Genomic DNA, 112,653 nt, shown 5'->3' on the forward strand with positions numbered 1-112,653 from the left:
CCGCGCCCCTGCGCCGTTGAAGTGCGACGACGTCGGGGCCGTCGCCACGGCCCAGCAGTCTGGACGTGCGAGGCTTTTAGACCTCTAACGAGGCCAGATCGCCCTTCGTCTCCAGCCACGCCTTGCGATCGCTTGCCCGTTTCTTGGCCAGCAGCATGTCCATCAGCGCGCGGGTCTGTTCGCCGTCGTCGACGGTCAGCTGCACCAGGCGGCGGGTGTCGGGGTGGATGGTGGACTCGCGCAGCTGCTGCGGGTTCATCTCGCCCAGGCCCTTGAAGCGGGTCACGCTGACCTGGCCCTTGATCTTCTCGCGGGCGATCTTCTCCAGCAGCAGGCGCTTCTCTTCCTCGTCCAGGGCGTAGAACACCTGCTTGCCCACGTCCACGCGGAACAGTGGCGGCATGGCCACGAACACGTGGCCGGCGGCGACCAGGGCCGGGAAGTGGCGCAGGAACAGCGCCGACAGCAGGGTAGCGATGTGCAGGCCGTCGGAGTCGGCGTCGGCCAGGATCACGATCTTGCCGTAGCGCAGGCCCGACAGGTCGTCCTTGCCCGGATCGCAGCCGATGGCCACGGCCAGGTCGTGCACTTCCTGCGAGGCCAGCACGCTGCCGGAGGCCACTTCCCAGGTGTTGAGGATCTTGCCGCGCAGCGGGAGGATGGCCTGGAAGTCCTTGTCGCGCGCCTGCTTGGCACTGCCGCCGGCCGAGTCGCCTTCCACCAGGAACAGCTCGGTGCGCGACAGGTCCTGGCTGATGCAATCGGCCAGCTTGCCGGGCAGGGCCGGGCCCTGGGTGACCTTCTTGCGGACGACCTGCTTCTCGGTCTTCAGGCGCGCGCTGGCGCGCTCGATCGCGATCTGGGCGATGCGCTCGCCCATGTCCACGTTCTGGTTCAGCCACAGGCTGAAGGCGTCGTGCACGGCGCTCTCGATGAAGCCGGCGGCCTGGCGCGAGGACAGGCGCTCCTTGGTCTGGCCGCTGAACTGCGGGTCGCTCATCTTCAGCGACAGCACGAAGGCGACGCGGTCCCACACGTCCTCCGGCGCCAGCTTGACCCCGCGCGGCAGCAGGTTGCGGAAGTCGCAGAACTCGCGCAGCGCGTCGGTCAGGCCCGAGCGCAGGCCGTTGACGTGGGTGCCGTGCTGGGCGGTGGGGATCAGGTTGACGTAGCTCTCCTGGACCAGCTCGCCCTCCGGGACCCAGGCCACGGCCCAGTCCACCACCTCGGTCTCCTTCTTCAGCGAGCCGGTGAACAGCTCCGGCGGCAGCAGCTCGCGGCCGGCCAGTTCGCCCTTGAGGTAGTCGCGCAGGCCGTCCTCGTAGTGCCAGGTGTCGCGCTCGCCGGAGGCCTCGTCGAACAGGGTCACGGTCAGGCCGGGGCACAGCACGGCCTTGGCGCGCAGCAGGTGGCGCAGGGCGCGGACGTTGATCTTCGGGCTGTCGAAGTACTTCGGGTCCGGCCAGAAGCGCACGCGGGTGCCGGTGTTCTTCTTGCCGACGGTGCCGACCACCTCCAGCGGGGTGGCGCGGTTGCCGTCGCGGAAGGTGATGCGGTGCTCGGCGCCGTCGCGCTTGATGTGCACCTCGACCAGGGTGGACAGGGCGTTGACCACGCTCACGCCCACGCCGTGCAGGCCGCCGGAGAAGGTGTAGTTCTTGTTGCTGAACTTGCCGCCCGCGTGCAGGCGGGTGAGGATCAGCTCCACGCCCGGGATCTTCTCCTCGGGGTGGATGTCCACCGGCATGCCGCGGCCGTCGTCGGCCACCTCGCAGCTGCCGTCGCGGTACAGGGTGACCTCGACCGAGCGCGCATGCCCGGCCAGCGCCTCGTCCACCGCGTTGTCGATCACCTCCTGCGCCAGGTGGTTGGGGCGCGAGGTGTCGGTATACATGCCGGGCCGGCGCTTGACCGGGTCCAGGCCGGACAGGACTTCGATGTCGGCGGCGTTGTAACGGCTGCTCATGGAACCTTCGGGGACGCGGTAAAGACGCGCAAGTGTGCGGCCTGTCTGCCGTTTTTGCACGCCCGCCAGCCCGTTCAGGCCGGCGCAGGGCGCGCGGACGTATAACCGGGGCCGCGGCACGAGCCGCGGCCGGCCGCCCCCCGTGGCCGGCGCAATGCCCCCCCCCCAAGCGGAGGAACGCCATGAACCGACGCCTGATCTGGAGCGCAGTGGCCGCCGCGGTGGCGGTCGCGGCCATCGCCGTCCCGGCGCTGGCCCAGGAGCGCAAGGCCGAGGGCCGCCAGGGTGCGCTGGCCGAGCACAAGGCCCAGGAGGCCAGGGACAATGCCGAGGCCGACGAACGCGCCCGCCGCCGCGAGGCGGCCCGGTCCGGCCAGGACCCGCGCAACAAGTCGCGCCCGCAGCGCGAAGAGGAAGAAGAGCAGCGCGAACGGCGCTGAAGGCGCCCGTTCAGGACCTGTTCCAGGCCCTCCGGCCCTTGTCCGGCGGGCTTTTTCGTCGGCTCCGGGCGCGCCGGCGGGTAGCCGCCGGCTTGGGCTCGGGCGGTCGAGCCGGTAAACTACGGCTTTCCGGAGCCCCGCCAAATGACTCCCCTGATCTTCGTTACCGGCGGCGTGGTGTCCTCGCTAGGCAAGGGCATCGCCGCCGCTTCGCTCGCGTCCATCCTCGAGGCCCGTGGCCTGCGGGTCACGATGATGAAGCTGGACCCCTACATCAACGTGGACCCGGGCACCATGAGCCCGTTCCAGCACGGCGAGGTCTACGTCACCGACGACGGCGCCGAGACCGACCTGGACCTGGGCCACTACGAGCGCTTCGTGCGCACCCGCCTGAGCCGCAAGAATTCGGTCACCACCGGCCGGATCTACGCCGAGGTGATCCGCAAGGAGCGCCGCGGCGACTACCTCGGCGCCACCGTGCAGGTGATCCCGCACATCACCGACGAGATCCGCCGCTGCATCGACGAGGCCACCGAGGGCTACGACGTGGCCCTGGTCGAGATCGGCGGCACGGTGGGCGACATCGAGTCGCTGCCGTTCCTGGAGGCGATCCGCCAGATCCGTGCCGAGCGCGGCCCGGAGAAGGCGCTGTTCATGCACCTGACCCTGGTGCCGTGGATCGCCGCCGCCGGCGAGCTGAAGACCAAGCCGACCCAGCACTCGGTCAAGGAACTGCGCTCGATCGGCATCCAGCCGGACGTGCTGCTGTGCCGTTCCGAGCAGCCGCTGCCGGACGGCGAGCGCCGCAAGATCGCGCTGTTCACCAACGTCCCCGAGCGCGCCGTCATCTCGGTGCAGGACGTGGACGTGCTGTACAAGCTGCCGCTGGAGCTGCACGCCCAGGGCCTGGACGCGCTGGTGGTCGACCGCCTGCGCCTGCAGCCGCCGCGCCCGGCCGACCTGCACGAGTGGGAGGCCGCGGTCGACGCCACGGTCAACCCGGTGGACGAGGTCACCATCGCCGTGGTCGGCAAGTACGTGGACCACAAGGACGCGTACAAGTCGGTGGGCGAGGCGCTCAAGCACGGCGGCCTGCGCCAGCGCACCCGGGTCAACCTGAAGTGGCTGGAGTCGCAGGACATGGAGACCGCAGGCGCCGAGGCGCTGCTGGCCGACGTGGACGGCATCCTGGTCCCGGGCGGCTTCGGCGACCGCGGCTTCGAGGGCAAGGTCCTGACCTCGAAGTTCGCGCGCGAGCACGGCATCCCGTACTTCGGCATCTGCTACGGCATGCAGGCGGCGGTGGTGGACTTCGCCCGCCACCGCGCCGGGCTGGAAGGCGCCAACAGCACCGAGAACGACAAGCAGTGCCCGCACCCGGTGATCGGCCTGATCACCGAGTGGCGCACCAGCACCGGCGAGGTGGAGAAGCGCGACGAGAAGTCCGACCTGGGCGGCACCATGCGCCTGGGCCTGCAGGAGCAGCGGCTCAAGCCGGGCACCCTGGCGCGCGAGCTGTACGGCAAGGACGTGGTCGCCGAGCGCCACCGCCACCGCTACGAGTTCAACAACCGCTACCGTACCCAGCTGGAGGACGCCGGCCTGGTCATCTCGGCCAAGTCGATGGACGACACCCTGGTGGAGATGGTGGAGCTGCCGCGCAACGAGCATCCGTGGTTCCTGGCCTGCCAGGCCCACCCGGAGTTCCTGTCCACCCCGCGCGAGGGCCATCCGCTGTTCGTCGGCTTCATCCGCGCCGCGCGCGAGAAGAAGGCCGGCGGCAAGCTGCTGAAGGAGGCGCGGGCCTGAGGCCCGCCGCCCGGTTGGCGCGCCCTTCGCGCCGGCCGGGGTGAACCGATCGTCCAGTCGCCGGCGCCGCGCGCCGGCCGCCGTCCCCGGAAGAGGAAGAAGCAATGAAACTGTGTGGATTCGAAGTCGGCCTGGACCAGCCGCTGTTCCTGATCGCCGGCCCCTGCGTGATCGAATCGATGCAGCTGCAGCTGGACGTGGCCGGCAGGCTCAAGGAGATCACCGGCAAGCTGGGCATCAACTTCATCTTCAAGTCCAGCTTCGACAAGGCCAACCGTACCTCCGGCAGCAGCTTCCGCGGCCCGGGCCTGGAGGAGGGCCTGAAGGTGCTGGCCGAGGTCAAGCGCCAGATCGGCGTGCCGGTGCTGACCGACGTGCACGAATACACCCCGCTGCACGAGGTGGCCGCGGTGGTGGACGTGCTGCAGACCCCGGCGTTCCTGGTGCGGCAGACCGACTTCATCCGCAACGTGTGCTCGGCCGGCAAGCCGGTGAACATCAAGAAGGGCCAGTTCCTTTCGCCGTGGGACATGAAGCCGGTGGTGGAGAAGGCCAGGTCCACCGGCAACGAGCAGATCCTGGTGTGCGAGCGCGGCGCCAGCTTCGGCTACAACAACCTGGTCAGCGACATGCGCTCGCTGAGCGTGATGCGGCAGACCGGCTGCCCGGTGGTGTTCGACGCCACCCATTCGGTGCAGCTGCCGGGCGGCCAGGGCACCAGCTCCGGCGGCCAGCGCGAGTTCGTGCCGGTGCTGGCGCGCGCGGCGGTGGCCGTGGGCGTGGCCGGCCTGTTCGCCGAGACCCACCCGGATCCGGCCAAGGCCCTGTCCGACGGCCCCAATGCCTGGCCGCTGGGCAAGATGGAGGCGCTGCTGGAAACCCTGCTGGCGCTGGACTCGATCACCAAGAAGCACGGCTTCATCGAACAGACCCTCTGAAACCGCCCCGTGGGGGTGGCCAGGGCACGACCAGGCGGGCGCCCCAGGGCGCCCGTCCTGCGTTCCGGGGCGGCCGTTTCCGCGGCAACGAAGGCGGGCCGCCGCAAGTGGCGGAAAAGCCCGGGAAAAGCCGCCAAAGCCGGGCCCGGCTCCGTTAAACTTCCGGACGACTCCACCCACCGGACGCTAGCCATCCCAATGACCAGCATCGCCAAGATCCACGCCCGCGAAATCCTCGACAGCCGCGGCAACCCCACCCTCGAAGCCGAGGTCACCCTGGCCGATGGTTCCTTCGGCCGTGCCGCGGTGCCGTCCGGCGCCTCCACCGGCACCAAGGAGGCGGTGGAGCTGCGCGACGGCGACAAGACCCGCTACCTGGGCAAGGGCGTGAAGAACGCGGTGGCCAACGTCAACGGCGCCATCGCCGAGGCCCTGGCCGGCTTCGACGCCGCCGACCAGCAGGGCCTGGACCGCCGCCTGATCGACCTGGACGGCACCGAGAACAAGGGCCGCCTGGGCGCCAACGCGCTGCTGGGCGTGTCGCTGGCCGCCGCCCATGCCGTGGCCGCCTCGAAGAAGCAGCCGCTGTGGCAGTACATCGCCTCGATCACCGAGTCGAACGTGTCGCTGCCGGTGCCGATGATGAACATCATCAACGGCGGCGCCCACGCCGACAACAACGTCGACTTCCAGGAGTTCATGATCCTGCCGGTCGGCGCCTCCTCGTTCTCCGAGGCCCTGCGCGCCGGCACCGAGGTGTTCCACTCGCTCAAGTCCGTGCTCAAGGGCCACGGCCTGAGCACCGCGGTGGGCGACGAGGGCGGCTTCGCCCCGGACTTCCGCAGCAACGTCGAGGCCCTGGACACCATCCTGGAGGCCATTGGCAAGGCCGGCTACAAGGCCGGCGAGGACGTGCTGCTGGGCCTGGACGTGGCCTCCAGCGAGTTCTACGACAACGGCAAGTACCACCTGGTGGGCGAGAACAAGCGCCTGTCCTCCGAGCAGTTCGTCGACTTCCTGGCCGACTGGGTCGCCCAGTACCCGATCATCACCATCGAGGACGGCCTGGCCGAGGACGACTGGGCCGGCTGGAAGCAGCTGACCGAGCGCCTGGGCAGCAAGGTGCAGCTGGTCGGCGACGACCTGTTCGTGACCAACCCGAAGATCCTCAAGCAGGGCATCGACTCGGGCACCGCCAACGCGATCCTGATCAAGGTCAACCAGATCGGTACCCTGAGCGAGACCCTGGACGCCATCGCCATGGCGCACAAGGCCGGCTACGCCTCGATCGTCTCGCACCGCTCGGGCGAGACCGAGGACACCACGATCTCGGACATCGCCGTGGCCACCACAGCGACCCAGATCAAGACCGGCTCGCTGTGCCGCAGCGACCGCGTGGCCAAGTACAACCAGCTGCTGCGCATCGAGGAAGCGCTGGGCGGCTCGGCCCGCTACGCCGGCCGCGACGCCTTCGTCTCGCTGAAGCGCTGAGGGAGGATCGCCCGTGTTGCGATGGGTGCTCCTGGGGCTGGTCCTGCTGCTGGGATGGCTGCAGTACCGGCTCTGGTTCGGCATCGGCAACGCGGGCGAGGTCACCGCGCTGGCGGCGCAGGTCGAGGCCCAGCGCCGCGAGAACGCGGGCCTGGAGGAACGCAACGCCGCGCTCGCGGCCGAGGTGCGCGACCTCAAGGAGGGCGTGGCCGCGGTCGAGGAGCGCGCGCGCAGCGAGCTGGGCATGATCAAGCCGGGCGAGGTGTTCTATCGCGTGGTCGAGGACACCCCGCCGCGCCCGCTGCCGCCCCCGCCGGCGGCGGAGGAGGACTGATGGGCGGCATCTGGGCGGTGGTGCCCGCGGCGGGCCGCGGCACCCGTTTCGGCGGCGAGGTCCCCAAGCAATACCTGGAAGTGGCCGGCAAGCCGTTGCTGGTGCACACCCTCGACGCGCTGCTGGCGCACCCGGCGGTGGCCGGGGTGGTGGTGGCGCTGTCCGGCGACGACCCGCGCTGGCCTGGCTGGCACGAGTACCGCGGCAAGCCGCTGCTGGCCTGCACCGGCGGCGACAGCCGCGCCGCCTCGGTGCTGGCCGCGCTGCAGGCGCTGCCCGAATCGGTGCGCCCGGACGATTTCGTGCTGGTCCACGATGCCGCCCGTCCCAACCTGGCGCTGGAGGACCTGGACCGGTTGCTGGAGCGCGGCCGGCTCGATCCGGTCGGCGCGATCCTGGCCGCGCCGGTGCGCGACACCCTCAAGCGCGCCGGCGACGACGGCGGCATCGACCGCACCGAGCCGCGCGAGCGGCTGTGGCGCGCGCTGACCCCGCAGCTGTTCCGGCGCCTGCAGCTGACCCGCGCCCTGGAGGCCGCCGCGGCCGCAGGGGTGGAGGTCACCGACGAGGCCATGGCGTTCGAACTGCAGGGCCAGCGCCCGCTGCTGGTGGAAGGCCGCGAGGACAACTTCAAGGTCACCACGCCCGCCGACCTGGCACGGTTCGAGTTCGAGCTTTCGCGCCGCTGAGCGGTGCCGGCACGACAGGGAGGTCGTGATGGCGAAGGTGGGAAGGTTCTTCCGCGACGCGTTGCTGGCTGACCCGGATGGCCGCCTGTTGTGGCGGTCGTTCCTGGCCTTCCTGGTCTCCCTCGCCGGTGCCCTGGCCTGCGTCGCGCTCGGGCTTGCCGTGCTGGAGCTTGCAGGCCTTCCGAGGGACGGAATGGACCAGGTCGACGCCGGTACCGGATGGCGCGCCTTCATCGGGGGCGTCCTGTTCGCGCCGGTGGTGGAGACCCTGCTGCTGGGCGGGATGCTGGCGCTGATGCCAGGGCGCTGGAGCATCCCGTCCAGGGCCTTGCTCGCAGGCTTGCTCTGGGGGCTGCTGCATGGCCTGGTCGCGCCGATCTGGTTCATCGGCACCTGGTTCCCGTTCTTCGTCTTCAGCTGTTGCTGGATGACCTGGCGCCGGCGCTCCTTCCGCCACGCCTTCGCCGCCGCGGCGCTGCCGCATGCGCTGCAGAACCTGGTGGCGTTCTGGCCCGACATCCTCGCTGGCTGAGGGGATACGCCCGGTCCTGCCACCCGGAGGGCACAATAGGCACGACGTGCCGGACCGTCCGGCAACGACCGGAACCTGCGACATGGCAATCGACATCCCTCCCTTCCGCATCGGCCAGGGCTACGACGTCCACGTGTTCGGCGAGGGCGACCACGTGATGCTTGGCGGCGTGCGCGTGCCGCACGAGCGCGGCGTGGTCGCGCACAGCGACGGCGACGTGGCCCTGCATGCGCTGTGCGACGCCATCCTCGGCGCGCTGGCGCTGGGCGACATCGGCGTGCACTTCCCGCCCAGCGACGAGCGCTGGCGCGGCGCCGACAGCCTGGTGCTGCTGCGCCACTGCGTCGGCCTGGTGGCCGGCTGCGGCTGGAAGCTGGGCAACGCCGACATCACCATCGTCTGCGAGCGGCCCAAGGTCGGCCCGCACGCGGCGCAGATGCGCCAGCGCATCGCCGAGGCCTGCGGCGTGGACCTGGACGCGATCAGCGTCAAGGCCACCACCAGCGAGAAGCTGGGCTTCACCGGCCGCGGCGAGGGCATCGCCGCGCAGGCGGTGGCGCTGCTGGTGCGCGCGTGAACGCGCCGATGCAGGCCTTCGGCGCGCCGGTGCTGGCGGCGCGGATCCGCTCCGTCCCGGAGGATTTCCGGGTCGAGGAACTGGACGGTTTCGAGGCCAGCGGCGACGGCGAGCACCTGCTGCTGACCATCGAGAAGCGCGGCATGAACACCGGCTTCGTCGCCGGGGAGATCGCGCGCTGGGCCGGGGTGCCGGAGGTGGCGGTCGGCTATGCCGGGCTCAAGGACCGCCACGCGGTCACCGTGCAGCGCTTCAGCGTGCAGCTGCCCGGGCGCGAGCCGCCACCGCTGGATGCGCTGGAGCGCGAGGGCCTGCGCGTGCTGGCCCAGGCCCGCCACAGGCGCAAGCTGCCGCGCGGGGCGCTGGCCGGCAACCGCTTCGTGCTGGTGCTGCGCGGGGTGCAGGGCGAACACGCGGCGATCGAGGAGCGGTTGCGGCAGGTCGCCGCCCGCGGCGTGCCCAATGCCTTCGGCGACCAGCGCTTCGGCCATGGCGGCGGCAACATCGCCAAGGCGCTGGCGATGTTCGCCGGCAAGCGGGTGGGGCGCGAGCAGCGTTCGATGCTGCTGTCGGCGGCGCGCTCGGCGCTGTTCAACCAGGTGCTGGCCGCGCGCGTGGCCGACGGCAGCTGGGACCGCGGCCTGGACGGCGAGGTCTGGGCCCTGGAGGGCAGCCGCAGCGTGTTCGGACCAGAGCCGATGACGGAAGACATCGCCAGGCGCCTGGCCGCGTTCGACATCCATCCCAGCGGTCCGCTGTGGGGTCGCGGCGGGCCGCGCAGCGAAGGCGCCTGCCAGGCGCTGGAGCTGGCGGCGATGGACGACCCGACCTCGCTGAAGCTGCGCGAGGGCCTGGAACGCGCCGGCCTGGAGCAGGAGCGGCGCGCGCTGCGCCTGCGCCCGCAGGGACTGGCCTGGCGCTGGCTCGCCGATGACGTGCTGGAACTGGCGTTCGCGTTGCCGGCCGGCTGCTACGCGACCGCGGTGCTGGACCAGCTGGGCCGGATCGAGGATGCCGCGGCACGCCCACCGGCCGCGGGCGGGGAAGGCGGCCCGGCGCCCGCGTAGCCCGGATCGGCGAAGCGCGTCCGGTACTTGGCGGGCGTGTCCTCCCGGATGCGGCCTGCGGCCCTGTCCGGGCTACGCCACCGGTCCCGGCCTGCGGCGGCCGGATCGGGCCGCCGGAAACACGAAGGGCGCCGCAAGGCGCCCTTCGTGCCTGTGCCTGCTGGCGCTGGCGTCAGAAGCCGCCGCCGAAGGTGAACTGCAGGCGCTCCAGCTCGTCGCCTTCCTTCTTGCGGAACGGGAACGCGTAGCTGATCGAGATCGGGCCCACCGGGGCGCGCCACAGCAGGGCCACGCCGGCGGAGGCGCGCAGCTCGCCGCTGTCGAAGTCGTCGATGCCGTTGTACACGTTGCCGAAGTCGACGAAGGCCGAGACGCGCGCGGCATTGCTGTCGAACAGCTTGGGGAACACCATCTCGATCTGGCCGACGGTCTTCAGCGAGCCGCCCATCGGCTGGCCGCGGTAGCCGGCGATGACCTCCGAGCGCGGACCCAGGGTGTTGTCGCGGAAGCCGCGCACCGAGCGGGTGCCGCCGGCGTAGAAGTTCTCGAAGAACGGCAGCCCGGAAGCGGTGACGGTCTTGCGGTAGCCGGCCGCGTCCGGCGTGCAGGGATCGGCGGTGGTGCCGTCGACCGGGACGCACAGGTGGCGGGTGGTCTCGCTGCCGTAGCTGTCGCCGTAGCCCAGGTCCAGGCCGGTGCGCAGCACGAACGCCGGGCTCAGGCGCCAGTAGCGCGAGAACTCGTAGCTGAGCTTGTAGTACTCGGCGGTCGAGCCGGGCAGGGTGGTTTCCAGGCCCACGCGCTGGTAGGTGCCGCGGGTGGGCATGAAGAAGTCGTTGCGGGTGTCGCGCGCCCAGCCCAGCTCGGTGCGCCAGGCGTGGAAGGTGCGCTGGCCGACCGCGTCGAGGTAGTCGACGATCGCCTGCGGGGTGTAGCCGCCCCAGGCCTGGATCTGGTTGCTGTCGATGCCGAACAGCAGCGAGACCGAGCTGTGCTCGGTGATCGGCAGGCCCAGCACGGTCTGCACCGCGGCGTTGGTGCTGTTGTACTGGGCGGTGTTGAAGTCCGAGTAGTCCAGCTCGCGCCACCAGACGTTGTAGCCCAGCGACACGCCCTCGTCGGTGAAGAACGGGTTGATGTAGGAGAACGCGTAGCGCTGCAGGTAGTCGCTGCGCTGCGCCTCCACCGACACGCGGTTGCCGCCGCCGAGGAAGTTGCTCTGCGACAGCTGCACCGAGGCGGTCATGCCGGCCAGCTGCGAGTAGCCGAGGCCGAACACGAAGCTGCCGGAGGTGGTCTCCTTGACGTTGAACACCACGTCCACCTGGTCGCCGCTGCCGGGCACCTGCGGGGTCTCGACCTCGACGGTCTCGAAGTAGCCCAGGCGGCGCAGGCGCACGGTGGAGCGGTCGATCGCCGCCTGCGAATACCAGGCGTTCTCGAACTGGCGCATCTCGCGGCGCAGGACCTCGTCGGAGGTGCGGGTGTTGCCCTTGAACACGATCCGGCGCACGTTCACGCGCGGGCCGGGGATCACCTGCAGGTTGATCGCCACGGTGCGGTCGGCGCGGTCCGGGGTCGGGATCGGGTTGACCCGGGCGAAGGCGTAGCCGATGTTGCTGAGGGTGTTGGTGATGGCGTCGGCGCTGGCTTCAAGCAGCACGCGCGAGAAGGTGTCGCCGGCCTTGGGGATCACCATGCGCTCGACCACGTCCTGCGGCAGGATGGTGTCGCCGGTGACCTTGATTTCGGAGATCTTGTAGACCTCGCCCTCGGTGATCGAGGTGCTCAGGTACATCTCGCGCTTGTCGGGGCTGATCGACACCTGGGTGGAGTCGATGCTGAAGTCCACGTAGCCGCGGTCCAGGTACCAGGAGTTGAGCTTCTCCATGTCACCGGAGAGCTTTTCCTTGGAGTACTGGTCGTCGCGGCGGTACCAGGACATCCACGAGCTTTCCTTGGACTCCCAGGTATCCAGGATCTCCTCGGTGTCGAAGGACTCGGCGCCCACCAGGTTGACGTGGCGGATCTTGGCCGCCTTGCCTTCCTTGATGTCGATGGTCACGTCCACGCGGTTGCGGTCCAGCTGGCTGACCGTGGGCGTGATCTGGACGTTGTACTTGCCGCGGTTGTTGTACTGGCGGGTCAGCTCCTGGGTGACGCGGTCCAGTGCCAGGCGGTCGAAGGTCTCGCCCTCGGCCAGGCCGATGTCCTGCAGGCCGCGCAGCAGGTCCTCGCTCTTGATGTCCTTGTTGCCGTTGAGCGTGAGCTTGTTGATCGCCGGGCGCTCGGTGACGGTGATCACCAGGATGTCGCCCTGGCGGTCCAGGCGCACGTCCTCGAAGAAGCCGGTGCGGTACAGGGCGCGCACGGTGTCGCCGGCCTTGGACGCGTCCAGGGTCTCGCCGCGCTCCACCGGCAGGTAGGTGAAGACCGTGCCGGCCGCGATGCGCTGCAGCCCGTCGATGCGGATGTCCGCGACGGTGAACGGCTCGGCCGTCTGCGCCATCGCCGACAGGCTCAGGGACGAGGCGAGGGCGAGGGCGAGCAGGCGGCGAACGGGGAATCGCGTCATGTCACATCCGGTGGAAAACGGGTATCGGGGCAGGAATCGCCGGCGCCGCGCGCCGGTGGTCGTCAGGGTCATCGCGGGAGCAGGTCGAGCAGGTCGTTGTAGAAGGCCAGGCCCATCAGGCCGGCAAGCAGGGCCAGGCCGACGTACTGGCCGGTGGCCATCGCCCGCTCGCTCAACGGACTGCCCTTGATCAACTCGATCGAATAATACAGGAGGTGGCCGCCGTCCAAGACCGGGATCGGCAGCAGGTTGATGATGGCCAGGCTCAGCGACAGCAGGGCCAGGAAGTACAGGAACCAGTCGGCGCCACGCTTGGCCGAGGCGTTGGCGGCACGGGCGATGGTGACCGGGCCGGAGAGGTTCTTCACCGAGGCCTCGCCGGTGACCATGCGCCGCATCATGCCCAGCGAGTCGGAGGCCAGGCGGCCGGTCTCGCGCAGCGCCACCGGCAGGGCCGCCAGCGGGCCGTAGCGCTGCACCGCGTCATAGGCCGGGGCCTGCGGCGGGGCCAGGACGATGCCCAGCTCCCACGCGCCGGCGCGGGCCGGATCGGTGCTGCGCCGCGGCTCCAGCTCGATCGCCAGGCGCTCGCCCTCGCGCTCGACCTCGATCATGCCCGGGCCGCCACGCTCGCCCAGGGCGCGCACCAGCGGCGCGACCTCGTCGGCGGCGTTCACCGCCTGGCCGTCGATCGCCAGGATCACGTCGCCCGGCAGCAGGGCGCCGGCGGCGGCGCCGTCCGCGCGGACCTGGTCGACCCGGGCCGGGGCCAGCATGAACTGCCAGGCCAGGCCGGCGTGCTCGGCCAGGCGGCGCTCGTCCAGCTGGTCCGGCAGGCGCGACAGGCGCAGGGTGCGGGTGGCGACACGGCCGGCGGGATCCTCGACCGTGACCTCGATGTCGCGGCGGTCCAGCGCCGGGGCGGCAAGGGCCAGGCTGGCATCGGTCCAGGTCGCGACCTGGCGGCCGTCGACCACGACCAGGCGGTCACCGCGCTGCAGACCGGCCTCGGCGGCCACGCCCCCGACCCGACCCAGCACCGGGGCGTAGTCCTGGCGGCCGACCATGAACATCACCCACAGCAGGGCCACGCACAGCAGCAGGTTGGCGAGCGGGCCGGCGGCCACGATCGCGATCCGCCGCCACACGTTCTGGCGGTTGAACGCATGCGCCTGGCGGGTGACCGGGACATCGCCCTCGCGCTCGTCCAGCATCTTCACGTAGCCGCCCAGCGGGATGGCGGCGATGGCGAACTCGGTGCCGGCGCGGTTGCGGCGCGACCACAGCGGCTTGCCGAAGCCGACGGAGAAGCGCAGCACGTCCACGCCGCAGCGGCGGGCCACCCAGTAGTGGCCGAACTCATGGAAGGTCACCAGCAGCCCGAGGCTGACGATGAGCCACCAGACGGAGCCGAGGAACTCACCCATGGCGGGCATCCTGGAGCGGGGTGGCTGGGGCACCGCCGGGGGAACGGTGGTCGATCATCTGGCGGGTCACTCGGCGCGCGTCCGCGTCGGCCTGCAGCAGCGCCTCCAGGGAACTGGCGGGCGCGGCCGGCAATGCGGCGAGGGCATCCTCGACCAGCGCGGGAATGGCTAGGAAACCCACGCGCCCCTGAAGAAAGGCTGAAACCGCCTCCTCGTTGGCGGCGTTGAGCACCGCCGGGGCGGTGCCGCCGGCATCCATCGCCCCGCGCGCCAGGCGCAGGCAGGGGAAGGCGTCCATGTCCGGCGGCTCGAACTCCAGCCGGCCCTGGGCCAGCAGGTCCAGCCCGGCCACGCCGGACTCGATCCGCTCCGGCCAGCCCAGGCCCACCGCCAGGGCGGTGCGCATGTCCGGCAGGCCCAGCTGGGCCAGGGTGGAGCCGTCCACGTACTCGACCAGGGCGTGGACCAGGCTCTGCGGGTGCACCAGCACGTCGATCCGCGAGCCGGGCAGGCCGAACAGGTGGTGGGCCTCGATCACCTCCAGGCCCTTGTTCATCAGGGTGGCCGAGTCGACCGAGATCTTCGGGCCCATCGACCACTTGGGATGGGCCACGGCCTGGGCCGGGGTGACCTCGGCCAACGAGGCCCGGCTGCGGCCGCGGAACGGGCCGCCGGAGGCGGTCAGCACGATCCGGCGCACGTCCTGGCCGCGGCAGGCGCGCAGGCACTGGAACACCGCGCTGTGCTCGCTGTCGATCGGCACGATGGTGGCGCCGGCGTCGCGCGCGGCGGCCATCACCAGCTCGCCGGCCAGCACCAGCGATTCCTTGTTGGCCAGCAGCAGGCGCTTGCCGGCGCGGGCCGCGGCCAGGGTGGAGCCGAGGCCGGCGGCGCCGACGATGGCGGCGACCACGGTGTCGCAATCGGGGCCGGCGGCCAGCGCCTCCAGGGCCTCGCTGCCGGCGTGGGCGCGGGTGGCCAGGCCGGCAGCGCGCAGCCCGTCGCGCAGGCGCGGGAACAGTGCCGGGTCGGCGATCACCGCGTGCTCGGGGCGGTGGGCGATGCACAGCTGGACCAGGGCATCGACCCGGTCGCCGGCGGCCAGCACGGTGGCGCGCATGCGCCGGGGATGGCGGGCGATGACATCGAGGGCCGAGGTCCCGATGGAGCCGGTGGCTCCGAGGACGGCGACCCGGCGGATGTCGGCGGGGGAAGACATGGGGAAGGCCTCGCTCAGAACCCGGCGATTTCCTTGCCGATGGCGAAGACCGGCAGGGCGGCGAGGACGCCGTCGATGCGGTCCAGTACGCCGCCGTGGCCCGGGATCAGGTCGCCGGAATCCTTCACCCCGGCCTGGCGCTTGAGCAGGCTCTCGACCAGGTCGCCGACGATCGAGGCCAGGGCCGCGACCAGCGCGACCAGCGCCAGGCCCGGCCACTGCGCCACGCCGGCGCCGGCCAGGGCGCCGAAGGCCAGGGCCACCAGCACCGCGCCGGCAATGCCGCCCAGCGCGCCCTCGACCGTCTTGTTGGGGCTGATGGTCGGCGCCAGCTTGCGCCGGCCCAGGTGGCGGCCGGCGAAGTAGGCACCGGTGTCGGCCGCCCAGACCAGGGCCAGCGCGGCCAGCAGCCAGCGGTGGGCCATCGGCTCGCCCGGACCGCCGAGGGCGGCGAAGCTGTCCGAGTGCACCAGGCACAGGGCGCACCACGCCGGGACCACGGCCAGGGTGCCGGCGGCCAGCTTGAGCGCGCGGTTGGCGGGGCGGTCGGCGGCGCCGAAGCCCGGGCGCCACAGCCACAGCAGGGACAGCACCCAGCCGGCGGCGCCGGCCAGGGTCGCCAGCTGGAACAGCACCGGCGAGAAGCCGGCCTCGCTGCGCGAGGCCCAGACCAGCAGGACCATCAGCAGCAGGTTCAGGCCCACCAGCACGGTGCGCGGCAGGCTGTCGTCGACCCCGGCCAGCTTCAGCCATTCCCACAGGCCGGTCAGCATGGCCAGGGCGGCCACGGCGGCCAGCCACGGGGTGGGCAGCAGCAGGATGGCGGCGATGGCCGTTGGGGCCATCACCAGGGCAGCAATCACGCGGGTGCGGGTCATGCGGAGGTCTCCGCTGCGGCGATCTGCGCGCTGGTCAGGCCGAACCGGCGCTCGCGCCGGCCGAAGTCGTCCAGGGCACGCTGCAGCACGCTGGCGTCCACGTCGGGCCAGAGCGTGTCGGTGAACCACAGCTCGGTGTAGGCCAGCTGCCAGAGCAGGAAGTTGCTGATCCGGTGGTCGCCACCGGTGCGGATGAACAGGTCCGGCGGGGGCAGGTCGGCCAGGGCGACGTGGGCGGCCATGGCCGCCTCGTCGATCCGCTCCGGGTCCAGGCGCCCGGCGGCCACCTCGCGCGCCAGGGCGCGGGCGGCGAAGGCGATGTCCTGGCGCCCGCCGTAGCTGGCGGCAACGGCCAGCTCGAGGCGGCCGTTGCCGGCGGTCTGCGCCTCGGCGGCGGCCATGCGCTCGCGGATCGCCGGGGAAAAGCGCTCGCGGTCGCCGATGAAGCGCAGGCGCACGCCGCGCTTGTCCAGCGCCCCGACCTCGCGTTCCAGCGCGCCCAGGAACAGCTTCATCAGGGCGTTGACTTCCTCCTCGGGCCGGCCCCAGTTTTCGCTGGAGAAGGCGAACAGGGTCAGCGCCCCGATGCCCCGGTCCAGGCAGAAGTCGATGGTGCGCTCGGCCGCGCGCGCGCCGGCGCGGTGGCCGACCACGCGCGGGCGGCGGCGGCGCTGCGCCCAGCGGCCGTTGCCGTCCATGATGACGGCAAGGTGGCGGGGGACCGGGGTGCGTTCTGGGGCGGACATGAGGGTCATGCGGATGGCAGACCGCTCAGACCGCCATCAGTTCCTGTTCCTTGGCCTTGACCACCTCGTCGACGTCCTTGATCGCCTTGTCGGTGATCTTCTGGATCTCGTCCTCGGCGCGGCGCACGTCGTCCTCGCTGATCTGCTTTTCCTTCAGCAGGTCCTTGACCTTCTGGTTGGCGTCGCGGCGGATGTTGCGGATGGCGACCTTGGCGTCCTCGCCCTCGCCGGCCACGACCTTGGCCAGCTCACGGCGGCGCTCCTCGGTCAGCGGCGGCAGGTTCAGGCGGATGGTGGTGCCGGCGGTGTTGGGGGTCAGGCCCAGGTCCGAGCCGAGGATGGCCTTCTCGATCGGGCCGACCATGCCCTTGTCCCAGGGCTGGATGACCAGGGAGCGGGCGTCGGACACGGAGACGGCGGCCACCTGCGACAGCGGGACCTCGCTGCCGTACGCGCTGACCCTGATCGAGTCGACCAGGCCGGTGGAGGCGCGCCCGGTGCGGACCTTGACGAGGTTGTGGCGCAGGGCCTCGATGCTCTTGGCCATGCGTGCCTGCGCGTCTTGCTTGATTTCGTTGATCATCGCCGTGTTTCCTGGTGGAGCCGAATCGGCCGATTATACGGGTAATGCCATCCCTGGCCCCGGGCGCGGCGGCAAGGCACGAAAAAGGGCCGCGCGTGCGCGGCCCTTCGCGGGGTCGGGGTGCGGCGGCCGCGGTCAGCGGCGGGCGCGGACCAGGGTGCCGATCGGCTCGCCGCGCAGGATGCCCATCAGGTTGCCCGGCACCGACAGGTCGTAGACCCGCAGCGGGATGCCGTGGTCGCGGCACAGGGCGAAGGCGGCGGTGTCCATCACCTGCAGGTCGCGGGCGATGACCTCGTTGTGGTCCAGTTCCTCGAAGCGCACCGCGTCGGGGTGCTTCTTCGGGTCCTTGTCGTACACGCCGTCGACCTTGGTGGCCTTCAGCAGCAGGTCGGCGTTGATCTCGATCGCGCGCAGGGCGGCGGCCGAGTCGGTGGTGAAGAACGGGTTGCCGGTGCCGGCGGCGAAGATCGCGATGCGGCCCTTCTCCAGGTGGCGCACGGCGCGGCGGCGGATGTAGTCCTCGCACACGTCGTTGATCTTGATCGCGCTCATCACCCGGACCTTGCCGCCGAGCTTCTCCAGCGCGTCCTGCATGGCCAGGGCGTTGATCACCGTGGCCAGCATGCCCATCTGGTCGCCGGTCACCCGGTCCATGCCGCCGGCGGCCAGGCCGGCGCCACGGAAGATGTTGCCGCCGCCGATCACCAGGGCGATCTCGGCACCGGCCTCGCGGGCCTCCATCACCTCGCCGGCGATGCGCCGGATCACCACCGGGTCGATGCCGTAGTCCTCCGACCCCATCAGCGCCTCTCCCGAAAGTTTCAGCAGCACGCGACGGTGGACGAGATCGGACATGGGGGGCCTCGGGAGTGGGGTGGACAAACGCGGGGATTCTAGCGGAAACCCCGGCGCCTGCGCCCGCACATCCTCACTGCCCGTGCTGGCCCACCTGGTTGCGGCCGCGGCGCTTGGCCAGGTACAGGGCCTGGTCGGCGGCCTGGAGCATGGCGCGGGCGTCGGCGAACGGGCTGTCGTGGCCGTCGCGGCTGGCGACGCCGGCGGAGAAGGTCACGTACAGCGGGTGGCCATCGACCACCGCCATCGGGGTGCGCGCGGTCTCCTCGAGGATCCGCCGCAGCACCCGTGCCGCGGCGGCCTCGTTGGAATGGGCCAGCACCACCAGGAACTCCTCGCCGCCGTAGCGCGCGACCAGGTCGGTGCTGCGCAGCAGGCGCTGCAGGGTCTGGGCGAACTGGCGCAGGACCTGGTCGCCGACCAGGTGGCCGTGGCGGTCGTTGATCTGCTTGAAGCCGTCCAGGTCGACGAAGGCGATCGACAGCGGCTGGCCGGCGGCGCTGGCGGCGGCGAACTCGCGCTCCAGCGCCTCCTCCAGCTGCATGCGGTTGTAGACCCCGGTCAGCGGGTCGCGCCGGGCCTGTTCGGTCAGGTGGCGGATGTGCTCGCGCGAGGCGTCGGCCTCGCGGCGGGCGCGGGCGGCCTCCTGGATCTCGCGCAGGTTGCGCAGCACCAGCAGCTCGCGCGCCTGCTCGATGATCGCCTGCAGGTGCGCCGGCTGCACGATGCGCATGTCGAACAGGGCGCCGAAGCCCTGCGCCGCCGAGGCCATCTGCGCCAGCAGGCTGTCCAGGGTGCCGGGGCCGCCGATGCCGCCGGCCTCGATCCGGGCCTCGGCCGCGGTGCGCAGGGCACCGTCGGGGTCGTCGTCGGCCAGCCACAGGGTGGCCACCGCGCCGGAGGCGAACACGCACGCCTGGAAGGCGTTGGCCGGGGCCGGGCAGCCCTCGCTGGCGGCGATCGCGTCGCACAGGTGGTCGGGCAGCTGCCACTGCCGGGCCAGCCAGGCGCCGGCCGCGGCATGGTCGTCGCCGAGCACCTCGCGCTCGCGCTCCAGCGGTGCCGGGACGCGGCCGCCGTCCTGCAGGGCCAGCCAGGCATCGGGGCGGGCCTGCAGCAGGGCCAGGGCGCCGATGTCCTGCAGCAGGCCGGCCAGCATCAGGTCCTCCAGCCGTTCCAGCCCGGCGTGCTCGCCCAGCAGGCGTGCGGCCAGGGCCGACAGCACGCTGCGCTTCCACAGCCGTTCCTGCTCGGCGGCGGCGCCGTCGGTGGCGCGCAGGCCGCGGGCCAGGGAGAAGCCCAGGGCCAGGCTCAGGGTGGCGTTGAGGCCCAGCATGGTGGTCGCCTGGGCCAGGGTCTCGACCCGGCGGCGCCCTGCGTACAGCGGGGAATTGGCCACCCGCAGCAGGCGCGCGCTGAGCGCGGGGTCCATGGCGATCACCCGCGCGGCGGTGGCCAGGTCCGCGTCGGGGTCCTGGGCCAGTTCGATGATCTGCAGGGCGATCGCCGGCGGCGACGGCAGGTTGCGGCAGTGCAGGAGGCTGGCTTCGAGGTCCGGGTGCATCGTCTGTGGCTGTCAGGGGGAAACCTGCCGCCGTGGCGTGGGTCCACGGTCCCAACGTGGCGGTCCATGCGCTGGCGCATGGCTGCCTCCGCTACCGGTATCGGCTGGCTCGCCGGGGCCTTTAATGCGGAAAAGCCGCGGCGGGGCCGCGGCTTTTCCTCGGGGACTGCGCCAGGAGGCTGATCAGGCCAGGCCGGCCTGCTTCATGACCTCGGCGGCGAAGTCGTCTTCCTTCTTCTCGATGCCTTCGCCCACGGCCAGGCGCTCGAAGCGGACCACCTCGGCGCCGGCGGCCTTCAGCACCTGCTCGACGCTCTGGTTGGTGTCCAGCACGTACGGCTGGCCGTACAGGGTCACCTCGTTGACGATCTTGTTGATCTTGCCGGAGATGATCTTCTCCAGGATCTCGGCCGGCTTGGCCTTGTCCTTCTCGGACATCTTGGCCAGCTCGATCTCCTTCTCCTTGGCGATGAACTCGGCCGGGACGTCGGAGGCCTTGATGTGCGGCGGGTTCATGGCCGCCACGTGCATGGCGATGCCACGGGCCAGCTCGGCGTCGCCGCCCTTGACCTCGACCAGCACGCCGATGCGGCCGCCGTGGACGTAGGCGGCGACGTTGTTGGCGCTGTCGATGAGGGCCAGGCGGCGGACCTGCACGTTCTCGCCGACCTTGGCGATGACCGCGGCGCGGGCTTCCTCGACGGTCTCGCCGGAGGCCAGCTTGGCGGCCTTCAGGGCCTCGACGTCGTCGGCGCCGGAGGCCAGCGCGGCCTGGGCGACGGCCTCGGCGAAGGCCAGGAAGTTGGTGTCCTTGGCCACGAAGTCGGTCTCGGAGTTGATCTCCACCAGCACGGCCTTGCCGCCGTCCTGGGCGACCGCGATGCGGCCGTCGGCGGCCACGCGGCCGGCCTTCTTGTCGGCCTTGGCCAGGCCGGCCTTGCGCAGCCACTCGGCGGCGGCGTCGATGTTGCCGTTGTTCTCGGTCAGGGCCTTCTTGCACTCCATCATGCCGGCGCCGGTGCGCTCGCGCAGTTCCTTGACCAGGGAAGCAGTGATTTCCACGGGAATTCCTCTCTAACGGGATGAAGGTGGCTCCGCGCCGGGGCGGAGCGGGCGGAGGGCCGTCGCGCATGCCTGCGCGGGGCGGCCCGCCCGCAAGCGGGCCTGCCTGGGGCGGGCCCGCGGGGGATGGCGGCCGCGCGGGGCGGCCGCCGGGTGCGGCTTACTCGGCCGCGGCGGCCTCGCCTTCCTCGGCCTTGCCCTTGCGCGGGCCCTTCTTGGCCGGGGCGCGGCGGGCGCCCTTGGCCTCGTCGGCCTCGATGAAGTCGCTCTCGGTCACGGTGGCGGCGTGCGGGGCGGCGGCCTTGCCCTCCAGCACCGCGTCGGCGGCGGCGCGGGCGTACAGCTGCACGGCGCGGATGGCGTCGTCGTTGCCCGGGATCGCGTAGTCGACCAGGTTGGGGTCGTAGTTGGTGTCGACCACGGCCACCACCGGGATGCCCAGCTTCTTGGCTTCCTTGATGGCGATGTCCTCGTGGCCGATGTCGATCACGAACAGGGCGTCGGGCAGGCGGTTCATGTCCTTGATGCCGCCCAGCGAGGCTTCCAGCTTGTCGCGCTCGCGGCGCAGGCCCAGGACCTCGTGCTTGACCAGCTTTTCGAAGGTGCCGTCGGTCTCGGCGGCCTCCAGCTCCTTCAGGCGGGCGACCGACTGCTTGACGGTGCGGAAGTTGGTCAGGGTGCCGCCCAGCCAGCGCTGGGTCATGTACGGCATGCCGCAGCGCTCGGCCTCTTCCTTCATGGCGTCGCGCGCGCTGCGCTTGGTGCCGATGAACAGGATGGTGCCGCGCTTCTGCGCGATGCCCGAGATGAAGTTCATCGCGTCCTGGAACAGCGGGACGGTCTTCTCGAGGTTGATGATGTGGATCTTGCCGCGCGCACCGAAGATGTACGGGGCCATCTTCGGGTTCCAGTAACGGGTCTGGTGGCCGAAGTGGACGCCGGCTTCCAGCATCTGGCGCATGGTGATCTGGGGCATTGCAGAACTCCTGGCAGTGGAACCGCCCCGCGGCCTGTCTGGGCAATGTGCGGGCGCCCGGGCGTGGCGCCGCGGGCATGGGTTCCGGGGTTGGGCCTCCCTGGCGCTTCCGTGGCCGAACCTGTCTGGCAGGCACCCCGGCACGGGCATTGGCGTCAGGTGTGTATTCGCCGGCCGGGACGGAGCCCGGTACCCTGCGCCCGGCGTGGGCGTCCCCCTGGCGGGGGCAAACAGAGACGCGGAAGTATACCTGCCGGGGCGGGGGCGGGGCAAACGACCCGGGGTGCGGGGGCGTGGCAGGCCGCGTGCGGGCGCGGAAGGGCCGCCGGAGGGGCGCGAATAGGCGATAATCCCCGCCATGACCCTGCACCTCAAGACCCCCGAAGAAATCGAGAAGATGCGCGTCGCCGGCCGCCTGGCCGCCGAGGTGCTGGAAATGATCACCCCGCACGTGAAGCCGGGGGTGAGCACCGAGGAACTGGACCGCATCTGCCACGACTACATCGTCAACGTGCAGGGCGCGATCCCGGCCAACGTCGGCTACCGGGGCTACCCCAAGGCCACCTGCATCTCCGTCAACAACGTCATCTGCCACGGCATCCCGAGCGCCACCAAGGTCCTCAAGGACGGCGACATCGTCAACATCGACGTCACCGTGATCAAGGACGGCTGGCACGGCGACACCAGCCGCATGTACTACGCCGGCACCCCGTCGGTGATGGCCCGGCGCCTGGTCGAGACCACGTTCGAGGCGATGTGGCGCGGCATCCGCGCGGTGAAGCCGGGTGCCACCCTGGGCGACGTCGGCCACGCCATCCAGAGCTACGCCGAATCCGAGCGCTTCTCGGTGGTGCGCGAGTACTGCGGCCACGGCATCGGCAAGGTCTACCACGACGAGCCGCAGGTGCTGCACTACGGCCGCCCGGGCGAGGGCCTGGTGCTCAAGCCGGGCATGACCTTCACCATCGAGCCGATGATCAACGAGGGCACCCGCTACACCCGCGTGCTGCCCGACGGCTGGACCGTGGTCACCAAGGACCGCAAGCTCTCCGCGCAGTGGGAGCACATGGTCGCCGTCACCGAGGACGGGGTGGACGTGCTGACGCTGGCGCCGGGCCAGCAGCCGCCGGCGTGAGCGGTCCCGGCCCGGTGGACGTGGCTGGCGTCGCCGCGACCAGCGACGCCGACTGGGCCGCCACCGCCCGCGCCCAGCTGGCCGCCGCCGACGCGCGGCTGGCCCGCCGCTACGGCCCCGAGGCCGACATCGACCGCCTGCTGGCGCTGCGCGCGCGCGCGGTGGACCTGGTCCTGCGCCAGGCCTGGGCGCGCTGCCTGGGCGAGGCTCCCGGGCTGGCCCTGTTCGCGGTGGGTGGCTACGGCCGCGGCGAACTGTTCCCGCGCTCGGACATCGACCTGCTGGTGCTGGCCGAGGCCGGCGCGCAGCAGGCGCACGAGGCCGCGCTTTCCCGCTTCTTCGCCCTGGCGTGGGACGCCGGCCTGCCGGTCGGCCACGCCGTGCGCTCGCCCGCCGAGTGCACCGCCGCGGCCGCCGACCAGACGGTGATGACCGCGCTGCTGGAGGCGCGCCCGCTGGTGGCCGACGCCGCCGCGCAGGCGGCCCTGGCCGACGCCATCTCCCCGCAGCGGGTATGGCCGCCGCGCGAGTTCTTCCTGGCCAAGCGCGAGGAGCTGCAGGCGCGCCACCAGCGCTTCGGCGACACATCCGACAACCTCGAGCCCAACATCAAGGACGGCCCCGGCGGCCTGCGCGACCTGCACACCCTGGGCTGGATGGCGCTGCGCGCGTTCGGCGTCAGCGACCTGCACGCGGTGGTGGAGCTGGGCCACCTGGGCCAGGACGAGGCCGCGGCGCTGGCGCGCGAGCGCCGCGCCCTGGGCCGCCTGCGCTTCGGCCTGCACCTGGTGGCCGGGCGCCCCGAGGAGCGGCTGGGCTTCGACTACCAGAAGCTGCTGGCGCGGCGCCTGGGGCTTGAGGACGACGCCCACAGCCTGGCGGTCGAAAAGATGATGCAGGGCTTCTACCGCAGCGCCGCGATCGTGCGCCGGATCAGCGACCGGCTGCTGCAGCGCTTCGAGGAGACCTTCGACGGCGAGGCCGAGGCGGTGCCGCTGAACCCGGACTTCGGGCTCAAGCGCGGCTACCTCGCGGCCGCCGCGCCGTACTGGCCGGAGCGCGACCTGCGCGAGGTGCTGGGGCTGTTCTCGACCTGGGCCGCGCATCCGGAGATCCGCGGCCTGCACTCGCGCACCGCGCGCGCGCTGGCCGAGGCGCTGCCGCGGCTGCCGCCCTATACCGAGGCCGGCCCGGCGGCGCGCGCCCGCTTCATGGCCCTGCTGCGCGGGCCGCGCCCGGTCGAGACCCTGACCCGGCTGGCGCGGCTGGGCGTGCTCGGCCAGTACCTGCCGGCCTTCGCCCGGGTCTCCGGGCGCATGCAGTTCGACCTGTTCCACGCCTACACCGTGGACCAGCACACCCTGATGGTGCTGCGGAACATGGCGGGTTTCGCCAGCGGCCAGCCGGACGAGCGCTTCTCCATCGCCCACGAGGTCTGGCCGCGCCTGCGCAAACCCGAGCTGCTGCTGCTGGCCGGCCTGTTCCACGACATCGCCAAGGGCCGCGGCGGCGACCATTCCGAGCTAGGCGCGGTGGACGCGCGCGAGTTCTGCGCCGCGCACGGGCTCAGCGAGTCCGACACCGGGCTCGTGGCCTGGCTGGTGGAGCAGCACCTGCGCATGTCGGTGACCGCGCAGAAGCAGGACATCGCCGACCCGGAGGTGGTGCGCCGCTTCGCCATCCTGATGGGCGAGCGCGAGCGCCTGGACTACCTGTACCTGCTGACCTGCGCCGACATCGCCGGCACCAGCCCCAAGGTCTGGAACGCATGGAAGGACCGCCTGCTGGCCGACCTCTACCTGGCCACCCGGCGCATGCTGCGCGAGGGCCTGGAGGCGCCGCTGGACGTGGAGGCGCGGGTGGCCGAGGCGCGCGAGGAGACCCGTGCCCTGGTGCGCGCGGCCGGCTTCGACGACGCCACCATCGACCGCCAGTTCGCGCAGATGCCGGACGAGGCCTTCCTGCGCTTCCGACCCGAGCAGCTGGCCTGGCAGACCATGCTGCTGGTGGACGTGCGCATGGGCGACACCCGGGTCGCGGTGCGGCGCATCGCCGGCACCGCGCTGGAGGTGTTCGTGCATTCGCCCGACCGCGACGGCCTGTTCGCCGCGATCGTGGCCACCCTGGACCGGCACGGCTACGGCATCCACCAGGCGCGCGTGCTGATGGGCCCCAACGGCACCGTGTTCGACACCTTCGAGGTGCTGCCGGCCGACAGCTTCGCCAGCGGCGACCCGGTGCAGCTGGAGGCGGCCTTGGCCCAGGCCCTGTCCGGCGAGCTGGACCAGGTGCGCGCCACCCGGCGCGCCGCGCCGCGGCAGTTGCGCCATTTCCGTTTCCCGCCGACGGTGGAGTTCAACACCACCGCCGACGGCCGCCGCAGCCTGCTGTCGCTGGTCTGCCCGGACCGCCCGGGCCTGCTGGCGGAGGTGGCGCTGGCGCTGCGCGCCTGCCGGCTGCGCGTGCACGACGCGCGCATCGCCACCTTCGGCGAGCGCGCCGAGGACCTTTTCCAGATCACCGACGAGCATGACCGGCCGCTGGACGGCGCCGCGCAGGAGGCCCTGCGCGCCGAGCTCCGCACGCGGCTGGATCCCGACAGCACAGGAGCCGCACGCTGATGGCAACGACGCCGAAGAAGACCCCCGCCACCCGCAAGCCCGCCGCGCCGCGCAAGCGCGCCGTCGCCGCCGCCGAGAAGCCCGGCCTGGCCGAGCTGCGCTTCTCGATCGAGGACGCGTTCGAACGCCGCGCCAGCCTGACCCTGGACGAGATCGACGGCTCCACCCGGCCGCTGGTCGAGCGCGTGATCGGCGGCCTGGAGAGCGGCGAGTTCCGCGTGGCCGAGCCGGACGGCAACGGCGGCTGGCAGGTCAACGAATGGCTCAAGAAGGCCGTGCTGCTGTACTTCCGGGTCAACGACATGGTGGTGATGGAAGGCGCGCCCGGCCCGTACTGGGACAAGGTGCCGCTGCGCTTCCAGGGCTGGGGCGAGGCCGAGTTCCGCAAGCTTGGCGTGCGCGTGGTGCCGGGCACCGTCGCCCGCCGCGGCACCTACTTCGGCAAGGACGTGGTGCTGATGCCCAGCTTCGTCAACATCGGCGCGCACGTGGGCGAGGGCACCATGGTCGACACCTGGGCCACGGTCGGTTCCTGCGCGCAGGTCGGCAAGCACTGCCACATCTCCGGCGGCGCCGGCATCGGCGGCGTGCTCGAGCCGCTGCAGGCCAGCCCGACCATCATCGAGGACCACTGCTTCATCGGCGCGCGCTCGGAGGTGGTGGAGGGCGTGGTCGTCGGCCACCACAGCGTGATCGGCATGGGCGTGTTCCTCGGCCAGTCGACCCGCATCTACAACCGCGCCACCGGCGAGATCAGCTATGGCTACGTGCCGCCGTACAGCGTGGTGGTGTCCGGCTCGCTGCCGGCTGCCGACGGAAGCCATTCGCTGTACTGTGCGGTGGTCGTCAAGCAGGTCGACGCCAGGACCCGCGCCAAGACCAGCATCAACGAGCTGCTGCGCGGCTGAGGATCCAGATCGTCCACTCCCGGGGGGTGAATGCCCATGAAGGCGGAACGCAGGAAGGGGAAGCGGGTTGGCTGGCTGGCGGCGGTGCTGGCGGCGGTGGTGCCGCTGGCATGCGCCGGGGAGCTGTCCCGCTACAGCGAGGACGGCCTGCGCGCCGAGCTGGCGGAGATCGCCGAGGCCGAGACCGCGGTGCTGGTGCCGATGCGCGACGGCGTCGGCCTGTCCACCAACGTCTGGCGGCCGAAGGGCGCCACCGGCAAGCTGCCGACGGTGCTGTGGAAGACCCCGTACAACGAGCACAACCCGCGCGGGCGCTCGGCGCAGCTGGCGATCGAGGCCGTGCGCCGCGGCTACGCCTTCGTGGTGCAGAACGAGCGCGGCCGCTACTTCAGCCAGGGCGACTACGAGATCCTCGGCCATCCGCAGACCGACGGCTGGGACACCCTGGACTGGATCGCGGCCCAGCCCTGGTCCAACGGCAAGGTCGGCACCCTGGGCTGCTCGTCCTCGGCCGAATGGCAGCTGGCGCTGGCGGCGCTGGACCACCCGGCGCACGCGGCGATGGTGCCGATGGCCGCCGGCGCCGGCATCGGCAAGGTCGGACGCTTCCGCGAGCAGGGCAACTTCTACACCGGCGGCGTGCCGCGCATCCTGTTTGCGGTGTGGATGTACGGGGTGGACAACCCGCTGCGCGCGCAGCTGCCGCAGGACCTCGACGGCCCGCTGCGCGCGCGCGTGGCCCAGTACAACGACCTGCACGCGACCAAGCCCAAGGTCGACTGGGCCAGGCACATCTGGCACCTGCCGTACAGCGAACTGCTGTCCTCGCTGGGCGAGCCGCCGGCGACCTTCGAGGCGCTGATCCGCCGCAACGGCCCGGCCGACCCGGCCTGGGAACAGGGTGGCCTGTACCACGACTCCATGGGCTGGGGCGTGCCGGCGCTGTGGTTCAACAGCTGGTACGACGTGTCCATCGGCCCGAACCTGGAGCTGTTCAACCACGCACGCAACGCCGGCACCGACGCCGAGGCCAGCGCCAACCAGTACGTGGTGGTCGGCCCCAACCCGCACTGCCAGTTCTGGCAGCTGGGCCCCGACTACACGGTCGGCGCGCGCAAGGTCGGCGACGCCAGCTTCCCGGTCAGCGAGCAGATCTGGGCGTTCTTCGACCGCTGGCTGAAGGGCGAGAAGAAGGCCTTCCCGTCCAGCACGCCGAAGGTGCGCTACTTCACCATCGGCCTGGACAAGTGGCAGGCCGACGAGCAGTGGCCGCCGAAGGCGGCCAGGCCGCTGCGCCTGTACCTGCATTCGGACGGCCGCGCCAACTCGCTGCACGGCGACGGCCGGCTGTCGCCCGGACCGCCGCCCGCCGGCGCGCCGGCCGACCGCTTCGTCTACGACCCGGCCAACCCGGTGCAGACCATCGGCGGCGGCGACTGCTGCAACGGCGGCCTGGTGACGCCCGGCGCCTTCGACCAGCGCCAGGTGGAGGCCCGCCACGATGTTCTGGTCTACACCAGCGAGCCGCTGGAGCAGCCGCTGGAAGTGACCGGCTTCGTCGACGCGGTGCTCAAGGTCTCCTCCAGCGCGCCGGACACCGACTTTGCGGTGAAGCTGGTGGACGTGGCCCCGGACGGCACCGCGTGGATCGTCGGCGACACCATGCTGCGCGCGCGCTACCGCGACGGCTACGAGTCGCCGCGGCTGATGCAGCCGGGCCAGGTCTACGAGCTGCGGCCGACCCCGATCGCCACCTCGATCCAGTTCGGCAAGGGCCACCGCATCCGCGTGGAAGTGACCAGTTCCAACTTCCCCAAGTTCGCCCGCAACCTCAACACCGGCGGCGCGAACGAGACCGAGTCCGAGCCGGTGGTGGCGGAGAACGCCGTGCACCACTCGGCAGACGCCGCCAGCTACATCGAACTGCCCGTGGTCGCGCGCTGAGCGCGGCCGCGCCCCGGAGACTGCATGAGCAACACGATCTACGGCCTGAAGAACTGCGATACCTGCAAGAAGGCGACCAAGTGGCTGGACCGCTTCGGCGTGCCGTACACCTTCGTCGACTACCGCGACAACAAGCCCTCGCCGGAGACCCTGGTGGAGTGGGCGGGCAAGGCCGGCGGCTTCGATGCCCTGGTCAACAAGTCCTCCACCACCTGGCGCCAGCTGCCGGAGAACCGCAAGTCGCCGGGCAGCGAGGCGGAGTGGAAGCTGTTGCTGCGCGAGCATCCGCAGCTGGTGCGCCGCCCGGTGGTGGTCCGGGAGGACGGCAGCTTCAGCCAGGGCTTCTCCGACAACGGCTTCAAGAAGCTGTTCGGCGTCGGCTGAGGCCATACCGCGGCGGCCGGCCGCAACCCGGATAGGGATCGAGAGCATGAGCGAAGTCCTGGACCTGGCCTGCGAACTGATCGCGCGTCCCTCGGTGACGCCGGACGACGCCGGCTGCCAGGCGTTGCTGGCCGCGCGCCTGCGGCGCGCCGGCTTCGCCTGCGAATCGCTGCGCTACGGCCAGGTCGACAACCTGTGGGCCACGCATGGCAGCGGCGAGGGCCCGGTGCTGGTGCTGCTGGGACATACCGACGTGGTCCCGCCCGGCCCGCGCGAGGCCTGGGCCAGCGATCCATTCCAGCCGCAGGTGCGCGACGGCGTGCTGTACGGCCGCGGCGCGGCCGACATGAAGGGCAGCGTGGCCGCGTTCGTGGTCGCGGCCGAGCGCTTCGTCGCCGCGCATCCCGGCCATCCCGGCACGCTGGCGCTGCTGCTGACCTCGGACGAGGAGGGCGATGCCATCGACGGCGTGCGCCGCGTGGCCGAGACCTTCCGCCAGCGCGGGCAACGGATCGACTGGTGCATCACCGGCGAGCCGTCCTCGACCGCCAGGCTGGGCGACCTGCTGCGGGTGGGGCGCCGCGGCAGCCTGTCGGCCACGCTCACGGTGAAGGGCGTGCAGGGACACGTCGCCTATCCGCACAAGGCGCGCAACCCGATCCACCAGGCCGCGCCGGCGCTGGCCGAACTGGTGGCGCGGGTCTGGGACGAAGGCTACGAGAGCTTCCCGCCGACCAGCCTGCAGGTCAGCAACATCCACGCCGGCACCGGCGCCAACAACGTGATCCCCGGCGAGCTGCAGGTGCTGTTCAACCTGCGCTACAACCCGCACTGGGACGCGCCGCGGCTGGAGGCGGAGATCGCCGCACTGCTGGACCGCCATGGGCTCGGTTACGAGCTGCGCTGGCACCGCAGCGGCGAGCCGTTCTACACGCCCGAAGGCCCGCTGCGCCGCGCCGCGCGCGAGGTGCTGGCGGAAGTGGCGGGCGCGCCGCCGGAGGAAAGCACCGGCGGGGGCACCTCCGACGCGCGCTTCATCGCGCCGCTGGGCGCGCAGTGCATCGAGGTCGGGCCGGTGAACGCGTCCATCCACCAGGTCGACGAGCACGTGTCGGTGGCCGAGCTGGAGGCGCTGCCTGGCCTGTACCAGTGCCTGCTCGAGCGGCTGTTGCTGCAGCCCGGCGCGCGCTGAGCCTCAGGTCGGGCCGCTGCGTTCGGCCGGTTTGGCGCGGCGGTCGAAGATCAGCGCGCTGAGCGCAATGGCGATGCCCAGCCCGGCGCCGACCAGGAACAGCAGCACCGCCAGCACCGGGTAGCCGAACAGGGTCGTCTTGGTCTCGATCCTCATCAGCATCGCCGAGGACAGCAGCAGCGCCGCGGTCACCACCGCGGCGGCGATGCGGTTGGCGATCTTCTGCAGGTTCTCCATGATCCTGGAGTGGTCCAGGCCGTCCAGGCGGACCTGCATCTTGTTCTCGGCCAGCAGCGACAGGGTGTCGGAGATCTTGCGCGGCGCGTCGCGCAGCAGCGCCTGCACCTCAAGCGCCTCGCTGGCCATGTTGGCGCTGGAGAACGAGCGCCTCAGCTGCTTGCGCATGATCGACTGCAGGTGTTCCTCCACCAGCTCGCGCACGTCCATTTCCGGGTCCAGCGCGTCGGCCACCCGCTCGAGGTTGAGCAGGGTCTTGCCGAGCAGGCTGATCTCCGGCGGCACCCGCAGGCCGCGTTCGGCCGCGCAGGCCACCAGGTCCAGCAGCAGCCGGCCCTCCGAGGTGCGGCGGCCGCCGGTGGCGTAGCGCGCCACCAGCTGCCCGGTGTCGCGGCTGAAGGCGGCATCGTCGAATTGCTCCAGGCGCGTGCCGATCGCCACCAGCTCGCGCGCCACGTCCTCGCCGCGCGCGTCGACCGCGGCGAACAGCAGCTTGAGCAGGCGCTCGCGCATGCGCGGCGCCACCTGCGCGACCATGCCCAGGTCGATCAGCGCCAGGCGTCCGTCGCGGCATAGCAGCACGTTGCCCGGGTGCGGGTCGGCATGGATGTCGCCGTTGACGAACACCTGGTCCAGGTAGGCGCGCATCAGTTCCGAAGCCGGCGTGCGCAGGTCCAGCTCGGTGCGCTGCAGGCCGGTGACCGAGGTGACCTTCTCGCCGTGCACAAGTTCCATGGTCAGCACCTTGCAGGTGCTCAGGCCCCAGACCGGCGCCGGCACGAACAGGTGCGGGTATTCGGAAAGGCGCTCGCGGAAGCGCTCCAGGTTCTCGGCCTCGCGCCGGTAGTCCAGCTCCAGCAGCAGGATCTTGCGGAACTCGGCGATCCAGTCGGCGAAGCGCAGGCGGCGCCCGGCCTGGGTCAGCGCATCGGCGGTGCCGGCCAGTCCGGCCAGCACTTCCAGGTCCAGGCGGATGGCGGCTTCCATGCCCGGGCGCTGCACCTTCACCGCCACTTCGCGGCCGTCGCGCAGGGTCGCGCGGTGCACCTGGGCCAGCGAGGCGGCGGCCAGCGGCACCGGGTCGAAGCTGGCGAAGATGCGGCCGACCTTGGCGCCCAGCTCCTCCTCGATGGTCTTCTCGATCACCGCGGTCGGCACCGGCGCGACCTCGTCCTGGATCCGGTCCAGTGCGTCGATGTAGGCCGCGGGCACCAGGTCCGGGCGGGTGGACAGGGATTGCCCCAGCTTGATGAAGGCCGGGCCCAGCGCCTCCAGGTCGGCGGCGAAGGCCTTGGCCTCGGCGACCTCCGATACGTGGGCCACGGTCGGTTCCACCGGCGGCGCCTGGCTCCAGTCCATCCCGGTCAGGATGCGGCGATGGCGCGCCAGGCGGGTAACGACCTGGGTGGTGCGGGTCAGGCGGCGACTGGTTTCAGGCAAGGCGGTGTCTCCCCGGGCGGTGCGGCGGCCGGCGCCGGATGCGCCGTGGGCGGAGTATTGGGGCCGCCGCGTGAGCGAGGCGTCAGTTGCCAAGGCAACGGTTGCGGCGGGCCCGGCGCGGGGTTAACGTGCGGCCCATGCCTTCGATCAGCCGCGCCAATCCGGCCAATGCCAACCGCAACAATATTGCGGCGAATAACCGTACGCGGCCGATGCGGGGGCGCCACCGGGCATAAGCAGGAACTGCCCGGGGAACGAGAAAACCCGCATCGGCCGATGCGGGTTTTTTTGTGCCCGCCACCGGAGTGCGACCACCACCACGCGCCAACATCCAGGAGTCCCTTCCCATGTGTTCGATCTTCGGCATCTTCGGCCTGCAACCGGGCGATGACCTGCAGCAGCTGCGCCGGCAGTCGCTGGACCTGTCGCAGCGCCAGCGCCACCGCGGCCCCGACTGGAGCGGCGTGTACGTGGACGAAGGGGCGATCCTGGTGCACGAGCGCCTGGCCATCGTCGACCCGGCCGGCGGCTCGCAGCCGCTGCTGTCGGAGGATGGCGAACTGGCGCTGGCGGTGAACGGCGAGATCTACAACCACGCCCTGCTGAAGGACGAACTGCGCCAGCCGTACGCGTTCCGGACCGCCTCCGACTGCGAGGTGATCAACGCGCTGTACCGCGAGGACGCGCCGGCTTCGTTCCTCAACCGGCTCAATGGCATCTTCGCCTTCGCCCTGTGGGACAAGGCCAGGGGGCGCGCCATCATCGCGCGCGACCCGATCGGCGTGGTGCCGCTGTACTGGGGCCACGACCGCGAGGGCCGCCTGCGCGTGGCCTCGGAGATGAAGGCGCTGGTGGACGAATGCGCGGACGTGGCCCAGTTCCCGCCGGGGCACTGGTACGACACCGCCACCGGCGAGCTCACGAAGTACTACCAGCGGCCGTGGCGCGACTACGCCGCGGTGGAGGGCGTGTCGGTGCCGCTGCAGGAGCTGCGCGAGGCGTTCGAGGCGGCGGTGCACCGCCAGCTGATGACCGACGTGCCCTACGGCGTGCTGCTGTCCGGGGGGCTGGATTCCTCGCTGGTGGCGGCGGTGGCCGCGCGTTACGCGCGCCACCGGGTCGAGGATGGCGGCCGCAGCGAGGCCTGGTGGCCGCGCCTGCATTCCTTCGCCATCGGCCTGAAGGGTTCGCCGGACCTGGCCGCGGCCAAGGTCGCCGCCGACGCCCTGGGCACCGTGCACCACGGCTTCGAGTACACCTTCGAGGAAGGCCTGGACGCGCTGCCGGAAGTGATCCGCCACATCGAGACCTACGACGTCACCACCATCCGTGCGTCCACGCCGATGTTCCTGCTGGCGCGGCGGATCAAGGCCATGGGCGTGAAGATGGTGCTGTCCGGCGAGGGCAGCGACGAGGTGTTCGGCGGCTACCTGTACTTCCACAAGGCGCCCAACGCGCGCGAGTTCCACGAGGAGCTGGTGCGCAAGCTCGATGCGCTCAACTACTACGACTGCCTGCGCGCGAACAAGTCGATGATGGCCTGGGGCGTGGAGCCGCGGGTGCCGTTCCTGGACCGCGAGTTCCTCGACGTGGCCATGCGCATGGACGCCGCGCACAAGATGGTGCGCAAGGGCGATGCCGGCCCGCAGCGGATGGAGAAGGGCATCCTGCGTGCCGCCTTCGACGGCTACCTGCCGCCGGAGATCCTGTGGCGGCAGAAGGAGCAGTTCAGCGACGGCGTTGGCTACGGCTGGATCGACGGGCTCAAGGCGCACGCCGAGGCGCAGGTCTCCGACCGCGAACTGGCCGCGGCCGACAAGCGCTTCCCGGTCAACCCGCCGCAGACCAAGGAGGCGTATTTCTACCGCACGATCTTCGAGCGCTACTTCCCCGGCCAGGCCGCGGCGGAGACGGTGCCCGGCGGCAAGTCGATCGCCTGCTCCTCGCCGGCGGCGATCGCCTGGGACGCGAGCTTCGCGAAGATGGCAGACCCCTCCGGCCGCGCGGTGGCCGGCGTGCACAACGAGGCACTGGCGGGGTGACGCACCGCTGTCCCTCCTCTCTCCCCGGGAGAGAGGAGGGGTGAGGGCCGGTGTGCCGGCCATGTGGAAGTCCCGGCCTCTCAACCCACCCTGGCGCCCCGCCAACCCGGCGGGGGCTTCAGGGCCGCAGCAATAGCTCAGCCAGCAATGGCAGCCCCACGGCCGCATTGAGTGGCAGCCGGTGGATACGGCGCGCACCCGGCGCGCCCGGCTGCGGATTGACTTCGACCACCACCGCATCACGCGGCGCCAGCCCGACCAGCCCGGCGGCCGGCTGGACCACGCCGGAGGTGCCGACCACCAGCAACAGGTCGCAGCCGGCGATGCGTTCCTGCGCCTGCCGCAAGACGGTGTCGTCGAGCATTTCCCCGAACCAGGCCACGCCCGGACGCACTTCACCGCCGCAGTGCGCGCAGCGCGGCGGCTCCAGCCGCCGCTGCGCCGCGCCCGGAGGTGAAGGCAGCGGGTGCGGAGCCGCGCAGTCGAAGCAGCGTGGCGCGAACAGGCTGCCATGCAGGTGCAGGACGTCGGCCACGCCGGCGCGCTCGTGCAGGTCGTCCACGTTCTGGGTGACCACCTGTGCGCCCAGGGCCTGCTGCATCCGCGCCACGGCCAGGTGGCCCGGATTGGGCGCGGCCTGCATCACCAGCCCGCGCCGCCATTCGTACCAGCCCCAGACCAGGGCGCTGTCGCGGCGCCAGGCCTGCGGGGTGGCCAGCTGCTGCGGATCGAACTCGTGCCACAGGCCATTGCTGCCGGAGCGGAAGGTGGGGATGCCGCTGTCGGCGGACATGCCGGCGCCGCTGAACACCACGATGCGTTCGAAGCGGCGCGACAGCCCCTGTCGCAGGGCAGGATCGAGGGTGGAATCCGGCATGGGTGGTGTGCTTGCGGTGGTTTCATTCCCGCGCGGCGACCGGCCGCAGGGTGAGCGTGTATCTTGCCGGCCCCGGGAGGAACGGGGTGGGCCGGCCGTGGACCCAGTCGTCGTGGCCGGCGCCGCGGAATGGCGACAGCGGATGCCCGCCCTGGCCGCCGGGCATGTGCGCCAGGCCGTCCTGCTCGCGGCCGGGCGCCACCACCATGCGCTGCGAGGCGCCGAACGCGGGCGCGGCGACGCGCGGCACGATGCGGTCGCCGCGCAGTTCGTCGGCCGGCATGCACAGGCGCCGGGCCAGCAGCGCGGGCACGGCCGCGGACAGCGGATGGCAGATGCGAGCAGTGTTTTCCTCGCCCCAGCGGCGTGCGGCCAGGGGCCCGGCCGCGGCCAGCGCGTCGCGCACCTCGGCGGCGGCATCCTCCAGCAGCGCTTCCCAGCTGTCGAAGCCTGCCGGAAGCAGGTGCGGCGGGCGCTGCCGCAGCAGCGGCCAGGCCACGCCTTCCAGCTGCGGCAACGCAGGCAGCTCGAACTCCGGCCCCAGCCGTGCCAGCGCGGGCGCGGCCAGGCCGCGGGCAATGCGCGCGTGCACTGCCAGGCGCCAGGCGCGGACCAGGCGGTAGGCCACCGACTCCGGCGCGGCATGGCCGTTCCAGTCTCCGCCGGCATCGGCCAGGGCGCGCAGCGCCGAGCCCGCGGGAGCGCGCCGGGCTTCGCCCAGCAGCAGGTCGTGCCACGGCTCCAGCAGCAGGGCGCGGTCGTCCAGCTGCATGGCCAGCAGCGCCTGCTCGTCGAAACGGTCCGCCGCGTGCAGGCGCTCGCGGATCTGCCAGGCGCGGATGCCCAGCGCATAGCCGCCATCACCCACGCGCGCCAGCGCCTCGCCGTCGAGGGTGCGGGCGTTGGCGGTCCACAGGCGCTGCCCGGGCGGGTCGCGCAGGACCGGCACGCTGGCGCTGGCGAGCGGCCACGGCGTGCAGGTAGCGGTGCTTCCGTCGGGCCGCAGGCCGGTGCAGCCGGGTGCGCGGGCGGGCAAGGGGCCGAGGATGCGCCAGGCGATGGCGCCGTGGCGGTCGGCGATGACCAGGTTCTGCGCCGGGATCGCGGCCTGGTCGGCGATCGCCAGGGCCTGGTCGAGGTCGGCCGCGTACGCGAAGCCGGCCAGGCCCAGGTTGAGCGCGCCGGGCAGGTGCGCCACCCAGCGCAGGGCCAGGGCCTGGCCATCGATGTCGGCGTGGACCAGCGGACCGGCCGCGGTCTCGCGGATCTCCAGCTGCACGTCGTCGCCGCCGGCCACGCGGATGGTTTCCACGTGCCGCGCCACCGGATCGCAGTCCTGGGCCTGGCCTTCGCCACAGGGGCGCACCGGGAACCAGTCCGCCGTGTCGGCATAGGCGTTGGTGAAGCCCCAGGCCACGTGGCCATTGCTGCCCACGACCACCGCCGGCAGGCCGGGCAGGGAGAAGCCGCTGACGTCGACCCGGCCGCCGGGCGCGGCCGGGTCCGGATAGCGCAGCCGCACCCGGAACCAGAGGTTGGGGGCACGCAGGCCCAGGTGCATGTCGTCGGCGACGATGGCGCGGCCGTCGGTGGTCAACGCGGCGCCCACCGCCCAGTTGTTGCTGCCGGGGCTGGCAGGCTCGTGCAGCGGCTGGCCGGCGGCGGGCGGAGCTGGCAGCCGGCGCAGGTCGACCGCCGCCGCGTCCGGCAGCGCGGCGTCGCCACGCGGCTGGGCCAGCAGCGGCGCGTCCCACTGGCTGCCGTCGTGCAGCAGCAGCTCGCGCAGCGGTGCCGGCAGGCGCCGGCCCAGCCGCCACAGCGCCAGCTCGCGGCGGTTCTCCGCGTCCTGCAGGTCGAAGTACATGGCGTAGCCGGCCAGGGCCGTGTCGGCTGGTTGCCACGGCCGGGGCGGCTGGCGCAGCAGCAGGTAGGGCCAGGGTCGCACCGGCAGTGCCTCCAGCCCGGCATTGACGCCTTCGGTGTAGGCCTGCAGCTGCGGCATCCGCGTGCCGGCGAAGGCATCCAGGCGCGCTTCCACGCGGGCGCGCAGCCGGTGGATGCGGCGCCTGCGGTCGGTGTCCAGCGCCCGCGGGCCGAACAGTCCGGCCAGTTCGCCGGCGGCGGCGCGGCGCAGCAGGTCCATCTCGAAGAAGCGCTCCTGCGCGTGCACGTAGCCAAGGGCGCGGGCGGCGTCCCCGGCGCTGGCGGCGTCGATGGTGACGATGCCCAGGGCATCGCGCTGCACCGTGGCCGGCGCCGCCAGGCCCGGCAGCGCCATGCTGCCCTCCAGGCGCGGCAGGCTGCCGCGCAGCAGCAGCCAGGCGGCCGCGGCCAGGGCCAGCAGGACCAGCGGCAGCGCGCAGGCCGCGCGCAATAGCCATCGACGCATGCGGGGCTCCCGGTGGGCGGCGGGTGCGAAGGCAGTGCAACTGCGACTGATTCCGATTGAAACATGGCCGCGGCGCTTGCGGCACACTGCGCCCCTGCGTTCCACCGGAGCACCCCCATGAAAGGCGACCCCGAAGTCATCGAATGCCTCAAGGAACTGCTGCGCGGCGAGCTGGCCGCGCGCGACCAGTACTTCCTGCATTCGCGCAGGTACGAGGACCTGGGCCTGAAGGCGCTGTACGAACGCATCAACCACGAGATGCAGGAAGAGACCGAGCACGCGGACGCGATCCTGCGCCGGATCCTGTTCCTGGAAGGCGAGCCGGACATGCGCCCGCACGGGTTCAAGCCCGGCACCACCGTGGTGGAGATGCTGGAGGCCGACCTGCGGGTGGAGTACGAGGTGCGTGCCAACCTCGCCGCGGCGATGAAGCTGTGCGAGGAAAGGCAGGACTACGTCAGCCGCGACATCCTGCTGGCCCAGCTCAAGGACACCGAGGAGGACCACGCCTGGTGGCTGGAGCAGCAGCTGCGCCTGATCCGCATGATCGGGCTGGAGAACTACCAGCTGTCCAAGCTCGAGGGCGACGGCGCCCCGGCCCACGGCTGAGCGTGGCGTGGTGCCGCGGCCCCCGCTGGCGGGCCGGGGCTAGCGGCGCCGCAGGCGGTAGACCGCGGTCGCCAGCGCGGTGACGCCATCGGCGACGAAGCGCGGCTCCTGGGCGAGGATGTCGCGCCGCTCCAGCAGCTCCATCTCCCAGTCCGCGGCGAACAGCCCGCGGACCTCGGTTTCCGCCACCGAAAACGGCGGGCCCTGCATCTGCTCCTGCGGATATTCCAGGGTGATCAGCAGGCCGCGGCAGCCGCGCGGCAGGCGGCCGTAGACCTGGCTGGCATAGCGGCGCCGCAGGGCGGTCGGCAGGGCGATCAGCGCGGCGCGGTCGTAGACCGCCTGCATCCGCGCCAGGGTGGCGTCGGCCAGCGCGAACACGTCGCCCTCGACCAGGTCGATGCGGCCGGCGCGATGGTGCAGCCCGTCCGCGTCCCGTTCCTGTTCCGGGGCCAGGCCGGCCTCGGCGAAGAACGCCTCCACCGCCAGCGGCGACAGCTCGCAACCCAGCACCCCATGCCCGCGCGCGGCCAGCCAGTGCATGTCCAGGGTCTTGCCGGCCAGCGGCACGAATACCGGCGCGCCGTCGGCCGCTCCCAGCCTGGGCCAGTGCTTTTCCAGCAGCGGCATCACCGCGTCGCGATGGAAGCCGGTGCGGCCCTCGCGCCAGCGCTGCAGCCAGAATTCCGGTTCCATCGTGCGACTCCTGTGGGGTGGCGCGGGACTGCACGGGATGCCTGCGACGGCGCCTGCCGCGCCGCCGCAAACTGCGGGTGCCAGGCTACGACGTGCTACTCGACGTCAAGGCCATCCACCTTCTGCCACCCCCGCGGCAGCAATCCACCCCGCGTCGCCCGCGCACCCAGATACGCATCCAGGTCCTTGAACGACAGGGTCATGGTGCGCTGGCCGCTGTAGACCTGCAGCTTCTGCGCCGGGCCGACCGCGGCCACCGCCACCACCCGCTCGGTGCCGAGCTTGGCGCGCGGGATGTCGATCAGCTTGTTGCCCTTGCCCTTGTCCAGCTCCGGCAGTTCGGCGGCCGGGATCGCCAGCAGGTGGCCGGCGCTGGTCACCGCGACGATGCGGTCGGTCCCGAGGTTGCCGACCAAAGCCGGCTGCAGCACGGTCGCGCCGGGCGCCAGGTTGATCAGCGCCTTGCCGGCCTTGTTGCGGCCGGTGAGGTTCTCGAAGCGGGTCACGAAGCCGTAGCCATGCGAGGACGCCAGCACGAAGCGGGTCTCGTCCTCGCCGCTGGCCAGGGCCAGGAAGGAGGCGCCGCTGGCGGGCGAGAAGCGGCCGGTCAGCGGCTCGCCGTTGCCGCGCGCCGAGGGCAGGGTGTGCGCCGGGGTCGAGTAGCTGCGGCCCTGGGAGTCGATGAAGGCCACCTGCCAGGTGCTGCGCGCGCGCACCGCCGCCAGCAGGGCGTCGCCCTCGCGGTAGGACAGGCCGGCGGCATCGACGTCGTGGCCCTTGGCCGCGCGCACCCAGCCCTTCTGCGACAACACCACGGTGACCGGCTCGCTGGGCACCAGCTCGGTCTCGTCGATGGCGTGCGCGGCCTCGCGCTGCACCAGCGGCGAGCGGCGGGCGTCGCCGAACTTCTTGGCGTCGGCCAGCAGCTCGTCCTTGACCAGCTTCTTGAGCTTGGCCTTGCTGTCCAGGGTGGCGAGGATGCGTTCCAGCTCCTTCGCCAGCTCCTCCTGCTCGCCGCGGATCTTCATCTCCTCCAGCCGGGCCAGCTGGCGCAGCCTGGTCTCGAGGATGTAGTCGGCCTGTTCCTCGGTCAGCCCGAAGCGGGCCATCAGCACCGGCCTGGGCTCGTCCTCGGTGCGGATGATGCGGATCACCTCGTCGAGGTTGAGGAAGGCGACCAGCAGGCCTTCCAGCAGGTGCAGGCGGCGCTCGACCTTCTCCTGGCGATGCTTGAGCCGGCGCACCACGGTGTCGGTGCGGAAGGTCAGCCACTCCTCCAGCAGGGTGCGCAGGTTCTTGACCGCCGGCTTGCCGTCCAGGCCGATGACGTTGAGGTTGACCCGGTAGCTCTTCTCCAGGTCGGTGGTGGCGAACAGGTGGCCCATCAGCTGCTCGGCGTCCACGCGGTTGGAGCGCGGCACCAGCACCACCCGCACCGGGTTGGCGTGGTCGGACTCGTCGCGGATGTCCTCCAGCCACGGCAGCTTCTTGGCGCGCATCTGCGCGGCGATCTGTTCGATCACCTTGGACGGGGAGACCTGGTAGGGCAGGGCGGTGACGACGAAGTTGCCGTTCTCCTTCTGCCAGGTGGCGCGGGCGCGGACGCTGCCGCTGCCGCTCTCGTACGTGGCGCGCAGCTCGGCCGGCGGGGTGATGATCTCCGCCTCGGTCGGGTAGTCCGGGCCGCGCACGTGCTCGCACAGGTCGGCGACGCTGGCGTCCGGGTCGTCGAGCAGGCGCACGCAGGCGCTGACGATCTCGTTGAGGTTGTGCGGCGGCACGTCGGTGGCCATGCCCACGGCGATGCCGGTGGTGCCGTTGAGCAGCAGGTGCGGCAGGCGCGCCGGCAGCCAGCTCGGCTCCTCCAGGGTGCCGTCGAAGTTCGGCGTCCAGTCCACCGTGCCCTGGCCCAGCTCGCCCAGCAGCACCTCGGCGATCGGGGTCAGCTTGGCCTCGGTGTAGCGCATGGCCGCGAACGACTTGGGGTCGTCGGGCGAGCCGAAGTTGCCCTGGCCCTCGATCAGCGGGTAGCGGTACGAGAACGGCTGGGCCATCAGCACCAGGGCCTCGTAGCAGGCCGAGTCGCCGTGCGGGTGGTACTTGCCGATGACGTCGCCGACGGTGCGCGCCGACTTCTTCGGCTTGGCCGCGGCGTTGAGCCCCAGCTCGCTCATCGAATAGATGATGCGCCGCTGCACCGGCTTGAGCCCGTCGCCGAGGAACGGCAGGGCGCGGTCCAGGACCACGTACATCGAATAGTCCAGGTAGGCGCGCTCGGCGTACTCGCGCAGCGGGATCTGTTCGAAGCCGTGGAAGGCGGGGCGGATGGTTTCGGTCATTGCGGGCACAGCTGCGGGACAGGAGCGCGATTCTACCCGCGTGCCGCCGCCCGGCGCCCGCCGCTCAGGGCAGGGAAGGCAGCAGCGGGCCGCCGAGCCACAGGGCGCGGGCCATCCAGGCCGAGGCCAGGCCGATCAGCAGGGTCAGCGGCACCCCCACCTTCAGGAAGTCGCCGAAGGTGTAGCGGCCCGGGTTGAGGATCAGCAGGTTGCCGTGGTGGCCGATCGGGGTCAGGAACGAGGCCACCGCGCCCATCGCGGTGCAGACCACGAACGGGGCAGGGGGCAGGCCCAGGGCCTCGGCCACCGCCAGCGCGATCGGCGCCAGCAGCACGGTGGTGGCGGCGTCGGACAGGATCTGGGTGAGCAGGGCGGCGGTCCAGAACATCACCAGCAGCAGCCCGAACACCGGCCACTGGGCGGCGTGGGCCATCAGCAGGTCGGCCACGGCCTGGGCGGTGCCGGTCCGCTCCATGGCGATGCCCAGCGGGATCACCCCGGCGATCATCACGTAGATGCGCACGTCGACCTGCCGGTAGGCCTCCTCCACCGGCACGCAGCGGCACAGGACCATGGCCACCGCGCCGGCGAGGAAGGCGACCTGCGGGGCCAGCAGCCCGGTGGCCGCGGCGGCCACGGTGGCGGCCATGATCGCCAGCGCCACCGGCGCGCGGCGGCGGGCCTGGCCGCGGCCCTGGAACGGCATCAGCATCATGAAGCCATGGTGGGAGGACAGCGGGCGGATGTCGGCCTCGCGGCCCCACAGCACCAGCAGGTCGCCTTCTTCCAGGCGCATCTCCGACAGTTCGCCGTGCAGCCAGCCCTCGCGCCGCCACAGGCCGACCACGACCACGCCCAGGGTGCGCAGGAAGTCGATGTCGGCCACGCTGCGGCCGATGAACTCCGAGTGCGGCGCGACCACCGCCTGCACCAGCTGCTCGTCGCCCAGCAGCTCGGCCTGGCCGCCCTGGCGCGGGCTGTCGCCGTACTTGGCCACCGCGTGCAGGGCCAGGCCCGGCTCGTCCTTGATCGAGGCGATCTCGTCCGGCGAGGCACGCACCAGCAGCACGTCGCCGGCCGCGAGCGGGCTGTCGCCGGACTGCCGGCGCCGGCGCATGCCGTAGCGCAGCCAGTCCACCACCTGCAGGCGCTCGCTGAAGGCCTCGTCGAACTCGCGCCGGGTGCGTCCGACCCAGGGCGAGCCTTCCTCGACCAGCAGCTCGGTGTAGTAGCGCTCCAGGCGCATGTAGTCGCCCTGCGGGGCCTCGCCCTGGCGGCGCGGCACCAGCCAGCGCGCCAGCAGCATGTAGACCGTGCCCAGCACCACCAGCACCGCGCCGATCGGGGTCACGGCGAGGATGTCCAGGCCCTCGCCGCCGGCGCGTTGCAGCAGGTCGCTGGCCAGCAGGAAGGCCGGCGCGCTGAACAGGGTCAGGGTGGTGCCCAGCGAGGCGGCCAGCGACATCGGCATCAGCAGGCGCGAGGCCGCCAGCTGCCGTTCCCGCGCCAGCCGCATCAGGATCGGCAGCATCATCGCGGTGACCATGACGTGGTGCGAGAACGCGGCCAGGGCGGCGGTCGCCGGCATCACCACCGCGATCGTGCGCCACTCGCTGCCGCCGGCCGCGCGCCCGATCGCCGCGCCGATGCGGTCGGTGATGCCGGTCGCGGAGAGGCCGGCGGAAAGCACGAAGACCGAGACCACGATGATCGCCGGCTCGCTGGAGAACCCGGCCAGGACCTGGCGCGCGTCGAGGACGCCGGTGAAGGCCAGCGCGAGCAGGGCCAGCATCGCCACCAGGTCCACGCGCATGCGCCCGCTGACGAACAGTGCCAGCGCGGCGCCGAGGATGGCGAGGAAGACGATCTGTTGTGGGTCCATGCCTATGCATCCCCCTGCGCGGACCCGGATCGTGCCAGAAGGACGCCGGGGGCCTGGTGATGCCCACGTTCGCGGGCCCTGATACGAAAAAACCTCGCCGGGGCGAGGTTCATCGATGGCCGTCTGGCCGCTGCGCCGTTGGTGCCCAGGAGAGGACTCGAACCTCCACGGTTTTACCCGCTAGTACCTGAAACTAGTGCGTCTACCAATTCCGCCACCTGGGCGGCGCAGGGCGGCAATTCTGCGGGAGGCGGTTGCACCTGTCAACAGTCCCCGCGCGGCGCGGGGCGGAACGCCGGATGCAAAAAAACCCCGCCGTTGGCGGGGTTCTTCGTAGGCCCGAAAGCCGGTGTCTTGGTGCCCAGGAGAGGACTCGAACCTCCACGGTTTTACCCGCTAGTACCTGAAACTAGTGCGTCTACCAATTCCGCCACCTGGGCAGGTGAGGCGGCGCATTCTGGAGGCGCGCGAAGGCAATGTCAACGGTCCGTGCACGGCGGTCGCGGCGGACCCCGGGTCCGGTACAGCAGCCGGGGTGTAGGATCGGCCCATGAAGAAGACTGGAAGTCGCGGCGGCAGCCGCAAGGGAGCCGGCGGCGCCGGCGCAGGCAAGGGAAGCAGGACGGCGGGCGGCAAGGCCGGCGCAGGGCGCCAGGCAGGCAACAAGCTGCCACCGTGGATGCCGGAGCCGGCGCCCGCGGCGCGGCCGGGCAAGGCCGGGGCGGCGGTGCGCGCGCCACGGCGGGTGATCGCGGCGGTGCCCGATCCCTTCGCCGAGCGCGAGGCCCAGCGCTACGACAATCCGATCCCCAGCCGCGAGGCGATCCTCGCCACCCTGGAGGAGGCGGATGGCCCGCAGACCCATGCGCAGCTGGCGGCCCTGCTCGGGCTGGACGGCGATCCGGAACGGTTCGAGGCCCTCGGCAAGCGCCTGGGCGCGATGGTGCGGGATGGCCAGCTGGTGCAGAACCGGCGCGGCGGCTTCGCCCCGCTCGAGCAGACCAACCTGATCCCCGGCACCGTGATCGCCAACCCGGAAGGGTTCGGCTTCCTGCGCCCGGACGGCGGCGGCGACGACCTGTTCCTGGCCCCGTACGAGATGCGCAAGGTCATGCACGGCGACCGCGCGCTGGCCAACGTCACCGGCATCGACCGCCGCGGCCGCCGCGAGGGCAGCATCGCCCGCGTGCTCGAGCGCGGCGTGCACCGGCTGATCGGCCGCTTCGGCAGCGAGGCGGGCATCAGCTTCGTGGTCCCCGACGACGCGCGCATGCAGCGCAACCTGCACATCCCGCCGGACGCCACCGGCGGCGCGCGCGAAGGCCAGCTGGTGGTGTGCGAGCTGGTGGCCCCGCCGGACACCCGGCGCCCGCCGATCGGCAAGGTGGTGGCGGTGCTGGGCGACAGCCTGACCCCGTCGCTGGTGGTGGAGACCGCGATCCACGGCCACAACCTGCCGCACGAGTTCCCGCCGGAGGTGCTGGACGAGGCCACCGCGATCCCGCTGCAGGTCGAGCCGTCGATGATCGGCGACCGCGTGGACCTGCGCGACCTGCCGCTGGTGACCATCGACGGCGAGGACGCCAAGGACTTCGACGACGCGGTGTACTGCGAGCCCAACCGCCAGGGCTTCCGCCTGGTGGTGGCGATCGCCGACGTCTCCCACTACGTGCGCCCGGGCACGCCGCTGGACGAGGAGGCGCAGAAGCGCGCCACCTCGGTGTACTTCCCCGGCTTCGTGGTGCCGATGCTGCCGGAGACGCTCTCCAACGGCATCTGCTCGCTGAACCCGAAGGTCGACCGCATGTGCTTCGTGTGCGACATGCAGGTCGACCACGAGGGCGAGGTGGTGCGCTCGAAGTTCTACGAGGCGGTGATGAACTCGCACGCGCGCCTGACCTACACCCAGGTGTGGAAGGCGGTGGGCGAGGACGACCCGGAGGCGAAGGCGCAGGTCGGCGCGCTGATGCCGCAGGTCGAGCGCCTGTACCAGCTCTACCAGGTGCTGGCCGCCGCCCGCGCCCGGCGCGGGGCGATCGAGTTCGAGACCACCGAGGTGCGCTTCGTGCTCGACAACCGCGGCGAGGTCACCCAGGCCGGCATGCTGCCGCGCAACGACGCGCACAAGCTGATCGAGGAATGCATGATCGCGGCCAACGTCGAGGCCGCGCGCTACCTGCTGAAGACCCGGATCCCGGCGCCGTTCCGCATCCACGAGAAGCCGCCGGAATCCAAGTACGCGGACCTGCTGGAGTTCCTCAAGGAGTTCAGGCTGAGCCTGCCGCCGTGGAGCAAGGTCACGCCCGGCGACTTCACCCGCCTGCTGAAGAAGGTGCGCGACCGCGCCGATGCCACCCTGCTGGAGTCGGTGCTGCTGCGCAGCCAGAGCCTGGCGGTGTACTCGCCGGACAACGTCGGCCACTTCGGCCTGGCGCTGGAGGCCTACGCCCACTTCACCTCGCCCATCCGCCGCTACCCGGACCTGCTGGTGCACCGTGCGATCAAGCACGCGCTCAAGCGCGGCAAGCCCGACGGCTACCTGTACTCGGCCCGCGACATGGCCGGCCTGGCGCTGCAGTGCTCCGAGCGCGAGCGCCGCGCCGACGAAGCCGAGCGCGAAGTCGACGAGCGCTACCGCGCGGCGTGGATGGAGAAGCACGTCGGCGGCCAGTTCGACGGCGTGGTCAGCGGCGTGACCAGCTTCGGCCTGTTCGTGGAGCTGGAGCAGTCCAAGGTCACCGGCCTGGTGCACGTGACCCAGCTGCCGCACGACTACTACCAGTTCGACCCGATGCGGAAGATGCTCACCGGCGAGCGCCGCGGGCTGGAGTTCCGCCTCGGCGACCGGGTGCGGATCGTGGTGCTCAAGGCCAGCATGGAGGACCGCAAGATCGACTTCCGCCTGGTCCCGGACGACGCCGACGGCGGCCTGCCGCCGCTGCCACCGCGCGGCCAGCCGGCGAAGCGGCCCAAGCGCAAGTACTGAGGACGGGGCCGTGGGCGGCCATGGCGCAAGCCCGGACGATGGCGGCGGCTGCCACTGCGGTGCGGTCCGCTTCCGCGCCACCGGTACCCCGGGTGCCGCCTCGACCTGCCACTGCCGGATCTGCCGGAAGGCCTTCGGCGGTTAGTTCGCCCCGCTGCTGGAGCGGAGCCGCGGCGCCGGCCTGGTGGCCCGCGCACGGCTGAAGGCCCGCGCCGGCGGCGATCGCGGCGGGATGCGATAATGCCGGCCTTCCTTACGTGGCCGTGCAGTCGATGAGCAAGCAGAACCAGTGGGTGGTGGGCGTCAACGCCGTGGCCTCCGCCATCGAGAACGATGCGGAGCACGTGCGCGAGGTCCTGGTCGACTCCGGTGCGCGCAATCCGCGCCTGGTCGAGATCGAGGAGCAGGCCCGCCGCTACGGGATCGAGGTGCGCAAGGTCGCCACCCAGGCGCTGGACGGCATCGGCGGCAACGTCCGCCACCAGGGCGTCGCCGCGCGCTACGCCGCCGCCAGGACCTGGGACGAAAGCGAGCTGCCCGGCCTGGTCGAGGCCGCCGGAGGCAAGGCCCTGCTGCTGGTGCTCGATGGCGTGCAGGACCCGCACAACCTCGGCGCCTGCCTGCGCAGCGCGCTGGCCGCCGGCGCCACCGCGGTGGTCATCCCCAAGGACAAGTCGGCACCGGTGAACGCCACCGTGCGCAAGACCTCGGCCGGCGCCGCCGACCGCCTGCCGGTGGTGCAGGTCACCAACCTCGCACGCACCCTGCGCGAGCTGCAGAAGCTGGGCGTGTGGGCCTACGGCCTGGCCGGCGAGGTCGACGACACCCTTTACGGCGTGGACCTCAAGGGCAACGTCGCCCTGGTGCTGGGCGGCGAGGCCGATGGCCTGCGCCGGCTGACCCGAGAGACCTGCGACGGCCTGGTCCGCATCCCCATGCCCGGCGACGTGGAAAGCCTCAACGTGTCGGTGGCCGCCGGCATCTGCCTGTTCGAGGCGGTCCGCCAGCGCGGCGGCTGAGGGGGCGGCGGGGACAGGGGGCGTGATGCGGCCGCGCGGATCCCGGTGGACCACCCGCGGATGCCGGTTGCGCATCGCGCAGGCCCTGCTGCTGTGCCTGCTGGCGTGGCTGCCGGCGGCGGTGCTGGCCGCGCCGCCGGGTCCACCGCCGCTGCGCGACTACGCGATCGACGCCTGGAGCACGCGCAACGGCCTGCTGCACAACTCCGTGCGCGACATGGCCCAGACCGCCGAGGGCTACCTCTGGTTCGCGACCTGGGAGGGCGTGGTCCGCTACAACGGCGTCGAGTTCACCCCGTTCCACCGCGGCACCCGGCCGGGCCTGCGCGACAACGGCGTCGGCGCGCTGTACCTGGACCCGCAGCGGCGGCTGTGGCTTAGCGACTCGCGGGGCAACCTCGGCCGCCTGGGCGCGGATGGCGCCTGGGAATACCTGGAACGCCCGCCGGAGTGGCCCCGCGCCCTGGTCCACGACATGGTGATGGACGGCGGCGGCCGGTTGTGGCTGCTGTTCGAGAACCATGGCCTGGGCTGCGTGCAGCCGGACGGGCGCCTGGAGTACATCGCGCCGCCGCCGGGGATCCCGCTGCCGGCCAGCTTCCCGCGCATGGCCGTGGATGCGTCCGGCAACCTGTGGATCGGCACCCTGGAAGGCCTGGTCGTGCGCGCGGTGGATGGCCAGTGGCGGCGCTTCGGTCCCGCCGATGGCCTGCCCGCGGGCCTGGTCTGGCCCTACATCGCCCCCGACGGCACGCTGTGGCTGGCGGCCGGCGAACGCGTGTTCCGCCGCCGCGGGGACGGCCGCTTCGCCGCGGTGCACGTGTTGCCCGGCGCCGGCTACTTCACCTCGATGCTGCAGGACCGCGAGGGCTACCTGTGGCTGGGCACCGAGAACCGCGGCGTCGCCCGGATCGGCCCGCACGGGCAGGAATGGCTGCCGCCGGAGCGGCTGACCAACGGCCGCATCGCCAGCCTGCTGGAGGATGCCGAGGGCGGCATCTGGATCGGCGCCAACGGCGGCCTGTTCCGCCTGCGCGAGGCGCTGTTCACCGGCTGGACCCGGCGCGACGGCCTCGGCGGCGAATACGTGCGCGCGCTGCTGGAGGACTCGGCCGGCACGCTGTGGGTGGGCGGCGGCGGCGGCCTGGACCGGCTCGGCGCCGACGGCCGCTTCCACCCGGTGCCGCTGCCGGGCGGCAACGCGCCGGTGCCCTCGATCCTGAGCCTGGCCGAGGGCCGCGAGGGCGACCTGTGGGTCGGTACCTTCGCCGATGGCGTGTTCCGCCTGCGCCAGGGCCGGCTGCTGCAGCACTACGGCCAGGCCGAGGGCGTGCCCAGCGGCCACGTGCGCGCGATCGCGGTGGACGGCGACGGCCGGGCCTGGGTCGGCACCCGCCGCGGGGTGGTGGTGGTCGACGACGCCGGCGTGCTTCCGCCGCCGCCGGTGCCCGGGATGCCGCAGGGCCTGGTGACCGCGCTGGCGGCGATCGACGGCGAGCTGTGGATCGGTTCGGTCGAGGGTGCCAGCGTGCTGCGCGCCGATGGCACGGTGGAAAAGCTGCCGCTGGAGCGCGCCGGCGGCGACCCGCGCACCGTGTTCGGCTTCCACAAGGTCGGCGGGGCGGTATGGGTGGCCAGCGACCGCGGCCTGTTCCGCATCCGCGATGGCCGTCCGGCGCGGGTCGGGCTGGAGCAGGGCCTGCCGGTGGACGCGGTGTTCTCGCTGCTGGCCGACACCGCCGGCGATGCCTGGATCACCAGCAACCGCGGCGTGCTGCGGGTGCCGCTGGCGGCGCTGGAGGCCGCCGCCGACGGGGCCGGCAGCGGCCGCCTGCCGCTGCAGCACTACACCGAGATCGACGGCCTGCCCAGCTCGCAGGGTAATGGCAGCTCCTCGCCGGCGGCGATCCGGCGGCGCGACGGCAGCATCTGGCTCGCCACCGCCGCCGGCGCCGCCAGCGTCGACCCGGAGCGGCTGGCGCGCTACGCCGACCGGCCGGCGCCGCCGCCGGTGATCGAGGCGGTGAGCGTGGACGGGCAGGCGCTGGACTGGCGCGCGACCACCGCACTGCCGGGCGGCAGCCGCCTGGCGGTGACCTATGCCGGCCTCAGCTACCTGCTGCCGGAGCGGATCCGCTACCGCACCCGCTTGCACGGCCTGGACGGCGGCTGGGTCGAGCGCGGCACCCGCCGCGACGTGGAATTCATCGGCCTGCCGCCGGGGCAGTACACCCTGGAGGTGCAGGCCGCGCACCCGGGCGGGGCGTGGAGCCCGCAGGCGGCGCGCTGGTCGTTCCAGGTGCGGCCGCTGTGGTGGCAGCGCAGCGACGTGCGCATCGGCGGCGCGCTGCTGGCGCTGCTGCTGCTGTACGGCCTGTACCGCTACCGCGTGCACAGCTACCAGGCCAGCAACCGGCGCCTGGCGCAGCTGGTGGACGCGCGCACCGCCGACCTGAAGGCGCAGGCGCAGCGGCTGCAGGAAATCGACCGCGAGCGTGCCGGCCTGCTGGAGCAGCTGCGCGAGCAGGCCGAGGGCTATGCCCGCCAGGCCCGCGAGGACGCCCTGACCGGCCTGCCCAACCGGCGCCAGTTCGAGGAAACCCTGGCCCGCGACCTGGCCCTGGCCCGGCGTGGCGCGCATCCGCTGTGCCTGGCGCTGCTGGACATCGACCACTTCAAGCGGATCAACGACACCCGCTCGCACAGCGTGGGCGACCAGGTGCTGCGCGAGTTCGGCCAGCTGCTGCACGGCCAGCGCCGCGGCTCGGACCTGGTGGCGCGGCTGGGCGGCGAGGAGTTCGCGCTGCTGATGCCCGATACCCGGCTGGAGGAAGCACTGCCTGCCTGCGAGCGGCTGCAGGCGCGGACCCGGGCACACCGGCCCTGGGCCGGCCTGGAGGACCTGGAGGTGAGCTTCAGCCTGGGCCTGGTGGAACTGCGCCCGGGCGAGGACGCCGAGGACCTGTACCGGCGCGCCGACGCGGCCCTGTACCGGGCCAAGCGCGAGGGCCGCGACCGCCTGCAGCTGGGCTGAACGGCGGCGCTCAGCCCGGCAGCGGCGAGGGCCAGGCGTTGGCGATGCGGCAGAACAGGCGCGCGGTCTGCTCGGCGTCGTACACCGCCGAATGCGCTTCCTTGGCGTCCCATTCGAACCCGGCCGCCTGCATCGCCCGCGCCAGCACGGTCTGGCCGTAGGCCACGCCGGCCAGGGTCACCGTGTCGAACACGCTGAACGGGTGGAACGGGTTGCGCTTGTGCCCGCTGCGCGCCACCGCGGCATTGACGAAGTTCAGGTCGAAGTGGGCGTTGTGGCCGACCAGGATCGCGCGCTGGCAACCGTGCCGGCGCACCGCGGCGCGGACCTGGTTGAACACGTGGCCCAGTGCGTCGCGCTCGGGCTTGGCCAGGCGGAACGGGTGGTCCAGGTCGATGCCGGTCACTTCCAGCGACTTGGGATCGATCTCGGTGCCGGGCGCGGGGATGAAGTGCGCGCTGGCGGTCTTGCCGGGCACCAGCAGGCCCTGCTCGTCCATCTCGATCGGGACCGCCGCCATCTCCAGCAGGGCATGGCGGTTCCAGTCGAAGCCGCCGGTTTCCACGTCCACCACCACCGGCAGGAAGCCGCGGAAGCGGCGCGCCATCGCGCCGGGAGGCGCGGCCGGGGTCTCGTCCTTGTGCAGGTCGTCCAGATCGCTTTCGGTCATGCCCGCAAGGGTACTTCACGGCGGCCCCGGCGGGGGCACCGCCGGCCCGCGGGACCGCGCGCCGGTTCAGGGCGGGGCCGCCGCCGCGGTCCCGTCGCGCTTGTCGCGCGGCTCGGGGGGCGGTTCCCCGTGCAGCAGGAACCAGGCGTTCTCGGCGATGTTGGTGGCATGGTCGCCGATCCGCTCCAGGTTCTTGGCCATGAACAGCAGGTGCGTGCATGGGGTGATGGTGCGCGGGTCCTCCATCATGTAGGTGAGCAGCTCGCGGAACAGGGCGGTGTATTGCTGGTCCAGGCGCGCGTCGTTGTCTCGCACCTGCAGGGCCAGTTCGCCATCGCCCTCGCGGTAGGCGCGCAGGGCCTGGCGGACCTGGCCGGCGGCCAGCATGCCCAGCGCCCGCAGGCCAGCGGTATGCGGCAGCGGGGGCGCGGTGTTGAGGGCGATCGAGCGCTTGGCCACGTTGGCGGCGTAGTCGCCGATGCGCTCGATGTCCGCGGGGATGCGCACCCCGACCAGGATCTCGCGCAGGTCGCGCGCAAGCGGTCCGCGCAGGGCCAGCAGCATCACCTCGTGGCTGATCCGCCGCTCGGCATCGTCGATGGCCTCGTCGTTGGCGACCACCCGCCGCGCTGCGGAGTCGTCGCGGCGCTCGACCACGTCCAGCGCCGCCTCCAGCTGCGCCACCGCGACATGCCCCATGTCGATGATCTGTTCGACCAGCTGTCGCTGTTCCTCGTCGTAGCTCCTGACGATATGCATTCAGCACCTCCGGTGCTTGGTTCGGGATTAGGCATTCGGGACTAGGGGTTCAGGTGGCAGCGTTGGTTTGCTCTTGCGAATCACCAATCACGAATCCCCAATCCCGCACCGGCAGGTTCGGCGTCAGCCGAACCTGCCGGTGATGTAGTCCTCGGTCTGCCGCTTCGAGGGACTGGAGAAGATCGTCTCGGTGCGGTCGTGTTCCACCAGCTCGCCCAGGTACATGAACGCGGTGTAGTCGGATACGCGCGCGGCCTGCTGCATGTTGTGGGTGACGATGACGATCGTGTAGTCGCGCTTGAGCTCCTCCACCAGCTGCTCGATGCGGCTGGTGGAGATCGGGTCCAGGGCGGAGGTCGGCTCATCCAGCAGCAGCACGTCGGGGCGCAGGGCCACGGCGCGGGCGATGCACAGGCGCTGCTGCTGGCCGCCGGACAGGCCCAGCGCGGACTGCCGCAGCTTGTCCTTGACCTCGTCCCACAGCGCGGCCTGGCGCAGGGCCTGCTCCACGCGCCCGGCCAGCTCGGCCTTCGACAGCCGCTCGTGGTGGCGGATGGCGTAGGCCACGTTCTCGAAGATCGTCATCGGGAACGGCACCGGCTTCTGGAACACCATGCCCACGCGCGAGCGAAGCCGGTTTATCGGGTACTTCGGCGAGAGGATGTCCTCGCCGTCCAGCAGCACCTGGCCGCGCGCCTCCAGCTTCGGGTACAGGGCGTAGATCCGGTTGAACACCCGCAGCAGGGTGGACTTGCCGCAGCCGGAGGGGCCGATCAGCGCGGTGACGCGCTTCTCCGGGATCTCCAGGTCGATGCCCTTCAGCGCATGGAACCGGTCGTAGTAGAAGTCCAGCCCGCGTGCCGCGAGCTTGACCGGCGCCGCGGCGGCCTCCGGACGGGCGACGGCGGCCAGCGACAGCGGCTTGGCGGAGGTGGTCTCGGGGAGGTTCATGGCCAGGTCCAGGGCGGGGTCAGTCATGGGAGATCCGGTTGCGCAGCAGCAGGGCGCGTGCGGCCAGGCTCACCAGCAGCACGAAGACGGTCAGTACCAGGGCGCCGGCCCAGGCCAGCACCTGCCAGGACTCGTACGGGCTGGCGGCGAACTGGTTCATCACCACCGGCACCGAGGCCATGGGCTGGAAGACATGAGTGCTCCAGTACTGGTTGCCGAACGCGGTGAACAGCAGCGGCGCGGTCTCGCCGGAGATGCGGGCCAGGGCCAGCAGCACGCCGGTGACGATGCCGGCGCTGGCGCTGCGGTAGAGCACCTGCACGATCACCTTCCACTGCGGGATGCCCAGCGACAGCGCGGCCTCGCGCATCTGCACCGGCACCAGGCGCAGCATCTCGTCGGTGGTGCGCACCACCACCGGCAGCACGATGAAGGCCAGCGACAGCGCGCCGGCGAAGGCGGAGAAGTTGCCGCCGGTCTGCATCACGTACAGCGTGTACACGAACAGGCCCAGCACGATCGATGGCGCCGACAGCAGGATGTCGTTGACGAAGCGCACCACGGTGCCGGCCTTGCGCGCGTTGCCGTACTCGGCCAGCCAGGTGCCGGCGGCGATGCCCAGCGGGGTGCCGATGGCGATCGCCATCACGCACATCACCGCGCTGCCGAAGAACGCGTTGGCCAGGCCGCCTTCCTGCATCGGCGGCGGGGTCATGCGGGTGAACAGGTTCCAGTCGATGCCGGCCATGCCCTTGGCCACCAGCGTCCACAGGATCCAGCCCAGGAAGAACAGGCCGAACAGCGCGGTGGCGCAGGACAGCACCAGGGCGACGACGTTGACGACGCGGCGGCGCAGGTACAGCGCGGTGGTGGCGGACATCAGTTGCCCTCCCGGCGGGCCAGGCGCAGCAGCATCAGGCGGGCGATGGCGAGCACCACGAAGGTGACGATGAACAGCACGAAGCCCAGCAGCACCAGCGCGGAACGGTAGGTCTCGGTGGCCTCGCCGAAGTCGTTGGCGATCAGCGCGGCGATGGTCGTGCCCGGCTCCAGCAGCGAGGGCGACAGGCGCACCGCGTTGCCGACCACGAAGGCCACCGCCATGGTCTCGCCCAGGGCCCGGCCCAGGCCCAGGAAGATGCCGCCGATCACCGCCGAGCGGGTGTAGGGCAGGACGATGTCCCAGCTGACTTCCCAGCGGGTGGAGCCCAGCGCGTAGGCCGATTCCTTGAGCCGCGTCGGCACGGTCAGGAACACCTCGCGCATGACCGAGGACACGAACGGGATCACCATGATCGCCAGCACGAACCCGGCGGTCAGCAGGCCGATCCCCAGTGGCGGCCCCTGGAAAAGCGGGCCGATCAGCGGCGCGGTGCCGAGGGTGTCGTTAAGCCAGGGAGTGACGTATTCGGTCATCACCGGGACCAGCACGAACAGGCCCCACATGCCGTAGATGATCGAGGGGATGCCGGCCAGCAGCTCGATGGCCGTGCCGACCGGCCCGCGCAGCCAGCGCGGCGCCACCTCGGTGAGGAAGAAGGCGATGCCGAAGCTCACCGGCACCGCGATCAGCATCGCGATCAGCGCGGTGACCAGGGTGCCGTAGATCGGCACCAGGGCGCCGAAGCGGTTCTCGACCGGGTTCCATTCGGCCGAGTAGAAGAAGCTCAGGCCCTGGGTCTGCAGCGCGTCCCGCCCGCCCCATAGCATCGACAGCGCCGCCCCGGCCAGGGCGACCAGCACGAAGGCCACGCAGGCGGTCAGGGCGTAGCGGAACATCCGGTCGGCGCGGGCGTCGCTGCGCTCGCGCGCGTCGGCCTGGCTGGCGTGCAGGGTGATGGTGTTCATCGGCTCGCTGGGAATAGGTGCGCGCGGGGCGGCGGTCCGGGGAGGGTCGGACCGCCGCCCGGCGGCGCAGGGGACGCGGTGTGGCGCGGGCGTGCCGGCTTACTTGAACTCGCTGGCCCAGTAGGTCTCGATCTGCTGCACCAGCTCCGGCGGCAGCGGCACGTAGTGCAGCGCGTGGGCCTGCTCGCGGCCGTGCTCGAAGGCCCAGCGGAAAAACTCCAGGGTGGCCTGGCTGCGGGCCGGGTCCCTGGCCTGCTTGGGCATCAGCATGAAGTTGGTCGCGGTGATCGGCCAGGCGGCCTCGCCCGGGGCATTGGTGATCACCAGGTTGAAATCCTGTGCGTTGGCCCAGTCGGCGCTGGCTGCGGCGGCGGCGAAGCTGTCGGCGCTGGGCTGGACCCACTGGCCGGCGGCGTTCTGCAAAGATGCGTAAGGCATGCCGTTCTGCAGCGCGTAGGCCAGCTCGACGTAGCCGATGCTGCCGTTGATCTGCTGCACGTAGGCGGCCACGCCCTCGTTGCCCTTGCCACCCACGCCGCTCGGCCACTGCAGCGAGGTGCCTTCGCCGATGCTGTCCTTCCACTGCGGGCTGACCTTGGACAGGTAGTTGGAGAAGTTGAAGGTCGTGCCCGAGCCGTCGGAGCGGTGCACCACGGTGATCTTCTCGGCTGGCAGCGCCAGGCCCGGGTTGGCGGCGACCAGCTGCGGGTCGTCCCAGCGGGTGATGCGGCCCATGAAGATGTCCGCCAGCAGGGGGCCGGTCAGGCGCAGCTGGCCGGGCTCGATGCCGGCCACGTTGAACACCGGCACCACGCCGCCGATGGCCGAGGGGAACTGGCCCAGGCCGGCCTCGGCCAGCTCTTCCGGCGGCAGCGGCTTGTCGGAGGAGCCGAAGTCGACGGTGCCGGCCTTGATCTGGGCGATCCCGCCGCCGGAGCCGATCGACTGGTAGTTGACCTTGTGGCCGGTGGCGGCGTTGTAGTCGGCCGACCAGCGCGACACCAGCGGGTAGATGAACGAGGCGCCGGCACCGGAGATCTGCGCGGTCACCGCTTCGCTGCTGCCGGCCGCGGGCTCACCGGCGGTGCCGTTGGTGTCGGCCGGAGCATTGCCATCGCCGCAGGCGGACAGCGACAGCGCCGCGGCCAGGGACAGGATGAGGAGGCGGGTAGGGAAGCGCGTCATTGGGCGGGACCTGTGTTCGTGCCGGCTGGCCGGCGGATGCGCACATCAAATGATGTTTTCGTGACACCCGTATGACAGCGGCCGTCGCGCCTTTCAGGAACCTGTAAAGAACGGAGCGCGGCCGTGGCCGCGCTCCGGGTGTTGCGTCGGGGAGAGAGACCCGGCGCGAACCTGGTCAGTACTTCATGTTCTGCGCCCAGTAGCCCTCGATCTGGCGCACCAGCGCGTCGGGCAGCGGCACGTAGTCCAGCTCGCGCGCCTGGGCGTCGCCGTTGGCATAAACCCAGCGGAAGAATTCCTTGGCGTTGCGCGCGCCGGCGAGGTTCTTCGGCTGCCTGTGCATGAGGATGAAGTTGGTGGCGGTGATCGGCCAGGAGGCCTCGCCGGGCGCGTTGGTCATCACCAGGTGGAAGTCGCGGGTCGCGCCCCAGTCGGCGCTGGCCGCGGCCGCGGCGAAACTCTCCTCCGATGGCTGCACGAAGCGGCCGGCGGCGTTCTTCAGCGCCACGTGCGCCAGCCGGTTCTGCAGCGCGTAGGACAGCTCCACGTAGCCGATGCTGCCCTTGACCTGCTTCACGTACGCGGCCACGCCCTCGTTGCCCTTGCCGCCGATGCCGGCCGGCCACTGCAACGAGGTGCCTTCGCCCACCTTCTGCTTCCACTCCGGGCTGACCTTGGACAGGTAGTTGGCGAAGTTGAAGGTGGTGCCCGAGCCATCGGAGCGGTGGACCACGGTGATGCGCGCCTCCGGCAGGGACAGGCCCGGGTTGAGCGCGGCGATTGCCGGATCGTTCCAGCGCGTGACATTGCCCAGGAAGACCGCGGCCAGGGTGGGGCCGTCCAGCCTCAGCGCGCCGGGCGCGATGCCTTGCACGTTGACGATCGGCACCACGCCGCCGATCACCGATGGGAACTGGGCCAGCCCGTGCCGGGCCAGCTCCTCCGGCTCCAGCGGCTTGTCGGAGGAACCGAAGTCCACGGTGCCGGCCTTGATCTGGGCGATGCCGCCGCCGGAGCCGATCGACTGGTAATTGACCTGCTTGCCGGTGGCCGCCTTGTAGTCGGCCGACCAGCGGGTCATCACCGGATAGATGAAGGACGCGCCGGCGCCGGTGGCGTCGTTGGCCAGCGCAGGGGAAAGGGTCGAGGCAGCCGCGACCAGGGCGGCGGCCACGCGGGTCTTGAACGAGGGTTTCACCAGGGATGACTCCATAGCGGGTGGAAGACGCGGGTGCCTGCCGGGCACCCGTCGCGGCGCATTGCAGCGCCGGGGCATGACAGCGCCGGGTCAGGGCGGTGACGCGGCGATGACAGCCCTGGCGGCCGGCACGCGCGCCGTCATCGTCCGGTCATGCGGGTGTCGCATGGCTGTCAGGTGGCGCGCGCAAGCTGCCCGGCGCCCGACCGGTGCCGCCCGCCGCGGCGCCGATTCCCATTCCCGCAAAGAGAGCCTTCCATGCGTCATATCCATCTTGCCGTTGCGCTCGCCGCGGCCCTTGGCATGAGTGTTTCCAGCAGCGCCTCCGCCGCCGATCCCGCCGAACTGGCCCGGCTGAAGGAGCAGCTGGCCGCGCTGCAGGCCAGGGTCGCCGAGCTGGAGACCCGCACCGATGCGCAGTCGGACATCAATGTCGAGACCCGGCAGGACCTGGAGGCGATCACCACCACCACGCCCAGGGCCGAAACCAGGGGAGGCATCAAGCTCACCTCGGCGGACAGGAAGTTCGAAGCCTCGCTGGGCGGCCGCGTCCACTTCGACGCCTACGCCTTCGACCGCGACCTGGCCGCCACCACGGGCACCAGCGAATTCCGGCGCGCGCGCCTGACCCTGTCGGGCAAGGCCCTGGGCTGGGACTACAAGCTGGAGCAGGACTTCGCCGCCGGCAGCAACCTCGACGGCCTGCGCGACGCCTGGATCGCCACCAGCCTGGGCGGCGGCAAGCTGACCATCGGCCACTTCAAGCCCTACCGCTCGATGGAGGAACTCACCAGCTCCAACGAGATCCTGATGATGGAGCGCCCGTTCGCCTCCGCCACCGGCCTGTTCGGCGGCCGCCAGTTCCAGCAGGGCGTGGGCTACCTGCGCGCCGGCGACCGCTACACCGCCGGTTTCAGCGTGTTCAACCTGCGTGGCGCCGCGGGGCCGCGCAACGAAGGCATGGGCGCCGCCGGCCGCGTGACCTTCGCGCCGGTCAACACCGCCGAAAGCACCTTGCATTTCGGCGCCTGGGCCAGCCGCGAGGATGCCAACAAGGGTTCGGCCGACCTCGTCGCCACGGCCAACTACGCCGGCCGCCGCGGACCCTCGCTTGCCATCGCCACCACCCCCGGCGCGAGCGGCGACAGCGTCACCGCCTACGGCCTGGAAGTCGCCGGCGCGTTCGGCCCGCTGTTCTTCCAGGGCGAGTACGCCAACGCCCGCTTCGGCCAGCCGCTGGGCGGCGACCAGGACGTGGCGGCCTGGTACCTGCAGGGCAGCTGGCTGCTCAACGGCGGGCACAAGGTCTACAAGAGTGGCACCGGCGTGTTCGGCTCGCCCAGGGTGGATCGCGGGCTGTGGGAACTGACCGCGCGCTACGACACCATCGAGAACGAGGACGTGGCGGACCGGAAGGCGAGCAGCGCGATCGTGGGCCTGAACTACTACGTCAACCCGAACCTGCGCTTCATGTTCAACTACACCCGCGGCGACAACGAGCTCACCGGCGACGAGACCGGCCAGTACGCGGTGCGCACCCAGTTCAGCTGGTAACCCGGCAGTCCGTCCCGACGCGACGCCCCGCAATGCGGGGCGTCCGTCGTTCCTGAGGCCGGAAAACCGGCGGCGATCAGGGGGCTTGCATGCCCCTGCCTAACACTGTTAGCTTCTTGGCCTAACGGTGTTAGGCGAGCCTGCCATGGCCCTGCAGCGCGACAAGATCATCGAAACCGCGTTCCGCCTCCTGGACGAGGAAGGCCTGGACGGCATGACCCTGCGCAAGCTGGCCTGCGCGGTCGGGGTGCGCGCGCCATCGCTGTACTGGCACTTCCGCGACAAGCGCGACCTGCTGGACGCGATGTCCGAGGCACTGCTGGAAGGCGTGGCCCGGGACATTCCCACCGGTGCCCACTGGCGCGAAACCGTGCACCGGATCGGCGCCGAGCTGCGCCAGGCCTTCAAGTCGCGGCGCGACGGCGCACGCGTGTACGCCGGCACCTTCGCCGTGAGCAGGAACGTGCTGCGCACGACCGAGGCCCTGGTCCAGGCCTTCCGCGACGCCGGCGCGGAGCCGGAGTTCGCGGCCACCGCTGGCCTGCACGTCATGCACTACGTGCTTGGCTTCGTGATCGAGGAGCAGGCCTTGCCTACCGATCCGGACCAGGTCGCGCTGCTGAAACAGGCGTTCACCGATGCGGTCGAGGACGGCTGTCCCTGCCTGCGCGATGCGCGCGATGCGCTGCTGGAGCCAGACTTCGACGCGCGTTTCAGGGAAGGCCTGGAGCTGCTGCTGGACGGTGTCGAGCGGCGCGTGGCGGCCGGCCGGGGGAGGAAGCGGTGATGCCTGCCATCGTGCAATGGCGTCCGCCCGACCTGGCGGCGCGCGCCTCCCGCTCCTGAAGTCGTTCCCACCCCAACCCGAGCCGTACCCGTGTCCAGGGCGCGGTCTGCGATCGTGACTGGAGTTCCCATGAAAGCAAGGATCCTGCGCCAGCCCGTGCTGGCGATGGCGCTGCTGGCAGTGCTGGCCGGCTGCGGCGGCGAGGCAACGGAGGAGGCCGCGCAACCGCCTGCGGTGACGGCGGAGGCGCCGCGCCTGCAGCAGGTCGCGCGCAGCCTGCGCGTCTCCGGTCCGGTGGCCGCCTACGAGGAGATGCAGCTGGGCGTCGAGCTCAACGGACTGCGCGTCACCGCGCTCAACGTGGACGTGGGGCAGCAGGTGCGTGCCGGCCAGGTGCTGTTGACCCTGGACCACCGCACCCTGGACAGCGAACTGGCCCAGGCGCGTGCGTCGATGCAGGAGGCCGAGGCCGCGCTCGCCCTGGCGCGCGCCAACTACAGTCGTGCCGAGACCCTCGCCGCGCGACAGCTCATCAGTGCCAGCCAGCTCGACGAGCTGCGCGCGCTGCGCATCCAGGCCGAGGCGCAGCTGGCCACCGCCCGTGCGCGGCGCGACGCGGCGCAGCTGCAACGCGACTTCGCCGAGCTGCGTGCGCCGGCCGACGGCATCGTCTCCAGGCGGATGGTGCAGCCGGGCCAGGTGGTCGCCGCCGGCACCGAGCTGCTGCGCCTGATCCGCGACGGCCGGCTCGAATGGCGCGCGGAACTGCCCGAACGGCAGCTGGCCCTGGTCGAGGTCGGCAACCCGGTGGAGCTGGCCTACCAGGGCAGCACCATCAGCGGCCGCGTGCGCGCGGTCAGTCCCGGCGTGGACGCGGAGTCACGCACTGGCACGCTTTACGTCGACCTGCCCGAGCCCGGTCCGTTGAAGGCCGGCGTCTACCTGGAAGGGCGCATCGTCACCGGCTCAGGCCAGGCGCTCATGCTGCCCAGCGAGGCGGTGGTCCAGCGCGACGGCCACGCCTACGTGTTCGTGCTCGACGATGGCCAGGTGGTGCAGCGGCGGCGCGTGCGCACCGGCCTGGCCGAGGCGGGGCGGATCGAGATCGTCGAAGGACTCGAGCCTGGCCGCCAGGTGGTGGTGAAGGGCGCCGGTTTCCTTGGCGAGGGCGACCGCGTGCGCGTGGTCGCGGACACGGACACGGAGGCCGGCGCGCCATGAACATCTCCGCCTGGGCCATCCGCCGGCCGCTGCCGGCGGTGATGGTGTTCTTCGTGCTGTGCGTGGCCGGCCTGTGGGGCTTCCACAGGCTGCCGGTGGCGCGCTTTCCCGACATCGCCTTTCCGATGACCACGGTCACCGTGGTGCTGCCCGGGGCCTCCCCGACCCAGCTGGAGGCCGAGGTCACCCGCAGGATCGAGGACTCGGTGGCCACGATCCCCAACGTCAAGCGGATCATGTCCTCGGTCAACGAGGGCGTGAGCACCACCATGGTCGAGTTCCAGCTCGAGGTGGACCTGGCCACCGCGCTGGACGACGTCCGTGACGCGGTCACCCGCGTCCGCACCGACCTGCCCCAGGACATCCAGGAACCGGTGGTCTCCAAGGTGGACATCGGCGGCGCGCTGATGACCTATGCGCTGGTCGCGCCGCGGATGAGCCAGGACGAGGCCAGCTGGTTCGTCGACCGCGAGGTCACCCGCGCCATGTACGGCGTGCCCGGCGTGGCCGAGGTCACGCGCGTGGGTGGCGTGGAGCGCCAGGTGCGCGTGGACCTGGATCCCGATGCGCTGCAGGCCTTCGGCGTCACCGCCGGCGATGTGTCCTCGCAGCTGGCGAAGATCCAGGTCGAGCGCGCGGGCGGCCGCGCCCTGCAGGCCGGCGGCGAGCAGGTGATCCGCACCATCGGCACGGTGGCCGATGCGCGCGAGCTGGAGGACTACAGCATCAGCCTGCCCGACGGGCGCGCGGTGCGGCTGTCGGCGCTGGCGCGGGTCAGCGACGCCGCCGCCGATCCGGCCGAGGCCGCCCTGCTGGACGGCAAGCCGGTGGTCGCCTTCTCCATGTCCCGGACCCGTGGCTCCAGCGAGGTCGAGGTGGAGGCCGGGGTGCAGGCGGCGCTGGAGCAGCTCAAGGCCAACCATCCCGGCATCGACTTCCGCCTGGTCGCCACCGCCATCGACGAGACCCACCGCTCATACGACTCGTCGATGACGATGCTGTGGGAAGGCGCGCTGCTGGCGCTGGTGGTGGTGTGGCTGTTCCTGCGCGACTGGCGCGCGACCTGGGTCTCGGCGGTGGCGCTGCCGCTGTCGATCGTGCCGACCTTCGCGGTGATGCACTGGCTGGGCTTCAGCCTCAACATGATCACCCTGCTGGCGCTGGCGGTGGTGGTCGGCATCCTGGTGGACGATGCGATCGTGGAGATCGAGAACATCGTCCGCCACCTGCGCATGGGCAAGACCCCGCTCGAGGCCGCCCGCGAGGCCGCCGGGGAGATCGGCAATGCGGTGATCGCCACCTCCCTGACCCTGGCGGCGGTGTTCGTGCCGGTCGCGTTCATGCCCGGCGTCGCCGGCAAGTTCTTCCGCGAATTCGGCTGGACCGCGGCGACCGCGGTGCTGTTCTCGCTGCTGGTGGCGCGCCTGCTCACGCCGATGATGGCCGCCTGCCTGCTCAAGCCGCACGGCAGGGAGGAGCGGGATTCGCGGTTGATGCGCTGGTACCTGGGCTGGGTGGACGCGGCCCTGCGCCACCGCGCACGCACGCTGTGGATCGCGACCGGCCTGTTCGTCGCCTCGCTGGCCCTGGTGCCGCTGATCCCCGCGACCTTCATCCCGGTCTCGGACCTCGGGCGCAGCAACCTGAGCCTGGAACTGCCGCCGGGCACGCGGCTGGAGCAGACCGTGGCGGTGGCGGAGCGTGCCCGCCACATGCTGGCCGACATGCCCGAGCTCAAGCAGGTCTACACCACGGTGGGCAGCGTCCTGGACCTGGGCGACCCTTCGGCGCCGCCGGTGGGCGAGGCGCGCAAGGCCACCCTGGTGCTGGACTGGGGCAAGGCGGAGGAGCGCGGGCGCGACCAGACCGCGCTGGAGCGCGAGGTGCGCCGGCGCCTGTCGGTCCTGCCGGGCGTGCGCGTGAGCTACATCAGCTCCGAACCGGGCAACGTGATGCAGCTGGTGCTGGCGGGCGACGATCCGCGCCAGCTCAACGAGACCGCGCTGGCGCTGGAGCGCGAGCTGCGCGGCATCCCCGGCCTGGGCAGCATCACATCCTCGGCCTCGCTGCTGCGCCCGGAGATCCGGATCGAACCCGACCCGGCGCGCGCCGCCGACCTGGGCGTGTCCACCGCCGACATCGCCGAGGCCGCCCGCATCGCCACCTCGGGCGACTACGTCCAGCGCATGGCCAAGCTCAACCTGCCGGACCGCCAGATCCCGATCCGGGTGGGCTTCGCCGAGTCGGCGCTGGACAATCCTTCGCTGCTCGGACAGCTGCGGGTGAACGGGCGCAATGGCCCGGTGCCGCTGGCCGCGGTGGCCGAGATCGGCATGGGCAGCGGCCCGACCCAGGTCTCGCGCTACCAGCGCCAGCGCAACATCACCCTGACCGCGGAACTGAGCGGGCGGCCGCTGGGCGAGGTGATGGAAGAGGTGCAGTCGCTGCCAAGCGTGCGCAACCTGCCGCCGGGCGTGGAGTTCCTCAACGCCGGCGACGCGGAGGTGTTCGTCGAGCTGTTCGTCGGCTTCCTGCTGGCGATGGTCGCCGGCATCGCCTGCATCTACATGGTCCTGCTGCTGCTGTTCAACCATGCGCTGATGCCGCTGACCATCCTCGTGGCGGTGCCGCTGTGCGCCGGCGGCGCGTTCGGTGCGCTGCTGCTGACCCAGAACATGCTGTCGCTGCCGGCGCTCATCGGGCTGCTGATGCTGATCGGCATCGCCACCAAGAACTCGATCCTGCTGGTGGACTACGCGGTGATCGCCGAGGACGAGCAGGGCATGAGCCAGCACGACGCGCTGGTCGACGCCTGCCGCAAGCGCGCCCGGCCGATCATCATGACCACCCTGGCGATGGGCGCGGGCATGATGCCGATCGCGCTGGGCCTGTCGGGCGATTCCAGCTTCCGCGCGCCGATGGCCATCGCGGTGATCGGCGGCCTGATCACCTCGACCCTGCTGAGCCTGGTGGTGATCCCGGCCGCGTATACCGTGGTGGACGACCTGGGCGGATGGTTCGCGCGGCGCTTCGGCCGCGGTTCCGCGCATCCGCCGCAGCCGGCGCGCGCCGTGGATGCGGCCGGCTGAGGCCCGGTAGTGCACTGCCCGCCGCGGCCGCGGCGGGCATGTGCCGGAAGTCAGGCGCGTCGCGGGCTCCCTTGCGCTTAGGATAGGGGTTCGGCCGCGCCGGTTTCGCGCGTAGCGCGAAACCGGCGCGGCCTTTTCCGTGACCGATTCCACGCCGGGCCGCGTGCGCCGGAGGGTCGGTGGTTGTGTTCCTGACAGGGGAGTAAGACGAAGTGGCGGGCATGCTGCGTAGCATGGTGTTGGCGGGACTGGTGGCGGCGTCGGGCGTGTCCGGCGCGCACGCAGGGGAGCCGGTGGACCTGGACATGGTGGCCAGGATCCGGCAGGAAGCATTCGCAAGGTCGCAGGCGCCGGCCAACCTCAAGGAGCTGACCGAGACCGTCGGTCCGCGCCTGACCAATTCGCCCGCCTATGCGCGGTCGACCGAATGGGCCAAGGCCAAGCTGCAGGGCTATGGCCTGGCCAACGTGCACGAGGAGGTCTACGACCCGGCGTTCGGCCGCGGCTGGGAATACCGCGCCTCGCGCGTGGAGATGTTGTCGCCGCGGCAGATGCCGATCCACGCGGCGCCCAAGGCGTGGACGCCGGGCACCCAGGGCCAGGTCGAGGGCGAGGTGGTCAAGGCCGCGCTCAAGACCCGCGAGGACCTGGAGAAGCACAAGGGCCAGCTGCGCGGCAAGATCGTGCTGCTGGACGACGCGCGCAAGTACAAGCCGAACGACAAGCCCGACTTCCGCCGCCACAGCCACGACGACCTGGGCGAGCTGCAGACCTTCCCGGTGCCGGAGGATGCCGAGGAAGGCGCGCAGCAGAAGCGCCTGGCCGAGTACCGCAAGCGCCAGGAATTCTCGCGCGAGCTCAACGCCTTCCTGGCCGAGGAGGGCGTGCTGGCGACGCTGTCGATCAGCTCCTGGGACAACGGCATCCTGCGCGTCACCGGCGGCGGCTCGCGCAAGGCCGGCGAGGCGGCGGGCGTGACCGAACTGGTGGTCGCCGCCGAGCACTACAACCAGCTGGTGCGCGCGGTCGAGCGCAAGCAGGACGTGCGCCTGCGCCTTGACATCGATGCCGGCTTCACCAGCGAGGAAGACCTGCCGGCGAGCAACGTGTTCGCCGACCTGCCGGGCGGCAGCAAGGCCGACGAGGTGGTGGTCATCGGCGCGCACCTGGACTCCTGGCACACCGGCACCGGCGCCAGCGACAACGGCGCCGGCGTGGTGGTGATGATGGAGGCCATGCGCATCCTCAAGGCGGTCGGCGCCAAGCCGAAGCGCACCATCCGCCTGGCGCTGTGGGGCGGCGAGGAGCAGGGCCTGCACGGCTCGGCCGGCTACGTCGCCAAGTACCTGGCCGACTGGCCGGAACCCACCGATCCGGAGCAGAAGGCACTGCCGCGCGCGTTCCAGCGCGGTACCGGCCCGCTGCAGCGCAAGCGCGGCTACGACCGCTTCGCCGGCTACTTCAACTTCGACAACGGCACCGGCCGCATCCGCGGCATCTACGCCCAGGAGAACCACGCCGTGGTGCCGATCTTCAAGGCCTGGCTGGAGCCGTTCCACGACCTGGGCGCGGAGATCGTGACCACCCGCAACACCGGCAGCACCGACCACGTCTCGTTCGACCGCGTCGGCCTGCCCGGCTTCCAGTTCGTGCAGGACCCGGCGGACTACTTCACCCGCGTCCACCACACCCACCTGGACACCTACGACCACGTCGTGCCGGAGGACCTGAAGCAGGCCGCGGCGATCATTGCCTCGTTCGCCTGGCATGCGGCCAACCGCGACGAGCGCCTGCCGCGCAAGCCGTTCCGCGACCGCGACGAGTAAGCGGGAGCGTCGCCAGCCAATGCCGGCTTCCCGCGCGGGAGGCCGGCCATCCCGGAGGCCGCGTTGCGGCCTCCGGCCTTTTCAGCCCTCGGCGCTGCCCGGGGTCTTGTCCGGGAAGCGGCAGAGGTCGCGGATCACGCAGCGCGGGCAGTCCGGCTTGCGCGCCTTGCACACGTAGCGGCCGTGCAGGATCAGCCAGTGGTGCGCGTCCTGCATGAACTCCGCCGGCACCGTGCGCAGCAGCGCGTCCTCCACCGCGCGCACGTCCTTGCCCGGGGCCAGCCCGGTGCGGTTGGAGACGCGGAAGATGTGCGTGTCCACCGCGATGGTGGGCTCGCCGAAGGCGGTGTTGAGCACCACGTTGGCGGTCTTGCGGCCCACCCCGGGCAGGGCCTCCAGCGCCTCGCGCTGGCGCGGCACCTCGCCGCCGTGCCGTTCCAGCAGGATCCGGCAGGTGGCGATGATGTTGGCCGCCTTGGCGTTGTACAGGCCGATGGAGTTGATGTAGCGCTTCAGCCCGTCCTCGCCCAGGGCCAGGATCGCCTGCGGCGTGTTGGCCACCGGGAACAGGCGGCGGGTGGCCTTGTTCACGCCCACGTCGGTGGCCTGCGCCGACAGCGCCACCGCCACCAGCAGCTCGAACGGCGTGCTGTATTCCAGCTCGGTGGTCGGATGCGGGTTGAGCTCGCGCAGGCGCGAGAACAGCTCGCGTACTTCCGCCGGCGCCAACCGCCCGGCGCGGGCGCGGATGCGCGGCTTGGCCGCGGCCTCGCGCGCCTTCGCGGCCGTGCCGGCTTTGTTCGCGGCCGCGGGCCGGGCGGCCGGTCCCGGGACGGCGGCGCCGGGACCCGAGGCGCGCTTGCGTACCACCTTGCTCATGGCTTGCGCCCCGCCGCCGCGCGCGCCCGCGCGCGGGCCAGGGCCGCCGCCGCCGCGGGCGGCAGGGCCGGGTTGGACGCGGGCGCGTCGGCCGGAACGGCCGCGGCGCGGCGCCGGGCCTCGCGCTCGGCGGCAATCCGCTCCAGCCGCGCGGCGCGCGCGCGGTGCCGCTCGCGCGCGGCCCAGGCCGTGCGCAGGCGCTGTTGCGCCGCAAGCAGCGGCGCGTCCTCCGCCGCGGCGGGCGAGGCGGGGTAGTCCATCAGCCCGGCCTGCAGCGCGGCGTCGAGGTCGCCATCGGCCAGCAGCGCGAGCAGGCGCGCGCGCTGCGCCTGGCGGGCCGGGTCCTGCATCGTCGCCATCGCCCGGTCAGCGGTTGCGGAACTGCGGGGTGCGCTTGCCGAGGAAGGCGGAGGTGCCCTCGCGCATGTCCTCGGTGGCGAACAGCAGGGCGAACTGCGCGGTCTCGAACTGCAGGCCTTCCTCGATCGCGCACTCGCCGCCGACCACCACCGCGTCCAGGACCGCGCGCAGCGCCAGCGGCGCGGCCGTGGCCAGGCTGCCGGCGAGGGTGGCGACCTCGGACTCGAGTTCCGCGGCCGGGACCACACGGTTCACCAGGCCCAGCTGAAGGGCGCGGGCGGCATCGATGGGCTTGCCGAGCAGGCACAGCTCCAGCGCCGCGGCGCGGCCGCACAGGCGCAGCAGGCGCTGGGTGCCGCCGAAGCCCGGGACCAGGCCCAGGTTGATTTCCGGCTGGCCCAGGCGCGCGCTGTCGGCGGCGATGCGCAGGTGGCAGGCCATGGCCAGTTCCAGGCCGCCGCCCAGGGCGTAGCCGTTGACCGCGGCGATCACCGGCTTGGGCATGCGCTCGATCCGGCGCATCAGGCGCTGGCCCAGCAGGGAGAACTCGCGTGCCTCGATCGGGCCGAGCTGGTTCATCTCGGCGATGTCGGCGCCGGCCACGAAGGCCTTGGGGCCGGCGCCGGTGAGTACCACCACGCGCACGGCGGTATCGGCCGACGCCGCGGCAAAGGCCGCGTCCAGCGCCTCCAGGGTCTGCCGGTCCAGGGCGTTGAGCCGCTCGGGACGGTCGATGGTGATGGTGCGGACGCCATCGGCGTCGCGGACGGTGACGGGACTGGACGCCATGGGGCTCCTTGTCGGTACGGTTCGGGAATGTGAAGGAAGCGGCGGAACTTCGCGGGTCCGCCACGGTCACAGGCCTGTCCCGCGCGCTCTGGCGCGGGCAACCAAGCGGCGGCTATCCTAGCGCGTCGAACACCCGGGGCCGACCGTCCCCCTTCCGGAGAAGAACTTGATGAAGTTGCGTCCGATCGCTGTCGCCCTTGCCGCCATGGCCGTGGCCGGCAGTGCCCTCGCCCAGGACACCACGTCCGAGAAGGGCAAGCTGAGCTACTACTTCGGCTATGACTACGGCAACAACCTTGCCGAACTGCAGGCCCGCGGCGAGCAGCTCGACGTCAATTCGGTGGTCAAGGGCCTGCAGGACGCCCTGGCCAAGAAGGAGCCGGCGATCACCGCCGAGCAGCTGCGCCCGGCCCTGGAAGCCTTCCAGAAGCGCGAGCAGGCCCGCATGCAGGAGGCCAAGGCCCAGTACGACAAGGCCGCCGCGGAGAACAAGACCCGCTCCGACCAGTTCATCGCCAGCTACAAGGGCCAGGCGGGCGTGAAGACCCTGCCCAGCGGCGTGGCCTACAAGGTGGTCGAGGCCGGCAACGGTGCCAAGCCGACCCAGGCCAGCACCGTGCAGCTGGAGGTTGCCGGTCCGTACCCCTACGGCCAGCGCCCGGAGCAGGCGCGCCCGGCACAGCAGATCCCGTCGATCAAGGTCAGCGAGGTCGAGATGGCGGCCATGCGCGAGGTCCTGCTGCAGATGCCGGCCGGCTCCAAGTGGGAAGTCGCCCTGCCGCCGGACAAGGCCTACGGCGCCGACCCGCGCACCGGCTTCCCGCCGAACGTGGCGGTGGTGTTCGAGATCAAGCTGGTGTCGGTCAAGTAATACGCGGCGGCCACCGCCGTCCGTGTTGCTGCGCCGGCTTCGTGCCGGCGCAGTCGTTTCCGGCCCTGCAGGATCCCGTGACGTGAGCGTTTCCCCAGACCTGGCTACCGTTTCCAGCCCGTGCATCGGGCTGTGCCGCCTGGACCGCGACGGTCTGTGCGAAGGTTGCCTGCGCAGCGGCGAGGAAATCGGTGCCTGGAGCCGGATGGACGAGGGCCAGCGCCGGCGCCTGATGGAGGAGGTCTTGCAGCAGCGCCAGCGGCAACGCCAGGTCTTCGTGCAGCGCCTGCGCGAGCGGGACGGCCTGCAGCGGGTGCTGCACCCGTTGCGCCAGCCGCCGCGCGAGCCGGGCTGGAACCGCGACGAACTGGCCGACCTGCTCGGCCCGCATGCCCCGGCCGAGGCCGCGGTGCTGGTTGGCCTGGTCCCGCGCGTGGAGGGCACGCGGGTGCTGCTGACCCTGCGCACCGATGGCCTGCGCCACCATGGCGGCCAGGTCAGCTTCCCCGGCGGAAGGGTGGAGTCGGCGGACCGCGGCGTGCTGGCGGCGGCGCTGCGCGAGAGCCACGAGGAAATCGCGCTGCCCGTGGGCCAGGTCGCGCCGCTGGGCTACCTCGATCCGCTGCTGACCATCAGCGGCTTCCGCATCACCCCGGTGGTGGCGGCGGTCGACCCGGACTTCGTGCCGCGCCCGGAGCCTGGCGAGGTGGCGCAGGTGTTCGAGGTGCCGCTGGACTACCTGATGGAGCCGGCGCGCCTGCGCCGGATCGACATGGACTACCGCGGACGCACCCGCACCGTGCTGGAGTACGACTGGCCGGAACAGCGCATCTGGGGCGCGACCGCGGCGATCCTGTACAACCTGAGGAGACGCCTGGAGGAGGGGAGATGAGCGGCATGCACTGGACCACCCTGGTGGACGTGCCCGCGCTGGCGGCGCGGCTGGACGACCCCGGCCTGCGCCTGCTCGACGCGCGCGCGGTGCTGGCCGATCCGCAGGCCGGCGCCGCCGCGTTCGCGGCCTCGCACCTGCCGCGCGCGCGCCACGCCGACCTGGACCGCGACCTGTCCGACCACGACGTGCAGGGCGAAGGCCGGCATCCGCTGCCGCGCGCGGAGGATTTCGCCCGGCGCGTGGGCGCCTGGGGCATCGGCCCGGAGCACCAGGTGGTGGTCTACGACGCCGGCGACGGCAGCATGGCCGCGGCACGCGCCTGGTGGCTGCTGCGCCTGCTGGGCCATGCCCGGGTGGCGGTGCTGGACGGCGGCCTGGCCGCCTGGCGCGCTGCCGGCCTGCCCGAATCCGGCGATGGCGCCGGAGCGCCGGCGCCGCTGCCGCCGTATCCCTCGCCCGGTTACGACCAGGCCCGCATCGCCACCGCGGCGGACGTGCTGCAGCGGTTGGGCGAGCCGGCCGGCTGGCTGCTGGACGCGCGCGGTGCCGAGCGCTTCCGCGGCGAGGTCGAACCGATCGATCCGGTCGCCGGCCACGTGCCCGGCGCGGTCAACCGTCCCTTCACCCTGAACCTGCGCGATGGCCGCTTCCGCCCCGCGCAGGAACTGCGCGCCGAGCTGGAGCCGCTGCTGCATGGCTGGGCGCCGCCGGATGCGGTGCTGATGTGCGGCTCCGGCGTCACCGCCTGCCACTTGCTGCTGGCGATGGAGCACGCCGGGCTGTCCGGCGCGCGGGTCTACGCCGGGTCCTGGAGCGGCTGGATCGCCGATCCCTCGCGCCCGGTGGCGCGCAGCGCCCAGTAGGCCACCCGGCGGGCCGCAGCCCGCCGGGGCGGCATCCGGGCTCAGAGCAGCATGCCGCCGGAGGCCTCGATGCGCTGGCCGTTGATCCAGGCCGTGCCCGGGCCCAGCAGCGCGGCCACCGCGCCGCCGATGTCGTCCGGCTGGCCGACGCGTCCCAGCGGGGTCTGCGAGGCGACCCAGGCATTGAGCTGGCGGTCGTCGCGCAGGCGGCCGCCGCCGAAGTCGGTCTCGATCGCGCCCGGGGCCAGGGTGTTGACGCTGATCCGGCGCTCGCCAAGTTCGCGTGCCAGGTAGCGGGTCAGCACCTCCACCGCGCCCTTCATCGAGCCGTAGGCCGAAGTGCCGGGCATGCTGAAGCGGGCCAGGCCGCTGGAGATGTTGAGGATGCGGCCGCCGTCGGCAAGCAGCGGCAGCAGGGCCTGGGTCAGCAGGTACGGGCCCTTGAAGTGGATCCGGTACATCTCGTCCAGCTGCGCCTCGGTGGTCTCGGCGAAGGGCACGTGCAGGCCTGTGCCGGCGTTGTTGACCAGGTGCTCGAACCGCTGCCGGCCCCAGCCGGCCAGCACCTCGCGCACGCGTCCGGCGAAGGCCGCGAAGCTGCCGCTGTCGGCCACGTCCAGCGGCAGCACCGCGACCCGGCGCCCGAGCGCCTGCAGCTCGGCGGCGACGGCTTCGGCCTCGGCGGCCTTGCTGCGGTAGGTGAGGATCAGGTCGTGGCCGGCGCGGGCCAGGTGGATGGCGGCGTTGCGGCCGAGGCCGCGGCTGCCGCCGGTGATCAGGGTGACGGGGGAGGCGGGGGTATCCATGGCGAGGCTCCGTGCGTGGGGAGGAATGGGACACGCACAGGCTATTGGTGCCAGATTGGCTGATAAACTCGGCTAATCCGATTTCTTTGTTCGCCTGTGGTGAACAGTCCATGGACCAGCTCGAGCATTACCGCATCTTCCTCCGCGTCGCCGAACTTGGCGGCTTCACCCGCGCCGCCGACAGCCTGGGCCTGCCCAAGGCCAGCGTGTCCACGGCGGTGCGCCGGCTGGAGGCGGAGCTGGGCACCCAGCTGTTCCACCGCACCACGCGGCGGGTACAGCTGACCGGCGACGGCGCGCTGTTCCTGGAGCGCTGCCGCGACTTCCTCGGCGAGGCCGAGGAGCTGCAAAGCATGTTCCGGCGCGAGCCGCAGCAGCTCAGCGGCCGGGTGCGGATCGGCATGTCCGGCGGCATGGCCCGGCAGCTGGTGCTGCCGCGGCTGGGGGCGTTCCTGGAGGCGCACCCGGGGCTGCAGATCGAGCTGGGCGCCGGCGAGCGCCGGGTCGACGTGGTGCGCGAGGGCTATGACTGCGTGGTGCGTACCGGTGACGTCGTCGATCCGAGCCTGGTCGCGCGGCGCCTGGGCCTGGCGCCGGTGGTCACCTGCGCCAGTCCGGCCTACCTGGAGCGCCACGGCATGCCGCGCACGCTGGAGGACCTGGCCTCCCACCGCCTGGTGCAGTTCGCGGTGGCCTTCGGCCAGAAGCCGGAAGGGTTCGAGTACCCGCTGCCCGGCGGCGGCCATGCCAGCCTGGAGCTGCCGGGTGCGGTCATCGTGGACAACGGCGAGGCCTATGTCGGCGCGGCCCTGGCCGGGCTGGGCCTGATCCAGCTGCCGCGCTTCGGCGTGCGCGAGGCGCTGGCCGACGGCCGCCTGGTCGAGGTGCTGCCGCAGCTGCCGGCCGCGCCGATGCCGGTCAGCCTGCTGTATCCGCTGCAGCGGCACATGCCGCGCCGGGTGCGCGAGGTGATGGACTGGCTGGCCCAGGTGCTGGCCGAGCACCTGGAGCCGTGGCCGGGCTGAGCGCTCAGGCCTTGCCGAGCTTCGCCAGCAGGGCGCGCAGGCCGGCCTGGGTGTCCGGCTCGTACCAGCCGTCGACGAAGCGGTCCAGGTGCAGGTGGTCCGGGTCCAGCGCGCGCACCAGGTCGGCGCGGGCCAGGGCGCGGGTCTGCAGCATCGGCGCGCGCGGCAGGCGCAGCAGCGGCTCCAGCCAGGCCAGGGCGCGCGGCACCACTTCCTCCACCGCGACCAGCTCGTCGACCAGGCCGATGCGCAGCGCTTCCTGGTCCGGAACCATGGCCCCGGCGACCAGCAGGCGCTCGGCGCGGTGGTGGCCGACCACCCGCCGCATCAGCTGCTGCGCGCCATCGGGCACGGCCAGGCCGACCTGGGTCTCGTTCATGCCGATGGCGAACGGTCTGGCTGGATCCGGCGAGCGCGCCATGATCCGGTAGTCGCAGCACAGCGACAGCACGCAGCCGCCGGCCGGTGCATGTCCGGTGACCGCCGCCACCACCGGGATGCGCAACCCGGCCAGCGCGCGCGCCGCGCCGAAAAACGCGCCCCAGGCCGCCTGCAGGGCGTGGCGGTCCTCGCCCAGCGACATCAGGTAGGGCACGTCCAGGCCGGCGGAGAACATGCCCGGCGCGCCGGACACCACCACCGCGTCCATGTCCTCGGCCACCGCGGTCTCCAGGCCGGCGATCAGCGCCCGGCACAACGCCGGATCCAGCGCGTTGACCGGCGGGCGCGCCAGGCGCAGTTCGCGGATGCGGCCGTGGTCGATGGTCTGCACGAAGGCGTTCATGGGCGGTCCGGTGGCATGCGTATGGGGCGGCTATGATAGGGGCCATGGACATCCGACGACTGCTCCCGATCGCCATCGCGGCCGCCCTGGCCGCGCTCCCCGCCGCCACCCGCGCCGCCACGCCCGCATCGGACGATGCGAAGGCCGCTTGCGTGGTGATGGAGGACGGCTGGATCCGGCTGTCGCCGGTGCCGCAGCCGCGCATGCTGGCCGGCTTCGGCCGCATCGCCAACCACTGCGGCGAGGCGGTGGCGGTGGTCGGCGCACGCAGCCCGGCGTTCGCCGAGGTCAGCGTGCACGAGACCACCCAGGTCGACGGCCTCAGCCGCATGCGCGAGCTGGAGCGGCTGCCGCTGCCGGTGCACGGCGAGGCGGTGCTGCAGCCGGGCGGCCTGCACCTGATGCTGATGCAGCCGGGCAAGGCCCTGGCCGAGGGCGAGCGCGTGCCGCTGGTGCTGCTGCTGGCCGACGGCCGCGAGGTGCCGGTGGAGCTGGCCGTGCGCCGCGCCGCGCCCGGGCCGGCCGCGGCCGACCCGCACGCGCACCACCATCACTGAGCCGCCCCGCGCGGGGCGTGCCACATGGCTCCAGGCCCAAGCCGCGGCCTGAAGGGAGGGGAGGCATGAGCGAATCGAAGGGCTGGCCACGTTCGATCCTGCTGGCCAGCGACCTGGACGCGCGCAGCGACCGCGCGCTGGACCGCGCGCTGCAGCTGGCCCGGGCCTGGGACGCGCGCCTGGTGGTGGCCAACGTGGTCGACGCCAACGCGGTCGAGGCCCACGCCATGCTGGTCCGCGATCCGCCGGACTGGTACCGCGGCAGCGACCCGGTGCACGCGGCGGAGAAGCAGCTGCGCGACGACGCGGCCGCGCGCGGCGTCGACGTTACCTTGCGGGTCGAGCAGGGCGGCCGGGTCGCCGAGCGCCTGCTGGAAGTGGCGCACGAGGAAGGCTGCGGCCTGGTGGTCACCGGCGTCGCCCGGCAGGAGCCGCTGGGCCGGCTGGTGCTGGGTTCGACCGTGGACCAGCTGGCGCGGCGCTCGCCCTTGCCGGTGCTGGTGGTGCGCCGGCGCACGCACGGGCCGTACCGGCGCATGGCCGTGGCCAGCGACTGGTCGGCGGCCTCGGCGCATGCGTTCCGCACCGCGGCGGCGCTGTTCCCGGATGCCGCGGTCAGCGTGCTGCACGGCTACGAGGCGCCGCTGGCCGGGCTGGCCGACGCCGCCCGCGACCAACTGCGGGCCGCCGCGCGCAGCCGCGCCGAAGCCGAGGGCCGGGCCTTCATCGCCGCGTGCGAGCCGCCCGGCGGCGCCAGCGCGGTCAGCCTGGTGGCCGAGCGCGGCGACCCGTCCCTGCTGCTGCGGCTGTACGCCGCGCAGTTCCCGGTCGACCTGGCGGTGGTCGCCTCGCGCGGGCGCAGCGCGATGGCCGACGTGCTGCTGGGCAGCGTGGCCCAGCGCCTGCTCGAGACCTCGCCGGTGGACATGCTGGTGGTGCGCGACCCGGGCGCGCGCTGAGGCCCGCCGCGCCCGGCAGGCGCGGCGTTCCCGGAAAACGAAGGCGGAGCCGGCGCCCGGCCGGTGCCGGACAGGCGGTCAGGCCGCGGCGGCGCGGATCGCGTCCGGCAGCGGCGCGCTGCGGCCGGTCTGGGTGTCCATCCAGACCACCACCACGTTGCCGTCCGAGTACAGGATGCGCTCGTCCTTCTGGTCGAGGATGCGGTGGCCGATGGTGACGCTGCTGTTGCCCAGGCGCTCGACGAACAGCTCCACGACGATGTCGTTGGGCCACACGATCGGCGCGCGGTAGTTGACGTTGGTGGCGGCCACGACCGGGGCGATGCGGTCGCTCATGGACACGCCCGGCACGCCCTGCATCCAGCGCACGCGCGCTTCTTCCAGGTAGGACACGTACTTGGCGTTGTTGACGTGGCCCATGGCGTCCATGTCGCGCCAGCGCACGCTGATCGGCACGCGCGCCAGCAGGCGCGGCTGCGGGGTGGGGGAGGTTGCGGTCATGCGGTCCTGCTCTTGGTTTTCCTTGCCGGGGCCTTCTTCGCCGCGCTCTTGCGCGGCGGCAGCACCGGATCCTTCGCCACGGCGGCGGGCTTGCTGCCGCGCGGCGTCTTCGTTTCCGGCAGCAGCTTGGCCAGGAAGCGGCCGGTGTGCGAGACCGGGTTGGCGGCGATCTCCTCCGGCGTGCCGGTGGCGATGATCTGGCCGCCGCGGTGGCCGCCCTCCGGACCGAGGTCCACGATCCAGTCGGCGGTCTTGATCACGTCCAGGTTGTGCTCGATCACCACCACGGTGTTGCCCTCGTCGCGCAGCCGGTGCAGCACGCCCAGCAGGTGCTCGATGTCGTGGAAGTGCAGGCCGGTGGTCGGCTCGTCGAGGATGTACAGGGTGCGGCCGGTATCGCGCCGCGACAGCTCCTTGGACAGCTTCACGCGCTGCGCCTCGCCGCCGGACAGGGTGGTCGCGCTCTGGCCGAGCTTGACGTAGCTCAGGCCCACGTCGACCAGGGTCTCCAGCTTGCGGGCGATGGGCGGGACGTTCTCGAACAGCCGCAGCGCGTCCTCGACCGTCATCTCCAGCACGTCGTGGATGCTGTGGCCCTTGTACAGGATGTCCAGGGTCTCGCGGTTGTAGCGCTTGCCGCCGCACACGTCGCAGGGCACGTACACGTCCGGCAGGAAGTGCATCTCGACCTTGATCAGGCCGTCGCCCTGGCAGGCCTCGCAGCGGCCGCCGCGCACGTTGAAGCTGAAGCGGCCCGGCGAGTAGCCGCGCGCGCGCGCCTCCGGCACCTGCGCGAACAGCTCGCGCAGCGGGGTGAACAGGCCGGTGTAGGTGGCCGGGTTGGAGCGCGGGGTGCGGCCGATCGGGGACTGGTCGATGTCGACGATCTTGTCGAACAGGTCCAGGCCCTCGACCTCGCGGTACGGCGCCACCGGGTGCGAGGCGCCGTTGATCTCGTTGGCCGCCAGCGCGAACAGGGTGTCGTTGATCAGGGTCGACTTGCCCGAGCCGGACACGCCGGTGACGCAGGTGAACAGCCCGGCCGGGATCTCCAGGTCGACGTCCTTGAGGTTGTTGCCGCTGGCGCCGTACAGGCGCAGGGTCATCTTCGGGTTCGGCTTGTGGCGCCTGGCCGGCACCTCGATCCTGCGCTTTCCGGACAGGTACTGGCCGGTCAGCGAGCGCGGCGAGCGCACCAGGTCCTCCAAGGTGCCCTGGCCGACCACCTCGCCGCCGTGCACGCCGGCGCCGGGGCCGATGTCCAGCACGTGGTCGGCGGCGCGGATCGCATCCTCGTCGTGCTCGACCACGATCACCGTGTTGCCCAGGTCGCGCAGGCGGGTGAGGGTGCCCAGCAGGCGCTCGTTGTCGCGCTGGTGCAGGCCGATGGAGGGCTCGTCGAGCACGTACATCACGCCCACCAGGCCGGCGCCGATCTGGCTGGCCAGGCGGATGCGCTGGGCCTCGCCGCCGGACAGGGTGTCTGCCTTGCGCTCCAGGGTCAGGTAGTCCAGGCCGACGTCGACCAGGAAGCCCAGCCGCTCGTTGATCTCCTTGACGATCTTGGCCGCGATCTCGCCGCGCCAGCCCGGCAGCTTCAGGTCGCGGAAGAAGGCCAGGGCCTCGTCGATCGGCATCACCACCAGCTCGGGCAGGGCGCGGTCGGCGACGAACACGTTGCGCGCGGCCCGGTTGAGCCGGGCGCCGCCGCACTCGGGACAGGCGCGCTCGGAGATGTACTTGCCCAGCTCCTCCTGCACCGCCGCCGACTCGGTCTCGCGGTAGCGGCGCTCGAGGTTGTTGATGATGCCCTCGAAGCGGTGCTTGCGCTGGGTGCGGCCGCCGGCCTCGGTGAGGTAGGTGAAGGTGATCACCTCGTCGCCGCTGCCGTACAGGATCGCCTGCTGCACGTGCTCGGGCAGCTGGTTCCACGGGGTGTCCGGGTCGAAGCGGTAGTGCCTGGCCAGCGAGTTGATCAGCTGGAAGTAGTAGGCGTTGCGGCGGTCCCAGCCGCGCACCGCGCCGGCGGCCAGCGACAGCTCCGGGTGCGCGACCACCCGTGCCGGGTCGAAGAACTCGGCCATGCCCAGGCCGTCGCAGGATGGGCAGGCGCCCATCGGCGCGTTGAATGAGAACAGGCGCGGCTCCAGGTCCGGCAGCGAGTAGTCGCACACCGGGCAGGAGTACTTGGACGAGAACAGCTGCGGCGGCGCGTCCGGGTTGTCCAGCGACATGACCATGGCCATGCCGTCGCCCAGCTTGAGCGCGGTCTCGAACGACTCGGCCAGGCGCTGCTTGATGTCCTCGCGCGGGCGGAAGCGGTCGATCACCGCCTCGATGGTGTGCTTCTGGCGCAGGGCCAGGGCCGGCACCGCGTCGATCTCGTGCAGGGTGCCGTCGACCCGCACCCGGACGAAGCCCTGGGCGCGCAGCTGCTCGAATACCTGCACGTGCTCGCCCTTGCGCTCGCGCACCACCGGGGCCAGCAGCATCCAGCGCTGCTCCGGGTCCAGGGCCAGCACCTGGTCGACCATCTGGCCCACGGTCTGGGCCTCCAGCGGGTAGCCGTGGTCCGGGCAGCGCGGGATGCCCACCCGCGCGTACAGCAGGCGCAGGTAGTCGTAGATCTCGGTGATGGTGCCGACGGTCGAGCGCGGGTTGTGCGAGGTCGACTTCTGCTCGATCGAGATGGCCGGGGACAGGCCCTCGATGTGGTCGACGTCCGGCTTCTCCATCACGCTGAGGAACTGCCGGGCGTAGGCCGAGAGCGACTCCACGTAGCGCCGCTGGCCCTCGGCGTAGATGGTGTCGAACGCCAGCGACGACTTGCCGGACCCGGACAGGCCGGTGATCACGATCAGCTTGTCGCGCGGCAGGTCGACGTCGATGTTCTTGAGGTTGTGGGTCCGCGCGCCGCGGATCTTGATGGCATCCATCAGTGGGGGCTCTGCGGAGGCAATGCGCCAGCGTAAGGGAACGCCCGATTTGGGGGCAACGGGCCGCGCCCGCAACCCGCCCGGCGGCGGGCCGGGGCCGCCGTTCAGGTCCATGGGGGTGGCTTGACCCGGGCCTGGCCGGACCCCTACAATTCCGCTTCTGTCCGCCCATCCGCGGGCAGGGTTGACCACAATAACAACAGAGGAATGCCTGGTCATGTACGCAGTTCTGGTAACCGGCGGTAAGCAGTACCGCGTGGCGCAGGGCGAGAAGCTCCGCGTCGAGAAGCTCGAGGCCGAGGCCGGCTCCGAGATCAAGTTCGACAACATCCTGCTGCTGGGCGACAGCGACGGGATCAAGGTCGGTGACGCCCTCAAGGGCGCGAGCGTGACCGCGAAGGTCGTCGGCCACGGCCGCGCCGACAAGGTCAAGATCATCAAGTTCCGCCGCCGCAAGCACCACATGAAGCGGCAGGGCCACCGCCAGCACTACACCGAAATCGAAATCACCGGCATCGCCGGCTAATCAGTAGGGAGATCCCGTCATGGCACACAAAAAGGGCGTAGGCTCCTCGCGCAACGGCCGCGATTCCAATCCGAAGTACCTGGGCGTGAAGGTGTTCGGCGGCCAGGCCGTCGAGGCCGGCAACATCATCGTCCGCCAGCGCGGCACCCAGTTCCACCCGGGCGCCGGCGTCGGCCTGGGCCGCGACCACACGCTGTTCGCGCTGGTCGACGGCAAGGTCCAGTTCACGACCAAGGGTCCGGCCAAGCGCCGCACCGTCAGCGTCGTCGCTGAAGCCTGATTGCTGGCCGCGCCTGGCGCGGCCGGACCGCACGGCAGGCCCCGCTTAGGCGGGGCTTTCCGTTTCTGGGGCACCCGCGGCCCGCGCCATCCGCGCCGGGCCGGGCCGGCTAGACTGTGCCCCGTCGCATTCCCCCTCCCGAGTCCTGCTGCCCCATGAAACTGGTCGACGAAGCTGAAATCGAGGTGATCGCCGGCAATGGCGGCAACGGATGCGTCGGCTTCCGCCGCGAGAAGTTCATCCCGCTGGGCGGTCCGGACGGCGGCGACGGCGGCGATGGCGGCAGCGTCTGGCTGGTCGCCGACGAGAACCTCAACACCCTGGTCGACTTCCGCCACGAGCGCCGCTTCCGCGCCCAGCGCGGGCAGAACGGCATGGGCCGGCAGATGTACGGCAAGGGCGGCGAGGACCTGTTCATCACCGTCCCGGTTGGCACCGTGGTGACCAACGTCGAGACCGACGAGGTCATCGGCGACCTGACCGCGCACGGCCAGCGCCTGCTGGTGGCCCGCGGCGGCAAGGGCGGCCTGGGCAACATGCACTTCAAGAGCTCGACCAACCGCGCCCCGCGCCAGGCGACCCCGGGCGAGCCGGGCGAGCAGCGCACGCTGAAGCTGGAGCTGAAGCTGCTGGCCGACGTCGGCCTGCTGGGCTTCCCCAATGCCGGCAAGAGCACCTTCGTGCGCGCGGTCTCCGCCGCCACCCCGAAGGTGGCGGATTATCCGTTCACCACCCTCTATCCGAACCTGGGCGTGGTCAGCGTCGAGCCGCACCGCAGCTTCGTGATCGCCGACATCCCGGGCCTGATCGAGGGCGCCGCCGACGGCGCCGGCCTCGGCGCGCAGTTCCTGCGCCACCTGCAGCGCACCCGCCTGCTGCTGCACCTGGTCGACATCGCGCCGATGGACGGCTACGAGGGCGTGGAGGTCATGTCACCGGTGGAGCAGGTGCGCGCGATCGAGCGCGAACTGGAGCGGCACGATCCCGGGCTGCTGGCCAAGCCGCGCTGGCTGGTGCTGAACAAGGCCGACCTGATGTTCGAGGACGAGGCCCGCGAGCGTGCGCAGGCCATCGTCGCCGAGCTGGGCTGGACCCAGCCCTGGTTCCTGGTCTCGGCCCTGGGCCGCGAGGGCACCTGGCCGATCATGCAGCAGGTGATGGGTTTCCTGGACCGGCAGCGCCACGCTGAAGCCGAGGCCGATGAAGATGCATCGGCCTGAGTCTGGATTCCGCGCAACGAAAAACCCGGCCGAAGCCGGGTTTTTCGTATGCCTGGCTGGCGCGGAAGGGCCGGCGCGCGCTGCGCGGCCCGCCCTCCGCCAGGGATCAGGCGGCGGCCTTGATGGCCTTGATGCGCGCGGTCAGGCGGCTCTTGTGACGGGCGGCCTTGTTCTTGTGGATCAGGCCGCGGGCGCTGAAGCGGTCCAGCAGCGGCTGGGCGATGGCGAAGGCGGCCTCGGCGCCGGCGGCGTCGTTGGCGTCCAGGGCCTTGAGGACCTTCTTGACGGCGGTGCGGAGCTGCGAGCGCTGGGCGGTGTTGCGCGCGTTGCGCACGACCGTCTGCTTGGCGCGCTTCTTGGCGGACTTGATGTTGGCCACGGCGGTGGATTCCTGAAAAACGGGTACGAAAACGGTATGGTGGAGTACAGCGAACGCGAAATTATGGTTTATTCAAGGGCTTGGGTCAACCGTTGTGGTCGGCCCGCCGTAGACGGCCCGGAGGCCGGTCGATGAGCGGCTCCCGCCTGTTGCGTTCCGCGTCACTGTTCAGCTCCCTGACCTTCGTCTCCCGGGTATCGGGCCTGGTCCGCGACCAGGTGTATGCCATCGTCTTCGGCGCCAGCCCGGCGATGGACGCCTTCATCGCCGCGTTCCGCATCCCCAACTTCATGCGCCGGCTCTCGGCCGAGGGCTCGTTCTCGATGGCCTTCGTGCCGGTGCTGGCCGAGTACAAGGAGAAGTACGGCGCCGACGCGGTCCGTGCCCTGGTCGACCGCGTGACCGGTGCCCTGCTGGCCGCCCTGCTGGTGCTGGTGGCCGCGGTCCTGCTGTTCGCGCCCTGGGTGGGGCGGCTGCTGGTCCCGGGATTCGTCGAGGAGCCGGAGACCTATGCGCTGTTCGTGGAGATGCTGCGCATCACCTTCCCGTACGCGCTGTTCATCTCCCTGGCCTCGCTGGCCGGCGGCATCCTCAACACCTGGCAGCGCTTCGGCGTGCCGGCCCTGTCGCCGGTGCTGCTGAACCTGGCGCTGATCGCCGCCGCGGTGGTCGGCGGGCACTGGCTGGGTGGTTCGGTGAAGGTGCTGGCCTGGGGCGTGCTGGTGGCCGGCATCCTGCAGCTGGCCTTCCACCTGCCGGCGCTGGCGCAGCTGGGGCTGCTGCCGCGGCCGCGCCTGGACCTGGCCCATGCCGGCGTGCGCCGGGTGATGACGCTGATGGTGCCGACCCTGTTCGGTTCCTCGGTGGTGCAGTTCAACCTGCTGATCAATACCCAGCTGGCCTCGCTGCTGGTCGGCGGCAGCATGACCTGGCTGTACTACAGCGACCGCCTGCTGGAGTTCCCGCTGGGCATGTTCGGGGTGGCGATCGGCACCGTGATCCTGCCGCACCTGTCCTCGCGCCACGCCAGCGCCGACCCGGACGGGTTCTCGCGCGGCCTGGACTGGGGCTTCCGCCTGTGCGTGCTGATCGGCGTGCCGGCCACCCTGGGCCTGGTGCTGTGCGCCCGGCCGCTGGTGGCCACCCTGTTCCAGTACGGCGAGTTCGGCGCGGAAGACGCGCGCATGAGCGCGCTGAGCCTGGTCGCGCAATCGCTGGCGGTGCCGGCCTTCCTGCTGGTGAAGGTGCTGGCCCCGGCGTTCTACTCGCGCCAGGACACCCGCTCGCCGGTGCGCGCGGCGGTGTTCGCGGTGCTGGTCAACGTCGCCAGCACCCTGCTGTTCTTCGCCCTCCTGCTGTACGCCACCGACACCGGCCGCCAGGCGCTGGCCGCCGCCGGCGGCAGCGCGGTGGCGGCCCTGGGCACGGTGCGCGGCGCCCATGCGCTGCTGGCGCTGGCGGTGGCGGTGGCCGGCTGGACCAATGCCCTGCAGCTGGCCTGGATGCTGCGCCGCGCCGGGGTCTACCGGCGCCAGCCCGGCTGGGGCCGCCTGCTGCTGCAGGTCGGCGCCGGTGCGCTGGCCCTGGCCGTGGTGGTGCTGGGACTGGGCTGGCTGTGGCCGGACTGGTCGGCCTGGGCCTGGTGGGAGCGCGCGTGGCGGCTGGCGGTGATGGTCGGCGCCGGCGCGGCGGCCTATGGCGCGCTGCTGCTGGCCCTGGGCCTGCGCCCGCGCGAGTTGCGCGGCTGAGGCGGGCCGGCGCGGGCCTTTGTCCCGCGCCGGCCGCTATACTTGCAGGCTCGGCCCCGGGCCGGCGCCGGCTGGCGCCGCGGGGCGTCCCAGGTCATACCCAAGCAGATGAGCAGGCTGTTCCGTGACGTCGATGGCGGGTCGCTGTGCCCGCGCGGCAGCGTGGTCTGCATCGGCGCCTTCGACGGCCTCCACCTCGGCCATCGGGCGCTGGTGCGGCATGCCGTGGCGCGCGCACGCGCGCTGGACGTGGCGGCGGTCGCGCTGAGCTTCGAACCGCTGCCGCGCGAGTTCTTCGGCCGCGGCAGCCCGCCGCCGCGCCTGACCCTGCCGCGCGACCGCATCCGCCTGCTGCTGGACCAGGGCCTGGACCACCTGGGCCTGTTGCGCTTCAACGCCGCGCTGGCTGCGATGCCGGCCGAGGACTTCGTGCGCCGCGTGCTGGCCGGCCGGCTGGGCGCGCGCGAGGTGTGGATCGGCCCCGACTTCCGCTTCGGCCACCGCCGCGGCGGCGACCTGGCCCTGCTGCAGGCCATGGGCGCGGAACTGGGCTTCCACGCCGGCGAGATCGAGCCGGTGCAGGCCCAGGGCGAGCGCGTCTCCAGCACCCGCATCCGCGAGGCCCTGGTCGCCGGCGACTTCGCCCGCGTGCATTCCTTGCTGGGCCGGCCCTACGCGATCGGCGGGCGCGTGGTGCGCGGCCGCCAGCTCGGCCGCACCCTCGGTTTCCCGACCGCGAACCTGCGGTTCCCCAAGGCGCCGGCGCTGTCCGGCATCTACGCGACCTGGGTGCACGGCGTGGCCGCGCAGCCGTGGCCGTCGGTGTCCAGCTTCGGTACCCGGCCCACGGTCGAGGGCGTGGAGCCGCTGCTGGAAGCCCACCTGTTCGACTTCGCCGGCGACCTCTACGGGTGCCACATCGAGGTCGAGTTCGTCGCCAAGTTGCGCGACGAGGAGAAATTCCCCGACCTGCCGGCCCTGACCGCGCAGATGCAGCGCGATGCCGAGCAGGCGCGCGCCATCCTTTCCGAATCCGAACGACTGCGAGCCACGGCGTGAGCCAGGACTACAAAGCCACCCTACACCTGCCCGCCACCGACTTCCCCATGCGCGGCGACCTGCCGCGGCGCGAGCCCGAGATCCTCGCGCGCTGGGAGTCCGAGCGCCTCTACGAGAAGCTGCGCGCCCATGCCAAGGGCCGCCCGCTGTTCGTCCTGCACGACGGCCCGCCGTATGCCAACGGCGCGATCCACCTCGGGCATGCGGTCAACAAGATCCTCAAGGACATCATCGTCAAGTCGCGCCACCTGGCCGGCTTCGACGCGCCGTACGTGCCGGGCTGGGACTGCCACGGCCTGCCGATCGAGATCGCGATCGAGAAGAAGTACGGCAAGGTCGGGGTCAAGCTCGACGCGACCGAGTTCCGGCAGAAGTGCCGCGAATACGCGCAGTCGCAGATCGAGAACCAGCGCAAGGACTTCAAGCGCCTGGGCGTGATCGGCGACTGGGACAACCCGTACCGCAGCCTGGACTTCCGCTTCGAAGCCAACGAGATCCGGGCCCTGGCCAGGATCGTCGACAACGGCCACCTGACCCGCGGCGTGAAGCCGGTGCACTGGTGCTTCGACTGCGGCTCGGCCCTGGCCGAGGCCGAGATCGAGTACCAGGACAAGGTCTCCCCGGCGATCGACGTGGCCTACCTGGCGCGCGACCCGCAGGCGGTGGCGCGCGCCTTCGGCGTCGAGCTGCCGGAAGGCGTCGAGGTCGCGGTGCCGATCTGGACCACCACCCCGTGGACCCTGCCTGCCTCGCTGGCGGTGTCGCTGGGCCCGGACCTGGAATACGCCCTGGTCGATGGGCCGGGGCAGGGCGGTCGCCGCCGCTGGCTGGTGCTGGCCGATGCCCTGGCCGAGCGCGCGCTGCAGCGCTACGGCGTGGCCGGCGTGACCGTGCACGGCCGCGCCGCCGGCGCGGCGCTGGAGCACCAGGTGCTGGCGCATCCGTTCTACGCCGACCGCGCCATCCCGGTGATCCTCGGCGGCCACGTGTCGGCCGAGGACGGTACCGGCGCGGTCCACACCGCGCCCGGGCACGGCCAGGAGGACTACGTGGTCGGCAAGGCCTACGGCCTGATCGAGAAGTACACGGCAGCCCAGCTCAATCCGGTCGACGGCCGCGGCGTGTACCTGCCGTCGACCCCGGCCGCGCGCGGCGTGGAGCTGGCCGGCCAGCACATCTGGAAGGCCAACGACGTCATCGTCGAGGTGCTGCGCGAGGCCGGCGTGCTGCTGGCCGCGAGCAGGCTCGAGCACAGCTATCCGCACTGCTGGCGGCACAAGACCCCGATCGCGTTCCGCGCCACGCCGCAGTGGTTCATCTCGATGGACCAGTCCAACCTGCGTGCCGATGCCCTGGCCGCGATCGACACGGTCAAGTGGTACCCGGAGTGGGGCAAGGCCCGCATCTCCGCCATGGTCGAGGGCCGCCCGGACTGGACCATCTCGCGCCAGCGCACCTGGGGCGTGCCGATCGCGCTGTTCGTGCACCGCGAGACCGGCGAGCCGCACCCGCGCAGCAGCGAGCTGATGCGCCAGGTGGCCGACCGGGTGGAGCAGGGCGGCATCGACGTGTGGTATTCGCTGGACCCGGCCGAGCTGCTGGGCGACGAGGCCGGCCAGTACGAGAAGATCACCGACATCCTCGACGTCTGGTTCGACTCCGGCGTGACCCACGAGGCGGTCCTGCTGGAGCGCGGCCTGGGCAAGCCGGCCGACCTGTACCTGGAAGGCTCGGACCAGCACCGCGGCTGGTTCCAGTCCTCGCTGCTGACCGGCGTGGCGATCGACAAGGCCGCGCCGTACCGGCAGTGCCTGACCCACGGCTTCACCGTGGACGAGCACGGCCGCAAGATGTCCAAGTCGCTGGGCAACGGCATCGAGCCGCAGGACATCATGAAGACCCTGGGCGCGGACATCCTGCGCCTGTGGATCGCCTCGGCCGACTACTCCAACGAGATGTCGCTGTCGCAGGAGATCCTCAAGCGCAACGCCGACGCCTACCGCCGCATCCGCAACACCGCGCGCTTCCTGCTGGCCAACCTGCATGGCTTCGAGCCGGCGCGGCACCTGCGCCCGCTGGACGACATGGTCGCGCTGGACCGCTGGATCGTGCACCGCGCCTGGGAAGTGCAGGAGAGGATCAAGGCCGCCTACGAGCGCTACGACTTCGCCGGCATCGTGCAGGCGCTGCTGAACTTCTGCTCGGTGGACCTGGGCTCGCTGTACCTGGACGTGACCAAGGACCGCCTGTACACGATGGGCGAGGACTCGCGCGGCCGCCGCAGCGCGCAGAGCGCGATGTACCGCATCGCCGAGGCCTTCGTGCGCTGGATCGCGCCGATCCTCAGCTTCACCGCCGACGAGCTGTGGGGCTACCTGCCCAAGGACACCGGCGACGGCCAGCGCGAGGAGAACGTGTTGTTCGCCACCTGGTACGAGGGCCTGGCGCCCATGCCGGAGGACGCGGAGCTGGGCGCGGCCGACTTCGAGCGCCTGCTGGCGCTGCGCGAGCAGGTGGCCAAGGTGCTGGAGCCGATGCGCGCCAACGGCCAGATCGGCGCCGCGCTGGAGGCCGAGATCACCGTGACCGCCGGCGCCGAGACCGCCGCCCACCTGCAGCCGCTGGCCGAGGAACTGCGCTTCCTGTTCATCAGCGGCGACGTGACCGTGGTGCCGGCGCAGACCGACGGCATCTTCGTCACCGCCCAGCCCACCAGCAAGCCCAAGTGCGTGCGCTGCTGGCACTACCGCGCCGACGTCGGCACGCATCCGGGACACCCGGAGGCCTGCGGCCGCTGCGTGTCCAACATCGAGGGCCCGGGCGAAGCGCGGAGGTGGTTCTGAGCCCGCGTCTCGCCCCGCGCCCGAACGCGCTGCCGTGGCTGCTGCTGTCGGCGGCGGTGATCGTGCTGGACCAGTGGAGCAAGGCCTGGGTGCTGTCCAGCCTGCCCGAGTTCACCGCCGTGCCGGTGATCGAGGGCTTCTGGAACTGGTACCGCACCTACAACACCGGCGCGGCGTTCAGCTTCCTGGCCAACGCTGGCGGCTGGCAGATCGTGTTCTTCAGCGTGTTGGCCTTCGCCATCAGCGGGCTGATGGGCTGGTGGCTGTGGCGCACCCCGCGCGGCGACTGGCGCCAGGCCCTGCCGTACGCGCTGGTGATCGGCGGCGCCCTGGGCAACGTGATCGACCGCCTGGTCCACGGCCACGTGGTCGATTTCATCCAGTGGCACTGGCGCGACTATTACTGGCCGGCGTTCAACATCGCCGACTGCGCGGTGGTCGGCGGCGCGATCGGCATCGCCCTGTTCGGCCTGGCCGGCGCCCGCCGCAAGCCGGCTTCCTGAACCCCGCCGGCGCCGCGGCCGGCCGCCGCGGCCCGGATATCGGATAATCCCGCCCATGGACGTCATCCTCGCCAACCCCCGCGGCTTCTGCGCCGGCGTCGACCGCGCGATCGAGATCGTCAAGCGCGCGATCGAGACCCTCGGCGCGCCGATCTACGTGCGCCACGAGGTGGTGCACAACCGCTTCGTGGTCGACGACCTGCGCGCCCGCGGCGCGATTTTCGTCGAGGAGCTGGACGAGGTCCCCGACGGCAACACCGTGATCTTCAGCGCCCACGGCGTGTCCAAGGACGTGCGCAACGAGGCCGCGCGCCGCGGGCTGAAGGTGTTCGACGCCACCTGCCCGCTGGTGACCAAGGTGCACCTGGAGGTGGCGCGCCACTGCCGCGCCGGGCGCGACGTGGTCCTGATCGGCCACGCCGGCCACCCGGAGGTCGAGGGCACGATGGGCCAGTGGGACGCCCAGTGCGGCGGCGGCAGCATCTACCTGGTGGAAGGCGTGGAGGACGTGGCCAGGCTGGAGGTGCGCCAGCCGGAGAACCTGTTCTACACCACCCAGACCACGCTCTCGGTGGACGATACCCGGGGCATCATCGAGGCCCTGCAGCGCCGCTTCCCGGCGATCCAGGGGCCGAAGAACGACGACATCTGCTACGCCACCCAGAACCGCCAGGATGCGGTGCGCGAACTGGCGCGCCGCTGCGACCTGGTGCTGGTGGTCGGCTCGCCCAACAGCTCCAACTCCAACCGCCTGGCCGAGCTGGCCCGGCGCGAGGGCGTGGAGTCGTACCTGATCGACGGCGCCCACGAGATCGATCCGGCCTGGATCGCCGGCAAGCAGCGGGTCGGCCTGACCGCCGGCGCCTCCGCGCCGCAGGTGCTGGTGGACGGGGTGATCGAGCGCCTGCGCGAGCTGGGCGCCGGCGGCGTCACCGAGCTGGAGGGCGAGCCGGAGAACATGGTCTTCGCCCTGCCGAAGGAACTGCGCCTGCGCCTGGTCGACTGAGCGCGGCGCGCCGGCTCAGCCCGGCGGCATCTCCTGCGCGCGCAGCCGGCGCAGGATCTCGAACAGCAGCGCGCTGCGCGTGGCCGAGGCCTGGCGCGGCGAGGGCACGTAGCCGCTGGCGCTGAACACGATGCGGTCGTTGGTGATGTTGTCGATCGCCACCGAGGGCGCGGGCGTTTCCAGGATCGCCGGGTGTTCGCGGAACACTTCCAGCAGCAGGTCGCGCACCCGGTCCGGGTCGGTCGACAGCGGCATCGGCAGCTGGATCTTCACCAGGCCCTCGGCGTTGGCGTAGGTGCGGTTGCGCACCGCCTTGGTGATCAGCTCGGAGTTGGGCACCAGCACCGTGGTGCGGTCGCCGGTCTGGATCTCGGTGGCGCGCACGTTGATCCGGCGGATGTCGCCCTCGGCGTCGCCCACCACCACCCAGTCGCCGACCTTGACCGGGCGCTCGGCCAGCAGGATCAGGCCGGAGATGAAGTTCTGCACGATCGCCTGCAGGCCGAAGCCGATGCCCACCGACAGCGCGCTGGCGATCCACGCGATCCGCTCCAGGCCAACCCCGATCGCCGCCAGCGCCATCGCGATCGCCAGCACCATGCCGGCGTAGCCGACCAGGGTCGCGACCGAGGCACGCATGCCCTCGTCCATGCGCGTGGTCGGCAGCAGGCGGCGTTCCAGCCAGCGCCGGAACAGGTGCAGCAGCAGGCTGGCGCCGGCGAACACCAGCAGGGCGCGGACGATGTTGCGCGGGCTCAGGACCAGCTCGCCAATGGTGATGCCGCGCAGCAGCTGCATGCTGCGGTCGACCAGGTCGGTGCCGCCGGCGCCCCAGGGCATGGCCAGCGCGATCAGCGCCGCCAGCGCGACCACCGCGCGCAAGGCCACCGACAGCAGCACCGCGGCGCGGTCCACCAGGCGCGGCTCGATCCCGAAGCGGGTGTTGATGCGCCTGCCGGCGGCGCCGCGCGAGGCCAGGACCGTGCACACCAGGTCGTCGACGAAGCGCATCGCCAGCCAGGCCGTGGCGGCCACCATCACCGCCCAGATCACCTGCATGCCGACGAAGGCCGACAGCGCCACGTAGCCGGCCACCAGGCCCAGGAACGCGACCGCGTTGCCGATCCAGCCCAGGCTGACGGCCACGTTCATCCACGGCCGGAAGTGGACCTGCGGCGCGTCGCCCGCGTCGGCCAGCGGCTGCAGGCGCTGGATCCGCAGCAGCACCACCAGCACCAGCGCCACGCACAGCGCCGCCGACAGGCCGGTGATGGCCACCGCCAGGTCCAGGCTGGTCGCGGCCAGCCGGACCACCTCCTGGCCCAGGCTGGCCAGGGCGATCACCAGCGCCGCCGGCAGCGGGAACACGCGCAGCGCCCTGGCGCCGGCGTCGGAGATCGCCGGCAGGCGCCACGAGGGCCGGTCCACCGACAGCAGCGCGCTGCCCAGGGCGGTGGCCACCGCCACGAACACCGCCAGCGCCAGCGCATGCCCGGCCAGCGCCGCCACCGCGGCCGGCGGCGCATCCGGCAGCAGCGCGCCGCGTACCAGCTGCGCCACGCACAGCGCTGCGACCAGTGCCAGCAGCACCCGCAGCGTCGGCGGGGCCGAGCGCCGCAGGCGGCCCGGCGGCACGTGCCGGGTGGCCAGCTCCGGGATCCGGCGGCCCAGCCACCAGGCTCCGGCCGCCAGCAGCACGGCCAGGCCCAGGCTCACCAGCGGCTGCAGGCCGGCCGCCTTCCAGTGTTCGCGGCTGGCCTCGACGACGGCGTGCCACAGCTTGCGCACCCGGCCCAGGTCGCGCGGGGCGCTGGCGGCGAGCTGGCGCCAGAACGCCGGCCGCCACGGCGGCGTGGTCCGCTCCGAGAGCATCCCGAAGAAGCGCTGCTGGCGCAGCGTGGCGATGCGCTCCAGCAGCTGCGTGCCTTCCACGACCGCCAGCCGTGCCTGGCGCAGTTCCGCATCCACCGCCGCACGCTGGTCCTGCAGGACGCGGCGCTCGCGGGCCACGTCGCCGGGTTCGTCCTGGCCTTCCGGCACCTCGCCCAGTTCGGCCAGGCGCGCGTCCAGGCTCTGCAGCTCCGGGGTGCGGCCGTCGATCAGCGCCTGCGCCGCGGCCTGGATCTCCAGCACCGCCTCGCGCGCCTTGGCGAGCTCGGCATCGTGCTCGTAGCGCTCCAGGCGGGTGGCGATCGTCTCCAGCTGGCGCCGGCCCGCGTCCACGTCGGGCTCGTCGGCCAGGGCCGGCGCGCCGAGGACGAGGCAGAGCAGCAGGAGCGGGCGCAGCAGGAAGGCGGTCCGGTGCATGGACGGTCGGGTCGCGGATGGGGCGGTTACGTTAGCACCGGGCGCGCGGCGCACGGGCGACCGTGCTTTCACCGGGCGGGGACCATGCTGGCGGCCGGATCCCTGGCGGCGGACGACATGGCGCAACGGCAGCACGACAGGCAGGACCCGGCGGCGCCGACCATCTGGACCGTCGGCCATTCCACCCTGGAGTGGGAGGCGTTCCTGGAGCTGCTGCGCGCGCACGGCATCGGCGCGATCGCCGACGTGCGCCGCTACCCGGGCTCGCGGCGCTACCCATGGTTCGCCAGCGACGCCCTGGCCCGCGCGCTGCCGCAGGCCGGGATCGGCTACCGCTGGCTGCCGCAGCTGGGCGGGCGCCGCGCACCGCGGCCGGATTCGCCCAACGCCGCCTGGCGCAATGCCGGCTTCCGCGGCTACGCCGACCACATGGCCAGCACCGAATTCGGCGAGGGCCTGGCCGCGGCACTGGAACTGGCAGCCACGCAACGCACCGCGCTGATGTGCGCCGAGGCGGTGTGGTGGCGCTGCCACCGCCGCCTGCTCTCCGACCTGCTGCAGCACCGCGGCTGGCTGGTCCTGCACATCCTCGACGCCGGCCCGGCGCAGCCGCACCCCGGCAACCCCGATGCGCGCCCGGCCGGCGATGGCCTCGTCTATCCGGCGCTGCAGGGCGGGCTGTTCCCGGAAGGATGACCGGCTGGCCGGTCCGGGCGGGAAGAGGAGGAGCCTCCAGGTGCCCTCTGTTGGCGCGCCGGCTGCAATCAGCGGCTGCCCGGGCCTGGAGTGCCGTCGCTTGATGGCTGGATCCGGGCCGCTGGCGATGACGCCGCCGGGAGCGGAGGTGGAAGGCTAGGGCGGCCGGAAGGACGAACGCCCGGCACGGGGCCGGGCGTTCGGGATTGGTGCCGGAAATAGGATTCGAACCTACGACCTACGCATTACGAATGCGCCGCTCTACCAACTGAGCTATTCCGGCAGGCCGGGCGCCGCAGCGGCCGGGGGCGCGATTCTAACCGGACAGGCGCCGCGCAGGCCAGCGGGGCCGGGGACGGGGCATCGGCGGTGCGCGCGGCGGCGGGCCGCCTGCCTTGGCCTGCCCGGCCGGGCGCGTGCGTCTCAGCCGGCGCGAACCGCGGCGGGTATGCTGCCGCCCTCGTTGGATGAAAGGCATCGATGGCATGGCGAAACCGGGCAAGGCGCGCACCGCCTACGTGTGCGGCGAATGCGGCGCCGAGTACAGCAAGTGGCAAGGGCAGTGCGGCGAGTGCAGTGCCTGGAACTCGCTCTCGCAGGTGGTGCTGGAGCCGGCCTCCGCCGCGGGCACGGCGACGCCGGCGGCGCGTCGCAGCGGCTGGGCCGGCAAGGTCGACCCGCCGAAGGTCACCGCGCTGAAGGACGTCACCCAGGCCGCCGAGGTGCGCGTGTCCACCGGCATCGGCGAGCTGGACCGGGTCCTGGGCGGCGGCCTGGTCGAGGGCGCGGTGGTGCTGGTCGGCGGCGACCCGGGCATCGGCAAGTCCACCCTGCTGCTGCAGGCGGTGGCGAAGATGGCCGCGCAGCTGCCGGCGCTGTACGTCACCGGCGAGGAATCGCTGGCCCAGGTGGCCGGGCGCGCGATGCGCCTGGACCTGCCGCTGGACAACCTGCAGGCGCTGGCCGAAACCGGGGTCGAATCGATCCTGCGGCACGCGGCGGAGGCCAAGCCGCGGCTGATCGTGGCCGATTCGGTGCAGACCCTGTGGACCGAGACCCTGACCGCCGCGCCGGGCTCGGTCAGCCAGGTGCGCGAGAGCGCCGCGCGCCTGGTGCGCTACGCCAAGGAGACCGGCACCGCGGTGTTCCTGGTCGGCCACGTCACCAAGGAGGGCGGCATCGCCGGCCCGCGCGTGCTCGAGCACATGGTCGACGCGGTGCTGTACTTCGAGGGCGAGAGCGGCAGCCGCTTCCGCGTGCTGCGCGCGTTCAAGAACCGCTTCGGCGCGGTCAACGAGCTGGGCGTGTTCGCGATGGGCGAGAAGGGCCTGAAGGAAGTGCCCAACCCTTCGGCGATCTTCCTCTCCGGCAGCGCGCGCCAGCCCGGCAGCTGCGTGATGGTGACCCGCGAGGGCACCCGTCCGCTGCTGGTGGAGGTGCAGGCGCTGGTGGATTCCTCGCCGCTGTCCAACCCGCGCCGGGTCGCGGTGGGCCTGGAGCAGAACCGCCTGGCCATGCTGCTGGCGGTGCTGCACCGGCATGGCGGCGTGGCCGTCGGCGACCAGGACGTGTTCGTCAACGTGGTCGGCGGCATCCGCGTGCAGGAGACCGCGGCCGACCTGCCGGTGCTGCTGGCGGTGCTGTCCTCGCTGCGCGACCAGCCGCTGCCGGACAAGACCATCGCCTTCGGCGAGGTCGGCCTGTCCGGCGAGATCCGCCCGGTGCCCAATGGCGAGGAGCGCCTGCGCGAGGCGGCCACGCATGGTTTCAGGCGGGCGATCGTGCCCAGGGCCAACGCGCCGCGTGGCGGCACGAAGTACAAGGACCTGGAAGTGATCGCGGTCGAGCGCCTGGCCGACGCGCTGGAACACGCCTGAGCGCGGCGGCGCCTCAGGGACGGCCGGGTGCGGAGGCCTGCGGCGCCGCCGGGGCGGCGCCGGCGGGAACGGCCACCAGCAGCACCCGACCGTCGCGCACGGCCACGCCGCGCGCCTGCGGCGTGGTGCCCGTGGCCACCGCGCTGGAAACCAGGGCGGCGCTGCCGGCATCCGACAGCACCAGGTCCCCGCCATCCTCCTGCAGGCCGCCCTCGTCGACCAGCGCCTGCACCTGCTCCGGCTGCAGGCCGATGCGCAGGTGCCCGCCGGCACCCGCATCCAGGGTCAGCAGGCCGCGGCCGGGCGCGGCGCCTGCGCCGGCCGGCGGTTCGGCATCTTCCGCTTGCGGATCGGCGACCCGCAGGGGCAGCGGCGGATTGCCTGCGCCCGGTGCCATCGGCAGCAGCCCTTCCGGAGCGGCCTGGTCGAAGCGGCCGTCGCTGGCCATGAATTCGCTGTCGGCGATGTCCAGGCCGGTGCTCACCAGCCGGCCCACGTCCACCTGCGTGCCGGGCGCGAACAGCACGCCGGCGGCGTTGACCAGGTAGACGTGGCCGTTGCCGGAAAGCCGGCCGGCGATGCGCGAAGGCTGCCCGCCCAGCACCCGGTTGAGCACCACCGCCGAGGCATCGGGCTGGACGAAGTGCACGGCGGCATCGGCGCCGATGTCGAAGCTGCGCCATTCCAGGATCGCGCGCTGGCTGTGCTGGGTGATGGTGAGGCTGCGCTCGTGGCGGGCCAGGTCGGCCTTGCCGGCGACCACGCGCCCGTCCTGCGGCAGGGCATCGCGCTCTTGCGCGCCGGCGCCGGCCGCAAGCGCCAGGGTGGCGGCCGTGGCCAGGCACAGGACATGGATGCGGGTCGGGCGCATGGCGGTGTACTCGCTGGGGCCGGAGCGGTGGGTCATGGCGAAAAGCGCTGGCGCAGGTTGAACCATAGCTGCGGCCCGCGGCGGGTGCCATCCTGGTTGGCGCCGTCCAGGCCGCCCGGGTTGTCGCCCAGCGGTGCGGCGAGCGCCAGGCCCAGGGTGGTGCCGCGGCGGTACCAGCGCAGGCCCAGCCCGGCCGCGGCCAGGCCGTAGCGGTTGACCAGCGCCGGGTCCCAGGGATCCTGGCGCGCGCGGATGCGGCCGCCGTCGGCGAACAGGAAGGCGTCGACCTCGCTGCTGCCCGGCGCCGGGAACACACGGTGCAGTTCCAGCTGGGCCAGCGCGCCGCTGTCGCCGGGCGCCTCGTTGACCGGATAGCCGCGCACGCCCGAGGGGCCGCCGAGCACGAACTGCTGCGAGGAATCGAGGTTGCCGTCGGCCCACTGGCCGTTGACGCGCGCGCGCAGGTACCAGTCCCGGCCAAGCCAGCGGTCGTGGCGCAGCTCCAGCCGGGCGAGGGAGAAATCGCCGTGCACGCCGGCGCTGTCGAACTCCAGCTCGACCGGAAGGCCCAGGCGCACGCGGCCATGGGCCAGGTCCAGGATCCAGGCGGTATGGCCGCTGCCGGCGTGCACGGCATCGCCGAACAGGCTCAGGGTCAGGTCGTGCAGGCGGCGCCGGCGCAGCTCCTCGCCGAGGCTGGCGTCTTCCTGCAGGCGCCGGGCCCAGGCCAGCTCCATCTCGAGGTTGGCCGCCTCGCTGCGCAGCAGGGGATAGCTCACGCCGGCGCGGTACAGGCGCGAGGCGCCGCGCGCCTCCAGCTCCTCGAACTCCTTGCCCAGGCGGTAATGCAGGTCGGTATAGCCGAGGCTGCCGCGCAGGCCGCTGGCGCCCAGCGGCAGGGTGTAGCTGGCGCCGGCGTACTCCAGCTCCTCGCCGCGCATCACGGTGGCGCCGAGCTGGTCGCCGTAGCCACTGGGGTTGTCCACGGTCAGCCGGCCGATCGCCTGCGCGCGCCCGGTGTAGCGGCTGCCGTCGTTGCCGACCGCGAGGCTGCCGCCGAACAGCGGGCCGTCCTCGACCTGCAGCACCAGGTCGCTGGTGCCCGGTTCCTGGCCGGGTTGCAGCACACCGTCGACGTACACGCCCGGCAGGTCGTTGGCCAGCAGCAGGCCGCGCTCCAGCCGCCACATGGGATAGGGCTCGCCGGCACGCAGGCCGCGGCCGGCCATGGCGGCCACGAAGTCGCCGCGCGCGCGGCTGCCTGCGTCCAGCACGCCGATCCGGCCAAGGCGGCCTTCCAGCACCTGCACGACGACCGTGCCGTCGGTGATGTCCTGTTCCGGCAGTTCGGCGCGGGCGAACCAGCCGTGGGCGCGGTAGAGCGCCACGATCCGGCGCAGGGCCGCCTGCAGGTCGGAGAAGCGCAGCGGGCGGTCGCGCCAGGGCGCCAGCGCTTCCTGCAGGGTCGCCTCCGGCAGCAGGGTGGCGCCTTCCAGGCGGAAGCGGCGGACCTCGAACCGTGGCCCGGCTTCGTCGGCCGCGGGCTGTTCGCGCGTCGCGGGCGCGGGTGGCGCCACCGGCGCCATGCCAAGCGCGCGCTCGGCCTGGCGCTGCACCTGGCCGGCATCCGGCGGCGTGGCCAGCGCCGATGCCGGGGGCAGCAGCGCGGCGAGGGCCGCGGCCAGGACCGCCGCCCCGCGGGGAGCGGGCCGGCTACGGGTGGGCCGGTGCGGGCGCCGTGCGGTCGAGCGCATGGCGGTTCAGGGCCTGCCCAGCACCAGTTCCAGCACGAACTTGCTGCCGAAGAAGGCCAGCAGCAGGAGCACCATCGCGGTCAGGGTCCAGCGCACCGCGCGCACGCCGCGCCAGCCGTAGCGCCAGCGGCCCAGCAGCAGGCCGCCGAACACCAGCCACGACAGCATGCTCAGCACGCTCTTGTGCACCAGGTGCTGGGACAGGAAGTCCTCGACGAAAAGTACGCCGGTCAGCAGGGTCAGGCTCAGCAGGGCGAAGCCGGCGCCGATCGTGCGGAACAGCAGCGACTCCAGTTCGGTCAGCGGCGGCAGCGAGCGCAGCCAGGTGCTGAAGGTGCGCCGGCGCAACGCGCGCTCCTGGATGCGCAGCATCACCGCCAGCATCGCGGCGATGGCCAGGGTGGCGTAGGCCAGCAGCGCCAGCCAGGCATGCAGCTGCAGGCGCCAGCCCAGCACCGTCGAGGTGGTGTGCCCGTGCAGGTGGTAGGCGACCAGCAGCGCCGCCGCCAGCGGGAAGGCGAACACGCCCAGCGCGGCCATGCGTCCGCGCGCGCCCACCAGCATGGTCATGCCGGCCATGCCCATGCCCACCAGCGACAGGGCGGAGAAGAAGTGCATGTCCGGGCCGCCGGGCGTGCGCCAGGCGACGAGGAGGTGGTAGGCGGCGTGCAGCAGGACCGCCGGTGCCGCCGCGGCCAGCCAGGCGCGTCCCGGCTGCGGCCGGCCCTGGCCCATGGCGCGGAACAGCAGGCCCGCGGCGGTCAGGTAGGCAAGTGCGGCAATGAGAACGATTGTCATCGCGTGAGTGTCGCATAGCGCCGCGGCCAACCGGAATGCCATGGGTTGCCTTGACCGCCACGGCGGGCGCCAAGGCAGCGTCGCGGCGTCACCGCTGGCGGCGGCGCGGGAGGGATGGGCCGGCCATCATGCCAGCCTGGCGCGGTGCCCGGGGCGGCACTGTGTGTGGCCGTGCTGCGCGCCCGCCGCGGCGGCGGGCGCGCTCAGTGGTCGCCGCCCACCGGCCGCGGCCCCTTGGCCGTGAACGGCGGCCGCGCGAACCACACCAGCACGATCACCGCCAGGAAGATGATGCCAAGCAGGTGGAAGATCTCGTTGAAGCCGATCTGCGCGGCCTGCTGGCCGATCTCCTGGTTGAGCATCAGCGCCCCGCGGGTGAGGTCGCCCTGGCCCAGCTGGATCGCCAGCTGGCGCACGCCTTCGTCGCTGGCGGGCAGGTGCTCGGTCAGGCGCGCATGGTGAATGGTGGTGCGCTGGTTCCAGGCCCAGGTGGTCAGCGAGGCGGCGAAGCTGCCGCCCAGGGTGCGCACGAAGGTGGCCAGGCCGGACCCGGCGGCGATCTCGTGCGGCTCCAGGTCCGACAGCAGGATGGTCAGCACCGGCATGAAGAACAGGGCCACGCCGATGCCCTGCACCAGCTGGATCATCGCCACGCGCTGGAAGTCCACGTCCAGGTTGAAGCCGGCGCGCATGAAGCTGGTGGTGGCCATCGCCACGAAGGCGAGGCTGGCCAGCATGCGCAGGTCGAAGCGGGTGGCGTACTTGCCCACGAACGGGGTCAGCAGCACCGGCAGGATGCCGATCGGCGCGGTGGCGAAGCCGGCCCAGATCGCGGTGTAGCCCATGTTCCGCTGCAGCCACAGCGGCACCATCAGGCCGATGGCGAAGAACGCGGCGTAGGCCGTGACCATCGCCACCGTGCCGGCGGCGAAGTTGCGGTGGCGGAACAGGCGCAGGTTGACGATCGGATCCTTCTCGGTGAGCTCCCAGATCACGAACACCGCCAGTGCGACCACCGCGACGATGGTCAGCACCACGATCTCGGTGGACTGGAACCAGTCCTTCTCGTTGCCCAGGTCGAGCATGATCTGCAGCGCGCCCACGCCCAGCACCAGGCTGGCCAGGCCGATGTAGTCCATCTTCGGCTTCTCGGTGCGCTCGGGCCGGCCCTTCATCTGCGAGCTCACCACCCAGGCCGCGAACAGGCCGATCGGCACGTTGATGAAGAAGATCCACTCCCAGCTGTAGTTGTCGGTGATCCAGCCGCCGAGGATGGGGCCGGCGATCGGCGCGACCACGGTGACCATCGCCAGCAGGGCGATGGCCTGGCCGCGCTTGGCCGGTGGATAGATCGACAGCAGCAGGGCCTGGGTCACCGGGTACATCGGGCCGCAGACGAAGCCCTGCAGGGCGCGCGATGCCACCAGCATGCCCATGCTCTGCGAGATGCCGCACAGCAGGGAGGCGACGACGAAGGCCAGGGTCGCCCACTGGAACAGGCGCACCTCGCCGAAGCGGCGGCTGAGGAAGCCGGTCAGCGGCAGGGCGATGGCGTTGCTGACCGCGAACGAGGTGATCACCCAGGTCGCCTGGTTGGCACTGGCGCCGAGGTTGCCGGAGATGGTCGGCAGCGAGACGTTGGCGATCGTGGTGTCCAGCACCTGCATGAACGAGGCGAGCGCCAGGCCCAGGGTGGCCAGGGCCACGCTGGGCGGACGGAATGGCTGGGCCGCGGCGGCCGCGCGTGGCGCGGCGCCGGATCCGGGGGCGGTGGCGGCGGTGGAGGACATGGGGGAGGGCGTCCGTCAGCCGTGCGCGCGCGGCAGGTTCTGCTCGATGATCCGGGTGATCAGCGCGTTGGCCTCGTCCAGCTGCCTGCGGTAGACGGCGGTGGAGAAGCGCGGCTCGCCTTCGCCGCGCGACTGCGCCAGCACCTGGCCGCTGTCATCGCGCACGTCCACGTCGACATGCATGCTCAGGCCCAGGCGCAGCGGATGGGTGGCCAGCTGCTCCGGGTCCAGCTCGATCCGCACCGGCACGCGCTGCACGATCTTGATCCAGTTGCCCGAGGCGTTTTGCGCCGGCAGCAGGGAGAACGCGCTGCCGGTGCCCAGGCCGAGGCTGGCGACCTTGCCCTGGTAGCGGACGCTGCCGCCGTACAGGTCGGCCCTGACCTCGACCGGCTGGCCGATGCGCATGCGCGCCAGCTGGGTTTCCTTGAAGTTGGCCTCCACCCACATCTGCTCCAGCGGCACCACGGTCATCAGCGTGGCGCCGGGCTGCACGCGCTGGCCCAGCTGCACCTGGCGCCTGGCCACGTAGCCGGACACCGGGGCGACGATCGCGGTGCGCTGCAGTCCCAGGTAGGCCTGGCGCAGCTGCGAGGCGGCGGCCTGCACCTGCGGCTGCTCCTGCACGGTGGTGGCATCGACCAGGGCGCGGCTGCGCTGCAGGTTGCCCCGGGCGGTGCCCAGCGCGGCCTCGGCGGCGGCGAGCACGTCGCGGGCGTGGGCCAGTTCCTCGCGCGAGATCGCGCCGCTGGCGACCAGGCCCTCGCGGCGCTTCACGTCGGCGCGTGCCTGCTCGACCGCGACCTGGCGCGCGCGCAGTTCGGCCTGGGCAGCGTCGGCGCTGCCGAAGTAACCGCGCACCTGGCGCACGGTCGCGGCCAGGTTGGCCACGGCCTGGTCGTAGGCGACCTGGGCGTCGTTCGGGTCCAGCTGCACCAGCACCTGGCCGGCCTCGACCCGGTCGCCGTCGTCGGCCTGGATGCCGACCACGGTGCCGGCGGTCTGCGGCACCACGCTCACCACGTTGCCCTGGGCGTAGGCGTCGTCGGTGTCCTCGTGCCAGCGGGCGTACAGCAGGTACCAGGCCAGCCAGGCGGCGCCGGCCAGGACCACGACCAGCAGCAGGATCTTCAGGGCGCGCTGGCGCTTGCCATTGCTGGCGGGCGCGGCCGGCGCAGTCACTTGCGGATTGGTTTCGGTGGTCATGGGCGTGGGGGGCTCAGGAGTTCGGTTCGGAGGCGGTGGATGCGGTAGCGGGCGCGTCGAAGGACAGGCCGCCGCCAAGCGCGCGGTCGAGGTCGACCGCGGCCAGGTAGCGCTGCGCGCGCAGCGCCGCCAGCTGCTGCTCGACCTGCAGCAGCGGACGCTGCGCGGACAGCACCTCGAGCTGGCTGCCGATGCCGGCGTGGTAGCGGGCCTCGGCCAGCTGCAGCGCGGCCTCGGCGGAGGCGCGCGCCTCCTGCAGCGAGCGTTCCTGCGCGTCCAGCGAGCGGATCGCCTGGACTGCGTCGGTCACCTCGTGCAGGGCATCGACCACGCCCTGGTTGTAGCGGGCCACGGCCAGGTCGTAGTCGGCATTGCGCGCATCCAGCCGGTTGCGGCGCGCGCCGGCGTCGAAGATCGGCAGGCTGATTGCCGGGCCGCCGAAGCCGAGCACGGCGTCGCCGTCGAACAGGTCGGCGAAGTCGGTGGCGGCCAGGCCGACCAGGCCGCTGAGGTCGATGCTGGGCCTGAAGGTGGCCTTGGCCGACTTGATGCCCTGCGCCGCGGCCTCGACCCGCCAGCGCGCGGCGACCACATCGGGGCGGTGGCCCAGCAGTTCGCTCGGCAGCACCCCCGGCAGCGCCGGCGCGGGAGCCTGCAGCAGGCGTGGGCGGGCGATGTCCAGGCCGCGGTCCGGGCCCTGGCCCAGCAGCGCGGCCAGGGCAGTGCGCAGGGCGTCGATCTGCTGCTGCGCCGCCTCCACCTGGGCCTTGGCCGTGGCGATGGCGGTCTCGGCGTTGCGCAGCGACAGCGCGCCGTCGATGCCGGCGTCCACGCGCTGGCGGCCCAGCTGCAGCAGGCGCTCGCTGCGCTGCTGCTCGCGCAGGGCGATGTCGTGCGCCTCGTGGGCCTGGGCCAGGGCGATGTAGCTGCGCGCCACGTTCGCGGCCAGGGACAGGCGTGCGGCCTGGGCCTCGATCTGGCTGGCGCGGGCCTCGCCCAGCGCGGCCTCGTAGTCGGCGCGCCTGCCGCCCCACACGTCCAGCGGCCACTCGAAGTTGAGCATCAGCACCGCGTTGTGCATCAGCTGGCCGCCCAGCTCCTCGCCGGCCAGGCCCTCGGGCAGCTGGGCCACCGCGTACTGCGCGCTGCCGGCCACGGTCGGCTTGCGCGCGGCGGAAGCGAGGCCGGCCTGGGCGCGGGCCTTGCGCAGGCGGGCGTCGGCGGCCACCAGCGAGGGACTGCCGTCGAGGGCCTCGGCGACCAGCGTGTCCAGCTGCGGGTCGCCGAAGGCGCGCCACCAGTCCTGGCGCGGGAACGCGGCCGGGCTGGTGGGCGCGCCGTCCAGGCTGCGCGCGGCGGCATGGGTGTCGGCATCGCGCAACTGCGCGGCCGGCTCCAGCCCGCCGGTGCTGGCGCAGCCGGCCAGCGCGAGCGCAAGGGACAGGGTACCGATGGCCGCCAGGCGGCGGCCGGGGTGGGGGAGGGCAGGCATCGGTCAGGTTTCCGGAATGGAAAGGTTGTCGCGGACCTGCTCCAGCAGGCGCACGAACTGCGCGCGCTGGGCTTCGTCCAGGCCGGCGAAGGCGGCCTCGCTGACCCGCTCGCCGCACTGGGCGATGTCGCGCGCGATCTGCTTGCCGCCTTCGGTCAGGCGGATGTTGAGCGCGCGGCGGTCGCCCGGATCGGCGCCGCGCACGATCAGGCCGCGGGCCTCGAGCCTGTCCAGCAGGCGGGTCATGGCGCCCGGGGTCAGTTCGGCGATGCGCGCCAGCTCGGTGGCGTTGGCCACGCCCTCGGACAGCTTCTTGATGATCAGGAACTGGCTGAAGGTGAGGTCGTGGCCGACCTTGACCAGCTCGTGCTGCCAGCGCGCGCGCATGGCGTCGCGGACCTGGCGCACGAGCAGGCCGAGGCTGGAGCCGGAGCAGACGGGGGGCGAAGACATGGGGACGGGAGGATACTCGCCCTGGCAATATTTGCAAGCGCAAATATTGCCTGTTCAACCTGTGCCCGGGGCCGGAACCGGCCGGGCACAGTGCGCAGGCGCAACGGACGGGGGCACTGCCCCGCGCCCGCTATAATCGCCGGCCGTTTTCCGCCTTCCGGTCCGCCTGCATGTTCGAATCCCTGACCCAGCGCCTGTCCGGCACCCTCGAGCGGCTGCGCGGCCGCGGCCGGCTGACCGAGTCCAACATCAGCGAGGCCGTGCGCGAGGTGCGCATCGCCCTGCTGGAGGCCGACGTCGCCCTGCCGGTGGTCCAGGCCCTGATCCAGCGCATCAAGGTGCGCGCGGTTGGCCAGGAGGTGCTCAAGTCGCTGACCCCGGGCCAGGCCCTGATCAAGGTGGTGCGCGACGAGCTGACCGCGGTGATGGGCTCGGCCGCGACCGACCTGAATCTCAACGTCCCGGCCCCGGCGGTGTTCCTGATGGCCGGCCTGCAGGGCGCCGGCAAGACCACCACCGTCGGCAAGCTGGCCAGGCACCTGAAGGAAAGGCGCAAGAAGAAGGTGATGGTGGTCAGCGCCGACGTCTACCGTCCGGCCGCGATCGAGCAGCTGAAGACCCTGGCCGAACAGACCGGCGTGCTGTTCTTCCCGTCCGACGCCGGGCAGAAGCCGGAGGACATCGTCCGCGCCGCGATCGCGGACGCGAAGAAATCCTTCGTCGACGTGCTGATCGTCGATACCGCCGGCCGCCTCGCCATCGACGAGGCGATGATGGCCGAGATCAAGGCCCTGCACGCCGCGGTCAACCCGGCCGAGACCCTGTTCGTGGTCGACGCCATGACCGGCCAGGACGCGGCCAACACCGCCAAGGCGTTCTCCGACGCCCTGCCGCTGACCGGCGTGGTCCTGACCAAGACCGACGGCGATGCCCGCGGCGGCGCGGCGCTCTCCGTGCGCTACATCACCGGCAAGCCGATCAAGTTCGTCGGCACCGGCGAGAAGGTCGACGGCCTGGACGTGTTCCACCCCGACCGCGTCGCCGCGCGCATCCTCGACATGGGCGACGTGCTGTCGCTGGTGGAGCAGGTCGAGCAGACCGTCGACCAGGAGAAGGCCGCCAAACTGGCCGCCAAGGTCGCCAAGGGCAAGAAGTTCGACCTCAACGACATGCGCGACCAGCTGGAGCAGATGCAGAACATGGGCGGCATCGCCGGCCTGATCGACAAGCTGCCCGGCCTCGGCCAGGTGCCCGAGCACCTCAAGCAGCAGGTGGCGCAGAGCCGCGAGGTGCCGCGCATGATCGCCATCATCGGCTCGATGACCCCCAAGGAGCGGCGCAACCCGGGCCTGCTCAACGGCTCGCGCCGTGCCCGCATCGCCCGCGGTTCGGGTACCACCCCGGCCGACGTCAACAAGCTGCTGAAGCAGTACCAGCAGATGGAGAAGATGATGGCGAAGATGGGCCGCGGCGGCATGAAGGGGATGATGCGCGGCCTGCAGGGCATGATGGGCGGCATGGGCCGCATGCCGTTCCGCTGATCCACGCGCGGGCTGGCCACGCGGCCCCGGCGCCGGCCGGCTGGCCCGGTCGAGGACGATGGAGGACGCGATGACGCAGCCGCCTTCGGGCAGCTTCCTGCTCAACGGCCGCCCGGCCGCCTCCGATCCCGAGGGCCTGCGCGCGCTGGCGCAGGTGAACTACGGCCACTTCACCGCGTTGCAGGTGCGTGGTGGCCGCGCCCAAGGCATGGAGCTGCACCTGGCGCGGCTGGGCCAGGGCAACGCCGAGCTGTTCGACGCTGCGCTTGATGAGGCCCAGGTCCGGGCCTGGATGGCCCAGGCCGCGGCGGAACAAGGCGGCGACTGCTCCCTGCGCGTGGCCGTGTTCGCGCGCGGTTTCGACCACCGCCAGCCGCTGCGCGCGCTGCAGGCGGACGTGCTGGTCTCCGCCACCGCGCCGGCACGGCCATCGGGCAAGGCGATCCGGGTGCGCAGCGTCGCCTTCGTGCGTCCGTTCCCGCACCTCAAGCACGTGGCCACCTTCCCGCTGTTCCAGCACCGGCGCCTGGCCATGCGGGACGGCTATGACGATGCGCTGTTCGTGGACGGCACGGGCGCGGACGCACGGGTGGTGGAAGGCACGGTCTGGAACATCGGCTTCTGGGACGGGCGGGGCATCACCTGGCCGGCGGGCCCGGCCCTGCGCGGCACCGCCGAGCAGCTGCTGCAGGCCGGGCTTGGGACCCTGGGTTGCATGCAGCAGGTGCGGCCGGTCGCGCTGGGCGAGGTCGGCGACTTCGCCGCCGCGTTCGCGGCCAACGCCAGCGGCGTGCAGCGCATCGCCGCCATCGACACGGTGGAATTCGCGCCGTCGCCGGAGCTGGACGCCTTGCTGGCATCCGCCGCCGCCCATGCCCCCTGGGAGCCGTTGGCGTGACGGGGATTGGTGGTTGGTGATTCGGGATTGGTGATTGGTGATTGGTGACTGGTGATTGGTGACTGGTGATTCGTAGGCGGCTGCGTCGCCAGGAATCCATGGTGGCCTTGCAGACCACGACCAATCCGAATCCGGATCCCACTCCCGGAGACGCGGCCGCGCAGGGTTGGGCCTGCAATCGCACCTGGATCCCGGATGCGCTTGGGTTATCCGGGCGACGACCCTTCCGCCAGCCCGGCCGGTACCAGCAAGCGCTCCTGCCAATCCCGAATCCCGAATCACGGATCCCGAATCACGAATCCCGAACCACCAATCCCGTCCTTCCCGCCATCCGCTCGCGCAGCCGGTCCAGGGCCAGGAACACCGCCGGGGTGGTGTAGAGCGTCAGCACCTGGCTGACCAGCAGGCCGCCGACGATGGCGATGCCCAGCGGGCGGCGCATTTCCCAGCCCTCGCCGGTGGCCAGCATCAGCGGCAGCATGCCCAGCAGCGCGGCCACGCTGGTCATCAGGATCGGGCGGAAGCGCAGCTTCGCCGCCTCCAGGATCGCCGCCTGCGCCGGCTGGCCCTCGCGCTGCGCCGCCAGCGCGAAGTCCACCATCAGGATGGTGTTCTTCATCACCACGCCCACCAGCAGGAACAGGCCCAGCAGCGAGATCAGGTTGAGCTCGCCGTCGAACAGCAGCAGCGCGACCAGCGCGCCGATCCCGGCCGAAGGCAGGATCGACAGGATCGCCAGCGGCTGCACCAAGCTCTCGTACAGCACGCCCAGCACCAGGTATACCGCCAGCACCGCGCCCAGGATCAGCCACGCCTGGCGGTTGCGCAGGTCCTGCAGGCTGCCGGCCTCGTCGCCGAGCCGGGCCTGGACCTCGGTGGGCAGCATGATCTTCGCCATCGCGTGCTCGATCGCCGCGGTGGCCTCGCCCAGGGTGACGCCCGGGGCGAGGGCGAAGCTGATCCGGGTGGAGACGAACTGCGAATGGTGCTGGATCCGGTCCGGGGCCATGCCGTAGCCCCAGCTGGCGATCGCCGAAAGCGGCACGCGGTGGCCGCCGGCGGCGATCACGTACACCTGGTCCAGCGTCTCCGGCGAGGTGGTGTAGCGCGGATCCAGCTCCATCACCACCCGGTACTGGTTGAGGCTGTCGTAAAGCGTGGCCACCTGGCGCTGGCTGAAGGAGTTGTTGAGCACGGTGCCGACCGTGCGCATGTCCACGCCCAGCCGCGCCGCCGCCTCGCGGTCGATCTCCAGGCGCACCTGGCGCATGCCCTCGTCGCCGCTGGAGTCCACGTCCACCAGCTGCGGCAGCGCCGCCAGCGCCTCCTGCACCTTCGGCGTCCACTCGCGCAGCGGCCCGATGTCGCCGGCCAGCAGCTGCAGGTCCAGGTTGCCGTCGTCGTTGCCGCCGCCGATGCGGATGTCCTGGTCCACCCAGAACCACAGGTTGCCGCCGGGCACCTTGGGCAGGTTCCGGCGCAGGCGGTCGATCACCTCGCGGCTGGAGACCTTGCGCTCGGCCAGCGGCTTCATCTGCATCATCACGAAGCCGTTGTTCACCCCGGTGCCGCCGCCGATGTAGCCGGCGATGTCGGCGATCGCCGGGTCCTGCAGCAGGAACTCGCGGTAGGCCTGGATCTTCGGCTGCATCACCTGGAACGAGAGGCCGTCGTCGCCGCGGATGAAGCCGCGCAGCTGGCCGGTGTCCTGCTGCGGCACCGTGCCCTTGGGCACCTTGGCGAACAGGTAGGCATTGAGCGCCACCGTGCCCAGCAGCAGGCAAAGCATCAGCGGCAGGCGGGCGAGGCTGCGGTCCAGCGAACGCAGGTACAGCCGGCGCAGGCCGCCGAACAGCAGCTCGCCCAGCCGCTCCCACGGCGGCACCACCCGGTCCGGGCCGGCGCTGCGCAGCAGGCGCGAGCACAGCGCCGGGGTGAAGCTCAGCGAGACCGCCACCGACACCGCCATCGCCGCCACCAGGGTCAGCGAGAACTCGCGGAACAGTTTCTCGACGAAGTCGTCCAGGAACAGGATCGAGACGAACACCACGCCCAGGGCGATGTTCATCGACAGCAGGGTGGCGCCGACCTCGCCGGCGCCGCGCATCGCCGCCGCCACCGGCGACAGGCCGGCGGCCAGGTGCCGGGAGATGTTCTCCAGCACCACGATGGCGTCGTCCACCACCAGCACCGCGGCCACGATCAGCGCCATCAGCGACAGCGTGTTGAGCGAGAACCCGGCCAGCCAGATGATCGCCAGCGCGCCGAACAGCGAGACCGGGATCGCCAGCGAGGGCACCAGCGCCGCGCGCCAGCTGCCCAGGAACGCCAGCACCACCAGCACCACCAGGCCGATCGCCAGCACCAGGGTGGCCTCGGCCTCGCGCAGGGTGGCGCGGATCACCGGCGAGCGGTCCATCACCACCTTCATGTCCACGCCTGCCGGCAGCAGCGCCCGCAGCGTGTCCATCTGCCCGTGGATCGCGTCCACGGTGCGGATGATGTTCGCGTTCGGCTGGCGGTTGACCATCATCAGCACCGCCGCGCGGCGGTTGTGGAAGCCGGAGGCGTAGCGGTTCTCGGTGCCTTCGCCGACCTGGGCCACGTCGCGCAGGTGCACCGCGCGGCCGTCGCGCCAGGCCACCACCAGGTCGCGGTATTCCTCCGCTGTGCGCAGCTGCAGCCCGGCCTCGACCTGCCACTGGCGGTCGTCGCGGGCCACCGTGCCCAGCGGGCGCAGCGCGTTGGCGTTGCGGATCGCCGCGGCCACGTCCTCCAGGGCGATGCCGTACTGGTTCAGCGCGCCGGGGTTGAGCGAGACCCGCACCGCCGGCAGCGAGCCGCCGCCGACGCCGACCTCGCCCACGCCCGGCACCTGCGCGATCTTCTGCGCCAGCACGGTCGAGGCCACGTCGAACACCTGCGCCGGGGTGAGCGTGTCCGAGCTCAGCGCGATGGTCATGATCGGCGCCTGCGACGGATTGATCTTGCGGTACTGCGGCATGCCCGGCATGCCCGAGGGCAGCTGCGCGCGCGCGGCGTTGAGCGCGGCCTGGACCTCGCGCGCGGCCTCGTCGATGTCGCGGTCCAGCGAGAACTGCAGGTCGACGCGGGTGCTGCCCTGGTTGCTGCTGGAGGTGATGCGGGTGATCCCGGGGATGCTGCCCAGCGCCCGCTCCAGCGGGGTGGCCACGGTGGCCGCCATCGACTCGGGGCTGGCGCCGGGCATGCTGGCGCTGACCTGGATCGCGGGGTAGTCGACCTGCGGCAGCGGCGCCACCGGCAGCTGGCGCAGGGCCAGCAGGCCGCACAGCATCACCGCCACCGCCAGCAGCACGGTGGCGACCGGGCGCTCGATGAACACCCGCGACAGGTTGGGCGAGGCGCCTTCGTGCATGTCAGGCCGCCGCGCCGGCGCCTTCGGCCGCCGCCTCGCGGCGGCGCGAGAGGCGGTCGAAGAACAGGTACACCACCGGGGTGGTGAACAGGGTCAGCACCTGGCTCACCAGCAGGCCGCCGACCATCACCAGGCCCAGCGGCTGGCGCAGCTCGGCGCCGGAGCCGGAGGCGAACACCATCGGGATGGCCGCGAACAGTGCCGCCAGGGTGGTCATCAGGATCGGGCGGAAGCGCAGCAGGGCGGCGCGGTGGATCGCCTCGCGCGGCGCCAGTCCCTGCTCGCGCTCGGCCTCCAGGGCGAAGTCGATCATCATGATCGCGTTCTTCTTCACCAGGCCGATCAGCAGGATGATGCCGATCACCGCGATCAGGTCCAGGCTGCGCCCGGACAGCAGCAGCGCCGCCAGCGCGCCCACCGTGGCCGAGGGCAGGGTGGAGAGGATGGTCACCGGGTGGATGAAGCTCTCGTAGAGCACGCCCAGCACGATGTACATCACCAGCACCGCGGCCAGGATCAGCCACAGGGTGCTGGAGAGCGAGTTGCGGAACGCCTGCGCCGCGCCCTGCAGGCGCAGCTCGACGCTGGCCGGCATGCCGATGTCGGCACGCGCCTGCTCGATCGCCGCCACCGCCTCGCCCAGCGAGGCGCCCGGCGCCAGGTTGAAGGAGAAGGTCACCGCCGGGAACTGGCCCAGGTGGCTGACCTGCAGCGGGGTCGGGCGGGTCTCCACGCGCGCCAGGCCCGACAGCGGCGTCTGCCGGCCGTCGGCGGTGGCCACGTGGATGCGGCCGATCGCCTCCGGTCCCAGCTGGAAGCGCGGATCGGCCTCCAGCACCACCCGGTACTGGTTGGCGTGGGTGAAGATGGTCGAGACCTGGCGCTGGCCGAAGGCGTCGTACAGCGCGTCGGCGATCGCCGAGACCGACACGCCCAGGCGCGCGGCCGCGTCGCGGTCGATGTCCAGCCAGGCCTGCAGGCCCTGGTCCTGCAGGTCGCTGGCCACGTCGGCCAGGGCCGGGTGCTTGCGCAGCGCCTGCAGCATCGCGCCGGTCCAGCGCGACAGCTCGTCCAGGTCCGGGGTGGTCAGGGCGAACTGGTACTGGGTGCGGCTGACCCGGTCCTCGATGCTCAGCTCCTGCACCGGCTGCAGGTACAGGTCGATGCCCGGCACCGCGGCGGCGCGGCGCTTGATCCGCTCGATGATCTCCAGCGCGCCGGCGCTGCGCTCGGCGTGCGGCTTGAGTTCGATCAGGAAGCGGCCGCTGTTGAGCGTGGCGTTGCTGCCGTCCACGCCGATGAAGGAGGACAGGGTGGCCACGTCCGGATCGGCGAGGATGGCGTCGGCCAGCGCCTGCTGGCGGCGCGCCATGGCCTCGAACGAGACCGACTGCGGCGCCTCGCTGATGCCCTGGATCAGGCCGGCGTCCTGCACCGGGAAGAAGCCCTTGGGCACGGCGATGTACAGCGCGACGGTCAGGGCCAGGGTGGCCGCGGTGGCGCCCAGCATCAGCGGCTGCCGCGCCAGCACCCAGTGCAGGCCGCGGTCGTACAGCGCCACCACGCGGTCGAACATGTCGCCCTGGGCGCCGTCGGCGCCGGCCTCGCCATGGCCGTGCCCGGCCTTGAGGAAGCGCGCGCACAGCATCGGAGTCAGGGTCAGCGAGACCACCAGCGAGATGCCGATGGCCACCGCCAGGGTGATCGCGAACTCGTGGAACAGCTTGCCGACCACGTCGCCCATGAACAGCAGCGGGATCAGCACGGCGACCAGCGACACCGTCAGCGAGACCAGGGTGAAGCCGATCTGGCGCGCGCCGTTGAGCGCGGCCTCCATCGGGCCTTCGCCGTCCTCCATGCGCCGGGCGATGTTCTCCAGCATCACGATCGCGTCGTCGACCACGAAGCCGGTGGCGATGGTCAGCGCCATCAGGGTCAGGTTGTTGAGCGAGAACCCGGCCAGCAGCATCACCCCGAAGGTGGCCACCAGCGACAGCGGCACCGCGATCGAGGGAATGATCGTGGCCGGCACCGTGCGAAGGAACACGAAGGTCACCAGCACCACCAGGCCGATCGCCAGCAGCAGCTCGTGCTGCACGCCCTTGATCGAGGCGCGGATCGACTCGGTGCGGTCGCTGAGCACGGCCACGTCCACCGCCGCCGGCATCGAGGCGCGCAGCTGCGGCAGCAGGGCGTGGATCCGGTCCACCACCTCGATCACGTTGGCGCCGGGCTGGCGCTGGATGTTGACCAGGATCGCCGGGGCCTTGCCCGACCAGGCGGCGAGCTGGCTGTTCTCCGGCCCCTTCTCCACGGTGGCGACGTCGCCCAGGCGCAGCGGCGCGCCGTCGTTCCAGGCCAGCACCAGCTGCCGGTACTCCTCGGCCGAACGCATCTGGTCGTTGGCGTCGAGCATGGTGGCGCGGGTGGGGCCATCGAAGCTGCCCTTGGGCATGTTCACGTTGGCCGCGCCGATCGCGCGGCGGATGTCGCCCATGCCCAGGCCCGCGGCGGCCAGCGCCTGCGGGTTGACCTGGATGCGCACGGCAGGGCGCTGCCCGCCGGCCAGGCTCACCAGGCCCACGCCCGGCAGCTGCGACAGGCGCTGGGCCATGCGTGTGTCGACCAGGTCGTAGACCTCGGGCAGGGCCATCGAAGGCGAGGTCACCGCCAGGGTCAGGATCGGGGTGTCGGCCGGGTTGACCTTGCGGTACACCGGCGGCATCGGCAGGTCGTTGGGCAGGAAGTTGGAGGCGGCATTGATCGCGGCCTGCACCTCCTGCTCGGCCACCCCCAGGTCCACCTCCAGCGAGAACTGCAGGGTGATCACCGAGGCCCCGCCGGAGCTGGTCGAGGTCATCTGGTTCAGGCCCGGGATCTGGCCCAGGCGCCGCTCCAGCGGCGCGGTCACCGCGCTGGTGGTCACCGCCGGGCTGGCGCCCGGGTACAGGGTGAGCACCTGGATGATCGGGTAATCGACCTGGGGCAGCGCCGAGACCGGCAGCAGGCGGTAGGCGAACAGGCCCGACAGCAGCAGCGCCAGCATCAGCAGCGAGGTCGCCACCGGGCGCAGGATGAACGGGCGGGACAGGTTCATCGCGCGGCGGCCGCCTTGCTGCCACCAGCCGCGGCGTCGACGGGCCTGCCGGCGTCGGCCGCGACCGGCACGCCGTCGGCGTCGACCACCTGCACCTTGCCGCCCTCGCGCAGGCGGTCCAGGCCCTCGAGCACCACGCGCTCGCCGTCCGCCAGGCCCTCGAGCACGGCCACCCGGCCCTCGTGGCTGGCGCCCAGCTTCACCTCGCGCACGCTGGCGGTGTCGTCCTCGCCCACCACGTACACATAGGTGCCGCGGTTGCCGAACTGCACCGCCGCATCGGGGATCGAGACCACGTCCGCGCTGCCCAGGCGCAGGCGCACGTTGACCGACTGGTTGGGGAACAGCGACTCGTCCGTGTTCTCGAACAGGGCGCGCAGGCGCAGGGTGCCGGTCTGCACGTCGATGCGGTTGTCCAGGCTGGACAGGGTGCCGCTGGCCAGCGGCTGGCGCTCGTCGCGGTCCCAGGCCTGCACCGCCAGCGCCTGGCCCCCGCGCACCGCCGCCTGCACCGAGGGCAGCACGCCTTCGGGCAGGGCGAACACCACGCTGATCGGACGGGTCTGGGTGATGGTGGCGATCCCGCCCTCGTCGCCGGCGCGCACCAGGTTGCCCACGTCCACCGTGCGCAGGCCGATGCGGCCGTCGATCGGCGCGGTGATGCGGGTGTACTGCAGCTGCAGGCGGGCCTCGTCCACCGCGGCCTGGTCGCTCTCGCGGCGGCCCTCGAACTGGCGCACGCGCGCCTGCAGGTCGGCCACTTCCTGGGCGGAGACGTAGTTGGCGCCGGCCAGGTCGCGGAAGCGCTGCAACTGGATGCGGGTGTTCTCCAGCTCGGCCAGGTTCTGTTTCTGCGCGCCCTCGGCCTGGGCCAGGCGCACCTGGAACGGGGCCGGGTCGATCTCGGCCAGCAGCTGGCCGGCGCGGACCTGCTGGCCCTCGTCGAAGGCGATGCGCAGCAGCTCGCCCTCGACCCGCGGGCGCACGGTCACCGTGCGCAGCGGGGTGACGGTGCCCAGCGCCTTGATCTCCAGGTCCAGCGGGCCGCGCTCGGCGGTGGCCACGCGCACCGGGGTCGGCGGGCGCTCGCCCCAGCCGCCGCGACCGCCGTCCGGAGGCGCGTCCTCCTTCCCGGAGCAGCCCCGCCACAGCAGGACCAGGGCCAGCACCAGGCCGAGGACCAGGAGCGCTTTGAGGAGGCGGGGCAGCTTTTTCATCGGTAGTCCATCAGGGCGGCGGGCGCAGGGCCCACCGTGGGGGAGGTGTACGGGGCAAGGCCTGGGGTCGCGGCGCCGCTTTCCCTGGCCGGGCTGTGCGCCCGGCGCGACGCCTGCCCGGTGATGGTACGGGAGCGGTTTGCCGCGGTTGCATGACTTTGGTCATGCTGCGCGTAATTCACCAGGGATCGCGCGCCCGCGAAGCGGGGGCAGGAGCCCGCAGCGGTGCGAGTCGCGGCCGGGCGGGGTGGCCGGCAAGGCGGCCGGGCGGGGCGGGGTGGTTTCCCTGGCGGCGGTGTTCGGCTAGAATCGCCGGCTTACCTCGTCATCCTGGCGACTGGGCAACACGAAAAACACATGGTCAAGATCCGTCTCACCCGCGGCGGCGCCAAGAAGCGCCCGTTCTACCACATCGTCGTCACCGACTCGCGCAGCGCCCGCGACGGCCGCAACATCGAGCGCGTCGGCTACTACAACCCCGTTGCCCAGGGCAACGAGCAGCGCGTTGTGCTGGACATCGCCCGCGTCGACTACTGGGTGGGCAACGGCGCGCAGCTGACGGACAAGGTCCGCAGCCTGTACAAGGAAGTGGTCAAGGCCCAGAGCCAGGCCCAGGCCGCCTGATGGCGACGGCCGCCCCTGGCGGCGGCCGGTACCTGACATGAACGACGCAGGGCGTCCCACTCCAGCACCGCGGAAGCTGATTCTGCTGGGCCGGGTGACGGGCGCCTTCGGCGTGCGCGGCGACGTCAGGCTCGAGTCCTGGACCGAGCCGCGCGCGCAGATCTTCCGCTACCAGCCCTGGATCCTGCGTTCGGCCAACGGCGCCGAGCGCGAGCTGCGCGGGGCCAGGGGGCGCGACACCGGCAAGCACGTAGTGGCGACCCTGCCCGGCTGCGACGACCGCGATGCCGCCGAGGCCCTGCGCGGCACCGAGATCCTGGTCCCGCGCGAGGCGCTGCCGCCGCCGGCACCCGGCGAGTACTACTGGGTCGACCTGGAAGGGCTGAAGGTGGTCACCGTCGACGGCGTGGCCCTGGGCGAGGTTTCGCACCTGCTGTCCACCGGCGCCAACGACGTGCTGGTGGTGCGCGGCGAACGCGAGCGCATGATCCCCTTCGTCCGGCCCGACTACGTCACCTCGGTGGATTTCGACACCGCCACCATCACGGTCGACTGGGATCCCGATTTCTAGGGGCCGTGATTGGTAATTGGTGATTTGAAAGAGCGATAAGCTCGGATTGCCAGCCGAACTGGGTTGCCAGCGCCTCCCGCTTTTCCGAATCACGAATCCCGAATCACCAATCACCGCTCCATGCGCATTGACGTCGTCAGCCTGTTCCCCGAAGAGGTCGACCGCTGCACGGCGTTCGGCGTGACCGGGCGCGCGCGCGAGCGCGGGCTGCTGCAGTTGCACGGCTGGAACCCGCGCGAGTACGCCGACGGCAACTACCGCAAGACCGACGACCGCACCTTCGGCGGCGGGCCGGGCATGGTCATGCTGGTGGAGCCGCTGCGGCGCTGCCTGGCGGCGGTGCGGCAGGCCGACCCGACCCCGGTGCACGTGGTCTACCTGAGCCCGCAGGGCCGGCGCCTGGAGCAGAAGCGGGTGCGCGAGCTGGCGGCGATGCCGCGCCTGGTGCTGCTGTGCGGCCGCTACGAGGGCATCGACGAGCGCCTGGTCCAGGCCGAGGTGGACGAGGAGCTGTCGATTGGCGACTACGTGCTGTCCGGTGGCGAGCTGGCCGCGGCGGTGGTGGTCGACGCGGTGGCCCGGCTGCAGGACGGCGCGCTCAACGACGCCGGCTCGGCTGCCCAGGACAGCTTCGAGGACGGGTTGCTGGACTGCCCGCACTACAGCCACCCGGTCGAGCACGCGTACGGCACCGTCCCGGAGGTGCTGCGATCGGGCAACCATGCTGCGATCGCGCGCTGGCGCCGGCAGCAGGCCCTGGTGCGGACCTGGCTGCGGCGCCCGGACCTGCTGCAGGGGCGGGAACTGTCCAAGGTCGACCGCAAGCTGCTGGAGGAGGGCCTGCGCGCGCTGGAACAGGACCCGGCGGGGCAGGAGGCACCGCCGGCCTGACCCTGCCCGGTTCCGGTCCATGGGGTGACTAGCCACGGACCTTGCGGACCGGCTACAATGCCGGATTCCTGCAAGAGGCAGGCCCCGAGGGGCGCCGGAGCAGGCATCCACAACAACAAACGCGCAGCGCAATCCGGCGACTGCGTTAGCCCGAGTTGTCATCCAGACACGCCCACCCGAACAAAGAGTCGGTCACCATGAGCAAGCTGAACAAGTCCATCATCGCGGAGTTCGAGTCCGCCCAGATCAACCGCGAACTGCCGAAGTTCAGCCAGGGCGACACCGTCGTGGTGAACGTCAAGGTCAAGGAAGGCAACCGCGAGCGCGTGCAGGCCTACGAAGGCGTGGTCATCGCCACCAAGAACGCCGGCCTGAACTCGTCCTTCACCGTGCGCAAGATCTCGCACGGCTACGGCGTCGAGCGCGTGTTCCAGACCTTCAGCCCGATGATCGAGTCGGTCGAGGTCAAGCGCCGCGGCAAGGTCCGCGCCGGCAAGCTGTACTACCTGCGTGGCCTGGAAGGCAAGGCGGCCCGCATCAAGGAAGACCTGGCTGCCGTGGCCAAGGCCAAGGCCGAGAAGAACGCCGGCTGATCCGCCGCGTCTTCGCTGTCCGCGACGGCCGCCCCAGGGCGGCCGTTTGCGTGGTGGCCTCCGCGCGCTGGCGTCCCCGCGCCGACGGGCGCACACTGCGGACGTACCGCGGCCTGCCGGCAGCCGCCATCCGCACCGGCCGTACACGCAATCGATGCCGAACACCCGTACCTGCAACCTGGCCTGCATGATCCCGCCCCACGCGGGCGCCGCTGGTGCCTCCCATGGCTGAGACGGA

The 112,653-nt window shown here is 71.9% G+C and carries 92 protein-coding genes and 3 tRNA genes (1 of these 95 only partly in view); 48 read left to right on the top strand and 47 right to left on the bottom strand.

All coding sequences use genetic code 11. The features are described from left to right. Nucleotides 1–76: 76 nt before the first annotated feature. A complete protein-coding gene (gene parE / locus PSEJ31_RS0109855) occupies nucleotides 77–1,966 on the bottom strand; it encodes a DNA topoisomerase IV subunit B (RefSeq protein WP_028915352.1) in 1,890 nt (629 codons plus the stop codon). A gap of 182 nt (nucleotides 1,967–2,148) precedes the next feature. Between parE and PSEJ31_RS0109860 the strand changes: the two genes are divergently transcribed. The 9 genes from PSEJ31_RS0109860 (at nucleotide 2,149) to truD (ending at nucleotide 9,843) form a co-directional block, all read left to right on the top strand. Further along, complete coding sequence (locus PSEJ31_RS0109860) at nucleotides 2,149–2,406, top strand: hypothetical protein (RefSeq protein WP_019397708.1); 258 nt, start codon at nucleotides 2,149–2,151, stop codon at nucleotides 2,404–2,406. Between the two features lie 144 nt (nucleotides 2,407–2,550). After that, nucleotides 2,551–4,215 carry a CTP synthase gene (locus PSEJ31_RS0109865; RefSeq protein ID WP_028915353.1) on the top strand — a complete coding sequence of 555 codons (1,665 nt, stop codon included), beginning with the start codon at nucleotides 2,551–2,553 and terminating at the stop codon, nucleotides 4,213–4,215. Between the two features lie 104 nt (nucleotides 4,216–4,319). Beyond that, nucleotides 4,320–5,153 (top strand): 3-deoxy-8-phosphooctulonate synthase, encoded by an 834-nt coding sequence (kdsA, locus tag PSEJ31_RS0109870; protein ID WP_028915354.1) that lies wholly within the window; start codon nucleotides 4,320–4,322, stop codon nucleotides 5,151–5,153. Nucleotides 5,154–5,351: 198 nt separating this feature from the next. Continuing rightward, entirely contained in the window at nucleotides 5,352–6,644 is a 1,293-nt protein-coding gene (gene eno, locus PSEJ31_RS0109875) for a phosphopyruvate hydratase (RefSeq protein ID WP_019397577.1), read from the top strand. A gap of 13 nt (nucleotides 6,645–6,657) precedes the next feature. Next, nucleotides 6,658–6,978, top strand: a complete 321-nt coding sequence (gene ftsB / locus PSEJ31_RS15955; protein WP_050992118.1) for a cell division protein FtsB — start codon at nucleotides 6,658–6,660, stop codon at nucleotides 6,976–6,978. Further along, entirely contained in the window at nucleotides 6,975–7,667 is a 693-nt protein-coding gene (ispD, locus tag PSEJ31_RS0109885; protein WP_125076623.1) for a 2-C-methyl-D-erythritol 4-phosphate cytidylyltransferase, read from the top strand. The genes ftsB and ispD overlap by 4 nt, the downstream gene beginning before the upstream one ends. A gap of 28 nt (nucleotides 7,668–7,695) precedes the next feature. Then, nucleotides 7,696–8,199: a hypothetical protein gene (locus PSEJ31_RS0109890; protein WP_232207884.1), complete on the top strand. Its 504-nt coding sequence runs from the start codon at nucleotides 7,696–7,698 to the stop codon at nucleotides 8,197–8,199. An 82-nt stretch (nucleotides 8,200–8,281) separates the two neighbouring features. Beyond that, nucleotides 8,282–8,776 (top strand): 2-C-methyl-D-erythritol 2,4-cyclodiphosphate synthase, encoded by a 495-nt coding sequence (gene ispF / locus PSEJ31_RS0109895; RefSeq protein ID WP_019397581.1) that lies wholly within the window; start codon nucleotides 8,282–8,284, stop codon nucleotides 8,774–8,776. An 8-nt stretch (nucleotides 8,777–8,784) separates the two neighbouring features. Beyond that, on the top strand, nucleotides 8,785–9,843 hold the full coding sequence (gene truD / locus PSEJ31_RS0109900) for a tRNA pseudouridine(13) synthase TruD (RefSeq protein WP_051403718.1): 1,059 nt from the start codon (nucleotides 8,785–8,787) through the stop codon (nucleotides 9,841–9,843). 172 nt (nucleotides 9,844–10,015) lie between these two features. Here the strand turns inward: truD and bamA are convergent, their stop codons facing one another. The 10 genes from bamA to rpsB all read right to left on the bottom strand — a co-directional run bounded on the left by bamA (nucleotide 10,016) and on the right by rpsB (nucleotide 21,731). Continuing rightward, nucleotides 10,016–12,418, bottom strand: coding sequence for an outer membrane protein assembly factor BamA (gene bamA / locus PSEJ31_RS0109905; RefSeq protein ID WP_028915356.1), 2,403 nt, complete (start codon nucleotides 12,416–12,418; stop codon nucleotides 10,016–10,018). A gap of 68 nt (nucleotides 12,419–12,486) precedes the next feature. After that, nucleotides 12,487–13,845, bottom strand: coding sequence for an RIP metalloprotease RseP (rseP, locus tag PSEJ31_RS0109910; RefSeq protein WP_028915357.1), 1,359 nt, complete (start codon nucleotides 13,843–13,845; stop codon nucleotides 12,487–12,489). Continuing rightward, nucleotides 13,838–15,064 (bottom strand): 1-deoxy-D-xylulose-5-phosphate reductoisomerase, encoded by a 1,227-nt coding sequence (locus tag PSEJ31_RS0109915; RefSeq protein ID WP_028915358.1) that lies wholly within the window; start codon nucleotides 15,062–15,064, stop codon nucleotides 13,838–13,840. The genes rseP and PSEJ31_RS0109915 overlap by 8 nt, the downstream gene beginning before the upstream one ends. A gap of 14 nt (nucleotides 15,065–15,078) precedes the next feature. Further along, complete coding sequence (locus tag PSEJ31_RS0109920) at nucleotides 15,079–15,942, bottom strand: phosphatidate cytidylyltransferase (protein WP_028915359.1); 864 nt, start codon at nucleotides 15,940–15,942, stop codon at nucleotides 15,079–15,081. Continuing rightward, nucleotides 15,939–16,688: a polyprenyl diphosphate synthase gene (uppS, locus tag PSEJ31_RS0109925; RefSeq protein WP_026010285.1), complete on the bottom strand. Its 750-nt coding sequence runs from the start codon at nucleotides 16,686–16,688 to the stop codon at nucleotides 15,939–15,941. Before uppS ends, PSEJ31_RS0109920 begins: the two co-directional genes overlap by 4 nt. Nucleotides 16,689–16,713: 25 nt before the next feature. Then, nucleotides 16,714–17,271: a ribosome recycling factor gene (frr, locus tag PSEJ31_RS0109930; RefSeq protein WP_019397588.1), complete on the bottom strand. Its 558-nt coding sequence runs from the start codon at nucleotides 17,269–17,271 to the stop codon at nucleotides 16,714–16,716. A gap of 135 nt (nucleotides 17,272–17,406) precedes the next feature. After that, nucleotides 17,407–18,129 carry a UMP kinase gene (pyrH, locus tag PSEJ31_RS0109935; RefSeq protein ID WP_026010286.1) on the bottom strand — a complete coding sequence of 241 codons (723 nt, stop codon included), beginning with the start codon at nucleotides 18,127–18,129 and terminating at the stop codon, nucleotides 17,407–17,409. A gap of 73 nt (nucleotides 18,130–18,202) precedes the next feature. After that, nucleotides 18,203–19,693: a GGDEF domain-containing protein gene (locus PSEJ31_RS0109940; protein ID WP_019397590.1), complete on the bottom strand. Its 1,491-nt coding sequence runs from the start codon at nucleotides 19,691–19,693 to the stop codon at nucleotides 18,203–18,205. Between the two features lie 183 nt (nucleotides 19,694–19,876). Further along, nucleotides 19,877–20,755: a translation elongation factor Ts gene (tsf, locus tag PSEJ31_RS0109945; RefSeq protein ID WP_028915360.1), complete on the bottom strand. Its 879-nt coding sequence runs from the start codon at nucleotides 20,753–20,755 to the stop codon at nucleotides 19,877–19,879. Nucleotides 20,756–20,915: 160 nt separating this feature from the next. Then, nucleotides 20,916–21,731 (bottom strand): 30S ribosomal protein S2, encoded by an 816-nt coding sequence (gene rpsB / locus PSEJ31_RS0109950; protein WP_028915361.1) that lies wholly within the window; start codon nucleotides 21,729–21,731, stop codon nucleotides 20,916–20,918. A 358-nt stretch (nucleotides 21,732–22,089) separates the two neighbouring features. Here rpsB and map point away from each other — a divergent pair, with 358 nt between their 5' ends. The 6 genes from map to dapE are packed head-to-tail and all read left to right on the top strand — an operon-like array spanning nucleotide 22,090 to nucleotide 29,915. Next, entirely contained in the window at nucleotides 22,090–22,866 is a 777-nt protein-coding gene (gene map / locus PSEJ31_RS0109955) for a type I methionyl aminopeptidase (protein ID WP_019398607.1), read from the top strand. Further along, nucleotides 22,863–25,487, top strand: a complete 2,625-nt coding sequence (gene glnD / locus PSEJ31_RS0109960) for a [protein-PII] uridylyltransferase (protein WP_084220846.1) — start codon at nucleotides 22,863–22,865, stop codon at nucleotides 25,485–25,487. The genes map and glnD overlap by 4 nt, the downstream gene beginning before the upstream one ends. Further along, a complete protein-coding gene (gene dapD / locus PSEJ31_RS0109965; RefSeq protein ID WP_019398605.1) occupies nucleotides 25,487–26,395 on the top strand; it encodes a 2,3,4,5-tetrahydropyridine-2,6-dicarboxylate N-succinyltransferase in 909 nt (302 codons plus the stop codon). Before glnD ends, dapD begins: the two co-directional genes overlap by 1 nt. 36 nt (nucleotides 26,396–26,431) lie before the next feature. Next, on the top strand, nucleotides 26,432–28,339 hold the full coding sequence (locus PSEJ31_RS0109970; RefSeq protein WP_019398604.1) for a CocE/NonD family hydrolase: 1,908 nt from the start codon (nucleotides 26,432–26,434) through the stop codon (nucleotides 28,337–28,339). 24 nt (nucleotides 28,340–28,363) lie between these two features. Continuing rightward, nucleotides 28,364–28,723 carry an arsenate reductase gene (locus PSEJ31_RS0109975; protein WP_019398603.1) on the top strand — a complete coding sequence of 120 codons (360 nt, stop codon included), beginning with the start codon at nucleotides 28,364–28,366 and terminating at the stop codon, nucleotides 28,721–28,723. 46 nt (nucleotides 28,724–28,769) lie between these two features. Then, nucleotides 28,770–29,915: a succinyl-diaminopimelate desuccinylase gene (gene dapE, locus PSEJ31_RS0109980; RefSeq protein WP_028915363.1), complete on the top strand. Its 1,146-nt coding sequence runs from the start codon at nucleotides 28,770–28,772 to the stop codon at nucleotides 29,913–29,915. Between the two features lie 3 nt (nucleotides 29,916–29,918). On the opposite strand, the gene PSEJ31_RS0109985 is transcribed toward dapE, so the two are convergent. Further along, entirely contained in the window at nucleotides 29,919–31,592 is a 1,674-nt protein-coding gene (locus tag PSEJ31_RS0109985; RefSeq protein WP_028915364.1) for an AarF/UbiB family protein, read from the bottom strand. Between the two features lie 82 nt (nucleotides 31,593–31,674). Then, nucleotides 31,675–31,959, bottom strand: coding sequence for a hypothetical protein (locus PSEJ31_RS17110; RefSeq protein WP_186828132.1), 285 nt, complete (start codon nucleotides 31,957–31,959; stop codon nucleotides 31,675–31,677). Here PSEJ31_RS17110 and asnB point away from each other — a divergent pair. Further along, nucleotides 31,940–33,634, top strand: a complete 1,695-nt coding sequence (asnB, locus tag PSEJ31_RS0109990) for an asparagine synthase B (RefSeq protein WP_019398600.1) — start codon at nucleotides 31,940–31,942, stop codon at nucleotides 33,632–33,634. The two genes, PSEJ31_RS17110 and asnB, sit on opposite strands and share 20 nt — an antisense overlap. A 118-nt stretch (nucleotides 33,635–33,752) precedes the next feature. Here the strand turns inward: asnB and PSEJ31_RS0109995 are convergent, their stop codons facing one another. Together PSEJ31_RS0109995 and PSEJ31_RS0110000 are read right to left on the bottom strand one after the other, a co-directional pair. Next, nucleotides 33,753–34,511, bottom strand: a complete 759-nt coding sequence (locus PSEJ31_RS0109995) for an NAD-dependent deacylase (RefSeq protein WP_051403713.1) — start codon at nucleotides 34,509–34,511, stop codon at nucleotides 33,753–33,755. Between the two features lie 22 nt (nucleotides 34,512–34,533). After that, a complete protein-coding gene (locus PSEJ31_RS0110000) occupies nucleotides 34,534–36,900 on the bottom strand; it encodes a penicillin acylase family protein (RefSeq protein WP_028915366.1) in 2,367 nt (788 codons plus the stop codon). A 117-nt stretch (nucleotides 36,901–37,017) separates the two neighbouring features. On the opposite strand from PSEJ31_RS0110000, the gene bfr reads away from it, so the two are divergent. Next, complete coding sequence (bfr, locus tag PSEJ31_RS0110005; RefSeq protein WP_028915367.1) at nucleotides 37,018–37,509, top strand: bacterioferritin; 492 nt, start codon at nucleotides 37,018–37,020, stop codon at nucleotides 37,507–37,509. Between the two features lie 39 nt (nucleotides 37,510–37,548). Here bfr and PSEJ31_RS0110010 read toward each other — a convergent pair whose 3' ends face one another. The 5 genes from PSEJ31_RS0110010 to PSEJ31_RS0110030 form a co-directional block, all read right to left on the bottom strand. Then, nucleotides 37,549–38,205: a thiopurine S-methyltransferase gene (locus PSEJ31_RS0110010; protein WP_028915368.1), complete on the bottom strand. Its 657-nt coding sequence runs from the start codon at nucleotides 38,203–38,205 to the stop codon at nucleotides 37,549–37,551. A 95-nt stretch (nucleotides 38,206–38,300) separates the two neighbouring features. Continuing rightward, entirely contained in the window at nucleotides 38,301–40,544 is a 2,244-nt protein-coding gene (gene parC / locus PSEJ31_RS0110015) for a DNA topoisomerase IV subunit A (protein WP_028915369.1), read from the bottom strand. Between the two features lie 64 nt (nucleotides 40,545–40,608). After that, nucleotides 40,609–42,426 carry an SLC13 family permease gene (locus PSEJ31_RS0110020; RefSeq protein ID WP_028915370.1) on the bottom strand — a complete coding sequence of 606 codons (1,818 nt, stop codon included), beginning with the start codon at nucleotides 42,424–42,426 and terminating at the stop codon, nucleotides 40,609–40,611. 139 nt (nucleotides 42,427–42,565) lie between these two features. Further along, a tRNA-Leu gene (locus tag PSEJ31_RS0110025) sits at nucleotides 42,566–42,650 on the bottom strand. Between the two features lie 131 nt (nucleotides 42,651–42,781). Next, nucleotides 42,782–42,866 (bottom strand) — tRNA-Leu (locus PSEJ31_RS0110030). A 110-nt stretch (nucleotides 42,867–42,976) separates the two neighbouring features. Here PSEJ31_RS0110030 and rnr point away from each other — a divergent pair. From rnr to PSEJ31_RS0110045, 3 genes are all read left to right on the top strand, one after another. Next, nucleotides 42,977–45,412: a ribonuclease R gene (rnr, locus tag PSEJ31_RS0110035; protein WP_051403714.1), complete on the top strand. Its 2,436-nt coding sequence runs from the start codon at nucleotides 42,977–42,979 to the stop codon at nucleotides 45,410–45,412. A 272-nt stretch (nucleotides 45,413–45,684) separates the two neighbouring features. Further along, nucleotides 45,685–46,431, top strand: coding sequence for a 23S rRNA (guanosine(2251)-2'-O)-methyltransferase RlmB (rlmB, locus tag PSEJ31_RS0110040; RefSeq protein ID WP_028915372.1), 747 nt, complete (start codon nucleotides 45,685–45,687; stop codon nucleotides 46,429–46,431). A gap of 67 nt (nucleotides 46,432–46,498) precedes the next feature. Further along, entirely contained in the window at nucleotides 46,499–49,465 is a 2,967-nt protein-coding gene (locus tag PSEJ31_RS0110045) for a two-component regulator propeller domain-containing protein (protein ID WP_019399264.1), read from the top strand. A 10-nt stretch (nucleotides 49,466–49,475) separates the two neighbouring features. Here PSEJ31_RS0110045 and rnt read toward each other — a convergent pair whose 3' ends face one another. The 7 genes from rnt to pstS (PSEJ31_RS0110080) form a co-directional block, all read right to left on the bottom strand. Beyond that, a complete protein-coding gene (rnt, locus tag PSEJ31_RS0110050; protein WP_186828153.1) occupies nucleotides 49,476–50,072 on the bottom strand; it encodes a ribonuclease T in 597 nt (198 codons plus the stop codon). Nucleotides 50,073–50,201: 129 nt separating this feature from the next. Continuing rightward, nucleotides 50,202–50,894, bottom strand: coding sequence for a phosphate signaling complex protein PhoU (phoU, locus tag PSEJ31_RS0110055; protein ID WP_028915373.1), 693 nt, complete (start codon nucleotides 50,892–50,894; stop codon nucleotides 50,202–50,204). A gap of 123 nt (nucleotides 50,895–51,017) precedes the next feature. Continuing rightward, nucleotides 51,018–51,872, bottom strand: a complete 855-nt coding sequence (pstB, locus tag PSEJ31_RS0110060; RefSeq protein WP_186828151.1) for a phosphate ABC transporter ATP-binding protein PstB — start codon at nucleotides 51,870–51,872, stop codon at nucleotides 51,018–51,020. Next, nucleotides 51,865–52,725, bottom strand: a complete 861-nt coding sequence (gene pstA, locus PSEJ31_RS0110065; RefSeq protein WP_028915374.1) for a phosphate ABC transporter permease PstA — start codon at nucleotides 52,723–52,725, stop codon at nucleotides 51,865–51,867. The genes pstB and pstA overlap by 8 nt, the downstream gene beginning before the upstream one ends. Further along, the gene (gene pstC / locus PSEJ31_RS0110070) at nucleotides 52,725–53,693 is read right to left on the bottom strand and encodes a phosphate ABC transporter permease subunit PstC (protein WP_028915375.1); all 969 of its coding nucleotides are present in this window, start codon (nucleotides 53,691–53,693) and stop codon (nucleotides 52,725–52,727) included. Before pstC ends, pstA begins: the two co-directional genes overlap by 1 nt. 99 nt (nucleotides 53,694–53,792) lie before the next feature. Beyond that, entirely contained in the window at nucleotides 53,793–54,878 is a 1,086-nt protein-coding gene (gene pstS / locus PSEJ31_RS0110075) for a phosphate ABC transporter substrate-binding protein PstS (protein WP_028915376.1), read from the bottom strand. Nucleotides 54,879–55,053: 175 nt separating this feature from the next. Next, on the bottom strand, nucleotides 55,054–56,076 hold the full coding sequence (gene pstS, locus PSEJ31_RS0110080; protein WP_125108349.1) for a phosphate ABC transporter substrate-binding protein PstS: 1,023 nt from the start codon (nucleotides 56,074–56,076) through the stop codon (nucleotides 55,054–55,056). Between the two features lie 303 nt (nucleotides 56,077–56,379). On the opposite strand from pstS (PSEJ31_RS0110080), the gene PSEJ31_RS15960 reads away from it, so the two are divergent. The 5 genes from PSEJ31_RS15960 (at nucleotide 56,380) to PSEJ31_RS0110105 (ending at nucleotide 64,553) form a co-directional block, all read left to right on the top strand. After that, on the top strand, nucleotides 56,380–57,630 hold the full coding sequence (locus tag PSEJ31_RS15960) for a porin (RefSeq protein ID WP_051403715.1): 1,251 nt from the start codon (nucleotides 56,380–56,382) through the stop codon (nucleotides 57,628–57,630). Nucleotides 57,631–57,775: 145 nt separating this feature from the next. Beyond that, nucleotides 57,776–58,417, top strand: coding sequence for a TetR/AcrR family transcriptional regulator C-terminal domain-containing protein (locus PSEJ31_RS0110090; RefSeq protein WP_019399273.1), 642 nt, complete (start codon nucleotides 57,776–57,778; stop codon nucleotides 58,415–58,417). Nucleotides 58,418–58,546: 129 nt separating this feature from the next. Beyond that, nucleotides 58,547–59,638, top strand: a complete 1,092-nt coding sequence (locus PSEJ31_RS0110095) for an efflux RND transporter periplasmic adaptor subunit (RefSeq protein ID WP_028915377.1) — start codon at nucleotides 58,547–58,549, stop codon at nucleotides 59,636–59,638. Beyond that, nucleotides 59,635–62,727: an efflux RND transporter permease subunit gene (locus tag PSEJ31_RS0110100; RefSeq protein ID WP_028915378.1), complete on the top strand. Its 3,093-nt coding sequence runs from the start codon at nucleotides 59,635–59,637 to the stop codon at nucleotides 62,725–62,727. The genes PSEJ31_RS0110095 and PSEJ31_RS0110100 overlap by 4 nt, the downstream gene beginning before the upstream one ends. A 221-nt stretch (nucleotides 62,728–62,948) precedes the next feature. Beyond that, nucleotides 62,949–64,553, top strand: a complete 1,605-nt coding sequence (locus tag PSEJ31_RS0110105) for a M20/M25/M40 family metallo-hydrolase (protein ID WP_028915379.1) — start codon at nucleotides 62,949–62,951, stop codon at nucleotides 64,551–64,553. 81 nt (nucleotides 64,554–64,634) lie between these two features. Here PSEJ31_RS0110105 and nth read toward each other — a convergent pair whose 3' ends face one another. Genes nth through PSEJ31_RS0110125 form a run of 3 tightly spaced genes read right to left on the bottom strand, consistent with a single transcriptional unit; the run spans nucleotide 64,635 to nucleotide 66,581 of the window. After that, nucleotides 64,635–65,432, bottom strand: a complete 798-nt coding sequence (gene nth / locus PSEJ31_RS0110115; RefSeq protein ID WP_232211014.1) for an endonuclease III — start codon at nucleotides 65,430–65,432, stop codon at nucleotides 64,635–64,637. Then, a complete protein-coding gene (locus PSEJ31_RS0110120) occupies nucleotides 65,429–65,782 on the bottom strand; it encodes a hypothetical protein (RefSeq protein WP_125076627.1) in 354 nt (117 codons plus the stop codon). Before PSEJ31_RS0110120 ends, nth begins: the two co-directional genes overlap by 4 nt. Before the next feature lie 16 nt (nucleotides 65,783–65,798). Next, nucleotides 65,799–66,581, bottom strand: a complete 783-nt coding sequence (locus PSEJ31_RS0110125) for an enoyl-CoA hydratase-related protein (protein ID WP_019398882.1) — start codon at nucleotides 66,579–66,581, stop codon at nucleotides 65,799–65,801. 169 nt (nucleotides 66,582–66,750) lie between these two features. Between PSEJ31_RS0110125 and PSEJ31_RS0110130 the strand changes: the two genes are divergently transcribed. The 3 genes from PSEJ31_RS0110130 to PSEJ31_RS0110140 all read left to right on the top strand — a co-directional run bounded on the left by PSEJ31_RS0110130 (nucleotide 66,751) and on the right by PSEJ31_RS0110140 (nucleotide 69,210). Beyond that, nucleotides 66,751–67,452 (top strand): FKBP-type peptidyl-prolyl cis-trans isomerase N-terminal domain-containing protein, encoded by a 702-nt coding sequence (locus PSEJ31_RS0110130; RefSeq protein WP_019398881.1) that lies wholly within the window; start codon nucleotides 66,751–66,753, stop codon nucleotides 67,450–67,452. Between the two features lie 82 nt (nucleotides 67,453–67,534). Then, complete coding sequence (locus PSEJ31_RS0110135; RefSeq protein WP_084220848.1) at nucleotides 67,535–68,344, top strand: CoA pyrophosphatase; 810 nt, start codon at nucleotides 67,535–67,537, stop codon at nucleotides 68,342–68,344. After that, on the top strand, nucleotides 68,341–69,210 hold the full coding sequence (locus tag PSEJ31_RS0110140) for a sulfurtransferase (protein WP_028915383.1): 870 nt from the start codon (nucleotides 68,341–68,343) through the stop codon (nucleotides 69,208–69,210). Before PSEJ31_RS0110135 ends, PSEJ31_RS0110140 begins: the two co-directional genes overlap by 4 nt. Nucleotides 69,211–69,251: 41 nt before the next feature. Here the strand turns inward: PSEJ31_RS0110140 and PSEJ31_RS0110145 are convergent, their stop codons facing one another. Then, the gene (locus PSEJ31_RS0110145) at nucleotides 69,252–70,016 is read right to left on the bottom strand and encodes an SDR family oxidoreductase (protein WP_019398878.1); all 765 of its coding nucleotides are present in this window, start codon (nucleotides 70,014–70,016) and stop codon (nucleotides 69,252–69,254) included. A 110-nt stretch (nucleotides 70,017–70,126) separates the two neighbouring features. Between PSEJ31_RS0110145 and PSEJ31_RS0110150 the strand changes: the two genes are divergently transcribed. Next, nucleotides 70,127–71,041 (top strand): LysR family transcriptional regulator, encoded by a 915-nt coding sequence (locus tag PSEJ31_RS0110150; RefSeq protein ID WP_084220849.1) that lies wholly within the window; start codon nucleotides 70,127–70,129, stop codon nucleotides 71,039–71,041. A 4-nt stretch (nucleotides 71,042–71,045) separates the two neighbouring features. Here PSEJ31_RS0110150 and PSEJ31_RS0110155 read toward each other — a convergent pair whose 3' ends face one another. Continuing rightward, nucleotides 71,046–71,825 (bottom strand): enoyl-CoA hydratase/isomerase family protein, encoded by a 780-nt coding sequence (locus PSEJ31_RS0110155; RefSeq protein WP_019398876.1) that lies wholly within the window; start codon nucleotides 71,823–71,825, stop codon nucleotides 71,046–71,048. A gap of 44 nt (nucleotides 71,826–71,869) precedes the next feature. On the opposite strand from PSEJ31_RS0110155, the gene PSEJ31_RS0110160 reads away from it, so the two are divergent. Together PSEJ31_RS0110160 and PSEJ31_RS0110165 are read left to right on the top strand one after the other, a co-directional pair. Then, nucleotides 71,870–72,382: a copper chaperone PCu(A)C gene (locus tag PSEJ31_RS0110160; protein ID WP_037034991.1), complete on the top strand. Its 513-nt coding sequence runs from the start codon at nucleotides 71,870–71,872 to the stop codon at nucleotides 72,380–72,382. 65 nt (nucleotides 72,383–72,447) lie between these two features. Continuing rightward, nucleotides 72,448–73,341: a universal stress protein gene (locus tag PSEJ31_RS0110165; protein WP_028915386.1), complete on the top strand. Its 894-nt coding sequence runs from the start codon at nucleotides 72,448–72,450 to the stop codon at nucleotides 73,339–73,341. Nucleotides 73,342–73,419: 78 nt separating this feature from the next. Here the strand turns inward: PSEJ31_RS0110165 and PSEJ31_RS0110170 are convergent, their stop codons facing one another. Together PSEJ31_RS0110170 and uvrA are read right to left on the bottom strand one after the other, a co-directional pair. After that, on the bottom strand, nucleotides 73,420–73,842 hold the full coding sequence (locus PSEJ31_RS0110170; RefSeq protein ID WP_019398873.1) for a thioesterase family protein: 423 nt from the start codon (nucleotides 73,840–73,842) through the stop codon (nucleotides 73,420–73,422). Next, nucleotides 73,839–76,778 carry an excinuclease ABC subunit UvrA gene (uvrA, locus tag PSEJ31_RS0110175; protein ID WP_028915387.1) on the bottom strand — a complete coding sequence of 980 codons (2,940 nt, stop codon included), beginning with the start codon at nucleotides 76,776–76,778 and terminating at the stop codon, nucleotides 73,839–73,841. The genes PSEJ31_RS0110170 and uvrA overlap by 4 nt, the downstream gene beginning before the upstream one ends. A gap of 217 nt (nucleotides 76,779–76,995) precedes the next feature. On the opposite strand from uvrA, the gene rplU reads away from it, so the two are divergent. The 3 genes from rplU to cgtA all read left to right on the top strand — a co-directional run bounded on the left by rplU (nucleotide 76,996) and on the right by cgtA (nucleotide 78,804). Further along, complete coding sequence (gene rplU, locus PSEJ31_RS0110180; protein WP_019398871.1) at nucleotides 76,996–77,304, top strand: 50S ribosomal protein L21; 309 nt, start codon at nucleotides 76,996–76,998, stop codon at nucleotides 77,302–77,304. A 19-nt stretch (nucleotides 77,305–77,323) separates the two neighbouring features. Beyond that, the gene (gene rpmA, locus PSEJ31_RS0110185) at nucleotides 77,324–77,584 is read left to right on the top strand and encodes a 50S ribosomal protein L27 (protein WP_019398870.1); all 261 of its coding nucleotides are present in this window, start codon (nucleotides 77,324–77,326) and stop codon (nucleotides 77,582–77,584) included. Between the two features lie 155 nt (nucleotides 77,585–77,739). Beyond that, the gene (gene cgtA / locus PSEJ31_RS0110190; RefSeq protein ID WP_028915388.1) at nucleotides 77,740–78,804 is read left to right on the top strand and encodes an Obg family GTPase CgtA; all 1,065 of its coding nucleotides are present in this window, start codon (nucleotides 77,740–77,742) and stop codon (nucleotides 78,802–78,804) included. A gap of 106 nt (nucleotides 78,805–78,910) precedes the next feature. Here the strand turns inward: cgtA and rpsT are convergent, their stop codons facing one another. Continuing rightward, a complete protein-coding gene (gene rpsT, locus PSEJ31_RS0110195) occupies nucleotides 78,911–79,183 on the bottom strand; it encodes a 30S ribosomal protein S20 (RefSeq protein WP_019398868.1) in 273 nt (90 codons plus the stop codon). A 131-nt stretch (nucleotides 79,184–79,314) separates the two neighbouring features. On the opposite strand from rpsT, the gene murJ reads away from it, so the two are divergent. The 5 genes from murJ (at nucleotide 79,315) to ispH (ending at nucleotide 86,342) form a co-directional block, all read left to right on the top strand. Then, nucleotides 79,315–80,931, top strand: coding sequence for a murein biosynthesis integral membrane protein MurJ (gene murJ, locus PSEJ31_RS0110200; RefSeq protein ID WP_019398867.1), 1,617 nt, complete (start codon nucleotides 79,315–79,317; stop codon nucleotides 80,929–80,931). A 108-nt stretch (nucleotides 80,932–81,039) separates the two neighbouring features. After that, nucleotides 81,040–81,990 carry a bifunctional riboflavin kinase/FAD synthetase gene (locus PSEJ31_RS0110205; RefSeq protein ID WP_028915389.1) on the top strand — a complete coding sequence of 317 codons (951 nt, stop codon included), beginning with the start codon at nucleotides 81,040–81,042 and terminating at the stop codon, nucleotides 81,988–81,990. Beyond that, nucleotides 81,987–84,833 (top strand): isoleucine--tRNA ligase, encoded by a 2,847-nt coding sequence (ileS, locus tag PSEJ31_RS0110210; RefSeq protein ID WP_028915390.1) that lies wholly within the window; start codon nucleotides 81,987–81,989, stop codon nucleotides 84,831–84,833. The genes PSEJ31_RS0110205 and ileS overlap by 4 nt, the downstream gene beginning before the upstream one ends. Continuing rightward, nucleotides 84,830–85,336 (top strand): signal peptidase II, encoded by a 507-nt coding sequence (gene lspA / locus PSEJ31_RS0110215; RefSeq protein ID WP_028915391.1) that lies wholly within the window; start codon nucleotides 84,830–84,832, stop codon nucleotides 85,334–85,336. Before ileS ends, lspA begins: the two co-directional genes overlap by 4 nt. Before the next feature lie 55 nt (nucleotides 85,337–85,391). Continuing rightward, nucleotides 85,392–86,342 (top strand): 4-hydroxy-3-methylbut-2-enyl diphosphate reductase, encoded by a 951-nt coding sequence (gene ispH / locus PSEJ31_RS0110220; protein WP_019398711.1) that lies wholly within the window; start codon nucleotides 85,392–85,394, stop codon nucleotides 86,340–86,342. Nucleotides 86,343–86,357: 15 nt separating this feature from the next. Here ispH and PSEJ31_RS0110225 read toward each other — a convergent pair whose 3' ends face one another. Beyond that, nucleotides 86,358–88,649: a DUF3772 domain-containing protein gene (locus PSEJ31_RS0110225; RefSeq protein ID WP_028915392.1), complete on the bottom strand. Its 2,292-nt coding sequence runs from the start codon at nucleotides 88,647–88,649 to the stop codon at nucleotides 86,358–86,360. Between the two features lie 117 nt (nucleotides 88,650–88,766). Between PSEJ31_RS0110225 and PSEJ31_RS0110230 the strand changes: the two genes are divergently transcribed. Beyond that, nucleotides 88,767–89,345 carry a DUF488 domain-containing protein gene (locus tag PSEJ31_RS0110230; protein WP_028915393.1) on the top strand — a complete coding sequence of 193 codons (579 nt, stop codon included), beginning with the start codon at nucleotides 88,767–88,769 and terminating at the stop codon, nucleotides 89,343–89,345. A gap of 207 nt (nucleotides 89,346–89,552) precedes the next feature. Here the strand turns inward: PSEJ31_RS0110230 and PSEJ31_RS0110235 are convergent. Next, nucleotides 89,553–89,628 (bottom strand) — tRNA-Thr (locus PSEJ31_RS0110235). A gap of 202 nt (nucleotides 89,629–89,830) precedes the next feature. Here PSEJ31_RS0110235 and radA point away from each other — a divergent pair. Next, entirely contained in the window at nucleotides 89,831–91,222 is a 1,392-nt protein-coding gene (radA, locus tag PSEJ31_RS0110240) for a DNA repair protein RadA (protein WP_028915394.1), read from the top strand. 13 nt (nucleotides 91,223–91,235) lie between these two features. Here the strand turns inward: radA and PSEJ31_RS0110245 are convergent, their stop codons facing one another. From PSEJ31_RS0110245 to PSEJ31_RS0110275, 7 genes are all read right to left on the bottom strand, one after another. Further along, on the bottom strand, nucleotides 91,236–92,129 hold the full coding sequence (locus tag PSEJ31_RS0110245; RefSeq protein WP_028915395.1) for a filamentous hemagglutinin N-terminal domain-containing protein: 894 nt from the start codon (nucleotides 92,127–92,129) through the stop codon (nucleotides 91,236–91,238). Next, nucleotides 92,126–93,847: a ShlB/FhaC/HecB family hemolysin secretion/activation protein gene (locus PSEJ31_RS0110250; protein ID WP_019398716.1), complete on the bottom strand. Its 1,722-nt coding sequence runs from the start codon at nucleotides 93,845–93,847 to the stop codon at nucleotides 92,126–92,128. Before PSEJ31_RS0110250 ends, PSEJ31_RS0110245 begins: the two co-directional genes overlap by 4 nt. A gap of 6 nt (nucleotides 93,848–93,853) precedes the next feature. Continuing rightward, complete coding sequence (gene ccsA, locus PSEJ31_RS0110255) at nucleotides 93,854–94,645, bottom strand: cytochrome c biogenesis protein CcsA (protein ID WP_028915396.1); 792 nt, start codon at nucleotides 94,643–94,645, stop codon at nucleotides 93,854–93,856. Between the two features lie 203 nt (nucleotides 94,646–94,848). After that, nucleotides 94,849–96,435, bottom strand: a complete 1,587-nt coding sequence (locus PSEJ31_RS0110260) for a DHA2 family efflux MFS transporter permease subunit (protein ID WP_028915397.1) — start codon at nucleotides 96,433–96,435, stop codon at nucleotides 94,849–94,851. Nucleotides 96,436–96,450: 15 nt separating this feature from the next. Then, complete coding sequence (locus PSEJ31_RS0110265; protein WP_028915398.1) at nucleotides 96,451–97,641, bottom strand: efflux RND transporter periplasmic adaptor subunit; 1,191 nt, start codon at nucleotides 97,639–97,641, stop codon at nucleotides 96,451–96,453. A gap of 13 nt (nucleotides 97,642–97,654) precedes the next feature. After that, the gene (locus PSEJ31_RS0110270; RefSeq protein WP_028915399.1) at nucleotides 97,655–99,133 is read right to left on the bottom strand and encodes an efflux transporter outer membrane subunit; all 1,479 of its coding nucleotides are present in this window, start codon (nucleotides 99,131–99,133) and stop codon (nucleotides 97,655–97,657) included. A gap of 3 nt (nucleotides 99,134–99,136) precedes the next feature. Beyond that, nucleotides 99,137–99,586, bottom strand: coding sequence for a MarR family transcriptional regulator (locus PSEJ31_RS0110275; protein ID WP_019398721.1), 450 nt, complete (start codon nucleotides 99,584–99,586; stop codon nucleotides 99,137–99,139). A gap of 170 nt (nucleotides 99,587–99,756) precedes the next feature. Between PSEJ31_RS0110275 and ffh the strand changes: the two genes are divergently transcribed. Together ffh and PSEJ31_RS0110285 are read left to right on the top strand one after the other, a co-directional pair. Further along, a complete protein-coding gene (ffh, locus tag PSEJ31_RS0110280; protein ID WP_028915400.1) occupies nucleotides 99,757–101,127 on the top strand; it encodes a signal recognition particle protein in 1,371 nt (456 codons plus the stop codon). Nucleotides 101,128–101,197: 70 nt separating this feature from the next. Beyond that, nucleotides 101,198–102,025 (top strand): aminotransferase class IV, encoded by an 828-nt coding sequence (locus PSEJ31_RS0110285; protein WP_232211015.1) that lies wholly within the window; start codon nucleotides 101,198–101,200, stop codon nucleotides 102,023–102,025. Between the two features lie 292 nt (nucleotides 102,026–102,317). Here the strand turns inward: PSEJ31_RS0110285 and PSEJ31_RS0110290 are convergent, their stop codons facing one another. From PSEJ31_RS0110290 to PSEJ31_RS0110300, 3 genes are read right to left on the bottom strand one after another with little or no spacing between them, the layout of a single operon-like run. Next, nucleotides 102,318–105,422, bottom strand: coding sequence for an efflux RND transporter permease subunit (locus tag PSEJ31_RS0110290; RefSeq protein WP_028915402.1), 3,105 nt, complete (start codon nucleotides 105,420–105,422; stop codon nucleotides 102,318–102,320). A 1-nt stretch (nucleotide 105,423) separates the two neighbouring features. Continuing rightward, a complete protein-coding gene (locus tag PSEJ31_RS0110295) occupies nucleotides 105,424–108,519 on the bottom strand; it encodes a multidrug efflux RND transporter permease subunit (RefSeq protein ID WP_028915403.1) in 3,096 nt (1,031 codons plus the stop codon). Further along, on the bottom strand, nucleotides 108,516–109,736 hold the full coding sequence (locus tag PSEJ31_RS0110300) for an efflux RND transporter periplasmic adaptor subunit (RefSeq protein ID WP_028915404.1): 1,221 nt from the start codon (nucleotides 109,734–109,736) through the stop codon (nucleotides 108,516–108,518). Before PSEJ31_RS0110300 ends, PSEJ31_RS0110295 begins: the two co-directional genes overlap by 4 nt. Before the next feature lie 357 nt (nucleotides 109,737–110,093). Here PSEJ31_RS0110300 and rpsP point away from each other — a divergent pair, with 357 nt between their 5' ends. The 5 genes from rpsP to PSEJ31_RS0110325 all read left to right on the top strand — a co-directional run. Continuing rightward, nucleotides 110,094–110,360 (top strand): 30S ribosomal protein S16, encoded by a 267-nt coding sequence (gene rpsP / locus PSEJ31_RS0110305; protein ID WP_028915405.1) that lies wholly within the window; start codon nucleotides 110,094–110,096, stop codon nucleotides 110,358–110,360. Nucleotides 110,361–110,397: 37 nt separating this feature from the next. Then, a complete protein-coding gene (rimM, locus tag PSEJ31_RS0110310; RefSeq protein ID WP_050992169.1) occupies nucleotides 110,398–110,931 on the top strand; it encodes a ribosome maturation factor RimM in 534 nt (177 codons plus the stop codon). 120 nt (nucleotides 110,932–111,051) lie between these two features. Next, nucleotides 111,052–111,822, top strand: coding sequence for a tRNA (guanosine(37)-N1)-methyltransferase TrmD (gene trmD, locus PSEJ31_RS0110315; protein WP_028915406.1), 771 nt, complete (start codon nucleotides 111,052–111,054; stop codon nucleotides 111,820–111,822). A 197-nt stretch (nucleotides 111,823–112,019) separates the two neighbouring features. Further along, entirely contained in the window at nucleotides 112,020–112,415 is a 396-nt protein-coding gene (gene rplS, locus PSEJ31_RS0110320) for a 50S ribosomal protein L19 (RefSeq protein WP_019398730.1), read from the top strand. Nucleotides 112,416–112,639: 224 nt separating this feature from the next. Beyond that, a protein-coding gene (locus PSEJ31_RS0110325; protein WP_019398731.1) for an RNA-binding S4 domain-containing protein crosses the window boundary here: on the top strand, nucleotides 112,640–112,653 show its beginning. It continues 391 nt past the right edge of the window; only the first 14 of its 405 coding nucleotides appear in the window; the start codon lies at nucleotides 112,640–112,642; its stop codon lies beyond the right edge, outside the window.

The sequence above is a fragment of the Pseudoxanthomonas sp. J31 genome (assembly GCF_000510725.1).
In the GTDB taxonomy this organism is placed as follows: domain Bacteria; phylum Pseudomonadota; class Gammaproteobacteria; order Xanthomonadales; family Xanthomonadaceae; genus Pseudoxanthomonas.

Excerpts from the sequence above, each read along its gene's own strand:
- PSEJ31_RS0110010 (WP_028915368.1), bottom strand. The coding sequence starts at position 38,205 with ATGGAACCGGAATTCTGGCTGCAGCGCTGGCGCGAGGGCCGCACCGGC.
- PSEJ31_RS0110285 (WP_232211015.1), top strand. The coding sequence starts at position 101,198 with ATGACGCAGCCGCCTTCGGGCAGCTTCCTGCTCAACGGCCGCCCGGCC.
- PSEJ31_RS0109865 (WP_028915353.1), top strand. The coding sequence starts at position 2,551 with ATGACTCCCCTGATCTTCGTTACCGGCGGCGTGGTGTCCTCGCTAGGC.
- PSEJ31_RS0110020 (WP_028915370.1), bottom strand. The coding sequence starts at position 42,426 with ATGGACCCACAACAGATCGTCTTCCTCGCCATCCTCGGCGCCGCGCTG.
- PSEJ31_RS0109890 (WP_232207884.1), top strand. The coding sequence starts at position 7,696 with ATGGCGAAGGTGGGAAGGTTCTTCCGCGACGCGTTGCTGGCTGACCCG.
- PSEJ31_RS0110155 (WP_019398876.1), bottom strand. The coding sequence starts at position 71,825 with ATGAACGCCTTCGTGCAGACCATCGACCACGGCCGCATCCGCGAACTG.
- PSEJ31_RS0110090 (WP_019399273.1), top strand. The coding sequence starts at position 57,776 with ATGGCCCTGCAGCGCGACAAGATCATCGAAACCGCGTTCCGCCTCCTG.
- PSEJ31_RS0110300 (WP_028915404.1), bottom strand. The coding sequence starts at position 109,736 with ATGAAAAAGCTGCCCCGCCTCCTCAAAGCGCTCCTGGTCCTCGGCCTG.
- eno (WP_019397577.1), top strand. The coding sequence starts at position 5,352 with ATGACCAGCATCGCCAAGATCCACGCCCGCGAAATCCTCGACAGCCGC.
- radA (WP_028915394.1), top strand. The coding sequence starts at position 89,831 with ATGGCGAAACCGGGCAAGGCGCGCACCGCCTACGTGTGCGGCGAATGC.
- PSEJ31_RS0109915 (WP_028915358.1), bottom strand. The coding sequence starts at position 15,064 with ATGTCTTCCCCCGCCGACATCCGCCGGGTCGCCGTCCTCGGAGCCACC.
- PSEJ31_RS0110095 (WP_028915377.1), top strand. The coding sequence starts at position 58,547 with ATGAAAGCAAGGATCCTGCGCCAGCCCGTGCTGGCGATGGCGCTGCTG.
- PSEJ31_RS0109920 (WP_028915359.1), bottom strand. The coding sequence starts at position 15,942 with ATGACCCGCACCCGCGTGATTGCTGCCCTGGTGATGGCCCCAACGGCC.
- parC (WP_028915369.1), bottom strand. The coding sequence starts at position 40,544 with ATGACCGAAACCATCCGCCCCGCCTTCCACGGCTTCGAACAGATCCCG.
- PSEJ31_RS0110225 (WP_028915392.1), bottom strand. The coding sequence starts at position 88,649 with ATGCACCGGACCGCCTTCCTGCTGCGCCCGCTCCTGCTGCTCTGCCTC.
- rlmB (WP_028915372.1), top strand. The coding sequence starts at position 45,685 with ATGAGCAAGCAGAACCAGTGGGTGGTGGGCGTCAACGCCGTGGCCTCC.
- asnB (WP_019398600.1), top strand. The coding sequence starts at position 31,940 with ATGTGTTCGATCTTCGGCATCTTCGGCCTGCAACCGGGCGATGACCTG.
- pstS (WP_028915376.1), bottom strand. The coding sequence starts at position 54,878 with ATGACGCGCTTCCCTACCCGCCTCCTCATCCTGTCCCTGGCCGCGGCG.
- truD (WP_051403718.1), top strand. The coding sequence starts at position 8,785 with ATGCAGGCCTTCGGCGCGCCGGTGCTGGCGGCGCGGATCCGCTCCGTC.
- cgtA (WP_028915388.1), top strand. The coding sequence starts at position 77,740 with ATGAAACTGGTCGACGAAGCTGAAATCGAGGTGATCGCCGGCAATGGC.
- rseP (WP_028915357.1), bottom strand. The coding sequence starts at position 13,845 with ATGGGTGAGTTCCTCGGCTCCGTCTGGTGGCTCATCGTCAGCCTCGGG.
- kdsA (WP_028915354.1), top strand. The coding sequence starts at position 4,320 with ATGAAACTGTGTGGATTCGAAGTCGGCCTGGACCAGCCGCTGTTCCTG.
- bamA (WP_028915356.1), bottom strand. The coding sequence starts at position 12,418 with ATGACGCGATTCCCCGTTCGCCGCCTGCTCGCCCTCGCCCTCGCCTCG.
- rpsB (WP_028915361.1), bottom strand. The coding sequence starts at position 21,731 with ATGCCCCAGATCACCATGCGCCAGATGCTGGAAGCCGGCGTCCACTTC.
- murJ (WP_019398867.1), top strand. The coding sequence starts at position 79,315 with ATGAGCGGCTCCCGCCTGTTGCGTTCCGCGTCACTGTTCAGCTCCCTG.
- trmD (WP_028915406.1), top strand. The coding sequence starts at position 111,052 with ATGCGCATTGACGTCGTCAGCCTGTTCCCCGAAGAGGTCGACCGCTGC.
- dapD (WP_019398605.1), top strand. The coding sequence starts at position 25,487 with ATGGCAACGACGCCGAAGAAGACCCCCGCCACCCGCAAGCCCGCCGCG.
- pstB (WP_186828151.1), bottom strand. The coding sequence starts at position 51,872 with ATGACTGACCCCGCCCTGGACCTGGCCATGAACCTCCCCGAGACCACC.
- PSEJ31_RS0110165 (WP_028915386.1), top strand. The coding sequence starts at position 72,448 with ATGAGCGAATCGAAGGGCTGGCCACGTTCGATCCTGCTGGCCAGCGAC.
- rpmA (WP_019398870.1), top strand. The coding sequence starts at position 77,324 with ATGGCACACAAAAAGGGCGTAGGCTCCTCGCGCAACGGCCGCGATTCC.
- PSEJ31_RS0109860 (WP_019397708.1), top strand. The coding sequence starts at position 2,149 with ATGAACCGACGCCTGATCTGGAGCGCAGTGGCCGCCGCGGTGGCGGTC.
- ccsA (WP_028915396.1), bottom strand. The coding sequence starts at position 94,645 with ATGACAATCGTTCTCATTGCCGCACTTGCCTACCTGACCGCCGCGGGC.
- PSEJ31_RS0110100 (WP_028915378.1), top strand. The coding sequence starts at position 59,635 with ATGAACATCTCCGCCTGGGCCATCCGCCGGCCGCTGCCGGCGGTGATG.
- PSEJ31_RS0110275 (WP_019398721.1), bottom strand. The coding sequence starts at position 99,586 with ATGTCTTCGCCCCCCGTCTGCTCCGGCTCCAGCCTCGGCCTGCTCGTG.
- uppS (WP_026010285.1), bottom strand. The coding sequence starts at position 16,688 with ATGTCCGCCCCAGAACGCACCCCGGTCCCCCGCCACCTTGCCGTCATC.
- PSEJ31_RS0110265 (WP_028915398.1), bottom strand. The coding sequence starts at position 97,641 with ATGACCACCGAAACCAATCCGCAAGTGACTGCGCCGGCCGCGCCCGCC.
- PSEJ31_RS0110150 (WP_084220849.1), top strand. The coding sequence starts at position 70,127 with ATGGACCAGCTCGAGCATTACCGCATCTTCCTCCGCGTCGCCGAACTT.
- PSEJ31_RS0110290 (WP_028915402.1), bottom strand. The coding sequence starts at position 105,422 with ATGCACGAAGGCGCCTCGCCCAACCTGTCGCGGGTGTTCATCGAGCGC.
- PSEJ31_RS0110120 (WP_125076627.1), bottom strand. The coding sequence starts at position 65,782 with ATGCAGGACCCGGCCCGCCAGGCGCAGCGCGCGCGCCTGCTCGCGCTG.
- phoU (WP_028915373.1), bottom strand. The coding sequence starts at position 50,894 with ATGCATATCGTCAGGAGCTACGACGAGGAACAGCGACAGCTGGTCGAA.
- parE (WP_028915352.1), bottom strand. The coding sequence starts at position 1,966 with ATGAGCAGCCGTTACAACGCCGCCGACATCGAAGTCCTGTCCGGCCTG.
- ffh (WP_028915400.1), top strand. The coding sequence starts at position 99,757 with ATGTTCGAATCCCTGACCCAGCGCCTGTCCGGCACCCTCGAGCGGCTG.
- bfr (WP_028915367.1), top strand. The coding sequence starts at position 37,018 with ATGAAAGGCGACCCCGAAGTCATCGAATGCCTCAAGGAACTGCTGCGC.
- pyrH (WP_026010286.1), bottom strand. The coding sequence starts at position 18,129 with ATGTCCGATCTCGTCCACCGTCGCGTGCTGCTGAAACTTTCGGGAGAG.
- rimM (WP_050992169.1), top strand. The coding sequence starts at position 110,398 with ATGAACGACGCAGGGCGTCCCACTCCAGCACCGCGGAAGCTGATTCTG.
- PSEJ31_RS0110260 (WP_028915397.1), bottom strand. The coding sequence starts at position 96,435 with ATGTCCTCCACCGCCGCCACCGCCCCCGGATCCGGCGCCGCGCCACGC.
- ispH (WP_019398711.1), top strand. The coding sequence starts at position 85,392 with ATGGACGTCATCCTCGCCAACCCCCGCGGCTTCTGCGCCGGCGTCGAC.
- PSEJ31_RS0110145 (WP_019398878.1), bottom strand. The coding sequence starts at position 70,016 with ATGGATACCCCCGCCTCCCCCGTCACCCTGATCACCGGCGGCAGCCGC.
- PSEJ31_RS0110140 (WP_028915383.1), top strand. The coding sequence starts at position 68,341 with ATGAGCGGCATGCACTGGACCACCCTGGTGGACGTGCCCGCGCTGGCG.
- rpsP (WP_028915405.1), top strand. The coding sequence starts at position 110,094 with ATGGTCAAGATCCGTCTCACCCGCGGCGGCGCCAAGAAGCGCCCGTTC.
- PSEJ31_RS0110125 (WP_019398882.1), bottom strand. The coding sequence starts at position 66,581 with ATGGCGTCCAGTCCCGTCACCGTCCGCGACGCCGATGGCGTCCGCACC.
- PSEJ31_RS0109975 (WP_019398603.1), top strand. The coding sequence starts at position 28,364 with ATGAGCAACACGATCTACGGCCTGAAGAACTGCGATACCTGCAAGAAG.
- PSEJ31_RS0110295 (WP_028915403.1), bottom strand. The coding sequence starts at position 108,519 with ATGAACCTGTCCCGCCCGTTCATCCTGCGCCCGGTGGCGACCTCGCTG.
- rplS (WP_019398730.1), top strand. The coding sequence starts at position 112,020 with ATGAGCAAGCTGAACAAGTCCATCATCGCGGAGTTCGAGTCCGCCCAG.
- rnr (WP_051403714.1), top strand. The coding sequence starts at position 42,977 with ATGAAGAAGACTGGAAGTCGCGGCGGCAGCCGCAAGGGAGCCGGCGGC.
- pstC (WP_028915375.1), bottom strand. The coding sequence starts at position 53,693 with ATGAACACCATCACCCTGCACGCCAGCCAGGCCGACGCGCGCGAGCGC.
- PSEJ31_RS0110245 (WP_028915395.1), bottom strand. The coding sequence starts at position 92,129 with ATGACCCACCGCTCCGGCCCCAGCGAGTACACCGCCATGCGCCCGACC.
- PSEJ31_RS0110230 (WP_028915393.1), top strand. The coding sequence starts at position 88,767 with ATGGCGCAACGGCAGCACGACAGGCAGGACCCGGCGGCGCCGACCATC.
- uvrA (WP_028915387.1), bottom strand. The coding sequence starts at position 76,778 with ATGGATGCCATCAAGATCCGCGGCGCGCGGACCCACAACCTCAAGAAC.
- PSEJ31_RS0110160 (WP_037034991.1), top strand. The coding sequence starts at position 71,870 with ATGGACATCCGACGACTGCTCCCGATCGCCATCGCGGCCGCCCTGGCC.
- pstA (WP_028915374.1), bottom strand. The coding sequence starts at position 52,725 with ATGTCCGCCACCACCGCGCTGTACCTGCGCCGCCGCGTCGTCAACGTC.
- ispF (WP_019397581.1), top strand. The coding sequence starts at position 8,282 with ATGGCAATCGACATCCCTCCCTTCCGCATCGGCCAGGGCTACGACGTC.
- PSEJ31_RS0110250 (WP_019398716.1), bottom strand. The coding sequence starts at position 93,847 with ATGCGCTCGACCGCACGGCGCCCGCACCGGCCCACCCGTAGCCGGCCC.
- map (WP_019398607.1), top strand. The coding sequence starts at position 22,090 with ATGACCCTGCACCTCAAGACCCCCGAAGAAATCGAGAAGATGCGCGTC.
- PSEJ31_RS0109995 (WP_051403713.1), bottom strand. The coding sequence starts at position 34,511 with ATGCCGGATTCCACCCTCGATCCTGCCCTGCGACAGGGGCTGTCGCGC.
- PSEJ31_RS15960 (WP_051403715.1), top strand. The coding sequence starts at position 56,380 with ATGAGTGTTTCCAGCAGCGCCTCCGCCGCCGATCCCGCCGAACTGGCC.
- PSEJ31_RS0110270 (WP_028915399.1), bottom strand. The coding sequence starts at position 99,133 with ATGCCTGCCCTCCCCCACCCCGGCCGCCGCCTGGCGGCCATCGGTACC.
- PSEJ31_RS0110105 (WP_028915379.1), top strand. The coding sequence starts at position 62,949 with ATGCTGCGTAGCATGGTGTTGGCGGGACTGGTGGCGGCGTCGGGCGTG.
- PSEJ31_RS0109940 (WP_019397590.1), bottom strand. The coding sequence starts at position 19,693 with ATGCACCCGGACCTCGAAGCCAGCCTCCTGCACTGCCGCAACCTGCCG.
- rplU (WP_019398871.1), top strand. The coding sequence starts at position 76,996 with ATGTACGCAGTTCTGGTAACCGGCGGTAAGCAGTACCGCGTGGCGCAG.
- PSEJ31_RS0110000 (WP_028915366.1), bottom strand. The coding sequence starts at position 36,900 with ATGCGTCGATGGCTATTGCGCGCGGCCTGCGCGCTGCCGCTGGTCCTG.
- PSEJ31_RS0109970 (WP_019398604.1), top strand. The coding sequence starts at position 26,432 with ATGAAGGCGGAACGCAGGAAGGGGAAGCGGGTTGGCTGGCTGGCGGCG.
- rnt (WP_186828153.1), bottom strand. The coding sequence starts at position 50,072 with ATGGCGCGCCGCTTCCGCGGCTTCCTGCCGGTGGTGGTGGACGTGGAA.
- PSEJ31_RS0110130 (WP_019398881.1), top strand. The coding sequence starts at position 66,751 with ATGAAGTTGCGTCCGATCGCTGTCGCCCTTGCCGCCATGGCCGTGGCC.
- frr (WP_019397588.1), bottom strand. The coding sequence starts at position 17,271 with ATGATCAACGAAATCAAGCAAGACGCGCAGGCACGCATGGCCAAGAGC.
- dapE (WP_028915363.1), top strand. The coding sequence starts at position 28,770 with ATGAGCGAAGTCCTGGACCTGGCCTGCGAACTGATCGCGCGTCCCTCG.
- PSEJ31_RS0110170 (WP_019398873.1), bottom strand. The coding sequence starts at position 73,842 with ATGACCGCAACCTCCCCCACCCCGCAGCCGCGCCTGCTGGCGCGCGTG.
- PSEJ31_RS0110205 (WP_028915389.1), top strand. The coding sequence starts at position 81,040 with ATGAGCAGGCTGTTCCGTGACGTCGATGGCGGGTCGCTGTGCCCGCGC.
- PSEJ31_RS17110 (WP_186828132.1), bottom strand. The coding sequence starts at position 31,959 with ATGCCGAAGATCGAACACATGGGAAGGGACTCCTGGATGTTGGCGCGT.
- nth (WP_232211014.1), bottom strand. The coding sequence starts at position 65,432 with ATGAGCAAGGTGGTACGCAAGCGCGCCTCGGGTCCCGGCGCCGCCGTC.